The 113,693-nt window shown below is 67.5% G+C and carries 101 protein-coding genes and 1 tRNA gene (1 of these 102 running past the window's edge); 29 read left to right on the top strand and 73 right to left on the bottom strand.

Features of this window, described 5'->3' with window-relative positions:
- The 3 genes from ACHAA4_RS05510 to ACHAA4_RS05500 all read right to left on the bottom strand — a co-directional run.
- Positions 1–814 carry the 5' portion of a glycerophosphodiester phosphodiesterase gene (locus tag ACHAA4_RS05510; RefSeq protein WP_435773189.1) on the bottom strand. Its footprint begins 218 nt before the window's first position, so the window shows 814 of its 1,032 coding nt (coding positions 1–814); it begins with the start codon at positions 812–814; the stop codon falls past the left edge of the window.
- A gap of 111 nt (positions 815–925) precedes the next feature.
- The gene (locus tag ACHAA4_RS05505; RefSeq protein ID WP_435773188.1) at positions 926–1,882 is read right to left on the bottom strand and encodes a hypothetical protein; all 957 of its coding nucleotides are present in this window, start codon (positions 1,880–1,882) and stop codon (positions 926–928) included.
- A 42-nt stretch (positions 1,883–1,924) separates the two neighbouring features.
- Positions 1,925–3,172, bottom strand: coding sequence for an endonuclease/exonuclease/phosphatase family protein (locus ACHAA4_RS05500; RefSeq protein WP_435773187.1), 1,248 nt, complete (start codon positions 3,170–3,172; stop codon positions 1,925–1,927).
- 444 nt (positions 3,173–3,616) lie between these two features.
- Here ACHAA4_RS05500 and ACHAA4_RS05495 point away from each other — a divergent pair, with 444 nt between their 5' ends.
- Positions 3,617–5,716 carry a BCCT family transporter gene (locus ACHAA4_RS05495; RefSeq protein WP_435773186.1) on the top strand — a complete coding sequence of 700 codons (2,100 nt, stop codon included), beginning with the start codon at positions 3,617–3,619 and terminating at the stop codon, positions 5,714–5,716.
- Between the two features lie 123 nt (positions 5,717–5,839).
- Here ACHAA4_RS05495 and ACHAA4_RS05490 read toward each other — a convergent pair whose 3' ends face one another.
- Positions 5,840–6,670, bottom strand: a complete 831-nt coding sequence (locus ACHAA4_RS05490; protein WP_435773185.1) for an aldo/keto reductase — start codon at positions 6,668–6,670, stop codon at positions 5,840–5,842.
- 234 nt (positions 6,671–6,904) lie between these two features.
- Here ACHAA4_RS05490 and ACHAA4_RS05485 point away from each other — a divergent pair, with 234 nt between their 5' ends.
- Positions 6,905–7,624, top strand: a complete 720-nt coding sequence (locus ACHAA4_RS05485; RefSeq protein ID WP_435773184.1) for a hypothetical protein — start codon at positions 6,905–6,907, stop codon at positions 7,622–7,624.
- Between the two features lie 45 nt (positions 7,625–7,669).
- Here ACHAA4_RS05485 and ACHAA4_RS05480 read toward each other — a convergent pair whose 3' ends face one another.
- From ACHAA4_RS05480 to ACHAA4_RS05460, 5 genes are read right to left on the bottom strand one after another with little or no spacing between them, the layout of a single operon-like run.
- Entirely contained in the window at positions 7,670–8,464 is a 795-nt protein-coding gene (locus ACHAA4_RS05480; protein ID WP_435773183.1) for a LytR/AlgR family response regulator transcription factor, read from the bottom strand.
- A 42-nt stretch (positions 8,465–8,506) separates the two neighbouring features.
- Positions 8,507–9,832, bottom strand: coding sequence for a histidine kinase (locus tag ACHAA4_RS05475; protein WP_435773182.1), 1,326 nt, complete (start codon positions 9,830–9,832; stop codon positions 8,507–8,509).
- Positions 9,822–11,504 carry a sodium/solute symporter gene (locus ACHAA4_RS05470; RefSeq protein ID WP_435773181.1) on the bottom strand — a complete coding sequence of 561 codons (1,683 nt, stop codon included), beginning with the start codon at positions 11,502–11,504 and terminating at the stop codon, positions 9,822–9,824. Before ACHAA4_RS05470 ends, ACHAA4_RS05475 begins: the two co-directional genes overlap by 11 nt.
- Entirely contained in the window at positions 11,501–11,911 is a 411-nt protein-coding gene (locus tag ACHAA4_RS05465; RefSeq protein ID WP_435773180.1) for a hypothetical protein, read from the bottom strand. Before ACHAA4_RS05465 ends, ACHAA4_RS05470 begins: the two co-directional genes overlap by 4 nt.
- An 18-nt stretch (positions 11,912–11,929) precedes the next feature.
- Complete coding sequence (locus ACHAA4_RS05460) at positions 11,930–12,412, bottom strand: hypothetical protein (RefSeq protein ID WP_435773179.1); 483 nt, start codon at positions 12,410–12,412, stop codon at positions 11,930–11,932.
- Positions 12,413–12,689: 277 nt separating this feature from the next.
- Here ACHAA4_RS05460 and ACHAA4_RS05455 point away from each other — a divergent pair, with 277 nt between their 5' ends.
- Both ACHAA4_RS05455 and ACHAA4_RS05450 read left to right on the top strand, forming a co-directional pair.
- Positions 12,690–13,016, top strand: coding sequence for a DUF4212 domain-containing protein (locus tag ACHAA4_RS05455; RefSeq protein WP_435773178.1), 327 nt, complete (start codon positions 12,690–12,692; stop codon positions 13,014–13,016).
- Positions 13,013–14,689: a sodium:solute symporter family protein gene (locus ACHAA4_RS05450; protein ID WP_435773177.1), complete on the top strand. Its 1,677-nt coding sequence runs from the start codon at positions 13,013–13,015 to the stop codon at positions 14,687–14,689. The genes ACHAA4_RS05455 and ACHAA4_RS05450 overlap by 4 nt, the downstream gene beginning before the upstream one ends.
- A gap of 98 nt (positions 14,690–14,787) precedes the next feature.
- On the opposite strand, the gene ACHAA4_RS05445 is transcribed toward ACHAA4_RS05450, so the two are convergent.
- From ACHAA4_RS05445 to ACHAA4_RS05410, 8 genes are all read right to left on the bottom strand, one after another.
- Positions 14,788–15,630: an NAD-dependent epimerase/dehydratase family protein gene (locus ACHAA4_RS05445; protein ID WP_435773176.1), complete on the bottom strand. Its 843-nt coding sequence runs from the start codon at positions 15,628–15,630 to the stop codon at positions 14,788–14,790.
- A gap of 148 nt (positions 15,631–15,778) precedes the next feature.
- The gene (locus ACHAA4_RS05440; RefSeq protein ID WP_435773175.1) at positions 15,779–16,240 is read right to left on the bottom strand and encodes a CBS domain-containing protein; all 462 of its coding nucleotides are present in this window, start codon (positions 16,238–16,240) and stop codon (positions 15,779–15,781) included.
- Positions 16,241–16,338: 98 nt separating this feature from the next.
- A complete protein-coding gene (locus ACHAA4_RS05435; RefSeq protein ID WP_435773174.1) occupies positions 16,339–17,640 on the bottom strand; it encodes an ABC transporter permease in 1,302 nt (433 codons plus the stop codon).
- The gene (locus ACHAA4_RS05430) at positions 17,637–18,998 is read right to left on the bottom strand and encodes an ABC transporter permease (RefSeq protein WP_435773173.1); all 1,362 of its coding nucleotides are present in this window, start codon (positions 18,996–18,998) and stop codon (positions 17,637–17,639) included. The genes ACHAA4_RS05435 and ACHAA4_RS05430 overlap by 4 nt, the downstream gene beginning before the upstream one ends.
- A complete protein-coding gene (locus ACHAA4_RS05425; RefSeq protein WP_435773172.1) occupies positions 18,995–20,584 on the bottom strand; it encodes an ABC transporter ATP-binding protein in 1,590 nt (529 codons plus the stop codon). The genes ACHAA4_RS05430 and ACHAA4_RS05425 overlap by 4 nt, the downstream gene beginning before the upstream one ends.
- Before the next feature lie 33 nt (positions 20,585–20,617).
- Positions 20,618–21,709: a BMP family lipoprotein gene (locus ACHAA4_RS05420; RefSeq protein ID WP_435773171.1), complete on the bottom strand. Its 1,092-nt coding sequence runs from the start codon at positions 21,707–21,709 to the stop codon at positions 20,618–20,620.
- Between the two features lie 145 nt (positions 21,710–21,854).
- Complete coding sequence (locus ACHAA4_RS05415) at positions 21,855–23,261, bottom strand: MFS transporter (RefSeq protein WP_435773170.1); 1,407 nt, start codon at positions 23,259–23,261, stop codon at positions 21,855–21,857.
- 48 nt (positions 23,262–23,309) lie between these two features.
- Positions 23,310–23,939, bottom strand: a complete 630-nt coding sequence (locus tag ACHAA4_RS05410) for a hypothetical protein (protein WP_435773169.1) — start codon at positions 23,937–23,939, stop codon at positions 23,310–23,312.
- A gap of 126 nt (positions 23,940–24,065) precedes the next feature.
- Between ACHAA4_RS05410 and ACHAA4_RS05405 the strand changes: the two genes are divergently transcribed.
- From ACHAA4_RS05405 to ACHAA4_RS05395, 3 genes are all read left to right on the top strand, one after another.
- Positions 24,066–24,141: transfer RNA gene (locus ACHAA4_RS05405), tRNA-Lys, on the top strand.
- 375 nt (positions 24,142–24,516) lie between these two features.
- Complete coding sequence (locus tag ACHAA4_RS05400) at positions 24,517–25,134, top strand: DUF47 domain-containing protein (RefSeq protein ID WP_435773168.1); 618 nt, start codon at positions 24,517–24,519, stop codon at positions 25,132–25,134.
- A gap of 9 nt (positions 25,135–25,143) precedes the next feature.
- Complete coding sequence (locus ACHAA4_RS05395) at positions 25,144–26,160, top strand: inorganic phosphate transporter (RefSeq protein WP_435773167.1); 1,017 nt, start codon at positions 25,144–25,146, stop codon at positions 26,158–26,160.
- A gap of 112 nt (positions 26,161–26,272) precedes the next feature.
- Here ACHAA4_RS05395 and pstB read toward each other — a convergent pair whose 3' ends face one another.
- The 4 genes from pstB to pstS all read right to left on the bottom strand — a co-directional run bounded on the left by pstB (position 26,273) and on the right by pstS (position 30,494).
- A complete protein-coding gene (gene pstB, locus ACHAA4_RS05390) occupies positions 26,273–27,052 on the bottom strand; it encodes a phosphate ABC transporter ATP-binding protein PstB (RefSeq protein ID WP_435773166.1) in 780 nt (259 codons plus the stop codon).
- A gap of 54 nt (positions 27,053–27,106) precedes the next feature.
- The gene (gene pstA, locus ACHAA4_RS05385) at positions 27,107–28,315 is read right to left on the bottom strand and encodes a phosphate ABC transporter permease PstA (protein WP_435773165.1); all 1,209 of its coding nucleotides are present in this window, start codon (positions 28,313–28,315) and stop codon (positions 27,107–27,109) included.
- Entirely contained in the window at positions 28,315–29,250 is a 936-nt protein-coding gene (gene pstC / locus ACHAA4_RS05380; protein ID WP_435773164.1) for a phosphate ABC transporter permease subunit PstC, read from the bottom strand. Before pstC ends, pstA begins: the two co-directional genes overlap by 1 nt.
- A 131-nt stretch (positions 29,251–29,381) precedes the next feature.
- Positions 29,382–30,494 (bottom strand): phosphate ABC transporter substrate-binding protein PstS, encoded by a 1,113-nt coding sequence (pstS, locus tag ACHAA4_RS05375; RefSeq protein ID WP_435773163.1) that lies wholly within the window; start codon positions 30,492–30,494, stop codon positions 29,382–29,384.
- Between the two features lie 278 nt (positions 30,495–30,772).
- Between pstS and ACHAA4_RS05370 the strand changes: the two genes are divergently transcribed.
- Complete coding sequence (locus ACHAA4_RS05370) at positions 30,773–31,918, top strand: FUSC family protein (protein ID WP_435773162.1); 1,146 nt, start codon at positions 30,773–30,775, stop codon at positions 31,916–31,918.
- Between the two features lie 86 nt (positions 31,919–32,004).
- Here ACHAA4_RS05370 and ACHAA4_RS05365 read toward each other — a convergent pair whose 3' ends face one another.
- The 4 genes from ACHAA4_RS05365 to ACHAA4_RS05350 all read right to left on the bottom strand — a co-directional run bounded on the left by ACHAA4_RS05365 (position 32,005) and on the right by ACHAA4_RS05350 (position 34,205).
- Positions 32,005–32,511 (bottom strand): amino-acid N-acetyltransferase, encoded by a 507-nt coding sequence (locus tag ACHAA4_RS05365; RefSeq protein ID WP_435773161.1) that lies wholly within the window; start codon positions 32,509–32,511, stop codon positions 32,005–32,007.
- Positions 32,512–32,578: 67 nt separating this feature from the next.
- Complete coding sequence (locus ACHAA4_RS05360; RefSeq protein WP_435773160.1) at positions 32,579–33,274, bottom strand: hypothetical protein; 696 nt, start codon at positions 33,272–33,274, stop codon at positions 32,579–32,581.
- Positions 33,275–33,309: 35 nt separating this feature from the next.
- A complete protein-coding gene (locus ACHAA4_RS05355) occupies positions 33,310–33,858 on the bottom strand; it encodes an arsenate-mycothiol transferase ArsC (RefSeq protein WP_435773159.1) in 549 nt (182 codons plus the stop codon).
- Positions 33,858–34,205 (bottom strand): ArsR/SmtB family transcription factor, encoded by a 348-nt coding sequence (locus tag ACHAA4_RS05350; protein ID WP_435773158.1) that lies wholly within the window; start codon positions 34,203–34,205, stop codon positions 33,858–33,860. Before ACHAA4_RS05350 ends, ACHAA4_RS05355 begins: the two co-directional genes overlap by 1 nt.
- A gap of 144 nt (positions 34,206–34,349) precedes the next feature.
- Here ACHAA4_RS05350 and arsB point away from each other — a divergent pair, with 144 nt between their 5' ends.
- From arsB to ACHAA4_RS05335, 3 genes are all read left to right on the top strand, one after another.
- Entirely contained in the window at positions 34,350–35,483 is a 1,134-nt protein-coding gene (arsB, locus tag ACHAA4_RS05345) for an ACR3 family arsenite efflux transporter (RefSeq protein WP_435773454.1), read from the top strand.
- Positions 35,484–35,531: 48 nt separating this feature from the next.
- Positions 35,532–35,942 (top strand): arsenate reductase ArsC, encoded by a 411-nt coding sequence (locus tag ACHAA4_RS05340; protein ID WP_435773157.1) that lies wholly within the window; start codon positions 35,532–35,534, stop codon positions 35,940–35,942.
- A gap of 133 nt (positions 35,943–36,075) precedes the next feature.
- Positions 36,076–37,116: an HhH-GPD family protein gene (locus ACHAA4_RS05335; protein WP_435773156.1), complete on the top strand. Its 1,041-nt coding sequence runs from the start codon at positions 36,076–36,078 to the stop codon at positions 37,114–37,116.
- Here the strand turns inward: ACHAA4_RS05335 and radA are convergent.
- Positions 37,108–38,532 carry a DNA repair protein RadA gene (radA, locus tag ACHAA4_RS05330; RefSeq protein WP_435773155.1) on the bottom strand — a complete coding sequence of 475 codons (1,425 nt, stop codon included), beginning with the start codon at positions 38,530–38,532 and terminating at the stop codon, positions 37,108–37,110. The two genes, ACHAA4_RS05335 and radA, sit on opposite strands and share 9 nt — an antisense overlap.
- 104 nt (positions 38,533–38,636) lie before the next feature.
- On the opposite strand from radA, the gene ACHAA4_RS05325 reads away from it, so the two are divergent.
- A complete protein-coding gene (locus ACHAA4_RS05325) occupies positions 38,637–39,095 on the top strand; it encodes a DUF3817 domain-containing protein (RefSeq protein WP_435773154.1) in 459 nt (152 codons plus the stop codon).
- An 86-nt stretch (positions 39,096–39,181) separates the two neighbouring features.
- Here the strand turns inward: ACHAA4_RS05325 and ACHAA4_RS05320 are convergent, their stop codons facing one another.
- The 21 genes from ACHAA4_RS05320 to ACHAA4_RS05220 form a co-directional block, all read right to left on the bottom strand.
- Entirely contained in the window at positions 39,182–41,698 is a 2,517-nt protein-coding gene (locus tag ACHAA4_RS05320; protein WP_435773153.1) for an ATP-dependent Clp protease ATP-binding subunit, read from the bottom strand.
- Between the two features lie 214 nt (positions 41,699–41,912).
- Complete coding sequence (locus tag ACHAA4_RS05315) at positions 41,913–42,215, bottom strand: histone-like nucleoid-structuring protein Lsr2 (protein WP_435773152.1); 303 nt, start codon at positions 42,213–42,215, stop codon at positions 41,913–41,915.
- 251 nt (positions 42,216–42,466) lie between these two features.
- On the bottom strand, positions 42,467–42,655 hold the full coding sequence (locus ACHAA4_RS05310; protein WP_435773151.1) for a hypothetical protein: 189 nt from the start codon (positions 42,653–42,655) through the stop codon (positions 42,467–42,469).
- Positions 42,656–42,734: 79 nt separating this feature from the next.
- Positions 42,735–44,264: a lysine--tRNA ligase gene (lysS, locus tag ACHAA4_RS05305; protein ID WP_435773150.1), complete on the bottom strand. Its 1,530-nt coding sequence runs from the start codon at positions 44,262–44,264 to the stop codon at positions 42,735–42,737.
- A gap of 87 nt (positions 44,265–44,351) precedes the next feature.
- Positions 44,352–46,349, bottom strand: coding sequence for a M13 family metallopeptidase (locus tag ACHAA4_RS05300; RefSeq protein ID WP_435773149.1), 1,998 nt, complete (start codon positions 46,347–46,349; stop codon positions 44,352–44,354).
- Positions 46,350–46,358: 9 nt separating this feature from the next.
- Positions 46,359–47,300 carry a pantoate--beta-alanine ligase gene (gene panC / locus ACHAA4_RS05295; RefSeq protein WP_435773148.1) on the bottom strand — a complete coding sequence of 314 codons (942 nt, stop codon included), beginning with the start codon at positions 47,298–47,300 and terminating at the stop codon, positions 46,359–46,361.
- 52 nt (positions 47,301–47,352) lie between these two features.
- The gene (locus ACHAA4_RS05290; RefSeq protein WP_435773147.1) at positions 47,353–48,288 is read right to left on the bottom strand and encodes a Rossmann-like and DUF2520 domain-containing protein; all 936 of its coding nucleotides are present in this window, start codon (positions 48,286–48,288) and stop codon (positions 47,353–47,355) included.
- Positions 48,278–50,167: a PH domain-containing protein gene (locus ACHAA4_RS05285; RefSeq protein ID WP_435773146.1), complete on the bottom strand. Its 1,890-nt coding sequence runs from the start codon at positions 50,165–50,167 to the stop codon at positions 48,278–48,280. The genes ACHAA4_RS05290 and ACHAA4_RS05285 overlap by 11 nt, the downstream gene beginning before the upstream one ends.
- 8 nt (positions 50,168–50,175) lie before the next feature.
- Entirely contained in the window at positions 50,176–50,688 is a 513-nt protein-coding gene (locus ACHAA4_RS05280; RefSeq protein ID WP_435773145.1) for a PH domain-containing protein, read from the bottom strand.
- Positions 50,669–51,217 carry a DUF3180 domain-containing protein gene (locus ACHAA4_RS05275; RefSeq protein WP_435773144.1) on the bottom strand — a complete coding sequence of 183 codons (549 nt, stop codon included), beginning with the start codon at positions 51,215–51,217 and terminating at the stop codon, positions 50,669–50,671. Before ACHAA4_RS05275 ends, ACHAA4_RS05280 begins: the two co-directional genes overlap by 20 nt.
- Positions 51,214–52,209 (bottom strand): 2-amino-4-hydroxy-6-hydroxymethyldihydropteridine diphosphokinase, encoded by a 996-nt coding sequence (gene folK, locus ACHAA4_RS05270; RefSeq protein ID WP_435773143.1) that lies wholly within the window; start codon positions 52,207–52,209, stop codon positions 51,214–51,216. Before folK ends, ACHAA4_RS05275 begins: the two co-directional genes overlap by 4 nt.
- A 4-nt stretch (positions 52,210–52,213) precedes the next feature.
- Positions 52,214–53,038, bottom strand: a complete 825-nt coding sequence (gene folP / locus ACHAA4_RS05265) for a dihydropteroate synthase (RefSeq protein WP_435773142.1) — start codon at positions 53,036–53,038, stop codon at positions 52,214–52,216.
- Positions 53,039–53,127: 89 nt separating this feature from the next.
- Positions 53,128–53,748 carry a GTP cyclohydrolase I FolE gene (folE, locus tag ACHAA4_RS05260; RefSeq protein WP_435773141.1) on the bottom strand — a complete coding sequence of 207 codons (621 nt, stop codon included), beginning with the start codon at positions 53,746–53,748 and terminating at the stop codon, positions 53,128–53,130.
- Positions 53,741–55,702: an ATP-dependent zinc metalloprotease FtsH gene (ftsH, locus tag ACHAA4_RS05255; RefSeq protein WP_435773140.1), complete on the bottom strand. Its 1,962-nt coding sequence runs from the start codon at positions 55,700–55,702 to the stop codon at positions 53,741–53,743. Before ftsH ends, folE begins: the two co-directional genes overlap by 8 nt.
- 111 nt (positions 55,703–55,813) lie before the next feature.
- A complete protein-coding gene (hpt, locus tag ACHAA4_RS05250; RefSeq protein ID WP_435773139.1) occupies positions 55,814–56,365 on the bottom strand; it encodes a hypoxanthine phosphoribosyltransferase in 552 nt (183 codons plus the stop codon).
- Between the two features lie 39 nt (positions 56,366–56,404).
- Complete coding sequence (gene tilS / locus ACHAA4_RS05245; protein WP_435773138.1) at positions 56,405–57,412, bottom strand: tRNA lysidine(34) synthetase TilS; 1,008 nt, start codon at positions 57,410–57,412, stop codon at positions 56,405–56,407.
- Positions 57,409–58,479, bottom strand: coding sequence for a zinc-dependent metalloprotease (locus tag ACHAA4_RS05240; protein WP_435773137.1), 1,071 nt, complete (start codon positions 58,477–58,479; stop codon positions 57,409–57,411). The genes tilS and ACHAA4_RS05240 overlap by 4 nt, the downstream gene beginning before the upstream one ends.
- A gap of 66 nt (positions 58,480–58,545) precedes the next feature.
- The gene (locus ACHAA4_RS05235) at positions 58,546–59,376 is read right to left on the bottom strand and encodes an oxidoreductase (RefSeq protein WP_435773136.1); all 831 of its coding nucleotides are present in this window, start codon (positions 59,374–59,376) and stop codon (positions 58,546–58,548) included.
- 158 nt (positions 59,377–59,534) lie between these two features.
- Positions 59,535–60,014 (bottom strand): inorganic diphosphatase, encoded by a 480-nt coding sequence (locus ACHAA4_RS05230; protein ID WP_106122356.1) that lies wholly within the window; start codon positions 60,012–60,014, stop codon positions 59,535–59,537.
- A gap of 139 nt (positions 60,015–60,153) precedes the next feature.
- Entirely contained in the window at positions 60,154–61,446 is a 1,293-nt protein-coding gene (locus ACHAA4_RS05225) for a DNA glycosylase AlkZ-like family protein (protein WP_435773135.1), read from the bottom strand.
- The gene (locus ACHAA4_RS05220) at positions 61,439–62,164 is read right to left on the bottom strand and encodes a GNAT family N-acetyltransferase (RefSeq protein ID WP_435773134.1); all 726 of its coding nucleotides are present in this window, start codon (positions 62,162–62,164) and stop codon (positions 61,439–61,441) included. Before ACHAA4_RS05220 ends, ACHAA4_RS05225 begins: the two co-directional genes overlap by 8 nt.
- Positions 62,165–62,300: 136 nt before the next feature.
- On the opposite strand from ACHAA4_RS05220, the gene ACHAA4_RS05215 reads away from it, so the two are divergent.
- Complete coding sequence (locus ACHAA4_RS05215; protein ID WP_435773133.1) at positions 62,301–64,016, top strand: carbon starvation CstA family protein; 1,716 nt, start codon at positions 62,301–62,303, stop codon at positions 64,014–64,016.
- Between the two features lie 184 nt (positions 64,017–64,200).
- On the opposite strand, the gene ACHAA4_RS05210 is transcribed toward ACHAA4_RS05215, so the two are convergent.
- A complete protein-coding gene (locus ACHAA4_RS05210) occupies positions 64,201–64,989 on the bottom strand; it encodes an HAD family hydrolase (RefSeq protein WP_435773453.1) in 789 nt (262 codons plus the stop codon).
- 320 nt (positions 64,990–65,309) lie between these two features.
- Between ACHAA4_RS05210 and ACHAA4_RS05205 the strand changes: the two genes are divergently transcribed.
- On the top strand, positions 65,310–66,629 hold the full coding sequence (locus ACHAA4_RS05205; RefSeq protein ID WP_435773132.1) for an aldose epimerase family protein: 1,320 nt from the start codon (positions 65,310–65,312) through the stop codon (positions 66,627–66,629).
- Positions 66,630–66,734: 105 nt separating this feature from the next.
- Here ACHAA4_RS05205 and ACHAA4_RS05200 read toward each other — a convergent pair whose 3' ends face one another.
- Complete coding sequence (locus ACHAA4_RS05200; RefSeq protein WP_435773131.1) at positions 66,735–68,114, bottom strand: ROK family transcriptional regulator; 1,380 nt, start codon at positions 68,112–68,114, stop codon at positions 66,735–66,737.
- Between the two features lie 107 nt (positions 68,115–68,221).
- Between ACHAA4_RS05200 and xylA the strand changes: the two genes are divergently transcribed.
- The 7 genes from xylA to ACHAA4_RS05165 all read left to right on the top strand — a co-directional run bounded on the left by xylA (position 68,222) and on the right by ACHAA4_RS05165 (position 77,158).
- Positions 68,222–69,403, top strand: coding sequence for a xylose isomerase (gene xylA, locus ACHAA4_RS05195; protein ID WP_435773130.1), 1,182 nt, complete (start codon positions 68,222–68,224; stop codon positions 69,401–69,403).
- 197 nt (positions 69,404–69,600) lie between these two features.
- Positions 69,601–71,046, top strand: coding sequence for a xylulokinase (xylB, locus tag ACHAA4_RS05190; RefSeq protein WP_435773129.1), 1,446 nt, complete (start codon positions 69,601–69,603; stop codon positions 71,044–71,046).
- A 226-nt stretch (positions 71,047–71,272) separates the two neighbouring features.
- Positions 71,273–72,310 (top strand): LacI family DNA-binding transcriptional regulator, encoded by a 1,038-nt coding sequence (locus tag ACHAA4_RS05185; protein WP_435773128.1) that lies wholly within the window; start codon positions 71,273–71,275, stop codon positions 72,308–72,310.
- Positions 72,311–72,645: 335 nt separating this feature from the next.
- Positions 72,646–73,689 carry an ABC transporter permease gene (locus ACHAA4_RS05180; protein ID WP_435773127.1) on the top strand — a complete coding sequence of 348 codons (1,044 nt, stop codon included), beginning with the start codon at positions 72,646–72,648 and terminating at the stop codon, positions 73,687–73,689.
- A gap of 74 nt (positions 73,690–73,763) precedes the next feature.
- The gene (locus ACHAA4_RS05175; protein ID WP_435773452.1) at positions 73,764–74,633 is read left to right on the top strand and encodes a carbohydrate ABC transporter permease; all 870 of its coding nucleotides are present in this window, start codon (positions 73,764–73,766) and stop codon (positions 74,631–74,633) included.
- 92 nt (positions 74,634–74,725) lie between these two features.
- The gene (locus ACHAA4_RS05170) at positions 74,726–76,438 is read left to right on the top strand and encodes an ABC transporter substrate-binding protein (protein WP_435773126.1); all 1,713 of its coding nucleotides are present in this window, start codon (positions 74,726–74,728) and stop codon (positions 76,436–76,438) included.
- Positions 76,439–76,501: 63 nt separating this feature from the next.
- A complete protein-coding gene (locus tag ACHAA4_RS05165; RefSeq protein WP_435773125.1) occupies positions 76,502–77,158 on the top strand; it encodes a hypothetical protein in 657 nt (218 codons plus the stop codon).
- 141 nt (positions 77,159–77,299) lie between these two features.
- On the opposite strand, the gene ACHAA4_RS05160 is transcribed toward ACHAA4_RS05165, so the two are convergent.
- The 10 genes from ACHAA4_RS05160 to ACHAA4_RS05115 all read right to left on the bottom strand — a co-directional run bounded on the left by ACHAA4_RS05160 (position 77,300) and on the right by ACHAA4_RS05115 (position 90,854).
- Positions 77,300–79,666, bottom strand: coding sequence for a glycoside hydrolase family 3 N-terminal domain-containing protein (locus ACHAA4_RS05160; RefSeq protein ID WP_435773124.1), 2,367 nt, complete (start codon positions 79,664–79,666; stop codon positions 77,300–77,302).
- 114 nt (positions 79,667–79,780) lie between these two features.
- Positions 79,781–80,725 carry a carbohydrate ABC transporter permease gene (locus tag ACHAA4_RS05155; protein ID WP_435773123.1) on the bottom strand — a complete coding sequence of 315 codons (945 nt, stop codon included), beginning with the start codon at positions 80,723–80,725 and terminating at the stop codon, positions 79,781–79,783.
- A complete protein-coding gene (locus ACHAA4_RS05150; protein WP_435773122.1) occupies positions 80,725–81,636 on the bottom strand; it encodes a carbohydrate ABC transporter permease in 912 nt (303 codons plus the stop codon). Before ACHAA4_RS05150 ends, ACHAA4_RS05155 begins: the two co-directional genes overlap by 1 nt.
- A gap of 87 nt (positions 81,637–81,723) precedes the next feature.
- Positions 81,724–83,010, bottom strand: coding sequence for an extracellular solute-binding protein (locus tag ACHAA4_RS05145; RefSeq protein WP_435773121.1), 1,287 nt, complete (start codon positions 83,008–83,010; stop codon positions 81,724–81,726).
- A 334-nt stretch (positions 83,011–83,344) separates the two neighbouring features.
- Entirely contained in the window at positions 83,345–84,643 is a 1,299-nt protein-coding gene (locus tag ACHAA4_RS05140) for an extracellular solute-binding protein (RefSeq protein WP_435773120.1), read from the bottom strand.
- 120 nt (positions 84,644–84,763) lie between these two features.
- Positions 84,764–86,167, bottom strand: coding sequence for a GntP family permease (locus ACHAA4_RS05135; RefSeq protein ID WP_435773119.1), 1,404 nt, complete (start codon positions 86,165–86,167; stop codon positions 84,764–84,766).
- A complete protein-coding gene (locus ACHAA4_RS05130) occupies positions 86,164–87,132 on the bottom strand; it encodes a 3-hydroxyacyl-CoA dehydrogenase family protein (protein ID WP_435773118.1) in 969 nt (322 codons plus the stop codon). The genes ACHAA4_RS05135 and ACHAA4_RS05130 overlap by 4 nt, the downstream gene beginning before the upstream one ends.
- A 158-nt stretch (positions 87,133–87,290) precedes the next feature.
- Positions 87,291–88,247, bottom strand: coding sequence for a sugar phosphate isomerase/epimerase family protein (locus tag ACHAA4_RS05125; protein ID WP_435773117.1), 957 nt, complete (start codon positions 88,245–88,247; stop codon positions 87,291–87,293).
- A 109-nt stretch (positions 88,248–88,356) separates the two neighbouring features.
- Entirely contained in the window at positions 88,357–89,127 is a 771-nt protein-coding gene (locus ACHAA4_RS05120) for a triose-phosphate isomerase (RefSeq protein ID WP_435773116.1), read from the bottom strand.
- Positions 89,124–90,854, bottom strand: coding sequence for a dihydroxyacetone kinase family protein (locus tag ACHAA4_RS05115; RefSeq protein WP_435773115.1), 1,731 nt, complete (start codon positions 90,852–90,854; stop codon positions 89,124–89,126). The genes ACHAA4_RS05120 and ACHAA4_RS05115 overlap by 4 nt, the downstream gene beginning before the upstream one ends.
- A 149-nt stretch (positions 90,855–91,003) precedes the next feature.
- Between ACHAA4_RS05115 and ACHAA4_RS05110 the strand changes: the two genes are divergently transcribed.
- The gene (locus ACHAA4_RS05110) at positions 91,004–91,963 is read left to right on the top strand and encodes a sugar-binding transcriptional regulator (protein WP_435773114.1); all 960 of its coding nucleotides are present in this window, start codon (positions 91,004–91,006) and stop codon (positions 91,961–91,963) included.
- Here ACHAA4_RS05110 and ACHAA4_RS05105 read toward each other — a convergent pair whose 3' ends face one another.
- The 3 genes from ACHAA4_RS05105 to serS form a co-directional block, all read right to left on the bottom strand.
- Positions 91,964–92,437: a ribose-5-phosphate isomerase gene (locus ACHAA4_RS05105; RefSeq protein WP_435773113.1), complete on the bottom strand. Its 474-nt coding sequence runs from the start codon at positions 92,435–92,437 to the stop codon at positions 91,964–91,966.
- A 171-nt stretch (positions 92,438–92,608) separates the two neighbouring features.
- The gene (locus ACHAA4_RS05100) at positions 92,609–93,112 is read right to left on the bottom strand and encodes a Dps family protein (protein ID WP_106122205.1); all 504 of its coding nucleotides are present in this window, start codon (positions 93,110–93,112) and stop codon (positions 92,609–92,611) included.
- Positions 93,113–93,227: 115 nt separating this feature from the next.
- Positions 93,228–94,517, bottom strand: coding sequence for a serine--tRNA ligase (gene serS / locus ACHAA4_RS05095; RefSeq protein WP_435773112.1), 1,290 nt, complete (start codon positions 94,515–94,517; stop codon positions 93,228–93,230).
- A 126-nt stretch (positions 94,518–94,643) separates the two neighbouring features.
- Between serS and ACHAA4_RS05090 the strand changes: the two genes are divergently transcribed.
- Positions 94,644–95,849, top strand: a complete 1,206-nt coding sequence (locus ACHAA4_RS05090; protein WP_435773111.1) for a diacylglycerol/lipid kinase family protein — start codon at positions 94,644–94,646, stop codon at positions 95,847–95,849.
- Positions 95,850–95,900: 51 nt separating this feature from the next.
- Here the strand turns inward: ACHAA4_RS05090 and ACHAA4_RS05085 are convergent, their stop codons facing one another.
- The 3 genes from ACHAA4_RS05085 to ACHAA4_RS05075 all read right to left on the bottom strand — a co-directional run bounded on the left by ACHAA4_RS05085 (position 95,901) and on the right by ACHAA4_RS05075 (position 99,037).
- The gene (locus tag ACHAA4_RS05085; RefSeq protein ID WP_435773110.1) at positions 95,901–97,358 is read right to left on the bottom strand and encodes an endo-1,4-beta-xylanase; all 1,458 of its coding nucleotides are present in this window, start codon (positions 97,356–97,358) and stop codon (positions 95,901–95,903) included.
- Positions 97,359–97,748: 390 nt separating this feature from the next.
- Entirely contained in the window at positions 97,749–98,711 is a 963-nt protein-coding gene (gene pheA / locus ACHAA4_RS05080; protein ID WP_435773109.1) for a prephenate dehydratase, read from the bottom strand.
- Positions 98,708–99,037: a rhodanese-like domain-containing protein gene (locus ACHAA4_RS05075; protein WP_435773108.1), complete on the bottom strand. Its 330-nt coding sequence runs from the start codon at positions 99,035–99,037 to the stop codon at positions 98,708–98,710. The genes pheA and ACHAA4_RS05075 overlap by 4 nt, the downstream gene beginning before the upstream one ends.
- Positions 99,038–99,124: 87 nt before the next feature.
- Between ACHAA4_RS05075 and ACHAA4_RS05070 the strand changes: the two genes are divergently transcribed.
- Positions 99,125–100,651: an amidase gene (locus ACHAA4_RS05070; protein WP_435773107.1), complete on the top strand. Its 1,527-nt coding sequence runs from the start codon at positions 99,125–99,127 to the stop codon at positions 100,649–100,651.
- Positions 100,652–100,804: 153 nt separating this feature from the next.
- Here the strand turns inward: ACHAA4_RS05070 and ACHAA4_RS05065 are convergent, their stop codons facing one another.
- Both ACHAA4_RS05065 and ACHAA4_RS05060 read right to left on the bottom strand, forming a co-directional pair.
- The gene (locus ACHAA4_RS05065; protein WP_435773106.1) at positions 100,805–101,005 is read right to left on the bottom strand and encodes a CsbD family protein; all 201 of its coding nucleotides are present in this window, start codon (positions 101,003–101,005) and stop codon (positions 100,805–100,807) included.
- A 118-nt stretch (positions 101,006–101,123) separates the two neighbouring features.
- Positions 101,124–102,518, bottom strand: coding sequence for a uracil-xanthine permease family protein (locus ACHAA4_RS05060; protein WP_435773105.1), 1,395 nt, complete (start codon positions 102,516–102,518; stop codon positions 101,124–101,126).
- A 290-nt stretch (positions 102,519–102,808) separates the two neighbouring features.
- On the opposite strand from ACHAA4_RS05060, the gene ectA reads away from it, so the two are divergent.
- The 5 genes from ectA (at position 102,809) to ACHAA4_RS05035 (ending at position 106,964) form a co-directional block, all read left to right on the top strand.
- Positions 102,809–103,354, top strand: a complete 546-nt coding sequence (gene ectA, locus ACHAA4_RS05055) for a diaminobutyrate acetyltransferase (protein ID WP_435773104.1) — start codon at positions 102,809–102,811, stop codon at positions 103,352–103,354.
- Positions 103,355–103,477: 123 nt separating this feature from the next.
- Complete coding sequence (gene ectB, locus ACHAA4_RS05050) at positions 103,478–104,764, top strand: diaminobutyrate--2-oxoglutarate transaminase (protein WP_435773103.1); 1,287 nt, start codon at positions 103,478–103,480, stop codon at positions 104,762–104,764.
- Between the two features lie 47 nt (positions 104,765–104,811).
- A complete protein-coding gene (locus ACHAA4_RS05045) occupies positions 104,812–105,210 on the top strand; it encodes an ectoine synthase (protein WP_106122196.1) in 399 nt (132 codons plus the stop codon).
- Positions 105,211–105,531: 321 nt separating this feature from the next.
- Positions 105,532–106,680 carry an ABC transporter ATP-binding protein gene (locus ACHAA4_RS05040; protein WP_435773102.1) on the top strand — a complete coding sequence of 383 codons (1,149 nt, stop codon included), beginning with the start codon at positions 105,532–105,534 and terminating at the stop codon, positions 106,678–106,680.
- 107 nt (positions 106,681–106,787) lie between these two features.
- Positions 106,788–106,964, top strand: coding sequence for a hypothetical protein (locus ACHAA4_RS05035; RefSeq protein ID WP_435773101.1), 177 nt, complete (start codon positions 106,788–106,790; stop codon positions 106,962–106,964).
- Positions 106,965–107,198: 234 nt separating this feature from the next.
- On the opposite strand, the gene ACHAA4_RS05030 is transcribed toward ACHAA4_RS05035, so the two are convergent.
- The 6 genes from ACHAA4_RS05030 to ACHAA4_RS05005 form a co-directional block, all read right to left on the bottom strand.
- Positions 107,199–109,853: an FtsX-like permease family protein gene (locus tag ACHAA4_RS05030; RefSeq protein WP_435773100.1), complete on the bottom strand. Its 2,655-nt coding sequence runs from the start codon at positions 109,851–109,853 to the stop codon at positions 107,199–107,201.
- Positions 109,850–110,599, bottom strand: a complete 750-nt coding sequence (locus tag ACHAA4_RS05025) for an ABC transporter ATP-binding protein (protein ID WP_435773099.1) — start codon at positions 110,597–110,599, stop codon at positions 109,850–109,852. Before ACHAA4_RS05025 ends, ACHAA4_RS05030 begins: the two co-directional genes overlap by 4 nt.
- A 141-nt stretch (positions 110,600–110,740) precedes the next feature.
- The gene (locus ACHAA4_RS05020; RefSeq protein WP_435773451.1) at positions 110,741–111,397 is read right to left on the bottom strand and encodes a response regulator; all 657 of its coding nucleotides are present in this window, start codon (positions 111,395–111,397) and stop codon (positions 110,741–110,743) included.
- A 95-nt stretch (positions 111,398–111,492) separates the two neighbouring features.
- Positions 111,493–112,857 (bottom strand): sensor histidine kinase, encoded by a 1,365-nt coding sequence (locus ACHAA4_RS05015; RefSeq protein WP_435773098.1) that lies wholly within the window; start codon positions 112,855–112,857, stop codon positions 111,493–111,495.
- Complete coding sequence (locus ACHAA4_RS05010) at positions 112,805–113,191, bottom strand: PLD nuclease N-terminal domain-containing protein (RefSeq protein WP_435773097.1); 387 nt, start codon at positions 113,189–113,191, stop codon at positions 112,805–112,807. The genes ACHAA4_RS05015 and ACHAA4_RS05010 overlap by 53 nt, the downstream gene beginning before the upstream one ends.
- 95 nt (positions 113,192–113,286) lie before the next feature.
- Positions 113,287–113,652, bottom strand: a complete 366-nt coding sequence (locus ACHAA4_RS05005) for a universal stress protein (protein WP_435773096.1) — start codon at positions 113,650–113,652, stop codon at positions 113,287–113,289.
- Positions 113,653–113,693 lie beyond the last annotated feature (41 nt).

Here is a 113,693-nt window from a genome sequence, read left to right as displayed (position 1 = left end):
GCGCCTCCGAATCCCGAAGCGTTCCGCGCATCACGGCGGCCACCACGGGTCGCACCGCGATCGCCAGCGGCATGCGCTCCAGCCGCTTCTGCACCTGCACCTCGGTGACCGAGCTGACCAGCGCACAGAGCTTGTCCGGGGCGACCATATCGGCCAGGTAGAGCAGCGACCCGGGGTAGAAGCTCATGAAGGACACGGTCACGGCGTGCTGGCCGAATTCACCGGCGGGGATCACCGACGTCTCCGGGTCCCATCCGAAGCGAAGCAACGTCCGCAGCACCTTGGTCTCCAACAGATCCCCGAACGGAGACGGGTGCTTCAACTCGACGGCGAGCTCGAGGTCACGGCCGGCGTCGATCATCAGCTCCAACACGTCAGCGAGCGTCATCAGCTGCGCATTGCCGGCGCCGTAGTCGCCAGGCAGCTTCGGAGTCTTCCAGCTGGTGACATCGAGGGTGCGCATGTGGGCCAGGCTCAGGTCGGCCACCGAGCCGGTGCCGTTGCTGGTGCGGTCCACCGTGGCGTCATGGAAGCAGACCGGCTCGCCGTCGGAGGTCAGATGCAGATCGATCTCGAGTCCGTCTGCGCCTTCCTCGATGGCCCGGCGGTATGCCGCCCGGGTGTGCTCCGGAAACATCCCAGAGGCTCCCCGGTGGGCGAAGATCCTGGCACGTCGACCGCTGCGGGACGCCGTCTCACCGAGGTCCAGCGGGTCTGCCGGCGAGGGGGCGTGCAACGTGGTCATCTCGAGGCTGACCGGTGGGGCCAGGCGGAGCGACCCTGCGGGCTCTCGGTTCTGAGCAAGTTCTGACATCACAGATCCAGGGTGCGCCTAGAGGGACAACAGGGCACGACGGTCGGGGGGCACAATCGGAGAAGCCTTCGTGAACATGGAGTGAATCACCTCGTGCTGGGCGGACGCTGTTCAGCGCCGGGGCGCCTCGGTCGGGCTGTCGGTGGCGTGCAGCGTCTTCGCTGCGGGCTTGTCCTCTGGGCGTTTCTGCGGTCCACGCTGGGCGAGGATCTCGCGTTTGCGTCCACGGCGCTCCTTGCGCTCGGCGCGCAGCCGTTCGCGCTCCAGCGCCCGCTTCATATCCGTCACCAGCGACTCTGGAGTCTGTTCGGGCAGCTTTCCGAAGGTCTTGTGCGCGGACTTCACGATCTGGCTCGCCAGACGGTGGTTCGCGGCCCCACCGACGACCATGCCGATGCCGAAGGGGATGGCGCGAGCAAGCATCGAGGTGCCTGAGCGGATGAAGAATCGGCGCACGAACTGCCGCTTGATCTGGTTGACGACCAGTCCCGAGACCCCCGAGGATCCGGCGGAGGTGTTCATCGGGACCAGGGAGGAGAACGGTCCGGCACCTTTGCCCCCCGCCTGCTGGGAGAGCTCCCCGAGGAGCTGGCGGCCCTGATCCCCGAGCATCACGCCCATCACGAGCAGCTTCGCCCGCTCGGGGTCTGCGGTGCTGATCCCGGAGAGCTCGGCGACGGACTGCGCGTAGAGCGCGCAGGCTTCCAGGAAGCTGCCGGTGGCCGCAGCGGAGAGTCCCAATGAGGTCACGGTTCCGACGGCGGGGACCGCGGCCGTGGCACCGATCAGGGCACCTCCGCCGGTCATCGCGCGGGTGAAGTCTTTGTCCAGCTGTGCCGCGAGCTCGCGATTCGAGAAACTCGGATGGGCCTTGCGCAGCCGACGCAGGTTGGCCAGCACCAACGGTCGCTGGACGGTGACCGCACGGGTCAGCCAGCTCTCGGCCCGCGGGGTCAGCTTGCCGGAGTCGTCGAAGGCGTGGCCTTTGACCATTGACACGGTCTGCTGGGTGAAGAAGCCTGAGGCCGCAGTACGCATGATGTTCCCGTTCGCAGAAGACTTCTTCATGGTCCCAGTCTAGGGCGTGACCCTGAGCAGCAGGTGAGCGATTCAGCTCCCGGCGATGTCCAGCCAGACGAGCCGTCCGGTCGGGGAGGCTGGGTCAGCGGGGTCGACGAGCTTGTAGCCGAACTCGCCCTCGGCGGGCCAGAAGACCCCCGAGCGGTCGATGTCGAGTGCGGCGGCGGGAAGCACATAGGAGGACCGGACGGCGGTGCCGCTGGTCAGACCGCGGGTGGCCTGGGGGTCGGTGCTCACGTCGCGTCGCTGCGGAAGCGGCTCTTCGGTGACCGCCTCCGGGCCTGGATCCTGGATGGTGTCGCCCTCCAACAGCGAGGAGAGCTCGGGAACCTGCTCATCGGGCCAGTTCTGCAGCTCCTGCGCGTCGGCGAGGCTGCCCGCGACCACGAACGAGTCGCGTGATCCGAGGCCGCCATACGCGCCGTCGTCGTCATAGAGGTACCAGGACGTTCCGGAGACGAAGTCCGCAAGCATCCGTCGCTGATCCTCGCTACGGGCGATGTCCGTCTCGGTGGGACCGGGAGGGCTGTTGAGGTCAGTCGCCACGAGGTGGACGTGGTCGGTCTCCCAGGGCACCTCCAGCGGAATGTCCCACAGGCTGGTGCCGGGGAGTCGCAGCACCGATCTCTCGAGATCCGAGAACTCGTCCTCCGGGATGGAATTCTCCGGCATGTCCTGCCAGAGGAACTCCTGGAAGGTGCGCACCTCATCCTCGGCGATGGGGTAGGTGGAGAAGACTGCCATTCCTCGCTCGCCGGGATACCGGCCGTAGCCGAGCGCATCGTCGGGGCCGCCGACACGGCCGTCGCCGTCCAGGTCAGCGCCCGACTCGATCCCGGAGTTCGTCGGCGCAGAATAGACATGGGAGTACTCGATGCCTGTCTGGCCGTTCTGTCCGCGGGCGAGATACTCGTCGTTGACAGTGGCTGCGATCTGCTGCTGCTCGTCGTAGCTGAGTCCGGTCAGCACAAGCACGTCGGGGGCGTTGACCTGCACGGTCTCGGCCAACACGCGTGCCTCCGGGTGCATTCCACCGCCCAGGTCCTCCAGAATCTCCACTGGAGAGTCTCCGCTGATCTCTGCATGCAGAGTGGCCACCCGGATATCGCCTGCGGACTTCTCCACGGTCGTGGTCGATTCCTCAGAATCAGGCGCCACGACGGGTTGTCCCGGGGTCGGATAGAAGGAGAGGCTGCTGGTGGTGGTCGCGGCGTGCGCGCCGGAAGATCCGGCCACCATGAGACCGGCCACGAGGCAGCCTGTGAATCCGCTGCGCATCGATCCTCTGGCCCGCAGCGCAGATCGTTGCTGGCCATTGGGCATGGGTTACACCGTAATGCTGACCCTGGGCCGTGCCAAGCCCAGAACTAGACTCGGGGAAACAGTTACCAAGGCGTAATACTCGGCCTGCCGCGCGGGCCGGTCGTCCTCGGCGCAGTCATCGGGGGTGACAACAGTCTCCCCAGGCCCGCAGCAGTTGCATTATAAGACCATCGGGTGTGTAAATAGTAGACGGACGCCTTGTAATTCGAGAGTGCCACGACACCTCTGACGACGACGCAGAACTCTGCCAACGGTCGCGACAACGCAGGGAATTAGCCCCGCCGCAGCGACCACGGAGCCGGCGTCGTCTTTTTCTGTGTCTGGGATGAATTGATGGCTGCACACTGAACCACCTTGCACATAACTAGAGAACACTCTCACCTGACTGAGGAGGACTTCATGGCTTCGCAACCCGAAGCTCGACTACGGGACTGGTCGCCGGCTGACGCCTGGCGCGGCCTGAACAAGCCCGTATTCATTCCGGCGGTGCTCATCATCGTTACCGGCCTGATCTTCGCCACCATCTGGGGCGCCGAGAACGGTGCCGATGCGTTCGAGACGCTGAACTCCACCATCGTGAACACCATCGGCTGGTGGTACGCACTGATCGCCACCGGCTTCGTGGTCTTCGCCCTCTGGGCGGGAGCCTCCAAAGCCGGCAACATCCGCCTGGGCCGCGACGACGAGAAGCCTGAATTCTCGCTCGGCTCCTGGTTCACCATGCTCTTCGCCGCAGGCATGGGCATCGGACTCGTCTTCTGGGGCGTGGCCGAGCCGCTGTGGCACTTCATCGCACCACCGGAGGTCACCGGTACGGCTGGCGTCGACGCCAGCGGCGAGGCCGTCTCAGCCTCTGAGTCCGCCCTGGCGGGTACCGCCATGGGCCAGTCGGTCTTCCACTGGGGACTCCACGCCTGGGCCATCTACGTCGTCATCGGACTGGGCCTGGCCTACATGACATTCCGACGCGGTCGTCCGCTCTCCATCCGCTGGCTGCTGGAGCCGATCTTCGGTCGCAAGCTCATCGAGTCCTGGGTCGGCCACATCATCGACGTGGTTGCCATTGTGGGCACCGTCTTCGGCATCGTCACCTCACTGGGCATCGGCACGCAGCAGATCGCTGCCGGGCTGGGCTTCATGGGCTGGATCGAGGACCCGGCCAACACCGTGCTGCTGACGGTGATCGTGGTCGTCATCATGGCCATCGCGACCTTCTCGGTGATCAGCGGGGTGAACAAAGGACTCAAGTGGCTGTCGAACTTCAATATGGTCCTCGCCGCGCTGTTGGCGCTGTTCGTGCTGATCGCCGGTCCGACGCTGTTCCTGCTGCAGTCCTTCGTGGGCAACCTCGGGGAATACCTGATGGCCTTCCCACAGCTGATGTTCGAGAGCGGCGCAAGCTACGTCGGCGGCGACGAGGGTGGATGGTCCGCTGACTGGACCATCTACTACTGGGGCTGGTGGATGAGCTGGGCACCCTTCGTGGGCATGTTCATCGCGCGGATCTCCCGCGGACGCACCATCCGTCAGTTCGTCATGGGCGTGCTGCTGGCACCGACCCTGGTCGGCCTGATCTGGTTCACCATCTTCGGCTCCTCCGGCATCTGGTACCAGATGACCGAGGGCGTCATGGTCGGCGAGGACGGCAGCATCGACACCGTCGGCGCCACTTTCACCCTGCTCGAACAGCTTCCGCTGGCCTCGATCACGGCAGTGGTCGCCATCGTCGTGATCGCGATCTTCTTCATCACCTCCGGAGACTCCGGCTCGCTGGTCACCGATGTGCTCGCCTACGGCGGACGCACCGACACCCCTAAGCTGACCCGGGTCTTCTGGACTCTGTTCATCGCTGTCACCGCCGTCGTGCTGCTGGCAGCCGGCGGCGGCGAGGCCGCCGACGCCTCCCTGCGCGTGCTGCAGGTCGCCTCCATCGCGGCGGCGGCTCCGCTGTCGATCGTGATGGTGCTGGCTGTCATCGCACAGGTGCGGATGTTCAACTACGAGACCGCCACGATGCCGCGCTACGTGCGCATCCGACCGACGGCGAGCAAGTCTGCCCTGGTCGACACCGCACGCAGCGCCGCCGGCGGCGGAGACTCGGATCCCGGGGTCCACCGAAATCTGCGGTCGATCCTCACCGGTCAGCGCAGTGCGCTGAAGGGCTTCCTGGGCGGCACCTCCGCCACCCTCGCAGGCCTGGACAAGCCCAGCTCGAAGGAGTCGGCGATCTCCACACCGTTCGACTCCGACGACATGGTGTTCGCGATCCAGGACGTGCCGGCCCACTCCACCATGGTCAACCCTGAGACGGGCACCATCGGCTGGGACGAGGGCGTCGCGTTCAACGATCCGATCGCTGATGAGGTGTTCGAGACTCCCGAGTTCGCGGAGTCCGCCACCGGTCAGCAGTGGGAATCCGAGCAGATCTATGACGAGGCAGTCAGCGCCGAGCACGAGCCGACTCCTCCGACTGCATCGGATGAGCACCCGCAGCGCTGATGCGCCGCGGGATCGGATCTCACCCGATCTGATCCATTGAGACAAGAGCGGGGCCCCAGTCCGTGGACTGGGGCCCCGCTCTTGTCATCTCCTCGACTGTAGATCAGCCGGGGATCGGAAGGATCAGGAGGGGTTGAACTCCCCCGGGTTGGGTCCGGTGCGACCGTCGCGCTCGAGCCCGTCGATGGCTTCGAGCTCGGCTTCGCTGAGCTCGAAGCCGAAGACGTCGAAGTTCGAGGCGATCCGCTCCGGGGTCACCGACTTCGGGAACAGGATGCGTCCGCGCTGCAGGTGCCAGCGGATGACGACCTGCGCCGGGGTCACGCCGTGCGCCTCCGCTGCGGCCACCACGGGCGCGTCCTCGAAGACGGCACCCTGAGCGAGCGGGCTCCAGGCCTGCGTCGCGATGCCGTGCTTCTCGTTGGCCTCCTGGCAGTCGCGCTGCTGCAGCGCCGGGTGGATCTCCACCTGGTTGATCGCAGGAATGACGGTGCCGGCCTCGGCCACGCGCTCAAGATGCTCGGGCAGGAAGTTGGAGACGCCGATGCTGCGGATCAGACCTTCGGCCTGCATCTCCTCCATCTCCTTCCACGCATCGAGGTAGGCCTCGTCGGCCGGTGATGGCCAATGGATCAGGTACAGGTCCACGTAGTCCAGACCCAGCTTCTCCAACGACGTGCGCAGCGCCTGCCTGGTCTTGCCGGCCTTGAAATCGCTGACCCACACCTTGGTGGTGATGAAAAGCTCCTCGCGGGGGATGCCGGACGCGGCGATGGCGCGTCCCACGCCCTCTTCGTTGCCGTAGACGGCGGCATTGTCGATATGCCGGTATCCGACCTTCAGCGCTTCAGCGACGACCGTCTCGGCGTCGTCCGCCGGGACCTGCCAGACCCCGAAGCCGAGCTGGGGGATCGTGGCCCCATCGTTGAGTGTGATTGTGGGAACAGTAGCCATCGGCGACCTCTCTCATCCTGCATACATGTCTGAGGGCAGCCTTGCCCTCTCGTTGTGTGAACCACGCAACAGTCGAGATCATTCCATGGACGGGCACCGGCGTGGGCATACCCAGCCTCCGCGCCGCGCAAGTACGTCCTCACTGGTCAGCCGCACCCGGCAGGCCTAAGCTGGAATCATCAAGGCGTGCCGGCCACGGTGCGCCTCCCCGGCACCGACCACAGAGGACCCATCATGACCGCAGAGGTCACCGCATCACGACGCCGAGCAACTGGGCGCACCCTGCTGATCGTCTCGGCCCTGGGCGCGGCAGGCTTCGCCGGCTGGTCGCTGGCCCAGCTGCAGCTGTCCACCCCCGAGACGTTCCTCTCAGACGCCTGGCACGCCTTCGGACTCATCGTCTTCGCCGGCCTCTTCGCGCTGGTCGCCTGGCGCCCGCGGGCCTACCCCGGGCTGATGGAGCTGACCATCGTGCACAGCATCGGGATGTTCGTGCTGGCCTTCACCAACCAGGACGCCGCCGGCGCAACCGCCACCATGATCCTGCACGGGCTGCTCGCGCTGGCACTGCTCATCGCCTATGTGGTGCTGGGCTGCATCAAGGCCTGGGGACGCCAGCCGGGGACCCAGCCCACCCCCGCTGAGTCCGGGCGACCTCAGTCCAAGCACCCTGAGTCCAAGCGTTCTGAGTCTAAGCGCCCCGGGTCAAAACGCCCCGAGGTGACCCGCGAATCAACTGCTCGGGATACCGCCGCCGCGAAGGACTCCCCGGCTAAGGGCCAGCAGAGCCGACAGCTGGGCGACCCCCCTCGCGGCACCGACCGGACCCCCGAGGCCCCGACGCAGCCCGCCACGCCGCCGCGCTCGACACCCAGCTCCGAGCCTCGTCCGCAGCAAACCCAGCCGACCACACCGATGCCGCAGGAGCTTCCCGAGGATCGCCCACGCAGCTAGAAGCGACTGCGAGCGGCCAGACCCTGACTCGCTGTGCCCCGGCGGCTACACCCCGAGGCGACGGCGGAGCTCAGGGGCATGCCGACGCGAGACCTCCACGCGGCTGCGCTGACGATCATTGAGCACCAGGACCAGAGCGCCCCGGAAATCGGGAACCAGTTCCCGGACGTAGCGCAGATTCACCAGGTACGAGCGGTGCACCCGGAAGAAGTGGCCCTGGAGCCGGCGTTCGAGCTCGTTGAGCGAAAAGGACACCAGCACCCGGTCATCGGTGAGCTTCAGCGAGGCGTAGCCGCGGGCCGCGACCGCGTAGACGATGGCATCGCCGTCCACGAGCACGGTCCTGCCGTCCTTCTGCACCGGTATCCGCACCAGCTGCTGAGCCTCTCGAGCCGCGGGTGTGTTGATGGCAGGCTCTGCGGGAGTCGGGGATGCGGCGGCCGGCGCTGACGCGGCACCTTCGGCTCCGGCGAGCGCCCGCTGGACCGAGCGCTGAAGCCGATCGGCGGAGAACGGCTTCACCAGGTAGTCCGCGGCGGCGAGGTCGAAGGCCTCTACGGCGTGATCTGGATAGGCCGTGGTGAAGATGACCTGGGGGCGGCGCGCACCGTCGGGGCCAGGGGCACTGTGCAGCCGCTGCGCGACCTGAAGCCCGGTGAGCCCGGGCATGCGGATGTCGAGGAAGACGAGGTCATAGGCCAGGGAGTTCAGCAGCAGGAGCGCCTCTTCGCCATTGGTGGCTTCTCCCACCACCTGGACGCCGCCGATCTCCTCGAGCAGGAACCGCAGTTCCTCACGGGCAGGAGCCTCGTCGTCCACGATCAGAGCGCGTGGGTGCATTCACACAGTATAGGGGGAATGTCCAGGTATATGTGATGGTGGTCACCGCAGGGGTATCTGCAGCTCCACCACGGTGCCTCCGGTGCGCGGGGTCGAGATGGAGAGGTCGTAGCGATCTCCGAAGAGCGAGTTCAGTCGTTCGGTGATGTTCTGCAGACCGACCCCGGCATGGTTCGGGTCCTCGGTGAGACTCTCGCCGCTGTCGACGCGGCTGGCCGCGTCGGCCATCTGCGCCAGCATCTCAGGGGCCATCCCCACGCCGTCGTCGCTGACGCGGATGGTCGTGGTGCGCGCCAGCGGGTCCACCCGGGCGCGCAGGTGCACGGTCCCGCCGGCAGGCTTGCCGGCGATGCCGTGCTTGACTGCGTTCTCCACCAGGGGCTGGATCATGAGCACCGGCACCCTGCTGGTGAGCACCTGCGGGTCGATGTCGTAGCGGACCTTGAGCCGATCCCCGAAGCGCGCCTGCTCCAGTGAGACGTAGGTGCGCACGAAGTAGTACTCCTGGGCGAACTCGGCGTAGTGACCCTCCTGGCGCACCGCGTAGCGGAAGAACTCGGAGAGCCGCAGCAGCAGCTCGCGGGCCTCGTCCGGGCGGGTGCGGGCCTTCGACGCGATGGTGTTGAGGATGTTGAACAGGAAGTGCGGGTTGATCTGCGCGCGCAGCGCGTTGAGCCGGGCATCGGTGGCCAGCTGCTTCTCCCGGTCCAGCTCGGCGAGCTCCAGGTGCAGCGAGAGCATCGCCGCCATGTCCTCGACCAGCTGACGCGGCGGGATCTCTGCCTCGGCCTGGTAGACCCCGAGGGTCCCGATCACCCGAGCGCCCACGCGCAGCGGCACGATCACCGCGGAGGTCAATGCGCAGTCGGGCTTGCGGCAGCCCACCCCTGCGCTGTCGCGGACCACCTGGGTCTTGCCCTTGGCGATCGTGCGGGGGGCCGCGGAGGTCTGCATCTGCGCGCCCTCGCGGTGGTGATCCGCGCCGGGGCCCACATAGGCCAGGATCTGCTCGCGGTCGGTGATCGAGACGGCATCCCCAGAGAGCATCGGGCGCAGCAGCTCGCAGGTCCGCCGGGCCGCCTCGGGGGTGAGTCCGGCGCGCAGCGGCATGGAGCGCCCGGCCGCGGCGAGGTTGCGAACTCCCCGGCTGACCTCGACCTCGCGCGGCGTGACCGGGCGCTGGCGCCGCCGACCGGTGGCCCCGCGCAGCGCCGAGGGGTAGCCCAGCACCGCGCCGACGGTGAGCCCGAGTCCGAGCCCGAGCGTGGGCAGCATCGGCAGTGCCGGGTCGGCGAACACCTGGGTGCCGAGATAGACCAGCACCCAGATCAGCGTCACTCCTGCTGCCAGCATCGCGCTACCGCGCATCCACGCCTCCTCGAGTCAGTCGGGCCATGCGTTCGGCCCGACGGTCCGCCGCGGTGCCGTGCATCCGCACCCAGTGCGCCTGCACGCCGTGAGGGGGGCTGGTGCGCAGCGAGATCAGCACCACCACCGCCACGGTGATCGGCGCGACGACCAGAGTGGGGGCGGCGAGCAGCTCGCGCAGCCAGACGGTCTCGATCAGGCCGGCGGTCGTGAACATACCGACCGAGAGGGTCGCCCCGGTGAGCAGACCGGCCAGCGAGGCCGCCGCCGTCGTCCTGTGCCACCAGATCGCGAGCACCAGCACGGGCGTCAGCGCGGACCCGGCGACGGCGAAGGCCCAGGTCACCATGGTGGCGACCAGTGATGGCATGGCCGGGGCGAAGGCTTCGGGGCGCAGCGCGATGGCGAGCCCGGCTGCGAGCGCCGCACCCAGCAGCGTGGTGATCCGACCGGCCCACACGGCCTGACGCTGGGTGGCGCGCGGGTTGATGTGGCGCTCATAGACGTCGTGGCCCCAGGTCGCCGCCGAGGCCAGCAGCAGTCCCGCCACGGTGGACATCGCGGCGATCAGCGCGGCGGCGGCGATCAGGCCCAGCCCGGTCTGCTCGCCGTAGATCCGGCCGAGCACCGGCAGCGCATGCTCCGGGGTGTGCAGCACCCCGTTGACGGTCAGCTCCTGCAGCCAGGGCCTGCCCGCGACGGCGTCGGGGATGATGTCCCGGGCGGCGGTCCCCAGCATGATTGCCATCGCGTAGAACGCGCCGATGAGCACCAGCACCCAGACGGTGGTGGTGCGGGCTGCCTTGCCGGTGGGAGAGGTGAAGTAGCGGTTCATCACATGCGGCAGCCCCGCAGTGCCCAGACCCAGGGTGACCACCAGCGCTACCTGGCCCAGCGGGCCGTAGCGGGCGCCGGGCTCCCCGAAGAGCGCCGGCTCCCCCGGGTGCATATGGTTGGTCTCCTCGGTGAGCGTCCATCCCTGCCCGTCGGCGCCGAGAGCGGGGTTCGCCAGCGGGGCCTCGCTCAGGCTCTGCACGGCCTCTCCGTAGCGGAACCCGTCGGCGGTCACCACCACGGCGAGCCAGACCAGCGCCGCGAAGAGCAGCAGGAACTGCACCGCCTGGTTCCAGGTGGTTCCCCGCATCCCGCCGAAGGCGACGACGACGGCGACCACTGCCGTAGAGAGCAGCACCCCGGTCGCGTAGGGCGAGAGTCCCAGCAGCCCCTGCCCGACCAGCAGCTCCCAGGTGATCCCTCCACCCACCGACTGCGGAACCAGGTAGCAGAGGATGACCAGCTGGACCACACCCACCGAGGCGAGCCGGACCGGGTCCGAATCCATCCGGCGGCCCAGGAAGTCGGCGAGGGAGAATTCCCCGAAGCGGCGCAGCGGAGCGGCGATGAGCAGCAGCACGGGGACGAAGCCGGCGGCGAAGCCCACCGCGTACCAGGCGCCGTCCAGGCCTGAGACGTACACCGCGGCGGCGACCCCCAGGAAGGAGGCGGCCGAGAGGTAATCTCCGCAGATGGCCCAGGAGTTGGTCATCACGCCGACTCGCTGGCCCGCGAGATAGAAGTCCACGGTGGAGGGGCCTCGGGGGCGGCTGATGAAGGAGACTCCGAGCACGATGATCAGCACCGCGGCCAGGGTCACCACCGCGGTCGAGGTCATCGGGGATCCTCCGCGGAGCGTGCGGCGCGAGCGGCGTCGTCGTCGAGCTCCTGCTGACCGCCCAGCATCCGTGACTCGACCGAGGCGCTGAGCCGGGCCGCCGCGATGCCCATGACGGCGAAGGCCAGATAGAGCCCCCCGGCCGCGGCGACGAAGCCGGGGCTGAGCTCTCCGAAGACCCGGGCGCCACTCCACCACGGCAGCGTGATGGTGAGCACCGGAAAGGCTGCCACCAGGACCAGGAACACCAGAAAATAGGCGATCGCGATGCCGCGCTGAGCGCGGAAGGCCGCGTCGACCTCGGAAGGTGTGTCGCGGACCTCGTTGTCCGGGGTGAGGTCAGCGCCCCGGGAGAGGTCGGGGCGGTAGCCGTCCGGCGTGGGAACCGAGGAAGAGCGCTTCGCCACGTTCAGGAACACGTCCCCTCAGGCGGGGAGCCACGTCCGGTACATGGTCCAGGAGGACTTCAGCAGGACCACGGCGCCGCCGCCGGCGAGCACGAGCCCCATGCCCGGGAGCAGTCCGCCCCAGGCTCCGGCGCTGGCCGAGAAGGCCAGGATGTTCCAGGTCTGCAGCAGCACGATGCCGGCCACGAGCAGGCCCGGGATCGCGGCGTGGGCGATCGCCAGCCGGCGGCGCGGCACGAACCCGCCGGCGAAGGCCAGGAAGCCGACGGCGAGGGTGATCACGCCGGGACCGTCGGTGCCGCGCAGCGCGTAGACCTCCCCGGTGACCTGCTCCAAGAACGGCAGGTAGACCCAGGGGAGGAAGGCCGAGACGATCAGCATCAGCCCGCCGAGGATCATCGCCTTGCTGCCGGGGTGAAAGACGCCCCACCCGGTGGCGCTGCCAGCCTTCAGCCGCGCAGTGATGCCGCCGTAGATGCCCTTGTCCGCTGTCGTGGTCATGCCGTCATCCTAGATGTGATCGGCGCCACAGACGAAGCAGGCTCCGGAGAACCTGACGAACGGCACATTTCCGATGCTGGGCGGCGGCTTTCCGCAGATGAGCGGTCATTGCGCAGAGATCAGCCGTTCATCCTGCGTTTCGTGCCGCTGGCAAACACAGATACGCCGCTGGAGGTCCTGGGACTTGTGATCTGGGCCACATTTTGACTGTCTTAGACCAGTCCCTGCGCATCCCGCGTGGGCGAATCACCTCGCACTAGGAAGAAGGGAGCCTCCCATGTCCGATGTGGCACATGAGGGTACCTCCGGCGGACCACCAGAGGCGGAGGACACCAGCTGGCGCAAGCGCTACTGGAAGAAGAACCTCCGGCTGATGATCACCTTGCTGGCCATCTGGTTCACCGTCTCATTCGGCTTCGGCATTCTGCTGATCGAACCGCTCAACAACATCGTGATCCTCGGCTTCCCGCTCGGCCTCTGGTTCGCCCAGCAGGGATCGATCTACGTCTTCGTGATCCTGATCCTGGTCTACGCCCTGTGGATGGACAAGATCGATGATGAGTTCGGCGTGGCCGAGCGCAATGACGAAGGGGGCTACAAGTGACTGAGACCCAGTTCTGGACGTTCTTCTTCATCATCCTGACCTTCGGCATCTACATCGTCATCGCCTGGCGCTCGAGGGTGAAGGAGACCAAGGAGTTCTACGTCGCGTCCCAGGGCGTCCCGACCCTCGCCAACGGTGCGGCCATCGCTGCCGACTGGATGAGTGCGGCCAGCTTCATCGGGATGGCCGGTCTGATCGCCTTCCTGGGCTCCGACGGCTCGGTCTACCTGATGGGCTGGACCGGCGGCTACGTGCTGCTGGCCCTGCTGCTGGCCCCCTACCTGCGCAAATGGGGCAAGTTCACGGTGCCTGAGTTTGTGGGCGAGCGGTACTCGGAGTCGGTCCGCATCGTCGCGGCCATCGCCGCGATCGTGGTCTCGTTCACCTACGTGGTCGGCCAGATGGCCGGCGGCGGCATCGTCTTCAGCCGCTTCCTGGGCCTCACCATCGAGTGGGGCGTGGTGCTGGTCGCCGTCGTCATCTTCTTCTACGCCGTGCTCGGCGGCATGAAGGGCATCACCTACACCCAGGTCGCCCAGTACACCGTGCTGATCATCGCCTACCTGATCCCGGCCTTCGCCGTGGCCTACCAGACCACCGGCATCCCGGTGCCGCAGATCTCCTACGGGCGGATCCTCGCGGAACTGGACTCGCTCAGCGTGGAGTTCGGGCTCACCGAGTTCACCGAGGCGTTCGCGGGCCGCGCCGGCGGACAGATCGACGTCTTCCTGGTGACGCTCTCGCTGATGCTCGGCACCGCAGGACTGCCGCATGTCATCGTCCGCTTCTACACCACCAAGACCGTCCGAGGCGCTCGCTACTCGGGCTTCTGGGCGCTGTTCTTCATCGCCCTGCTCTACCTCACCGCTCCTGCCGTGGGTGCGTTCACCAAGCTGAACCTGCTCCAGGGCGTCCAGGGCCAGAGTCCAGACAACCTGCCGAACTGGATCAACACCTGGGCACCGACGGGTCTGGTGACCGTGAACGAGGACGTCGAGACCATCGGGACGGTCTCGAACATCGCGACCTCCGGGGCGGACCTGATCGTCAACAACGACATCCTGGTGCTGGCCTCACCGGAGATCGGCGGGCTTCCCGCTCCGATCGTCGGGCTGATGGCCGCCGGCGGCATGGCTGCAGCCATGTCCACCGCGGCTGGTCTGCTGCTGGTCATCTCCTCCGCCGCCTCCCATGACCTGTACTTCCGAGTCTTCAAGAAGACCGGGGCATCGGAGAAGGAGCAGATGATGGTCGGACGCATCGCGATGGCTCTTGCGATCCTGTTCGCCATCTGGGCCGGCATCAACCCGCCGGCCTTCGTGGCCCAGGTGGTCGCATTCGCCTTCGGCCTCGCCGCGGCGAGCTTCTTCCCGATCCTGATCCTCGGGATCTTCTGGAAGAAGGCCAATGGTCCGGGGGCCGCTGCAGGCATGCTGACCGGCCTCGCATTCACCGCGACCTACATGATCTACACGCTGGAGGTCTTCGGCACCAGCGCCAATGATCACCTCTTCAACATCTCCCCCGAGGGCATCGGTGCGATCGGCGCCGCGGTCAACGCCACCGTGATGATCGTGGTCTCGAAGCTCACGGCGCCACCGAGCGAACACGTCCAGGAGATGGTCGAAGAGATCCGCTATCCGCAGACCAGAAAGGCGGCTGTGCGTTCCTGATCCGGGCGCCGTCTCGGCAGACCCGACACAGACAGGCGGCCCCCGCTCCGATGATGGAGCGGGGGCCGCCTGTCTGTGCGCTCAGCGTCTGACCCTGCTCAGGAATCACGCCAGGAGTGCTTGGGCTCGTAGCCGAGCTCGCGACGGGCCTTCTCGATGGAGAGCAGGGTGTCGTTGACGCCGAGATCCCCACGCAGCTCGACCTCTGGGAAGATCTCCGCGACGAGCTCGGCGTTCGGACGGGACATCACCGTGTCTGCCGCGGCGATGATGTAGCGCTCGAATCCTGGGCCGGCGACCTCGAGAGCACGCTGGATGGCCTGGGCGCCGTCGCGGGCGTCGATGTAGCCCCAGAGGTTCCACCTGCGCAGTGACGCGTCGGAGTCGAAGTCGGGGAACGCGGCGTAGTCTTCGGGATTCATCACGTTGGAGAAGCGCAGCGCTGTGATGGCGAGCCCCGGGTTCCAACGGACCAGTTCGATGGCCATCTGCTCCTCGAGGTGCTTGACCAGCGAGTAGGTGGATTCAGGCCTGGCCGGGTACTGCTCATCCACCGGGATGTAGGGCGGCGGGGTGTCGAAGGGCAGCCCCAACACGGTTTCGGAGGAGGCATAGACGATCCGGTCGATGCCGAGCCGGGCAGCGGCCCAGAAGACGTTGAAGGTGGCGTTGATGTTGTTGTGGAAGGTGGCCGCGTCGGTCCGGATTCCGGGCGCCGGGACGGCTGCCAGGTGGACGACCGCGTCCACGCCGTCGTGCTGGTCCCCGACTCCGCCGAACGCGTCGATGACCTGGCCGTAGTCGGTGAGGTCCAGCTTCACGAAGCCGGGGCCGCGGGCGCCCTCGACGTCGAGGCCGATGACCTCATGACCTGCGGCGCGCAGCTCCCGCGCTACGACCGTGCCGAGCTTTCCGGTGGATCCGGTGACTGCGATTCTCATGGCGCCTCTTCTTCGTGTGTTCGGGCTGTGTGTGGGGCTGTCCGTCAAAGGTGTGTGCTGGGTCTCAGACGAACCCCTGCCCAGACTAATCCACGGCCATGGTCCTGCGAGGACCCGGCGGGCGCACCGCGGGACTCGGCTGGAACGATCAGCGTGGATCGCACCCCAGGCCCAGCGCATCGAAGACCGGATCTGGGTAGATGATGCCCACAGCCTCATCCTCGTCGAGCACCAGCAGCGGCTGGGCTCCGGATCGTCGGTAGCAGGCCAGCACGTCCTGGATCGGATCCGACGGGCTCAGCGGGCCAGGCGCGGCGCCGATCAGCGCTGCGCAGCGCTTCTTCTCCCACTGCCCTGGATGGCTTCTGGCCACGTCGGTGAGCGCGGCCTCGGTGATCAGTCCCAGCGGCTGGTGGGAGAGTCCGATGACCAGGGCGGCAGCGTCGAGGCGGTGCACCAGTTCGGCGGCGTCGCGCAGCGGCGCCGTGACCGAGACGACCGACTCGATCGCCGACATGAGATCCCCGACGCGGGTGGTGCTGAGACCCCGTGCGGTCAGAGTCGTGTGACCGCCGGAGGGCCGGGCGGTCGAGTGTGAGAAATGCTCCATCAGCAACCCTTGAATAGTGAACCAAGAGCCCGCTGCTTGAGCCGGTGAAAGCCTATCCGGAAGGACGCCCGGGGTAAAGACGCCCTCCCGGATCGGATCTATTTCACGTAGGGAGTGCCGTTCGCCGCCGGAGGCCTGACCCGCCCGACGAATCCGGCCACCGCGAAGATGGTGACCACATAGGGCAGCATCAGCAGCGCCTCGGAGGGAACCGGAGTGCCGATGGCGGAGAGCACGTTGCCCAGCGAGGTGGAGAAGCCGAAGAGCAGCGCCGCGAGCACGGCGCCGATGGGATGCCAGCGGCCCAGGATCATGGCGGCGAGTGCGATGAAGCCTGCTCCGGCGGACATCTCCTTGCCGAAGGCGAGCCCCTGCCCGATGGTGAAGAAGGACCCGCCGAGTCCGGCGATGGCTCCGGCGAGGATCACGTTGTACACGCGCGTCCGGTTGACCTTGATGCCCACTGTGTCGGCCGCCTTGGGGTGTTCACCGACTGCACGGGTGCGCAGTCCCCAGCGGGAGCGGAACAGGAAGACGTTGAGCACCGCGACCAGGACATACATCAGATAGACCAGGATGGTCTGGTCGAAGAGCACCGGGCCGATGACCGGGATCTGGGAGAGCCCCGGGATCGGCAGGTCGGGCAGCCGCTGACGCGCGTTCCAGACCTCGGCGTTCTGGGTCAGGAACGTGGAGAAGAGGAATCCGGTCAGCCCGATGACCAGCACGTTGAGCACCACGCCGACGATGATCTGATTGACCTGGTACTTCACCGAGAAGAACACCAGCACTGCACCCACCAGCGCACCGGCGATGGGCGAGAAGAGCAGGCCCAGATAGGCGCTGGTGAAGAAGGAGGCGGCGACGGCGGCGAGGAACGCTCCGGCCAGGAGCTGAGCCTCGATGGCGATGTTGATGACGCCGGAGCGTTCCCCCACGAGGCCGCACATGGCACCGAAGATCAGCGGCACGGAGAGCGCGAGCGCCCCGGTGAGCATGGTGACCAGCGGGATGACCGCGCCGCGGTCCGCTCCGGCCCAGACCAGGAAGGCCAGCACGAACAGCACGCCGAAGGTCAGCGGCAGCCAGAGTCCGGTGCGCCGGCGCCGGGCGGCCTGGAAGAAGGCCAGTCCCGTCAGCGCGACGAGCACGATCGCGAGCACCCACCCGGCTGGCCTCGAGGGCAGCTCGATCACCGGGATCTGGAAGAAGTCCCCGGCGGAGGCGAGCCGGAAGTGGGTGCGGCCCCCTGCGGGATTGGTCAGCGCGAAGATCAGCCCCAGCACGGTCAGGACCGCGTAAGTGATGGGGTACTTCCAGGAGATCGGCCGGACTCCGGTGGAGGCCCGCTCGGTCGGTTCCGTCTGGACCTCAGGAGTCGTCACAGTCTGCTCACTCATCTGTCCACCTCCTGGGTCGTGGTCCTGGGCCGTTCGGCGCCGCCTGCCGTCTGCTTCTCCGGCGGCCCAGCCGCCCCGTCGTCGGAAGCTGCGTCAGTGCCACGACGGCGCCGCCCGCCGGTGCGCGGGCGTCCGTCGGCGCGGGGCAGGAAGAAGATCGAGCGCACCAGCGGCGGTGCGGCGATCATCAGCACGATCACGGCCTGGAGCACCAGCACGATGTCGATCGGCGTGCCGGTCTGTGCCTGCATCAGGACGCCACCGGCGCGCAGTCCGCCCAGCAGCAGGCCGGCCAGGAAGGTGCCCAGCGGCTTCGAGCGTCCGAGCAGCGCCACGGTGATCGCGTCGAAGCCCAGCGTGCCCGCGATGCCGCCGGCCAGCCGGTACTCCGTGCCCAGCACATGCGCAGCCCCGCCGAGGCCGGCGAGGCCGCCGGCGATCACGAGCACCAGCGCGGTGGCCTTGGTGACGTTGATGCCCGCGGTCCGTGCGGCCTCGGGGTTCTCTCCGATGGCGCGGAACTCGAATCCGAGGGTGGACCGCTCGAGCAGCCACCAGACGAAGATCGTGGCCAGGATCGCGAGGAGGAATCCGGCGTGGATCCGGAAGCCTGGGCCGAGCAGGGAGAAGAGCTGCGCAGACTCATCGACCGAGCTCGAGAGCGGCTGGTTGGAGCCGGTCTGCTTGAACCACTGCTGCTGCAGCAGCCAGGCCAGAAGGTAGATGGCGATGTTGTTGAGCATGATCGTCACGATCACCTCATTGGCTCCGGTGCGTGCCTTGAGCACACCGGCGATCCCACCCCAGATGGCGCCGCCGATGGTGCCTCCGGCGATCGCCAGCAGCACGTGCAGCCCAGCCGGCAGCGCGAGCGCATAGCCGAGGAACCCGGCAGAGGTCGCCCCGAGGATGATCTGACCCTGTCCGCCGATGTTCAGCATGCCGGAGCGGAAGCCGATGGCGATGCCCAGGCCGGCCAGGATCAGCGGCACCGAGTAGACCATGGTCTCGGTCAACGGCCGGACGGCACGCTCGATGGAGGGTGCCTGCCAGTCGAAGACCGCCCCGCGGAAGAGCGAGGAGTAGGCCTCGCGCAGCACTTGGAAGGAGGTCTCCAGGAATGCGGTGGGCTGGGCGAAGAAGTAGCTCAGGCTGGCCTGCACGTCCGGGTGTGCGGCGAGGATCAGCACCGCCCCGACCACCAGTGCGACGACGACGGCGAGCACGGTCACCAGCCAGGAGGTCTGGCCCAGCTCCCGGAGCGCGCGGGAGAGACGGCCTTCTGCCTCTTCCCACGGGCCCTGCTGCTTCGTCCCCTGGGCGGGAGACGTCCCCGGCTGGGGCGCTGAATCGGTCACTTGCTCTCCTCTGCTTCGGCCGACTCATCGGCCTCTCCCAGCACGGTGTGATGGGCGGCGGCCTGCTGCTGAGCTTCTTCGAGAGGGACCCCCGCCATCATCAGTCCCAACACATCACGGCTGGTTCCGGCGGAGACGATGCCCACGATCCGGCCGCGGTACATCACCGCGATCCGGTCGGCCAGGTTCAGCGCCTCGTCGAGCTCGGTGGACACGATCAGACACGGGGTCCCCTTGTCGCGCTCCTCGATGATGGTGCGGTGCACAAACTCGATGGAACCGACGTCGAGCCCGCGGGTGGGCTGGCTGGCGACGAAGAGCCGCAGGTCACGGCTCATCTCACGAGCCAGCACGACCTTCTGCTGGTTGCCGCCGGAGAGCGTGGAGATCGGGTCGTCCACGCCGCCCATGCGCACGTCGAAGCGTTCGGCCTGGGTCTGCGCGGCCTCCCGCATCACCGGGATGCGCAGCGCCACGTTGCCCGGGCCTCCGGCGTAGGGGGGTCGGTCATAGGTGTCCAGCACGTAGTTCTCGGTGATGGTGAACGCACCGATGACCCCGTCGGTGCTGCGGTCTTCGGGCACGAAGCCCAGTCCAGCGGCCAGGCGCTGCTTGACGCTGAGCGGGGCGAGGTCCTTGTCGTCGAGCAGGATACGGCCAGACACCGGCTCTCGGATCCCGAGAATGGTCTGAGCGAGCTCGGTCTGTCCGTTGCCGTCCACTCCGGCGATGACCAGGATCTCTCCGCGCCGCACCTCGAAGTCGACATGGTCGACCACGACCTTGTCCGTGGGGCTGAGCACGGTCAGGTCCTGGACGGAGAAGCTGACCTCTCCAGGGGCGGCGGGCTCCTTGGCCGTGGTGAGGTTGACCTCTCGGCCGACCATCAGCCCGGCGAGCTCGGTCTCCGTGGACTGCGGAGAGGCCTCCCCCACCACCGCACCGCGTCGGATCACGGTGATGCGGTCGGCGACGGCGCGGACCTCGCGCAGCTTGTGGGTGATGAAGACGATGGAGGTCCCGGAGTCGCGCAGCTGACCCATGATGGTGATCAGCTCGTCGGTCTCCTGCGGAGTCAGCACGGCGGTGGGCTCATCGAGGATGAGCACCTTGGCGTCGCGCGAGAGCGCCTTGATGATCTCCACGCGCTGCTGGGCTCCGACCGGCAGCTCCTCGATGCGGGCATCGGGGTCCACGTCGAAGCCGAAGCGGGCGGAGATCTCCAGCACCTTCTCCCGCGCCTGCTTCATGTCCATGATCCCTGCAGCGCGCGTGGGCTCGTAGCCCAGCGCGACCGACTCGGTGACCGTGAACACCGGGATCAGCATGAAGTGCTGGTGCACCATGCCGATCCCGGCGTCCACTGCGTCACCGGGCCCGTTGAAGCTGACCCTCTGATCGTCCAGCAGGATCTCACCCTCTTCGGGCTGGTGCAGCCCGTAGATGGTGTTCATCAGGGTGGACTTGCCGGCTCCGTTCTCGCCGAGCAGGGCATGGATCTCGCCCGGCGCGACGGTGAGGGAGATCCGGTCATTGGCGGTGAAGGAGCCGAACCGCTTCGTGACCCCTCTGAGCTCAAGCTTCATCGCTGCGGTGTCGCCAATCAGTCAATCGATGGGTCAGGACGGGGCGTTCTCGGACTCGATGACGATCTCGCCATCGATGATGTCCTGGCGCAGCTGCTCCACGGCGTCTGCGACCTCGGAGGGCACCTCGTCCTCGAAGTCGTGGAAGGGAGCCAGGCCGACGCCCTCGTTCTCCAGGTTGCCCACGTAGGGCTCGCTGGTGAATCCACCGTCGACGCCCTCTTCGATGGTGGCGTACACCGACTGGCCGATCTCCTTCATCACCGAGGTCAGCACGATGTTGCCGAAGTCCGTGGACTCGTAGCCGTCGGAGTCGACCCAGATCATCTTGGCATCGGCATCTTCCAGCACGGGACCTGCGCCGACCCCTGCGTTGCCGGCCACGGGCATGACGATGTCGGCGCCCTGGCTCAGCAGCTGCTCGGTGACCTCGCCACCGCTGGTCTGGTCGCTGAAGTCTCCGGAGAAGCTGCCGTTCTGCTCTTCCTTGTCCCAGCCGACCAGCTCGACGTCGCCGTCGTTGTCCTCGTTGTACTTCTCCACACCGTCGGCATAGCCATCCATGAACACGGTCACCGAAGGAATCTGGATGCCGCCCCAGGTGCCGACCACGCCGGTCTCGCTCATCGCGGCGGCGACATAGCCTGCCAGGTAGGCGGCTTCACCAGTGTTGAACACCAGTGGCTTGGCGTTGTCCAGCTCCTCGCCCTCTTCGAACTCGAAGTAGGAGTCGATCAGCGCGAAGTTGGTCTCTGGGTTGGCCTCGGCAGCTTCACGCAGGCCCTCTTCCAGCAGGAAGCCGACGCCGAAGACGACGTCGCAGTTCTGCTGGACCATGGTGTCCACGTTGGGGCCGTATTCGGACTCGGCGGTGGACTGCGCGTCGGCAGAATCGACGCCGAGCTCCTCGATGGCCATCTCCAGGCCCTCGTAGGCGGACTGGTTGAAGGAACGGTCGTCCCAGCCCCCCTCATCGGAGACCAGGCAGGACTTGTAATCGACCTCTTCGGAGGCGGTGCCCTCACCCTCGGCCTCCTCCTCCGGAGCCTCTCCGCAGGAGGACAGGAGCAGTGCCGCGGCGGCGGTCGCGGCAAGGGTGCCGCTGGTCTTGAAGGACCTCTTCATGTGGGGTTCTCCTCATGGTGCAAGAACGGCACCCATGCGGGTGCCGAGAAACGAGTGATGCAGGCAATAGTACGACACATTTCAACCTCAAACATTGCCCGGAAGTTTCAGGGATGTTCACCAACGGGATGAACCGAGACTCGGTTCAGTCAAGCTGTTTGGCGGTGGTGTCCGGAGCCAGCTTGAGCATCAGCAGCACCGCGAACACCACACCGACCAGGCAGATCCCGAAGGCTCCCGCGAGGCCGAAGGTCGGCTCCATCCAGGCGATGAAGAGCAGCGGGCCCAGCCCGGCCCCGATGCGCGAGATCGTCGAGGCCCAGCCGAATCCAGATCCGCGCAGTTCAGTGGGGTAGAGCTCGGACACGTAGGTGTAGAGAACCGGGATCGCGATCTGGATCACCATGCCGAAGCCCAGCAGCAGGATCAGCACCGCGGTGGGCAGGTGCATGGTGAACCCGAGCACCACCAGCATCGCGGTGGCCACGGGGGCCGAGATGGCCAGCAGCACCCGGCGTCCGGTGATCTCCACGAGCACCGTGGAGATCACCACGCCGATGAGTCCGACGGCGGCCATTCCTGCGGTGCGGATGAACGCTTGATCTTGTTCGTATCCGGCCTCGATCAGCAGTGTGGGCATCCATTGAATTGCGATGTAGTAGACCGTCATGATCGCCAGGAAGAGCACCCAGGAGACGGTGGTGACCCGCCAGCCGTGTGCCCAGACCAGCCTCAGCTGCTCCCCCACGGCGCGGAAGCTCAGCTTCGCCGGCGCCTGGGTGGTCTCCAGCGTGTAGGCACGGACCGGGGCTCCGGTGCGGGTCACCATGGAGTCGATGACCTTGCGCGCCTCCTCCATCTGCCCCTGGCGCATGAGATACATCGGAGACTCCGGGACGAAGAGCCGCACCGCGAAGACCAGCAGCGCGGGCAGGATCATGGCCAGCAGCGGCAGTCGCCAGTCACCCCAGGTCCCGACCAGCCACGCCGAGACGAAGCCGGCGAGCGCCGCGCCGATGGGCCACCAGCCGTCCATGGCGGTCAGCACCCGGCCGCGCTGCTTCGCCGGGGTGAACTCACCGACCAGGGCGTAGTCCACAGGAATACAGCCGCCGAGCCCGACGCCGGCGAGGAAGCGGAAGAGCACGAACCACTCGAGGCTTCCGGTCATGGCGCCGGCCACGGTGAACAGCGAGAAGATCAGCAGCGTCCAGGCAAAGGCCTTCTTGCGCCCGATCCGGTCGGCGATGGTGCCCCACATGACGGCACCGACCGCCATGCCGATCAGGTTCGCGGTGCCGATCCAGGCCGCATCCGAGGGCGTGAGGTCCCACTCCTCGGAGAGCAGCGGGATCAGGATGCCGTTGAGCGAGACGTCCCATGCGTCGAACATGAATCCCAGTCCACCGATGAGGAAGATCCTGCCCTGGGTGTTCCATCGCCAGGGCAGGCCCTGCAGGACCGATTCACCGGTGGGCAGCGCTGTGGAGGGATTCGCTGTGTTCTGATGCACGAAGCGAGTGTAAGCCCGCGGAAGGGGCGCAGCCCCCACATGACCTTCTCTGACGGTCAGAACCCCAACTACATGAAGCCGCCCTGATCAGTCGAGTGTGCCGGCGCGGCACCCGCGGGCGGCACTCTCAAGCTCCTCTGCGGTGCGCAGCAGCTGATCTGCCCGCTCGGTGAGCCGTCTGGCAGATTCGGGGCTGTGTCGCTCCGAGCCGCCGGCCCAGAGCGCCTGTCCTCGGGCGATGACGCGACAGAAGGCGCCCGCCCGATCGAAGGCCGAATCGATGTCGCCGCGGTACATTCCTGCGAGCACCAGATCCGCGAGGCGGTCCATCTCCTGTGCGGTGGGAGGCTCCGCCACACCAGCGATCGCATGCGGGGCTGAATCGGTCTTGCCCAGCTGGTAGTACTCGCTCATCCGCTGCGGGTCCTTGTTCACCGCGGCGCGTATCGCGTAGATCCGCCAGAGTCCGCCTGCGAGCGAGTGCGCCGGGGAATCGGACCAGAGCTCGGCGATGGCCTCGATGCCTTCGGTCTCCGCCAGTCGGATGAACCGCTCCGTCACCTCGGGGTCTTCTGAATCACGGCCGTGGAAGACCAGCGCATGCGCGGTGTCGTGGGCGGCCTGGGAGATGATGGCCGGGTCCGCGCCGCCCTCTCGCTGATCGAAGGCTGCCGGCTCGGTGTAGCGCGGCCGACGGTGGCGGGGCTGGCTGGTCATCGCGTCCTCCTTGAAGGGATTCGCTTCGGTCTGCGGTCCGCTCAGCTGCCGGCCCACATAGTGTCCGTCATTATGCCGCAGGCCCCGGCGGCGATACCATAGGGGACGTCTTCAGAGGCTTCACAGGGGCCTTTAGCTCAGTTGGTAGAGCATCGGACTTTTAATCCGCTGGTCGCGGGTTCGAGTCCCGCAGGGCCCACCATAGTCCTCCCCTGGAGACTTATATGCCCAGGTCAGCGCTCAGCGTAGACCTGGGCATATCTCATGCAGAGCCTCGTGAGGGCCAGGTCTGCCGCCCAGTTGACCGCACGCCTCGACAGGGAGCACACTGGAGGTGTGCCGGGCTGCGGTAACCCCCGGGCTCCATTATTGAGCCGCTTCGAGCGGCCCCGCGCCGTGAGGCGTTCCCAGCCCGGCACACCTCATCCCCCATGGCGTCTGCGCAGACCGATTCGGCCAGCGCATCACTGCACGCCTTTGTGCGCCACCCCGTCCTCGGCCGTCCGAGATGTTCATGTTTGCGCTATACACTCGTGGCCGACACGTCGACACTCGTTCACCTGGGGAAACGCACCGAATGATCGTACGCAGAGGCCAGCGCAAGCCTGAGGCAACGGACCTGTTGGCCAGCATCGCCCGGGAAGTGCGCGCCGGGGTCCAGCTGATCTCGCAGCTGCTGGGCAGCACCGCGGAAGACCGAACTGCACTGCGCGAGCAGCTGCTCGGTTTCGAGGGCCGAGCAGTCGACCTGCACTTCAACCTGATGACGCATATCCGCAGCGTCTTCGTGACTCCCCTCCCCCGTCAGGACATCTACGCGCTCTCTCAGCAGCTCAACCGCACTATGGAACATGTCGTCGCAGCCGGTGATCTGATCCTTGCTCGTCCGCACCTGGTGCTTCCCACCCAGAGCGCCGACCAGTTGGAGACGCTGAGCCGCCAGCTGGATCTCACCGTGGCTGCGATGTCACGGCTGGAGGATTTCGACCTGCTCGAGGACTACTGGATCCAGATGCAGCGCCTCACCAAGCAGGCCAATCGCACGCACCGGGCATGGCTCACCTCATCTGACAACGCCTTCCAACCGAACATCGCGCTGCAGCAGGCGCAGATCGCCGATGCGCTGCTCGCCGCGGTGCAGGACCAGCGGGCCGTGGCGGTCACCGCAGGTTCGATCATCGTGCGCGAGTCCTGAGGCGCCCTCGTGGAAGCCATCCTGCTGGCCCTGATCTGCCTCACGCTGGTGCCCAATGCCTTCGTGGCCGGGCTCCACGACGTCCCCAACGCCATCGCCATACCGGTGCGCACGCGCGCGCTGACCCCACGAGCCGCCACCCGCCTCGCGGCGGGCTTCAACACACTGGGTGTCCTGCTGGCCCTGCCGCTGGGGATCTACCTCTACATGTGGTTCGATTTTCCACAGATGGAGCCGCGTCTTCTGCTCGCCGTCGTCCTATCGGCCGCGCTGACGCTGCTGGGCTGGAATCTCTTCACCTACCTGCGCGGGATGCCGACGTCGACGACTCACGCCCTGCTGGCCGGGTTTCTCGGCGGCACGCTGGCCGCCGCCGTCGTCGCCGATATCGCCTTCGTCGAGGTCCTAGCCATGCCGTGGGCTGGTGCCGCGCTGACGCTGCTGCTCTCTCCGTTGGTCGCGTTCGGTCTGGCCTACCTGCTGGTCTTCCTCGCGGCGCGTCTGGCCCGCGGCGAGGACCCCGACGCAGTCAACGCGACCTCCCGGATGGCGCAGTCGGTCAGCGTCGGCGTCACCTCACTGGGGACCGGGCTGCAGCAGGGGCAACGCTTCTCCTTCGTGCTGCTCACCGCGCTCGTCGCGGCCGAGGTTCAGGACGCTCAGGCGTGGCTTCCCTACGCCTATATCGGCTTCGCCGTGCTGATCGGGGCGGGATGCCTCACCGGTGGCTGGCGGATCGGACACACGCTGGGTCACCGGCTCGTCGAGATCGATCCGCTGCGCGGAATGGTCGCGACCACCACCACCTCGGCGCTGCTGTTCATCGGTTCACTGGCGTTTGCGCTTCCACTCTCGACCTCTTTGACGGCGGCCTCCAGCGTGATCGGAGCCGGGTCGAACCAGCGTTTCGCCACCGTGCACTGGCGGCAGTTCCGTCGCATCTGCGGCTACTGGGTGCTGACCCCGCTGGCCGCAGGCGCCGTCACGGCGGTCTTCACACTGGCACTGAGCCCGCTGCTGGGCTGAGCGGAGCCACCGCGAAGACACAGATCCCGGCCGACGGCGAACCGTCGACCGGGAGTGACCGTGCGAGCACCAGCTGCCCGAACGCAGGCTTTCGGGGCCGGACCGCCCGAGCTCAGCCGAAGCGGCCGGAGACGTAGTCCTCGGTGGACTTCTCCTGCGGAGTGTTGAAGATCGCAGTGGTGTCGTCGTACTCGATGAGCTTGCCCGGCTTGCCCGTGCCCGCGATGTTGAAGAACGCGGTCTTCTGTGAGACGCGGGCAGCCTGCTGCATGTTGTGGGTCACGATGATCACCGTGTAGTCCTGCTGCAGCTCACCGATCAGGTCCTCGATGGCGAGGGTGGAGATCGGATCCAGCGCCGAGCACGGCTCGTCCATCAGGATGACGTCGGGCTTCACCGCGATGGTCCGCGCGATGCACAGTCGCTGCTGCTGGCCGCCCGAGAGACCTGAGCCCGGACGATCCAGACGCTCCTTGACCTCGTTCCAGAGGTTCGCGCTGCGCAGCGAGGTCTCCACGATCTCCTCGGACTGCGACTTCGAGAGTCGAGCCCCGTTGAGCTTGTACCCGGCCAGCACGTTCTCTCGGATGGTCATGGTGGGGAACGGGTTCGGGCGCTGGAACACCATGCCGACCTGAGTGCGCACGGTCACGGGGTCCACGCCGGATTCGTAGATGTCCTCACCGTCCAGGAGCAGCTGACCCTTCACCCGAGCACCCGGCAGGACCTCATGCATGCGGTTCAGCGAACGCAACAAGGTGGTCTTGCCGCAGCCGGAGGGACCGATGAACGCCGTCACCGCTTGGGCGTCGATGTTCATGTTGACACCCTCGACCGCGAGGAAATCGCCGTAATAGACGTTGAGGTCAACGACATCTACTCGCTTAGACATATCTGATATTCACACTTTCTCTGGGAAGAACGATGGGGACCGCGGAGGCCGCGGTCAGCGTCCGGTCTGCTTGGGCGCGAAGAGCGTAGCGATGAGACGGGCGAAGAGGTTCAATCCCATCACGATCAGGATCAGCACCAGTGCCGCCGCCCACGCCCGCTGCTCGGAGGGGTCCGAGAAGTTCGGCGAGGTCGGGTTCTGGAACTGTCGGAAGATGTACACCGGCAGCGCGGTCATCCAGCCCTGGAACAGGTTCCAGTTGGTGTTGACCACGAAGCCCGCGGTGACCAGGATCGGAGCGGTCTCACCGATGACCCGGGCGATAGCCAGCGTGACACCCGAGGCGATGCCGGAGATGGCCGTCGGGATGACCACCTTCAGGATGGTCCGCCATTTGCGGACACCCAGGGCGTAGGAGGCCTCGCGCAGCTCGTTGGGGACCACCCTAAGCATCTCCTCGGTGGTCCTGACCACGACCGGGACCATCAGCACCGAGAGCGCGATGGCCGCGGTGATGCCCAGGGTGGAGCGCTGGGTGGTGAGAAGTCCGGTCACGCCGCTGAAGACCGAGAGGAACCAGGCCATCGCGGCGCCGGCGAAGAGCCCGGCCACGATGGACGGGATGCCGGTCATCACATCGACGAAGAAGGTGATGGCCCGCGACAGCGGCCCGCCTTTGGCGTACTCGACGAGGTAGATGGAAGTCAGCAGCCCGATCGGCACCGAGATGACGGTGGCGGCCAGAGTGATCAGCAGCGAGCCGATGAGCGCGTGCGCGATTCCACCCAGGACGGGCGCGCCTTCGGTCTGTGACGCCTCATCGACCAGTCCGGTGATCCCCTGCATGTCGGAGCTCATGAAGCCCGGCGCCAGCAGGCCCGGGATCCCGACCGAGGCCACCGACCAGATCACCGAGACCAGCGGCATGAGCGCAATGAGGAAGGCGAGGTAGACCAGGTTGGTCCAGAGCCCGTCAGTGGCGCGCCTGCGGTTCACCCTGGTCCGGGTGACCAGGTAGCTGCTGAGGATGTAGATCACTGCGGCGAAGATGAACCAGCTGGCCAGGTTGAACCCGATCAGCGCCGAGAGCGCAGCTCCCAGGACGATGGAGCCGCCGAGGAGCGCGATCCAGAGCCAGGACGGCAGCGTGTTCTGCGTCAACGAATTGCGCCGCAGCACGCCGTTGCTGCTGCCGTCACCGAGGCTGGGCGGGCCGCCCTGGGCCGAGGTGGGCGTCGGCGTCGGAGTAGGTGTCTGTGTCATCAGTTGGCTCCCGAGAATTCCTTGTGGCGGCTGACGATCCAGCGCGCTGTCATGTTCACCAGCAGGGTGATCAGGAAGAGCACCAGGCCGATGGCGATGAGCTGGGCCTGACGTTCAGACCCGGGCGGCGCCTCGGGGAAGCCGAGGGCGATCTCGGCAGGGATGGTGCTGTTGCCGTTGGAGATCAGCGAGGCGGTGAGCATTCCAGGAGACAGGACCAGGGCCACGGCCATGGTCTCACCCAGCGCCCGGCCGAGGCCGAGCATGATGCCGGAGATGATGCCGGCGCGAGCGAACGGGAAGACCGACATCTTGATCATCTCCCAGCGGGTCGCGCCCAGCGCCAGCGCCGCCTCTTCGTGCAGCTTGGGAGTCTGGATGAAGATCTCCCGGCAGACGGAGGTGATGATCGGCAGGATCATCACGCCCAGCACGACCCCGGCGGTGAAGATGGTGCGCCCGGTCTGCGAGGGGTCCCCGGCGAAGAGCGGGATGAATCCGAGGTTCTCGTGCAGCCAGCCGTATACCGGGATCAGCGCGGGGCCGAGAAAGCTCATGCCCCAGGCGCCATAGACCACCGAGGGGATCGCGGCCAGGAGGTCGATCACATATCCGATGCCTTTGGAGAACTTCGGCGGAGCGTAGTGCGAGATGTAGAGCGCGACGCCCACCGCCACCGGCGCCGCCAGGATCAGCGCGATGAAGGAGGCGATGAGTGTGCCGATGACCAGCGGGTATGCGTAGTCGAGGAAGGCAGTGAGGATCCAGCCTCCCTGGTCCTCCTGGTAGACCGCGTCCCTGGAGTTCACTGTCAGGAACAGTGCCACGAAGGCCAGGGTGAGCAGGATGAGGACGCCGGCGGAGACCGTCAGCGCCGAGAAGACACGGTCTCCTGCGACTCCCCTTTTATCGGACTGAGTCAGTGAGCTGGTCACCTGGTCTGCCTCTCAGATCTGTGTGATTGAAGCGTGATGCAGCAGGTACGGACGCCGGGCGGCCAGGGTCGCAGCTGCGACCCGACCACCCGACGTCCGTGTGCTTCATGCGTTGAAGTGACTGATCAAGCTCACTCGGAGACGGTGATCGCCGATAGGGACTCCATGGCCCCGTCACGCAGATCATCCGAGATCGGAGCATTGCCGGCTGCAGCTTCGGCGGTGGCCTGGCCGTCTTCGGAGATGACGTACTCGCCGAAGGCGAGCGCAAGGTCAGCGGTCTCCTGGTCGGGGTACTCGTTGCAGAAGATGTGGTAGCTCACCAGGACGACCGGGTAGGCGCCTGACTCTTCGGTGCGGCGGTCAAGCTCGTAGGCCATGTTGTTCGACGCCTGGCCCTCGATCGGGCTCGAGGAGGCAACTGCCTGGGAGGCGGCCTCTGGGGAGTACTCGACGTACTCCTCGCCGACCTGCACGGCGACGGTGTTCAGATCGCCGATCTGGGAGGCGTCGGCGTAGGTGATGGCGCCGTCGGTCTCGGAGGTCAGGCCGACCACGCCGGAGGTCTGCTGGGCAGACTCTGCCGCGATCTCGCCGGGCCACTCACCGGAGACCTCGTAGTCCCAGACGTCTGAGGCGGTCGCGAGGTAGTCCACGAAGTTCTCGGTGGTTCCCGAGTCATCTGCGCGGTGCACCACGGAGATCGGGGTGGACGGCAGCTCCATGTCCGGGTTGTGCTCGGCGATGGCCTCGTCGTCCCAGCTGGAGACCTCACCGGCGAAGATCGACGCGATCGTGTCCGCGTCGAGGTTCAGGGTCTCGTCGATGCCTTCGACGTTGAATGCCACGGCCACCGGAGAGATGTAGGAGGGGATGTGGAAGGCGCCTTCGGGGCCGCAGATCTCCTGGGTGGACTCCCACTCCTCATCGCTCATCGCGGCGTCAGAGCCGGCGAAGTCGTACTCGCCGCCGAGGAAGCCGTCGCGTCCGCCGCCGGAGCCGACGGAGGCGTAGTTGACCTGAGCCTCAGGGGCCACCGAGGTGAAGCCGTCGGTCCATGCGGTCATCGCTGCTTCCTGCGAAGATGCGCCACCACCCACCAGGGTGCCCGCGACATCGCTGCTGGCTCCGTTCTCGCCGCTGTCTGTGTCGCCCCCGGCATCGGGGTTGTTGGACTCGCCGCAGCCCACCAGGGCCAGGGTTGATACGGACAGGATGGCCGCTGCGCGACCGAAGCTCTTCATCTTCACGGTATTTAGTGCCTCTCTGAGGTCTCATCAGGCGACAAGGTGCGCCATTTGAAGGAGTCTGTGCGGTCCACCGGGGTGCGTCCTGCGAACCTCGATCCACAGTAGAGAGGACAGGTGACCCTGGACCGCTCTGCAGGTGACCACGGCGCTCACTTAAGATGAACGCTTGGTGAACTGGAATGCCCCTTGGGTGAGTCCTGCGCCACCTCTCTGGTCGGGCTGGTGTGAGGCACCTCGTATCCCCATCACTGGCCGCCGCCTACACTCATGGGGTGACGACCGAGCGCTCAACCCCCCGCCTGCTGACCCGTGCGAGCCGGTTCACCCAGCGTCGGGTCCGGGTCGGTGTCCGCAGGATGCGGCGCTCGGTGATCCCGGCGCTGCAGATGACCCTGGCCGGCGTCGGGGCCTATACCTTCGCGGAGCGGGTCCTGGGCCATGACGACCCGCTCTTCGCCGCCATCGCGGCACTGATCGCGCTGGGGTTCACCAAAGAGCCGCGCATGCGCAAGGTGCTCGAGGTCAGCGTGGGCTGCACCCTCGGCATTCTGATCGGTGATCTGTTGCTGCACCAGCTCGGCTCGAACCTGGGCACCGCCACGCTGGTGCTCTTCCTCTCCATCATGCTGGCTCGGTTCCTGGACTCTGGTCCGGTGCTCGCGATGCAGATGGGGCTGCAGGCGCTGCTGGTGGTCCTGATCCCGCCCCCGGAGGCGGCCGCACTGGGTCCGTTCACGCGCAGCCTCGACGCGATCGTCGGCGGTGCGGTGGCCATGGTGATCACCCTGCTGACCCCGAAGGATCCACGCCGCGAGCCGATCGCGGAGCTCAAAAGCGTGGTCGACTCGATGACCGCCTCGCTGCGCGACGTCGCCGAGGCGGTTCGGAACTCCGATTCCCGCCAGGCCTGGCACTCGCTGATCCGCTGCCGCGGCCTGCAGCCGCAGATCGATGAGCTGCGCAGCGCGGTGAGCTCCGCCAAGGAGCTCACCGCCTTCTCCCCCGCCTACCGCAAGCACCGCCACTACGTGAGGCATATGGCCGAGGTCGCAGACCAGGTGGATCTCTCGGTGCGCAGCATGCGCGTGGTGGCCCGCCGGATCATCAGCACCGTGGACCACGCCACGCTCAGCGACGAGGGGGTGGAGAACCTCGCCGCGGTGCTGGATGAGTTCGCCGAGTGCTCGTTGCTGCTCTCTCAGGCAGTGGCCGAACCAGGTTCGGCCTATACGCGTCGGATGGACACCGCCCGGGATGCCCTCTCTGCGCTGGCGCAGCGGCTGCATCCCAAGTCACTCGGCATCGGGACGCTGGAGGGTGAGACGGTGGTGCTGCTGCTGCGCACGCTGGTGGTGGACCTGCTCCAGGCGGCAGGGGCCACCCACGAGGATGCGCGGGACCAGCTTCCCGAGCTGTGAGCGATCGAGCAACCCAGCAGAGCGCGCGGCAGAGCGCTCACCGGGTCGCTCAGCAGGAGCCGAGCCGAGGTGCCCGGCTCGCGCGTTCAGAGCTGCAGGATCATTCTGGTGTTGCCCAAGGTGTTGGGCTTGACCCTGGCGAGGTCGAGGAACTCCGCGACGCCCTCATCGGGTGAGCGCAGCAGCTCGGCGTAGACCTCGGGATCCACTGCCGCCTGGTCATCCATGACCCCGAAGCCATGCCGGATGAAGAAGTCCACCTCGAAGGTGAGGCAGAAGACCCGGCTGACGCCGAGGGTCTGGGCCCGGGCGGTGAGCTCGGTGAGCAGCCCGGATCCGACGCCCTGCCCGCGCCAGCGGGAATCTGTGGCCAGGGTGCGCACCTCGGCGAGGTCCTTCCACATCACATGCAGGGCGCCGAATCCGATCAGGGTGCCGTCCTCGGTCTCAGCGACCATGAACTCCTGGATCGCCTCGTAGTAGGCGACGGCCTCCTTGGGCACCAGCACCCGCTGATCCACCAGAGGTTCTGCCATGCCCATGATGGCGGCGACATCGGCGGTGCGCGCTGGCCTGATGATGAAGGAGCCCATCGGCACAGTCTATGCGCGGAGGCCGCTCCGGGGCGGCCGCATCACGCAGCGACTGGACCTGGTGGGATCAGCCTGCGTACATGTTGAACTCATGGGGCTCGGAGCGGACGCCGCTGAGGCTCACGGTCAGCTCGTAGTTGCCGGGATCCAGCGATGTGGGCTCTGCGCAGTCTTGCGCAGAGTCTGAGCGGGGCCAGGTGAAGTGCGCCTGCTCGACCTGTCCGGGCTCCAGCTGCACCGGCAGCGATTCCCGGGAGACGGAGCATTCGGCGGTGGAGAAGACGGTGGCTCCGGCACGCTCGACCAGGAACTCCTGCTCGGCCGTGCCAAGGTCAGCCTGGCAGGCGTAGTCGGCGGTGTTCTCGACCTCCATCACCAGCATGGGCGCGAAGCCGGGCCCATACGACTCTGAGCCGGTGGAGGCGCGGACCTCGAGGTCCCCGGTGCGGCAGCTGCCATCCTCGGCCGGTTCAGCCGGGGGCTGCTCCGCCGGGGCGTCCTGCCCGTCGGCGGCGTCCTCGGCGCCGGATCCCTGCTCATCGCTCGGCTCTGGATCTGACCCCGCCGGATCCTCCCCGGCGGCTTCTCCGGCGTCACTCTCGGCGGTCTCCGACGTGTCGGACTCCTCCGCGCCCTGGCCCCAGCCCAGGGCGAGGCTGGTGAGCCATCCGGCAAGAGCCAGCAGCAGCACGGCGAGCACCCCGACGAGGATGCGTCGGCGCCTGTAGACCTCGGCAGACTGCCGCCTTCGCTGGGAACTCATTGTCCCAGGTTAGCGGAGGAGACTGACCCTGATTCTCAGCCGAGCAGTCGTTCCCTGAGCTCGCGCACCCGCAGATGGATGTCGTCACGGACCAGCTCCATGCGCTCTCGTCCTTGGATCCCGCGCTCACTGGGCTCGTCGACCTCCCAGCGTTCGATCTCGACGCCCTCGAGCGGCTCGACCTCGGCCTCTGCGCCGATGATCACGACGTGCCCAGCCTCACGCATCGCCTCAGGGGTGAGCTGGGTGGGAGTCTCGCCGGCGATGTCGGCGCCGACCTCCGCGAGCACCTCCGCCGAGAGCGCATTGACCTTCGAACCGGGCTGGGTGCCCGCCGAGGAGACGACGACGGCGCCCTCCAGCCCTGCCGCCGCCAGATCCTGGCGCATCAGTCCGGCCGCCATCTGAGACTTTCCGCCGTTCTTCACGCAGACGAAGAGCACCGACGGGGCTTCGGTGCGCTCGGTGGAGTCCGCCACCGGGGCGATCTCTTCCTCCGCGCCGCGCACCGGCTGATCCGAGGGTCTGGTGACGGTCCCCGGGGCGGGTTCCGTCGCAGCGGGGTTCGTGGCTGTCTCGCGCATCAGTGTGCGGTCCTTTCGGTCATGGTGGTGAACAGATCCTGCAGGGCCCCGGGCACCACTGAGTAGTAGGACCAGGTGCCGCGCTTCTCACGGTTGAGGAGACCTGCATCGACCAGCACCTTGAGGTGGTGGGACACGGTGGGCTGGCCGAGGCCGAGCGGCTCGGTGAGGTCACAGACGCAGGCCTCGCCGGTCTCTTCCGCGGCAATCAGGGTGAGCAAGGTGATCCGATTGGGGTCTGCGAGCGCCTTGAACCCGACGGCCAGCTCAGCGGCGCCCTCTGGATCCAGCGTGACGGTCTGGGCCAGCGGGGCCGGCGGGACCTTGCAGTCGGTCTGGGTCGTCATCGCTTCTCCTCAAGTCTTTCAGCATCGTCGGGCACGGGCTCCGACACGAGTCTCGGGCCGCTTCCTGCGCACGCGCCATGGATTGACATCCGTCGATGTTTCTGACGATACTCGGGGCATCGAAGTTTGTCGATCTTCCCAGGAGTGTCCGTGACCCAGTCTGCCCCACCCGTCCCCGACACCTCGGCCGTGGTGGCCAAGCTCTCGGTGCTCGACCGCTTCCTTCCCGTCTGGATCATCGCCGCCATGGGGCTGGGACTGGCGCTCGGCGCCGTCGTCCCGCAGGTGGGCCAGGCCATGGAATCCATGGAGGTGGCAGGCGTCTCGCTGCCCATCGCCATCGGGCTGCTGGTCATGATGTATCCGGTGCTGGCGAAGGTCCGCTACAACGAGACCGGCCGGGTGCTTTCAGACAAGAAGCTGGTCGTCACCTCGTTGCTGATCAACTGGATCCTGGCTCCGGCCTTCATGTTCGTCCTGGCCTGGGTCTTCCTCGCCGACCTTCCGGAATACCGCACCGGGCTGATCATCGTGGGCCTGGCCCGCTGCATCGCCATGGTGCTGATCTGGAACGATCTGGCCTGTGGCGACCGTGAGGCGGCCGCCGTGCTCGTGGCGATCAACTCGGTGTTCCAGGTCTTCATGTTCGGCGTGCTGGGCTGGTTCTACCTCCAGGTGCTGCCGAGCTGGCTCGGTCTCGAGACCACCTCCGCAGAGTTCTCAATCGTCGCGATCACGGTCTCGGTGCTGGTCTTCCTGGGCATCCCGCTCCTGGCGGGCTACCTCACCCGGACCTTGGGCGAACGGGCCCGCGGCCGGGAGTGGTACGAGGCCAAGGTCCTGCCGAAGATCGGCCCGTGGGCACTCTACGGCCTGCTCTTCACCATCGTGGTGCTCTTCGCGCTGCAGGGTGAGCAGGTGCTCAGCAGCCCGATGGACGTGGTCAGGGTCGCCGTCCCGCTCCTGGTCTACTTCGTGGTCATCTTCGCGGCCTCCATGGTGATCGGCTGGATGCTGCGGATGGGCTACGAGCGCACCACCACGCTGTCCTTCACCGCGGCCGGGAACAACTTCGAGCTAGCCATCGCCGTGTCGATCGCCACCTTCGGCGCCACCAGCGGTCAGGCCCTGGCAGGAGTGGTCGGTCCGCTGATCGAGGTCCCGGTGCTGGTCGCGCTGGTCTACGTGGCGCTGTGGACCCGACGGTTCTTCACCGGGTCGAACATCCCGGCCAAGCAGGAGAGCCCGATCGCGGCAGCCGCCCCGCACGGCCTCTGACCCGGTCGTTCAGCACATCATCGTTCAGCACATCGTTGGAAGGAAACCATGAGCACCTCCAAGCCCACCGTCCTCTTCGTCTGCGTGCACAACGCTGGACGCTCGCAGATGGCTGCCGGATTCCTGCGCGAGATCGCCGGTGACGCAGTGCAGGTGTTCTCCGGCGGCACGGCACCGAAGAACTCGGTCAATCCGATCGCTGTGGACGCCATGGCGGAGCTCGGAATCGACATCTCCGAGAACATCCCGAAGAAGCTCACCGATGAATCGGTGAAGGAGTCGGACGTGGTCATCACCATGGGCTGCGGCGATGAGTGCCCGTTCTACCCGGGCAAGCGGTACGAGGACTGGAAGCTCGATGACCCGGCTGGTCAGGGCATCGAGACGGTCCGCGTGATCCGTGATGACATCCGCGCCCGTGTGCGCCAGCTGGTCGGCAGCCTGAACGTGAAGGTCTGAGCTGAACGGCACCCCCAGGTCTCTGGTGGGGCACTGGCAGGTCCACAGAGCGCGGCAGCAGCAAGACACGGCAGCGACGGAACACGGCGGTGACAGAACACGGCGGGTGCCGGGATTCTCTAGACTCGTGGCGATGACTCCCGCCAGCACGACTCCCGCCAGCACCCCGGTCGCCGCCGGGGTTTCTGTCCGCCTTGACGTCGGTTTCACACCCGAGCCCACGCTGGTCCATGACCGCGTGATCGAGTGGTTCGAGGACAGCGCGAGGCCGCTGCCCTGGCGCGATCCCGACTGCACGCCCTGGGGCGTGATGGTCAGCGAGATCATGCTGCAGCAGACACCTGTGGGGCGGGTGCTTCCCCGCTGGGAGCTCTGGATGCAACGCTGGCCCCGGCCGGTGGACCTCGCGCAGGCGCCCACTGCGGAGGTCCTCACCGCCTGGGACCGACTGGGCTATCCTCGCCGCGCGCTGCGTCTGCAGGCCGCGGCCCAGGCCATGGTGGAGCATCATCACGGAGAGGTGCCCAGCACCGCGGCGGAGCTGCGCGCGCTGCCGGGTGTCGGTGAGTACACCGCGGCCGCCGTGGCCTGCTTCGCGTTCCAGAAGCCCGAGGTGGTGGTGGACACCAATATCCGGCGGGTCCACGCGCGAGCCTTCACCGGGGATGCGCTGCCGGGCAAGACCTACACCTCCACGCAGCGTCGTCTCGCCCACGAGCTGATGCCCGCCACTGAGGCCGACGACGGCGCCACCGCCTGCGCCTGGAACGCCTCGGCGATGGAGCTGGGCGCGCTGATCTGTACCGCCCGCTCTCCGCAGTGTCAGGTATGCCCGGTGGCGGACCTCTGCGCCTGGCGCGCCGCAGGATACCCGCCGCCCACCGAGGAGCAGCAGACCCGAGGACAACCCTGGGCGGGCACCGATCGTCAGGTGCGCGGGGCGATCATGGCGGCGCTGCGCACCGGAGCGACCATGGCTCGTCAGGAGCTTCTGCAGGGACTGCCGCTTCCGGAGGCCTCACAGGAGCAGCGGAGCCGCTGCCTGGACTCGCTCCTGCGCGACGGCCTGGCCGCGGAGGACCGCGGGCAGATCAGCCTGCCCGGAGTGCTGGCACCGACTGCAGGCACCCCTGCCCCAGCGTCTTCCTCCGGAGGGCCTGCGGGCTCAGCCTGACTGGCCGCCGTCGAGCACCAGGTTCAGCGCCTCGGCCAGCGATCCGACCTCCCGGACACGCATCCCCTCCGGGGTGGCCTCCTTCTCGGTGCCGGTGGACTTCCGAGGCACGATCGCGTGGGTGAAGCCCAGCCGCTGGGCCTCCTCCAGCCGCTGACGCAGGCCTGGGACCGGGCGGACCTCCCCGGCCAGACCGACCTCGCCGAAGGCCACGAACCGGTTCGGCAGCGGCTTCTCCAGCGCGGCGGAGGCCACCGCCAGGGCGATGGAGAGATCAGCCGCGGGTTCGGTGATCTTGACCCCGCCCACCGTCGCCACGTACGCCTCGGACTTCATCAGGGCGGTGAGCTTGGCGCGGCGCTGCAGCACCGCGAGCAGCATCGAGACCCGCGGCGAATCAAGGCCGGACACGGCCCGCCGAGGCTGGGCCGCCTGGGACTCCGCCACCAGCGCCTGGACTTCCGCGGTGAGCGGCCGGCGCCCCTCCAGCGTGATCGTGATGCAGGTGCCGGGGACCCGTTCGGTCATCGCCGAGACGAAGAGCCCGCTGGGATCCGCCAGCGAGGTCAGGCCGTCCTCGTTGAGGTCGAAGCAGCCGACGTCATCGGTGGGGCCATATCGGTTCTTGACCGCGCGCAGCAGCCGCAGCCGGGAGTGCCGATCTCCTTCGAACTGGCACACCACGTCCACCAGGTGCTCGAGCATCCGCGGCCCGGCGATGCTGCCGTCTTTGGTCACGTGCCCGACCAGGATCATGGTCATGTTCTTGCGCTTGGCCGACTCGATCATCGAAGCGGTGACCTCACGGATCTGGGTGACCCCGCCGGGGGCACCGTCGACCTCGGCCGAGGAGAAGGTCTGCACCGAGTCCATGATGGTCAGCTGCGGGGAGAGCTTCTCCACCTGGCCCAGAGCCTGGCCCAGATCCGATTCCGCGGCGAGATAGAGGCCGTCGGAGATCGCGTCGATACGTTCGGCGCGCTTCTTCACCTGGGCGGCAGATTCCTCACCGGTCAGGTAGAGCACCGGGGAGTCGGGGTGGGCGCGGGCCACTGCGGAGGCGACCTGCAGCAGCAGCGTGGACTTGCCGACGCCGGGCTCACCGGCCATCAGTATCACCGCTCCCGGGACGAGGCCTCCGCCGAGGACCCGGTCCAGCTCCCCGATGGAGGTGGGGCGGAACTCGGCCTCGGAGGCATCCACCTCGTGGATCACCCGGGCCGGCTGGGCGAGCTGGCTGGCCGCCGTCGTCCTGGCTGTGACCTGGCCCTTCTCCTCCACGGAGCCCCAGGCCTGGCACTCCGGGCAGCGCCCGACCCACTTGACGGTCTGCCAGCCGCATTCGGTGCATTCGAAGGAGGGCGAGCCCTTGGAGCGGGACTTCCCGGTGCTCCGGGACGCGGTGCGAGTTGCCATGGTCCCTACGTTACCGCCGGGCACTGACATATTCCGGCGCACCTCAGACGGAAGCCGTACGATGCTCGAAGCCCACCATCCCCCGCTTCAATCCCAGGAGTTCCGTGTTCCGCTCCCCCAAGATCTTCTTCCGCGTGCTGGCCTTCGCCGAGGCGGTGTCCTGGACCCTGCTGATCGGCGGGATGATCCTGCGCGCGACCAACGACCTGGACATCGCGGTGAGCATCGGCGGCGGCATCCACGGCTTCGTCTTCCTCGCCTATGCCGCCACCGCGGTGATCGTGGCGAAGAACCAGCGCTGGAGCGCAGGACCCGCCTCGATCGCCGTGATCAGCGCGGTGATCCCCTATGCGACCATCCCGGTGGATCTCTGGCTCAAGCGCAGCGGCCGGCTCGACGGGCCCTGGCGCACGGACGTCACCGAGGATCCACGGGACCGAACCTGGCACGACCGCGCCCTGCGGGTGCTGCTGAACCGGCCCGCGCTGGTCGGCGGAGTGCTGGCGGCCGGCGTCGTCGTGGTGTTTGTGGTGCTGCTGATCATCGGCCCGCCGGGAGGCTGAGAGTCTGCAGACATGAGTGAAGCGCCGCCGGAGGAATCCGACGGCGCTTCACTCGTATCTGGGCCGGTGATCACCGACCCGATGGATCAGCTCTCGATGGCTGCGGGTTCCTCCGCCGCCTCGATCTGGTCCTGCGGGTCGTGCCACTCGAAGGTGAGCTTGCGCTGCTTGCCTTCGCCCTCGACGCCGATCTCGATGCCGGCACCGTGGGGGATCTCGCCGTAGAGGATCCGCTCGGAGAGCTCGTCCTCGATCAGGGTCTGGATGGTGCGGCGCAGCGGCCGGGCACCCATCGCCGGATCGTAGCCGGTCTCCGCGAGGAACACGCGAGCGGGCTGGGTGACCTCGAGGGTCATCGCCTGCTCGGCGAGCCGCTTGCGCAGCCGGTCCACAAAGAGATCCACGATCTGGACGATCTCTTCCTGCTTGAGCTGCGGGAAGACGATCGTGTCGTCGACGCGGTTGAGGAACTCGGGCCGGAAGTGCTGACGCAGCTCCTGGCTGACCGTGGCCTTCATCCGCTCGTAGTTGGTCGTGGTGTCCTCACTGGAGGTGAAGCCGGTCATCACGCCCTTGGAGATGTCCCGGGTGCCGAGGTTGGTGGTCATGATGATCACCGTGTTCTTGAAGTCCACGACGCGACCCTGGGAGTCGGTGAGTCGACCGTCCTCCAGGATCTGCAGCAACGAGTTGAACAGGTCCGCGTGGGCCTTCTCCACCTCGTCGAAGAGGACCACGGAGAACGGACGACGGCGCACCTTCTCGGTGAGCTGACCGCCCTCCTCGTAGCCGACGTAGCCCGGAGGGGCGCCGAAGAGCCGGGAGACGGTGTGCTTCTCGGAGAACTCGGACATGTCCAAGGTGATGAGCGCCTCTTCGTCGCCGAAGAGGAACTCGGCCAGGGACTTGGCCAGCTCGGTCTTGCCGACGCCGGTGGGCCCGGCGAAGATGAACGAGCCCGAGGGACGGTTGGGGTCCTTCAGCCCGGCGCGGGTGCGGCGGATCGCCCGGGAGAGCGACTTGACCGCCTCGTCCTGGCCGATGACCCGCTTGTGCAGCTCCTCCTCCATGCGGCGGAGGCGATCGGACTCCTGCTCGGTGAGCTTGAAGACCGGGATGCCGGTGGAGAACGCGAGGACCTCGGCGATCAGATCCGCGTCGACCTCGGCGATCTCATCGATCTGGCCGGACTTCCAGGCGTCTTCCTTGGCCTGGCGCTCTTCGACAAGCTTCTGCTCCTTGTCACGCAGGCTGGCAGCACCCTCGAAGTCCTGGGCGTCGATGGCGGATTCCTTCTCCCGCCGGACGTCCTCGATCTTGCCGTCGAACTCCTTGAGCTCCGGCGGCGCGGTCATCTTCTGGATCCGCAGCCGGGCGCCGGCCTCATCGATCAGGTCGATGGCCTTGTCCGGGAGGAAGCGGTCGTTGATGTACCGGTTCGCCAGCGAGGCGGCCGCTTCAAGGGCCTCCTCGGTGATGGAGACCTTGTGGTGGGCCTCGTAGCGGTCGCGCAGTCCACGCAGGATCTGCACGGTGACCTCTACGGAGGGCTCCTCGACCTGGATCGGCTGGAAGCGGCGCTCCAGCGCGGCGTCCTTCTCGATGTGCTTGCGGTACTCATCGAGCGTGGTCGCGCCGATGGTCTGCAGCTCACCTCGGGCCAGCAGCGGCTTCAGGATGTTCGCGGCGTCGATCGCTCCCTCGGCGGCACCTGCACCGACCAGGGTGTGGATCTCGTCGATGAACAGGATGATGTCGCCACGGGTGCGGATCTCCTTGAGCACCTTCTTCAGGCGCTCCTCGAAGTCACCGCGGTAGCGGGAGCCGGCCACGAGGGACCCGAGGTCCAGCGTGTAGAGCTGCTTGTCCTTCAGCAGCTCCGGCACATCGCCGTTGACGATGGCCTGAGCCAGGCCCTCCACGACGGCGGTCTTGCCGACGCCGGGCTCACCGATCAGGACCGGGTTGTTCTTGGTACGGCGGGAGAGCACCTGCATCACGCGCTCACGCTCGTAGTCACGGCCGACCACCGGGTCCAGCTGCGCCTCGCGAGCGGCAGCGGTGAGGTTGCGACCGAACTGGTCAAGCACCACGGATCCGGCAGGGGTGCCCTCATTGGAGCTTCCCTGGCCGACTCCGGCGCCGGCCTTCTCCTGGTTGCCGCCGGAATAGCCCGAGAGCAGCTGGATGACCTGCTGGCGGACCTTGTTCAGGTCAGCGTTGAGCTCCACCAGGACCTGGGCTGCGACACCCTCGCCCTCGCGGATCAGACCCAGCAGGATGTGCTCGGTGCCGATGTAGTTGTGGCCCAGCTGGAGCGCCTCGCGCAGCGAGAGCTCCAGGACCTTCTTGGCGCGCGGGGTGAAGGGGATGTGACCGCTCGGCGCATTCTGGCCGGGTCCGATCTTCTCCTGCACCTTTTCGCGCACGCCGGTGAGGGAGATGTCCAGCGACTCAAGGGCCTTGGCCGCGACACCCTCACCTTCATGGATCAGGCCGAGCAGAATGTGCTCGGTGCCGATGTAGTTGTGGTTCAGCATGCGTGCCTCTTCTTGGGCAAGCACAACCACGCGCCTGGCGCGATCAGTAAATCTCTCGAACATAGCCACAGACACTCCTAGCGTTGGTGCTCTGCCTCAAGGCTACGGGCATCGAGCGGTCTCGTCGCCGCTGTTCGCCGTAGGGAAAAGTTCTCCCCGATGCCGGTGCGGCGCCGGAGACGGATGGAGCCCGGCCGCAGCTCCATGCTGCGTCCGGGCTCCACTTCTCGCGTGCGGCCGGTCTTGCCGAAGAGGACCGTCTGGCGACGCGGGCAGATCAGCGCTTCTTGGCGTTCCGATAGGCCTCCACGATGTCGCGGTGCAAGCGACCTCGGCTGGAGACCTGATATCCGTTCTTCACGGCCCAGTCACGAATCTGGCGGGCCTCATTCTGCGGCGAAGGCGGGGCAATGGCCCGGCCCTTGCGGATGTACTTCTTCAGCGTCTCACGCAGCTCTTTCGCGTGCTCTTCGCTGACGTCAATCTCATAAAAGCGGGAGTCCAGTCCGAATGTGACCGTCTCCTTTGCTTCGCTGCCGTCAAGATCATCGACGAGAACTACTTCTACCTTCTGGGCCATCTCATACCTCACTGCTCACTCACACGTCGGACCTCAATGGATTGCATCTTTTCCGACGCTTTACTCACTGCGATAGATCAAGAACGATCTAAGTGAACGTAAGTATTTCAAGAAACTTTATAGCCGGTCAAGCCGGGGAGATTCAGGGTTTTCCCAGAAAGGAAGAGGATTCCATGGGCGCCGGGCTTATCGGATCGATTCAAGCCCGACCGGAGATCCTGAAGAACTGACGCGACGACGTGATCGGGAAGTCAGCCGCGTGGCCCTGGAGACGGTCGATCGCGCTGAATCCCCTTATGAGCGGCCTCTTCACGAACCTCATTCTCGGCCGCACGCTCATTGCGATCCGCTCGGAAGATCGCACGGATGGCCAGCCAGAAGACCAGCCCGACGCCGATGGAGGGAGCGAGAACTTCGAAGTACGTCCAGAAGTTTTCCATTAAATTCCTTGCTTGCATTCAGGTTTAAAAAGTGTCGATGACGTCGATTTACATGTTACGTCTTGCAGCCCCAAAACGTTCACGCCTGAGCCTCAGGTTTTAGCAGCGGGAAGAGAATCGTCTCGCGAATACCGGCGCCTGTGAAAAGCATCACCAGTCGATCGATACCGAGGCCGATGCCGCCCATCGGGGGCGCGCCGTACTCCAGGGCGCGCAGGAAGTCCTCGTCATGCTGCATCGCCTCGTCATCGCCGGCCGCGGCCATCCGGGACTGCTCGACCAGGCGCTCGCGCTGCAGGACCGGATCGACCAGCTCGGAGAAGGCGGTGCCGCGCTCCATGCCCCCGATGATCAGGTCCCATGCCTCGATGACGCCGGGCTTGTCCCGGTGGGCGCGGGCCAGCGGCTGGGCCGCGGGCGGGTAGTCACAGACGAAGGTGGGCTGGATCAGCGTGGGCTCGACGATCTCACCGAAGAGCTCGATGACCAGCTTCTGCGCGTCCCAGGCCGGGTCCACCGAGATCTCGTGCTTGGCAGCGATGACGCGCAGCGACTCGGCGGGAGTCTCAGGCGTGACCTCCTCCCCCACAGCCTCGGAGAGGCCGGGGTAGACCGAGACCCAGGCCCAGTCGCCGTCCAGATCGATGATGCCCTGATCTGTCTCGATCTGGCGGCTGGTCCCGGCGGCGTCTGCGGCGTGGAGGATCATCTCGCGCATCCGCTCGGCCATGACATACATGTCGGCCCAGGCCTCGTAGGACTCCAGCGTGGTGAACTCGGGCGAATGCGTGGAGTCCACGCCTTCATTGCGGAAGACCCGCCCGATCTCGAAGACCCGATCAATGCCGCCGACCACGGCGCGCTTGAGGTAGAGCTCGGTCGCGATGCGCAGCGTCATGTCCTGATCAAAGGCATTGAGATGCGTCTGGAACGGTCGTGCCTGGGCACCGCCGTGGATGAGCTGCAGCATGGGGGTCTCGACCTCCACATAGCCGCGATCATGCAGCGTCTCACGGATGGAGCGGGTGATCGCGGCCCGGCGGAACACCATCTGGCGGGCCTCGTCACGCACGATGAGGTCCGCGTAGCGCTGGCGCACCCGGGTCTCCTCACTGAGCTCTGCGTGCAGCACCGGCAGCGGCCGCACGGCCTTGGAGGCGATCTCGAAGGAGCTCGCCATGATGGAGAGCTCCCCGCGGCGCGAAGCGATGACCTCGCCGCTGACCCGGACGTGGTCACCCAGGTCCACCAGCGCCTTCCAGTCCGCGAGTGCGGCCTCCCCCACCTCGGCCAGCGAGATCATCGCCTGGAGCCGGACGCCGGCTCCATCGGGGCCGCCCTCCTGGAGCGTGGCGAAGCAGAGCTTGCCGGTGTTGCGCACGAACATCACGCGCCCGGTCACCGCCACGGTCTCGCCGGTGGAGGCGCCGGGCTCCAGGTCGGGGAAGCGCTCACGGACCTCGGCCAACGAGGCCGAACGCTCCACGGTCACCGGATAGGGCTGAACCCCGGCGGCGAGCAGTCGCTCACGCTTGTCCAGGCGGACCGCGCGCTGGTCGTTGGTGTCAAGGTCATGGGCGCCGGAGGCGGCGGGATTCTGGGCAGTCACAGTCGGCCATTCTACGTGCCGCGCGACCTGCCTGGATTGCGGATGCTCGCAGAAGTCGCCGCGCGGTCCGCCCCCGGACGCGGACGGTCACCAGATGGTGACGCGCTCCTGTGGGGGAAGGTACATCCCGTCCCCGGGCTGGGTCTCGAATGCGGAGTGGAAGGCGTCCAGGTTCTTCACCACCTGGGTGGCGCGGAACTCTGCCGGGGAGTGCGGGTCGATGCTGATCAGTGTGACCGCACGCTCGGGCCGGGTGAGGTTCCGCCAGGCCTGCGCCCAGGCGAAGAAGAACCGCTGGTCGGCGCTGTAGCCCTCGACGTCGCCGGCTTCAGCGCCCTGAGTCTGCAGCCAGACCCGGTAGGCCTGGTGGGCGATGCCCAGTCCGCCGAGGTCCCCGATGTTCTCGCCGAGGGTCAGCTCGCCGTTGACCGTGTGCTCCGGCGCCTGAGAGGGGCGCAGCGCGCTGTACTGCTCCACGAGCTTCGCGGTGCGCTCCTCGAAGGCGCTGCGGTCCGTCTCGGTCCACCAGTTGCTCAGCGAGCCGTCGGCACCGTAGCGGGATCCCTGGTCATCGAATCCGTGGCCGAGCTCGTGGCCGATGACGGCGCCGATGGCTCCGAAGTTCTGCGCCATGTCCCGCTCGGCGGAGAAGAACGGGGGCTGCAGGATCGCGGCCGGGAAGCAGATCACGTTCTCCAGCGGCGAGTAGTAGGCGTTGACCGTCTGCGGATTCATGTGCCATTCGTCGGGATCCGGGCCCTCGTCGAGCTTGGCGATGTCGCGCTCCCATTCGAACGCGGCGGCGCGCCGGACGTTGGCGACCGCATCCTCGGGGTCCACCTCGACGCTGGAATAGTCGATCCAGCGGTCGGGGAAGCCGACCATCGGCTTGAAGGCGTCCAGCTTCTCCAGCGCACGGGCCTTGGTCTCCTCGCCCATCCAGCTCAGCGTGCTGATGGACTGCCGGTACGCCTCGATGAGCGCATTGATCAGCTCATCCATCGCCGCGCGGGCCTGGAGCGGGTAGTGCCGGGCCACGTAGATCTGCGCCACGTCCTCGCCCAGGTGGGCGTTGGTCAGCGCGACCCCGCGCTTCCAGCGCTCTTTGAGCTGCTGAGCTCCGGAGAGCCGCTTGGCGTAGAAGTCGAAGTTCTCGTTGACCAGCTCTTCGTGGAGCAGCGGAGCGGCCCAGCGCAGCAGCTGCACCCGCAGCCAGAGCTTCCAGGTCTGCAGCGGCTGCTCGCTGAGCGCCGTCTGCATCCCGGGGAGCACGTCGGGCTGGGCCAGCACCAGCTGCTCGGTGTGCCGCGGCTGCAGCCCCCATCCCGCGAACGCCTCGCGCAGCAGCGGCATCAGGGCCTCGGCCTCGGTGTCGGTCACCAGGTTGTAGCGCTTCTGCGCATCGCGCAGGGTGACCTTGTCCCAGTGCTCCCCGGCGATGACGCGCTCGAGTTCGACGACGGCGGCGGCCGCGTCTGCGGCGTCGTCGACTCCGCTGAGCCGGAGCACCCGGACCAGGTGGTCCTGGTACGCGGTGAGGATCTCGGCGAGCTTCTGCTCGCGGTAGTAGGACTCATCGGGCAGGCCGAGGCCGGACTGCATGACGTGCCAGAGCATTCGGGTGGGATCCCCGGCGTCGCGCATCGAGCCGGCGGCCAGGATGCCGCCCACGCCCTGGCGCTGCCAGGATGCGGAGAGCCGGACGAGGTCCTCTATGGTGCTGACCGCGTCCAGCTTCTCCAGCATCGGCTCGATCGGGGTCAGTCCCCGACGCTGAGCGGCCTCGGCGTCCATGAAGGAGGTGTAGAAGGCGCCGATGCGGGCCGGGATGGATCCGTCCCCGCCGCTCTCGGCGGCGTCGACCTCGCCGGCGGCGGCCTGTTCCAGGATCTCCCGGACATCGGCTTCGGCCTTGTCGCGCAGCTCATGGAAGGACCCGTAGGCGTCCATGTCAGCGGGAATCTCGGCGGTCTTGAGCCACTCCCCGTTGACGTGCCGCTGCAGGTCGTCCTGCGGGCGCACGTCGTGATCGATGTACGGGAAGGAGACGGGTGCGGACGGGCTGCTGCTTGCGGTGTCGGTCATGGACCAAGCCTACTCCCGGGGCTGTGACCTGCTTGGATTCAGGGTCACGTTGTCGATGAGCCGCACCGGACCCACTCGGGCGGCGATGAGCGCCAGGGCGGGTCCGTGCAGGACGCCGTGGTCGTCGAGCAGCCCGTCACCGGGCTGGAGCTCGCGAAGCGAGCCGGGGTCGACGACCACCAGGTAGTCCAGCTCCACGCCATCGGCCGAGCTCAGCTCTGCCACCTGATCAGCGAGTCCCAGCGGCTGCCCAGACTCGGCGTCCTCGCGCAGCGCGAAGAGCGCGGCAGGGATCGCCTGTGCAGCGGCATAGTCGGACTCATCCAGACGCTGGTTCCTGCTGGACCGGGCCAGCCCGTTCTCATCCCGGACGGTCGGCGCGGTGCGCACGGTCACGTCAAGGTTGAGGTCTGCGATCATCCGGGTGATGATCGCCACCTGCTCGGCGTCTTTGGCGCCGAACCAGGCCTCGAACCTCGCCGGTGCCGGAGGGCTGATGATGTTAAAGAGCTTCGTGACCACGGTGACGACCCCGTCGAAGTGTCCGGGGCGCGCACCGCCCTCCCAGTGGGTTCCGAGCTCACCGGCGCTGACCCGGATCAGCGGCGCATCAGGGTATCCGGGGTACATCTCGGCGATCTCCGGGGCGAAGACCAGGTCCGTCCCGTGCACTCCGAGCAGGGCGAGGTCCTGCTGCGGCGTGCGCGGGTAGTGGAGGTAGTCGGCGTCGTCGTCGAACTGGAGCGGGTTCACGAAGATCGAGGCGACCACGATGTCTGAGGCGGCCCGGGCGGCGTCGACCAGGCTGCCGTGGCCGGGGTGGAGGGCGCCCATGGTGGGAACCAGCCCCACGGTGGGGGCGTTGCCGTGGTCGCGGAGGTGCGCGGCGACGGCCTCGGCGAGCGCGGCACGAAAGCTGGGGATGGTGGTGTGGGCCTGCGGTTGAATCACCGGAACAGTCTAGGTCCGCGCCCGGAGGTCGCACGCCTCCGGCCGGCGTGGGTCAGGCGTCGAGGCCGTCGAGCACGTCGAGAAGCTCGGCGGCCTTGACCGAGCTGATCATCCCGCGGTCCAGGGCGCGCTGGGTGGTGGCCCTGGCCATCGCCATGTAGGCCGTGCGGATGTCGGAGGGCAGCTCGGAGCCCGCGAGCAGCTGCACGTGGTGCCGGAGGGTGCCCGCGTCCCCGCGCGCCACCGGCCCGGTCAGCGCGCCCTCGCCGGAGGCCAGTGCGTTGTCCAGCGAGGCCTGCATCAGCGGGCGCAGCACGGTCTCGGCGTGGTCGACTCCGATCCGGTGCAGCATCTCTGCGGACTGTCCGGTGATCGTGTTCAGATGGTTCGCGGCATGCGCGAGCGCCGCGTGGTACGTCAGCCGATCGGCCTCGCGGATGACGACCGGCTCCCCGCCCATCTCGACCACCAGTGCCTGCGCGATCGGCAGCACCGGGGCCGGCGCGGTGACCCCGAAGGCGCAGGTGTGCAGCTTCTGCAGGTCCATGCTCAGCCCGGTGAAGGTCATCGCCGGGTGGATCGCGAGGCCGATGGCCCCGCTGCGCTGCGCGGGGGCGAGCACCTCGGTGCCGTAGCGGCCGGAGGTGTGCACGATCAGCTGTCCGGCCTGGATGTGGCCGGCCTCGGCCAGCCCGGCGATCAGCTCGGAGAGGGCATCATCGGGCACCGCCAGCAGCACCAGCTCGGCGCGGCGCATGATCTCCGGAATCTCCAGGACCGGCACGCCGCCCAGCAGGGACTCCGCTCGGTTGCGCGAGTCCTCGGACACGGCATGGGCGCCGATCACCGAGTGGCCGGCACCGCGCAGCGCGGCACCCAGCACCGAGCCGACCTTGCCGGCGGAGATCACGCCGACGCCGAGGCGCCCTTCCCGCTGCGAAGGCGGGAGCTCCGCGGCATAGGGGTCCACGGGCTGCTCAGCGGTCACGGGGGTCCTGTTCCTGGTGGGTCGGAGGGAGCGCGGGCTCGGGAGGGAGCGTGGGCTCCTGGGAGAGCCCGGGCTCGGAAGGGGAACCCGGCTGCCTCGAGGTGACTGGTTCGTGCTGGAAGAGTTCATGCTGGGAGAGTTCATGCTCCGGCGGCTCCAGACCCTTGGGGGCGGCTATCGCCTCGGCGGCCTTGCGCTCGAACTCCTGGAGCTCCTCGGGGCGCATCCAGTGATTGCGGTCGCTGTAGCGCCGGGCCTGGGCGGCCTGCTCCGATTCGTACTCGAAGAGGTCCTTGACCGCGTCGAGGTCCTGGTTCTTCAGCTTCGCCGCGAACGGTCCGGCCGGTGAGTGGATGAAGATGTCAGCGATCGCCCGGCGGCGCTGCAGCGGCCCCTGGTTCAGGCTCAGCGACTGGATCCGCTCGTGCGGGACCATGGTCAGTCGGCGTGAGGCCCGCCCGTCGCGGAACATCAGCGCGGCGGGGGTGGTGCGGAACCCGCGGCGACGGCGCACGATCGGGTCGAAGAAGCGCGCCCGGTGTGGGACCTCGGTGTAGCCAAGCTCGGTGCCGGTCCCGGTGAGTCCGACGGTGAAGACCTCTTCGGGGTTCTCCACCTGGAGATCGGGGAACATCTCTGCGGCGGTGGCCATGACGTCGTCGAGTCGGCCCACGGGAAGCAGCACCGAACGCTTCTCGCCGATGCCGTACCCGGCGACGGTGACCACGATCCTGAACCACTTGAAGGGGCGCCAGAGCACCGGCTGCTGGATCTGCAGCGCCTGCACCCGACCCGGCGGGATGGTCTGGTTGGTGGTCTCGAGCAGCCCGTAGCGCACGCGCAGCCCGGAACTGGTGGCGGTGGAGGTGAACCCGAAGCCGGAGCTGAACTGCTGGTAGTAGATGGTGACCGCAGCGATGCCCATCGGGATGAACGTCGGGAGCGCAACTCCGGTGAGCACGGCCCAGATCGACACCGAGTCCGCGTCTGAACCGAGGGCGAGACCGATTCCCACCGCGACCACCGCCACGATCAGGATGCCGAGGACGAAGACCGTTCCCCAGCCGCTGAGCACCGAACCGATCAGCCGACCGGTGGGGACCTTGGCGATGAGCCGGTCCGCGGCCATGGCCGGACGCGGAGCCGTCCCGGGGTGAGCGGCGCCGGACGGGTCCTGCGCGGAGTAGGGGTCATAAGGATGGGCAGGGTCTGTATCACCGGGATGCGCAGCGCCGTGCAGGTGCTCGGGAGCCCGATAGCCTGGCGCGGCAGCCGCGCCGTCGGCGGCGACGGGCACCTCGTCCCGGCCTGACGCGCGGTCCATGATCTCGGAGCGCAGCGCCTCGGCCTCGGGCTTCTTCAGGAACGCCAGGGTTGCGGCGGTGCCGTCGCCCTCTGCCACCTCGAACTTCAGCTCGGCCAGGCCGGTGAGTCGAGCGAGCAGCGGCTGGCGCAGGTCCACGGCCTGGACCCGGTCTATCCGGGCCTGGCGGTGCTGGCGCACGAAGATCCCGGACTTCACCATCACGTGCTCGGCGGTGATCTTGTAGCGGGTGAACCACCAGGAGAGCGCGAAGCCGCCGAAGATCAGCGCGATCACCAGCAGCACGCCCCCGGCGCCGAGCAGGAACGGGGTGGGGTTGGACTCCAGGTTGCGTTGGATATCCCCGCTGCGGATCGCCTCCCAGGCAGTCGTCCAGGTCTCCCAGTTGTAGCTGAGCAGGATGCCAGGGATGGCGACGACGGCGAGTCCGCCGCGCACGATCGGGCTCAGCGGGTGGACCTTAGTCCAGGTGGCGTCGAACCAGCGCTCGGCGGCACCGGACTCCGCGGCGGTGTGATGCCCCGTGGTGTGATCTTCGGTGGCCTGGTCGTTCATGCGCCGGCTCACAGACCGGCCAGGCGAGCCTGGCCGCGGACGGAGAGCTCTTCACGCAGTCGGGCGCCCTCCTCGCGGGAGGCGCCGGGGATGACTGCGTCAGTGGCGGCGGCGGCGGTCTTGAGCTGCACGGTGCACAGACCGTAGCGGCGCATCAGTGGACCCGCTTCGATGTCGACGTACTGCAGCCGCCCGTACGGCACGGCGACCACGCGCTGGAAGAGGATGCCGCGGCGGATCAGCAGGTCATCTTCGCGTTCGTGATAGCCGATCGACCGGATCCGTCGGGGGATCAGCCAGAGGTCGACGGCCGCCCAGACCAGCACCACGACGGAGACCACGATCTTGATCCAGAGCGGGATGCCGCTGAAGACGCCGATCGCGTCGAGCACGATCGGGGTCGCGACGATCGCCGCGGTGATCACCCAGCCGAGGATTCCGGTGATGAACTTCACGGTGATGTACCGCTCGTCCACTCGGGTCCAGGTGACACCTGTGGGATCAATGGGTTCCGCGGGCATAGCCCTCCTCCGGTAATGGTCCTGTATGGCGGTCGCGTTCCCTGCGGCGCTGTTCACCCGGAGGATTCTCGTCCGGCGGAATCCTGCAGAGCAGCTCGACCACGAATCCAATGATCACCCAGATCACGCCCCCCGTGATCATCAGTAGGGATGAGTTCACGTTCGGCGCGGTCAGCGCCGCGGCGGGCACCAGGTCACCGAGGATACCCGCATGCCAGCCCGCGATCAGCGCCCCGGCGTACGCCCCCGCCTGCCCGGCGGTGACGACCCGGACGGCGTGGAGCGGGTGCAGGCTGCGCTCGATGCGTCGGCCCTTCGCCGCGGCCGCGGCGATCCGACGCTGGTCGCGCCAGACCAGCAGCCCCAGGGTGAGCACGATCAGCGCGATCCCGAGCAGGGTCACCAGCGAGGTGCGGGGCAGCACCGGGGAGCCCATCCCCTGGCCGGACATGTAGACCGTGGTGAGGAAACCTCCGAGAGCGGCTAGGGCGGAGATGATCAGCAGCCGCAGGGCGGAGAGTCGGTTCATCTGAGGCTCTCCAGCGGTTCCACGGTGCTGGCATCGGCGGCGTGCCGGGTCAGGTCTGCCACGGGGGTTCCGTCCAGCTGCGCCTGCGGGTCCATCCAGGTCCAGGGGACCAGCACGAATCCGCGCGTGCCGGCGCGCGGATGCGGCACCTGCAGCGCCAGCGAGGAGATCCGGTCCCGGCCGTAGGTGATGATGTCGATGTCCAGGGTGCGCGGGCCCCAGCGGACCTCGCCGTTCTCTGTGCCGCGGACCCGGTGGTGGTCCTGCTCGATCTGCTGGGTCCGCGCGAGCAGGGCGTGGGGGCTCAGCGTGGTGGCGATCTCGATGACCTGGTTGTGGAAGTCCGGCTGCTCGGCCGGGCCTCCGACGGGGCGGGTCTTCGCCACCGGGGACTGTCTGAGCACCCGGACCTGCTCGGCCCGGTCGAGTGCGGCGACCGCCGAGGCCAGCGTCACCTCGGATTCGCCGAGGTTCGACCCCAGGGCCAGCACCGAGGTGACCTCGGCGGCGGGGGCCGCATCCGGATCCGCCGCGGGGTGCTGCGCGGGATCTTGCTCCGGATCTTGAGCCGCAGCGATGTCTGTGGGGTCGATGTCTGTGCGGTCGACGTCTGTGCGGTCCCGGCGGGCTGTGACCGAGACGTCTTGGAAGGTCTGGGTGAGCGGGGCCTGCGGCTTGTGCACAGTGACCTCTGCCGCGGCGAGGCGCTCATCGGTGCGCAGGATCTCGCGAGCCAGGTGATCGGCGAGGGCTTCGATCAGGTCGAAGGGCTCCCCGATGATGGCGGCGTGGATCGTCTCGGCGATCTCCACGTAGGAGACGGTGTCGGCCAGGTCATCGCTGCGGCCGGCCGCTGAGAAGTCCAGGGTCAGCGCCGCATCGACCCGGAAGATCTGGCCTTCGCGCTTCTCGAAGTCGAAGACTCCGTGGTGGCCGGTGGCCGTGAGTCCGGTGAGCCGGATGGTGTCACGGGCGCTGCCTCTGCTCGACATTCCTCTAGCTTCTCAGCTTGGAGATCACTTGCACAGCATCGCGGCTTGACTGCACGTCGTGGACGCGGACTCCCCAGACCCCGGCCTGGGCCGCCAGTGCCGAGAGCACCGCGGTGGCGGCGTCCCGTGCGGTCCCTGAGGTGACCGGGGCGAGGAATCCCTTGCGCGAGGCGCCGAAGAGCACTCGGTGTCCGAGCCGGACGAAGCTCTCCAGGCCGCGGACCAGCTCCCAGTTCTGCTCGTGGGTCTTGGAGAACCCGATTCCAGGATCCAGGATGAGCTGGTCGCGGCGGGCGCCGGCGTCGAGGTAGCGGTCTCGGATGGCGAGCAGCTCGGTCGTCACGTCCTCGAGCAGCGAGTCGTAGTCAGTCAGCGATCCCATGGTCTGGGCGTCCCCGCGATTGTGCGTGATCACGATCTGCGCCCCGGACTCGGCGATCAGCTCCGGCATGGACGGGTCGGTGAGCGCCCCGGAGACGTCGTTGATGGTCAGCGTCCGCGGATCGACCCCGGTGCGGTCGGCACACTTGAGCGCCGCCAGGGCGGTCGCCGCACGGCGGGTGTCCACCGAGACGGTGATCCCGCAGCCCAGCAGCTCCTCGAGCACGGGCAGGATCCGTCGCTGCTCCTCGGCCACCGGGGTGGGCTCGGCTCCGGGTCGGGTGGACTCCCCGCCGACGTCGATCAGGTCTGCCCCGGCCTGGGTCATGCGCAGCGCCTCGGTGACCGCGGCTGCCACGTCGGGGGTGCCCGCGCCGTCGTCGAACCGGCCGCCATCGGAGAAGGAGTCCGGGGTGAGGTTCAGAATCCCCATGATGGAAGTGCTCATCTGGCTCTCCGATTCAGTTTGGCTGGCTGGGACGGCGGCTGGGTTCTGGCAGGGGCGGGCGGTCAAGGTGGGCGAGCTGCGGTGTCGGGCTAGTGGGTCCTGCCATGGAGCATCAGGCTCATCGCCTCGGCGCGGGTGGCGGCGTCGCGGAGCTGGCCGCGCACCGCGGAGGTGATGGTCCGCGCGCCGGGTTTGGATACCCCGCGCATGGACATGCATAGGTGCTCCGCCTCAACGACGACCATCGCCCCGCCCGGCGCCAGGTGCTCCACGAGGGCGTCGACCACCTGGGTGGTGAGCTGCTCCTGAACCTGCGGGCGCTTGGCGAAGATGTCCACGAGTCGGGCGAGCTTGCTCAATCCCGTGACCTTGCCCTCCGGGGAGGGGATGTAGCCGATGTGGGCGTGGCCGAAGAAGGGCACCAGGTGGTGCTCGCACATGGAGTAGAAGGGGACGTCGCGGACCAGCACGAGCTCCTCGTGACCGATGTCGAAGGTGGTGGACATCAGCTCAGCCGGGTCCTCGCGCAGACCCTGGAAGGCCTCCTCGTAGGCCCTGGCGACCCGTGCGGGGGTGCCCTTGAGGCCGTCGCGCTCAGGATCCTCGCCGACGGCGAGCAGGATCTCACGCACCGCCGCCTCGATCCGTGGGAGATCCACGGAGCCCTCGAGCGGGGCGGGCGCGTCGAACCCGGCGGGACGCTCAGGCATCGTGGTTCTCGCCGCCGTACTGGTATTCGGGGTCTCGCTCGTCCTCCGGCACGACTTCAGAGGTGATGGTCACCGGACGGCCTGGGGAGGATTCCCAGACCTGGCGCACCGGACGCTTGATCACGTCGTGGAAGATCGCGGCGACCTCTTTGGCGTTGAGCGTCTCCACGCGCAGAAGCTCCTCGGCCAGGCGGTCCAGCACGTGCCGGTTCTCGTGCAGCGCGTGATAGGCCTCGTCGTGGGCTTCGTCGATGATCGCGCGGACCTCGGCGTCGATCACGGCGGCGAGGTCCTCGGAGTACTCCTTGCCCTGGGACATCTCGCGTCCCAGGAAGGGGCTGGTGTCTCCGGAGCCGAGCTTCACGGAGCCGACCCGGGCGCTCATGCCGTATTCGGTGACCATCCGGCGGGCGGTCTCGGTGGCCTTCTGGATGTCGTTCGCGGCACCGGTGGAGGGGTCCTGGAAGACGATCTCCTCGGCCACCCGGCCGCCCATGGCGTAGGCGATGGTGTCCAGCAGCTCGTTGCGGGTGGTGGAGTACTTGTCCTCCTCGGGCACGACCATGGTGTAGCCCAGGGCGCGTCCGCGGGGAAGGATGGTGATCTTGGTGACCGGCGCGGAGTAGTTCAGCGCGGCCGCGACCAGGGCGTGTCCGCCCTCGTGGTAGGCGGTGACGCGACGTTCGTGGTCCTTCATCATCCGGGTCCGCTTCTGCGGTCCGGCCATGACCCGGTCGATGGCCTCGTCGATCGCGCGGTCATCGATCAGGTCGGCGTTGGAGCGCGCGGTGAGCAGTGCCGCCTCGTTGAGCACGTTGGCGAGGTCCGCGCCGGTGTAGCCCGGGGTCTTGCGGGCCACGGCCTTGAGGTCGACGTCGTCGACCATCGGCTTGCCCTTGGCGTGGACCTCGAGGATCGCGCGGCGCCCGGCGAAGTCGGGGGCCTCCACCGGGATCTGGCGGTCGAAGCGTCCGGGGCGCAGCAGCGCCGGATCCAGCACGTCGGGACGGTTGGTCGCGGCGATGACGATGATGTTGGTGTTGGCGTCGAAGCCGTCCATCTCCACCAGGAGCTGATTCAGCGTCTGTTCGCGCTCGTCGTTGCCGCCGCCCACGCCGGCGCCGCGCTGGCGGCCCACGGCGTCGATCTCGTCGACGAAGATGATCGCCGGGGCGTTCTCCTTGGCCTGCTTGAAGAGGTCACGCACGCGCGAGGCGCCGACGCCGACGAACATCTCCACGAAGTCCGAGCCGGAGATCGAGTAGAAGGCTCCCCCGGCCTCACCTGCCACGGCCTTGGCGAGCAGGGTCTTGCCGGTGCCGGGAGCGCCGTAGAGCAGCACACCCTTGGGGATCTTCGCACCGAGGCGCTGGAACTTCTCGGGCTCGGAGAGGAACTCCTTGATCTCGTGGAGCTCCTCCACGGCCTCTTCGGCGCCGGCCACGTCGCCGAAGGCGACCTGGGGCATGTCCTTGTCGAACATCTTGGCCTTGGACTTGCCGAACTGCATCACCCGGGAGTTGCCGCCGGACATGCGGGTCAGCAGCCAGATGAACAGCAGCGCGATGATCAGGAAGGGGATCATGAAGCCGAGCATGGAGAGCAGCCAGTTCGACTGCTCCGGCTCGTCGGTGTAGCCGTCGAGGTCGGCGTCGGCGATCGCCTCGACCACGGTCTCGGCGCGAGCGGTGGAGTAGAAGAAATGGACGACGTCGCCGACTTCCTCTCCGTCCTGCTCATATGGAGAGCTCAGGTTCAGGTCCACGCGCTGGTCGCCGTCCTCCACCGAGGCCTCGACGACCTCGCCGTCGGCGAGGAGCTCCATGCCGACGTTGGTGTCCACCCGCTGGCCGTTGGCCGAGGAGGAGAACATCAGTGGCACGACAAGCAGCAGCAGCACCACTGCCAGAACGATCCAGAACAGTGGTCCGGTGAAGATCTTCTTGAAGTTCATGCAGCTCCGTCAGACGCAGATGTGCCTGGCATTGCTCGACTGCCAGGGCCTCTAAAGGTACTCGGGCTCCACGTCACACGGGTAACCTGTCCGGCGACGTTCGCCGCCAGCTCACTGGTAGACGTGCGGAGCGAGGATCCCGACACAGTCGAGGTTGCGGTACTTCTCGGCGAAGTCCAGGCCGTAGCCGACGACGAACTTGTTCGGGATGTCCATGCCGACGTACTTCACGTCGATGTCGACCTTCACGGCGTCGGGCTTGCGGAAGAGGGTGCAGATCTCCAGCGACGCCGGCCCGCGAGACTCCAGGTTCGTCTTGAGCCAGGAGAGCGTCAGCCCGGAGTCGATGATGTCCTCGACGATGAGCACGTGGCGGTTCATCAGGTCCGCATCGAGGTCCTTGAGGATGCGCACCACCCCGGAGGACTTGGTGCCGGATCCGTAGGAGGACACCGCCATCCAGTCCATCGTCACGTGGGAGCGCAGCGCCCGGGCCAGATCGGCCATGACCATGACCGCGCCCTTGAGGACTCCGACCAGCAGCACGTCCTTGTCTGCATAGTCCCGGTCGATGACCGCAGCCAATTCCTTGATCTTCGCGTCGATCTCTTCCTTGGTGTAGAGCACCTCGGTGAGATCTGCACTGACATCCTGAGCGTCCATGGGTGGTGTCCAGCTCCTTGTAGGTGAGTCTCGCGTTCCTCAGTCCAGCCGTGGAACGATGACAAGTTTCGCATAGTCCGGGCTCCCCCGCGTCCCGCGGTGCGCGAGAACCCCGCCCTCGAGCTCGATCGGGCCCGCCGATCCTGTCTTCGTGAGGAGCTTCTCCACCGCTGTGAGCCGCTCGAAGGAGGGGTTGGACCCTCCGGCGGCGACGACGGCCAGCGCGATCACCCGGCGACGGATCGCCGGCGGCGCCTCGAGCAGCGCCTGCAGCTCCATCCGCAGCTCTCCCTGCGGCCCGGGATCCTCGAGCAGCCGAGCGAACCGGGCCTTCGCCTGCTCCTCCAGATAGGCCGCGTCCTCGGCGGCGATCTGCGCGGTGCGCGCCAGCGACTCCCGGATGGACCCGTTGAGCTGGGCCTCGAGGTAGGGCAGGATCTCGGTGCGGACCCGGGAGCGCAGGAAGCGCGAGTCGGCGTTGGCCGGGTCCTGCCAGGGCTGCAGCTGCGCATGGGCGCAGATCTCTTCGGTGTCTGCCCGAGTGAGGCCGAGCAGCGGTCTCCGGAACGGTCCGCGCACGGCCGGGATGCCTGCCAGGGTGCGGGTGCCGGAGCCGCGGGCCAGGCCGAGCAGGACCTGTTCGGCCTGGTCGTCGCGGGTGTGGGCCAGCAGCATCCGGGTGGCGCCGGTCTGCGCCAGCGCCTGCGCGAAGGCGCGGTAGCGGGCCGTCCGGGCGGCCGCCTCTGGGCCCTCCCCCGAGTCCGGGTCCACGGCTGCCGTCACCGAGATCACCGGAGCCAGTCCCAGCCGCGTGAGCTGGGCCAGCGCGGTCGCGGTGACCTGCTCACTCTCCGGGTGGAGCTGATGGTCGACGACGACGGCGCCCACCTGGGCCGCGTCCTGCGCGCGGTGGAAGGCTGCGGCGGTTGCCAGGGCGAGGGAGTCGGCTCCCCCGGAGCACGCCACCAGGGTCAGGCCCTCGGGGTCCAGTGCGGCTTCCACCGCGCGTCGAGCGCGGTTGACCGAGTCGGGGAAGCGGGGGCTCACGCCAGTCCCATGCGCTCGATCCATTCCTGCGGGTGGTGGAGCTCGTGCTCGGTGGGCAGGTGCTCGGGCGACTCCCAGATGATGTTGAAGGAGTCCATCCCGATGGTGTCCACGATGTGACCGACGAACTTCTGTCCGTCCCGGTACTGGGCGGCCTTCACGTCGAGCTGGAGCAGCTTGCGGATGAACTTCTCCAGCGGGGTGCGGGTCTTTCCGCGGGCCTCGAAGCGCCGCCGGATGGTCTTCACGGAGGGCACGATCGAGGCGTCGACGCTGTCCATGATGACGTTGGCGTGACCCTCGAGGAGGCTCATCACAGCGGTGAGGTGGGACATCGTCTCGCGGTCCTGCGGGGTCTGGATGACCTCGACCAGCCCGCGGCCGGCCCGCATCTGCTCGATCACCTCGCCGAGCCGGTCCCCCAGCCCGGAGGCCATGCCCATGGTGGAGGAGCTCAGTTCGGTGATCTTGGACTTGAGGTGATCCGCGAGCCAGGGAGCGGCGGCGAACTGCACCCGGTGGGTCTGCTCATGCAGGCATACCCAGAGTCGGAAGTCCTCGGGCACCACGTTGAGCTCGGTGGTGATCTCCACGATGTTCGGGGCGACCAGGATCAGCCGGTTCTGGGTGAAGGGGTCGAACTGGCCGAGCACGTTGGCGGAGAGGAACGCCAGCACCGCGCCGAGCTCGGCGCCGGCGAAGGAGGATCCGAAGACCTGCGCGTTGGAGCCCTCCTTCCCGAGTTCGGGCTTCTGCTCCAGGGCGATCTTCAGTGCCGGTCCCAGCAGCTCACGGAAGCTCTCCACATTGGCCTTGGACCAGGTGGCGCGGTCCACGACGAGGGTCTCGGCGGGGTCGGTGCCGAGATTCCGGGCCGCCTCGAGGCCGGTGATGCGGTGCACGTGGTCCACGGCCTCGGCGGCGGCGCCGCGCAGCGCGGCCACCTCGTGGCTGACCTGGGCTGCGCTGAACCGGGGTCCTGCCGGGGCGACTCGTGCCGCCGTCGTGCTGGCGAGCTCCCAGTTGATCATCAGGTCGCTGGCTCGGGCGGTGGAGATGCTGTTCATCGTTCCATCACATCACAACAACCTCGACGTCAGCGCCGTGCCCCGGTCCGGCAGCCGAGCTCAGCCTCAGCCCATCACCCGGCCGGTGATCTGGTCCAGCAGCTTGTCACTGAGCATCCGGCGGCCGAAGAGTCCGGTCCAGGCCAGGTGTCCCAGCGCGTAGCGGGTCCTGGGACGGGGAGAGCCCGCTGCCCGCTCGATCACCCGGGCGATGACCTCAGGTCCGGAGGCGCGGCGCTGCACGCCGTCGGGGTTCAGGATGCCTCGGGCCAGGCGCTCGACGCGGTGGGAGTAGTGTCCATTGCCTGAGGCGGAGCGGGCCGCGAGGAGCGCATTGGCGCCCCATTCCGTCTTGATCGCACCGGGCTGGACCACGACCACGCGGATCCCGAAGGGTGCCACCTCCTGGCGCAGCGAGTCGCTGAAGCCCTCCAGCGCGAACTTCGTCGCGTGATACCAGCCGCCCATGGGTCCGGCCACCCGTCCCGCGACCGAGGAGACGTTGATGATGGTGCCGGTCCCGTGGGAGCGCATCATCGGCAGGCTCAGCTGCACCAGGCGGGCCAGGCCGAAGAGATTGACCTCGAACTGCCGACGCGCCTCCTCCAGCGGGACATCCTCCACCGCTCCGAAGGCGCCGTAGCCGGCGTTGTTGACCAGCACGTCGAGCCGACCGGTGTCTTCGTGGATCTGTTCGACGGCGGCGGTCAGCGAGCCCTCGTCGAGCAGGTCCAGCACCAGCGGGACGACGCCGTCCACGCGCAGCTCCTCGAGGCGTTCAGCACGGCGCGCGGCCCCGTAGACGAGGTATCCGGCGGCGGCGAGCCGGCGGGCCGTCGCGGCACCGATGCCGGAGGAGGCTCCGGTGACCAGCGCGACGGGCTGTGAGGAGGTCATGCAGTGGGCCTTTGCGTGGTCGGGGGCGTGGTCCGCGAGCGCCCTGACGACGCAGAAGACGGCGGGCACACATCGAGTGGGCGTTTTGAGGGGGAATCACCGGCCAGAACGGCCGAATAATCCCTCGAATCGCCCACTCGATGAGAAATCGGGCTGGCTCAGCCCTTGAAGCGCTCGATGGAACGGGTCAGCTCGGCCTCAGCCTCTGCGCGGCCGGCCCAGCCCTCGATCTTGACCCACTTGCCGGGCTCGAGGTCCTTATAACGGGTGAAGAAGTGCTCGATCTCCTGGCGCGTCCACTGATCCACATCTTCGAGCTCCTGGATGTGGTCGAAGCGCTTGTCCTTGGGCACGCAGAGCAGCTTGGCGTCACCGCCGCCGTCGTCGGTCATGTTCAGCACGCCCACCGGGCGGGACTCCACGACGACGCCGGGGACCAGGTCCACGCCTGGGATCCAGACCATCGCGTCGAGCGGATCACCGTCTTCCCCGAGGGTGTCGTCGAAGTACCCGTAGTGGGTGGGGTACTGCATGGGGGTGAAGAGCACGCGGTCGAGACGGAGACGGTGGGTCTCATGGTCGATCTCGTACTTCACGCGGGAGCCTTCTGGGATTTCGACGGTGACGTCGTGAGTCAGGGCCACGGATTCTCCTAGTGTTGAGCGTCAAGAGCACTGCTGTGCGACCGCACGGAACGCCGGTGAAGGCTTCCCGCGCGGCCGCGTCCACGCCCAAGCGTACACATTGCGCCCGGTCAACGGTCTTGGCCGCCCACGGTCACCGGTTCCCGAGACGGCGGGGAAGCTCCACCTCGGTGCCGAGCTGGTCTCCCAGCGTCCTGGCCCCGGCGCGGACGCGGGCGGTGACCGAGCGGGTGCTGTGTCCACGTTCGGGGAAGATCCGGTTGATCTGCAGCACCTCGCCCACGCGTTGGAGATCCACCCGACCCACCATCTCGGTGCCGCAGAGCACGGCCATCACATAGTGGCCGTAGAGCCGCTTCTCCCTGGGAACGTAGGCCTCGAAGGTGTAGTCGAAGTCGTAGATCCGCCGGGCCCGTCCGCGGTCGCGCAGCAACGGGTCGAAGGGGCCGATGAGCCGCGACTGGGCGGCCGGAGCGGTGCCCGGCCCGGGCGGGCCTCCAGCAGCGGCGGCGGTCTCTGCTGAGGAGTCGGCCGCGGTGTCAGCGACGGCGGGCGCCTGATCCAGCAGCTCCGGGTCGCAGTAGGCGAGGTCCTTCCACCCCTGGACCCGCAGCGGGACCAGTCCGGCGAGCTCGATCCCTCTGGCGGCGTCGGGGGTGGAGAGATGGTAGTGGTGGGCGAAGTCGGCCACGGTCATCACCGCGAGGGTGCCGGCGGCGCGGCGCGCGAGGTCGGCGCGCAGCTGGTCCGGCGGGAGGTGAGCCGCTTCCAGGACCGCCGGCGGCAGGGCACGCTCGGGGAGGTCGAAGAGCCGGATGATCCCGTTGCGCGCAGTGATCACCAGCTCCCCGGTACGGACCATCAGCTCCGCGGCATGCTTGATCTCCGACCAGTTCCATCCGGTGGTGCGTGCAGCCCCCATCGCGGCCTCGATGGCACCGATCTGAGCGCCGTTCTCCGCCGCGGCGACCACCTCGCGGATCTGGGCGCGCATCTTGGGATCCAGGCGCAGCGCATAGGTCTCGCGGACCCGTTCGCGGCTCAGCTGCAGCAGCGGCCAGTCCTCGATCGGGAACACGCAGGCCACCTTCGTGAAGGCCTCGAAGGAGACCGGCGCCCCATGCAGCGGGGCCCCCGCGGGCCAGAGCGAGGAGTCGACGTCCTCTGCCCGGGCGCTGCGCGGCAGCCGGGTCAGGGTGGTGAGCCGCTGGGCGGTGGAGACCCTGGTCAGCGGGTCCAGCTGGATCAGCCCGATCCCGCGCAGCACCTCCGCCGCGCTGGCATAGTGTCCGGGGCCGGCCGGAGCAGGGATGTGCTGGGCAGCTGTGACGACGGCGCGGACCCAGTCGGTGCTCACGCACACCGCGGGCGTCAGTGTCCTCGCGGCCGTCGTCTCCGGCGGGGAGCTCGGGACGGGTTCAGTCATGGCCGTAGAAGCTCTTCAGCGCGTCGTTGCCGGTGACCTGGATCTGCCAGCGCGGGCGGAGCAGGTCGTTCTTCGGCAGCCGGAACATGTGCTCCCATTCGGGCTTCTCGCCGTGGGCGTCGGGGACTCGCCGGGTGCCGGAGGTGAAGTACCCCAGGGTCTCGGAGACCCGTCGGGACCGTTCGTTCCAGGTGTAGGCACCGGACTCGGCGTACTCGGCGCCGAAATGGTCGAAGGCCCAGAGCAGCATCGCCGCCCGGGCCTCGGTGCCCACTCCCTCCCCCTGTCGATCCGCACGCAGCCAGCTGCCGGAGCTGATCGTGCGCAGCACCGTCCAGTCCTGGGCATAGCAGTCCTGCATCCCGATCAGCGTGCCGGACTCCTCGGCGGCGCCACCGCGCGCGTCGTCGGCCACCTTGAGGAAGACCCCCAACGCCAGGTGCCAATGATCCGGGCCGATCGCCGAGCGGGTGGACCAGAGGAAGGGCAGGGATCCCTTGACCAGATCCTCCGGCCCCTTCTCATTCCAGGGGTGACGGAACGGGTTCCTGCTGGTGTGTGTGACCCCTGATGCGGCGGCCGCCGCGTAGGCGGGGAAGTCGGCCTCGCGCACCACCCGCATCACAAGTCGGGGGGATTCGATGAACAGCCCGAAGGGCGGCCAGAGCTCCTCCAAGGTCCGTGCGGGGGTCACCGAGTGATCGCTGGGCTGTGGCATCACCCGATCCTAGCTCCGCGGCGCAGCCACGCAGTGTCCCTGCTCACACATAGGCGCGTACTATGTCTGGCATCACATCAATCGCACCGTAACCGGCGCCTGCCCTTTTGCAGGCGCCCCTCAATGAGGAGGACAGATGGACGGGGTCAACTCTCTGGTCATCGCCGTGATCGGCATCGCCATGATGCTCGGCGGCTATTTCCTGTATTCGCGCTTCCTCGCGAAGAAGGTCTACAAGCTCAACGCGGAGTTCAAGACTCCGGCACACCAGTTCAACGACGGCGTGGACTACGTCCCCACCAACCGTTACGTGCTCTGGGGTCACCACTTCACCTCAGTGGCCGGCGCCGCACCCATCGTGGGCCCCGCCGTCGCCGTGATCTGGGGCTGGCTCCCGGCATTCCTCTGGGTCACCATCGGCACCGTGTTCATCGCAGGCATGCACGACCTGGGGGCACTCTGGGCCTCGCAGCGCAACCGGGGGCAGTCCATCGGCACACTCTCGGGCCGCTACATCAGCGCCCGCGGTCGCAACCTGTTCCTGGTCGTGGTCTTCCTGCTGCTGCTCATGGTGGTCGCCGCATTCGCCGTGGTGATCTCGAACCTGCTGGTCGCCCAGCCAGGTGCGGTCATCCCGACCTGGGGCGCCCTGATCGTCGCCCTGGGAGTGGGCCAGGCGATCTACCGGTTCCGCTGGAACCTGCTGGTGGTGACCGCAGTAGGAGTCATCGCACTCTATGGACTGATCATCATCGGCAACTCCTACCCCATCGAGCTGCCGGAGAGCACCTTCGGCCTGGCGCCCAACGGCGTCTGGATCATCGTGCTCTTCCTCTACGCCGGCATCGCCTCGCTGCTGCCGGTGTGGGTGCTGCTGCAGCCGCGTGACTACATCAACGGCGTGCAGCTGTTCATCGGCTTGGGCATCCTCTACGGCGCCACCATGTTCGCCACCCCGACCATCGTGGCTCCGGCGATCAACACGAACCTGCCCGAGGGCACTCCCTCGATGGTTCCGCTGCTCTTCGTCACCATCGCCTGTGGCGCGATCTCCGGCTTCCACGGCACCGTGGCCAGCGGCACCACCTCGAAGCAGCTCGACCGTGAGACCGACGCCCGCTTCGTCGGATACTTCGGCGCCGTCGGTGAGGGACTGTTGGCGCTGGGCGCGATCATCGCGACCACCGCAGGCTTCCAGACGCTGACCCAGTGGGAAGAGGTCTACGCCACCTTCAACGACAACCCGGTCGGGAACTTCGTCGAAGGCGGCGGCGCGATCGTCAACGCCGGCCTCGGCATCCCGGTGGACCTCTCGGCCACCATCCTGGCGACCATGGCGGTGCTCTTCGCCGCGACCACCATGGACACCGGGGTGCGTCTGATGCGCTTCGTGGTCCAGGAGATCGGCGAACTCGCCAAGGTCCGGATCGGCGTCATCGCCGCCACGGTCATCGTGATCCTCGTCGGCGGAGGCCTGACCTTCTCCCAGGGCGCCGACGGCTCCGGCGGCATGCTGATCTGGCCGCTCTTCGGCACGACCAACCAGCTGCTGGCCTCACTCACCATGGGCATCATCGTGGTGATGCTGATGCGCAAGAAGCGCCCGTTCCTGCCGGTGCTGATCCCGATGGCGTTCGTGCTCGTGATGAGCTCCTGGGCCGCAGTGGTCCAGGTCTTCAGCTTCTTCAACGAGGGCGAGTGGCTGCTGTTCTCCATCAACGTCGTCATCATCTTCGCCGCGGTCTGGGTCCTGGCGGAGTGCATCATGTCCATGAAGCGGGCATGGCGCGGAGAGAAGGAGCCTGAGGACGACGTCGCGCTCACCGCAGACGAGAAGCTGCCCCTGCGCTGAGCTGATGTCCTAGAACCCCACCCTCATCGAGTGGGCGATCTGAGTGATTCTCCGGGCCGGAATGCCCGCTGGATTCCCTCAGATCGCCCACTCGATCTGTTGATGGCTCTCAACGTCGCCCGGGGAGCTACTCCAGCGCGATCTTCAACGCGAGCCCGCAGTTCAGCGCTGGAGACCCGAGGCGTCAGTCCTGGGTCAGGAGACTCCGCAGGACCGGGACCAGGCCGTCGTCCTCCACCGGAGCGGTGAGCTCGTCGGCGACGTCGATGACCTCCCGGGGAGCCTGCCCCATGGCCACGCCACGAGCGGCCCAGCCGAGCATCTCGATGTCATTGCGCCCATCGCCGACCGCGACGGTGTCCTCGGCGGGCACCTTCAGCCGTTCACGCAGCGTCTCGAGGGAGGAGCCTTTGGTGACGCCGGCGGCAGCGATGTCCAGCCAGGCCGACCAACCCACCGAGTAGGTCACCCCATGCAGGCCGATGCTCTGCACGGCGATGGCAAACTCCTCGGCCGTGGACTCGGTGGAATTGACGACCAGTCGGACGGCTTCGGCCTCCTTCATCTCCTGGAAGCTCACACCGCGGGCATCGAGGCCGAAGGACATGTCCTCGAAGCGCTCGGTGGAGAGGAAGTCCCCGACCGAGGTCTCGATGGCGTAGCGCGCGTTCGGCAACCGGTCCACCAGCGCCTCCAGCGCGGGGGCCGGATCAAACACCCGCCGATCCAGAACCTCGTATCCCTCTTCCAGGGACACGTCGATGCGCACGGTCACCCCGCCGTTGCTGCACACCGCGTAGCCGTGTTCGATGCCGAAAGTCTCGATCACCGGCAACGTCGCCGGCAACGAACGCCCGGTCGAGACCACGACGGTGTGGCCGTCGGCGACCAGGGCGCGACCGGCCTCCTTCACGGCGTCGGACATCCGGCCGTCGTGGAAGACGATCGTGCCGTCGACGTCAAGGCAGACCATCTTCTTCCCCGGCGTATGGGAGAAGCTGCCACCGGCGCCCGCGGCAGGGATCGAGAATTCTTCAGAAGCTGTCATTGCGGAGATATTCACTGTCATCACACTCGCTTGAAAGGGGTAACCGGCCATTATGCCTTATGAGCCAGTCTTGCACCCTCACCACCGCTGGTTGGGCTCGAATAGGCCGAACTGTCGCGTTTTAGGTACTGTTGCCACACATGTAACTTTGCGTTTCACTGCCCCGACCCACCTGGTCCTCAGCCGGATCGAGGCAGCGGCAGGGAAACGCGGAGCATTGCGACGCTTCGTAGGGGGCACCACTGATGAACGCGACGAACTCGGTCTCCATCACCGGAGGCGGCTACACGGCAGAGGTCAGCCTTCTGGGCGGCCAGCTGCTGACCCTCACGCACCATGAGGACGAGCTCATCGTGCCCGCGGCGAAGACCGAAGGCGCCTTCGCAGGGGCCGTTCTGGCCCCGTGGCCCAACCGGACCCAGGGCGGCAGCTACACCTACGCAGGCACGGAGCACGTGCTCCCGATCAACGAGGAGGGCACTGGTGCAGCGCTGCACGGGCTGCTTACCGACCTGCCGCTGCACGTGGTCTCCGAGAAGGAGTCCGAGGTGCGGCTGGCCGGCTGGATGGAGAGCTCAGAGGGCTACCCCTTCGGCCTCGACATCGCGCTGACCTACCGGGTCTCCGCCGACGTCGGCCTCGCCGCGACCCTGATGGCCCGCTACCGCCCCGAGGAGCTCGAGAAGGACGACGTCCTGGAGACCGGCGCGCCGACGACGGAGCAGGACGACGCCGCCCAGCAGGACCAGGATGACGTCGCGCAGCCCGGCATCGAGGAGACCGAGAGCGGAAGCCCGGCCGACGCCGCTGACAACGACACCACCGAAGACGCAGACACTGCCGAAGACACTGACACTGGCGCTGATGAGACAGCGGATGACGAGACGGCGGGCGAAGACGCCGCCGATGGTGGATCGCTCCACGATGACGCCGCCGGTGAAGCCGCTGACGACGCAGAGCTTGATCTGGCCGTCTCCGCCAGCGAGGACCGGGAGACGGCCTCTGCTGAGTTCACTCTCGCCGACGACGAAGGCCATGACGCAGACGTCGCAGACACCGAGGTCGCGGAAACTGAGGTCGCGGACACTGAGGTGGCACCCGCCTCGGCCCCACAGACCGCGCCGTTCGGCGCCGGCTTCCACCCCTACCTCACCGTGGGTGGGGCGTCGCTGACGGAATGCCGACTGCGGCTTCCTGCACGCACCGTGCTCCACACCGAGGCCGACGGGGCCGTGACCGGCCGCGAGACGGTCTCCCAGGACTTCGATCTCACCAAAGGTCCGCTGCTGGCCGGGCGCAGCTTCGATCACGCGTTCACCGACCTTCCCGAGGAGGGATGGACCGCGGAGCTGATCCACGGCCCTTCCGGGTTCGTGGTGCGCATGATCGCCGACTCCCCCTGGGTCCAGATCTACACCGGTGAGCGGATCGATCGCGCCGGCATCGCCGTGGAACCGATGACCTGCCCGCCCGACGCGCTCAACAGCGGCGAGGACCTGATCCACCTGGTTCCTGGGGCATGGTTCCGCACCGGCTTCAGCATCGAAGCCATCCGGCCGGACTGAGCACCCTCAGCCGCGGCGGCTCACGCGCTGGATCTGCGGCGCGCAGCAGCCAGAGCTGCGGCGCCACTCAGGCGCGCGGAGCCGCGGCGCCGCCCGTGGCCGGGCTCACCCGGGCTGCGGGACCCACTGCAGCGGCGCGTCCACCACGCAGCGCATCGCGCGCAGCGCCCCACCGGTGGCCGCGGGTGCCGCCTGGCTCGAGGCCGTGCGCACCCGGAACGTGCTCCACTGGGCGGAGAGCACCCGGGAGTTGAGCTCCTTCTCGATGCGCGGACGCAGCATGTCCGCGAGCGGGCCGTAGACCCCGCCCAGCACGATGTCATGGACGTCGAGCAGGTTCATCGCACCGGCCAACGCCACGCCCAGCGCCCATCCGGCGCGGTCGATCGCCTCGCAGGCGGTCCGGCCGGCGTCGTCGTCGCGCTGACTGAGCTCCACCAGGTCCTGGGCGGTGGCGCTGCGCTCCATCCCGGCGGCCGCAAGCAGCGACCGCTTTCCGGCGTAGGTCTCCAGGCAGCCCAGTGCCCCGCAGCCGCACTGCGGCCCCTCGGGCTCCACCGAGATGTGACCGATCTCCCCTGCCCAGCCGTGCTGCCCGACATCGACCACTGATTCGATGACCACGGCGGCGCCGATGCCCATCTGCGCGGAGACGTAGAGGAAGGTCTGCTCCTCTTGATCTTTCGCGGCGAGCTCCTGCGCGACCGCGAGCGCGGCCAGCTTGGCCTCGTTCGCGGCATGGATGAATCCACCGAAAGCATCACGGTGCTCCCCGACCAGCAGCGGGACGGCGTCCACGCCGCGCCAGCCGAGGTTCGGCGCGAGCACGAGTGAGTGCTCATCGGCGCCGATCAGGCCCGGCAGCGCCAGGACCGTGCCGACCACGCGCGCGCCACGAGCAGTTGCCTGCTGGGCCACGCGCAGCGCCATCGCGCCGGCCCGGGGCAGCACCTCGGAAGGATCCGAGCCGCGGAAGTCTCCGTCGATGATCTCCTCGGCCAGGGTCTCTCCGGTGAGGTCCAGCGCCCGGGCGGCCATGAAGTCCACGCTGATCTCCACGCCGAGCCCGGCGAGGGTCGCGCGCGCCGGGTGAAGCGGAACCGCGGGCCGACCGCGGGATCCTCCGCCGACGGCTGGAGAGCCCTCTCGGATGATCCCGGCCGCGAGCAGATCATCGACCAGGCGCGAGACCGTGGAGCGGGTCATGCCGGTGCGCATCGCCAGGTCGGCGCGGGAGAGCGGCTCCACGGCGGAGAAGATCTCCTCGGTCAGCAGCAGCAGGTTCGACTCGCGCAGGGTCTCTTGGCGGGCGCCGGGACGGGAGGACTGGTCGCTCACGCCGCCCTCGCCGCGGGGGGAGCGGGAGAAGTCGCCGTGGTCGTCTCCGGAGCTGCGGCCCAGCCGGGCCAACGAGCCGCGAGAGGTCACGCCGAACGCGGTGTTCAGCCTCAGTCCTGCAGTCCTGCGGGTAGTGTCTTGGGTCACGGACTTGATCTTAGCCCCAATACGATTTAGGTTACATCTAGAAACAAAATGAGTGCCGGGTCACAGCCTTCCCGGTGCACCCGGAACAATCCTTGCAGGAGGCCCCCATGGCATCGACGCCAGCATCTGACTACAAGCTCTCCTTCGGTCTGTGGACCGTCGGATGGACCGCGCAGGACCAGTTCGGTTCGGCCTCCCGTCCCGAGTTCGAGCCGTGGGAGTACCTGCCGAAGCTGAAGGAGGCCGGCGCGTCCGGCGTCACCTTCCACGACGACGACGTCGCGCCCTTCGGCACCGACGACGCCGCGCGGGAGAAGTACTTCACCCGCTTCAAGGAGGTCGCGGACGAGGTCGGCCTGAAGGTCGAGATGGTCACCACCAACACCTTCTCCCACCCGGTCTTCAAAGACGGCGGGCTCACCTCCAACGACCGCTCCGTGCGCCGCTTCGGCCTACGGAAGCTGTTGCGCAACGTCGACCGCGCCGCCGAGTTCGGCGCCGAGACCTTCGTGATGTGGGGCGGCCGCGAGGGCGCCGAGTACGACGGCTCCAAGGACCTCTTCGCCGCTCACGAGCGCTATGCCGAGGGCGTCGACACCATCGCCAGCTACATCAAGGACAAGGGCTATGACCTGCGCATCGCGCTGGAGCCCAAGCCCAACGAGCCCCGCGGCGACATCTTCCTGCCGACCATCGGCCACGCGCTGGGCTTCATCGCCAAGCTCGAGCACGGCGACATCGTCGGACTGAACCCGGAGACCGGCCACGAGCAGATGGCTGGGCTGAACTTCACCCACGGCATCGCACAGGCCCTGTGGGCGGGCAAGCTCTTCCACATCGACCTCAACGGTCAGCGCTCGATCAAGTACGACCAGGACCTGGTCTTCGGCCACGGCGAACTGGCCTCGGCCTTCTTCACCATCGACCTGCTGGTCAACGGCTTCCCCGGTGGCGGCCCGAACTATGACGGCTGGATGCACTTCGACTACAAGCCCTCCCGCACCGATTACGTGCAGGGCATCTGGGACTCGGCGAAGGCCAACGTCGAGATGGTCACCATGCTCGCGGACAAGTCCAAGGCCTTCCGCGCCGACCCAGAGGTCCAGGCGGCGCTCAAGGCCTCCGGCGTCTACGAGCTCGGCGAGTCCACCCTGGCCGCAGGCGAGTCGCTCAGCGACTTCCTCGCCGACACCTCCACCTACGAGGACTTCGACGTGGACAAGGCGGCCGAGCGCGAATACGGCTTCGTCAACCTCAACCAGCTGGCCATGAAGCACCTGATCGGCTGACCCTCACGTTCTGCCGAGCCTCGGTCGAACAGCTTCAGCCTCACCATGTGGCCGGTCGCACCAGGAAACTGGGGCGGCCGGCCACCGCTGTGAGACCCTCGCAACACATCCCCGCCATCCCCGCCAGCTCCGCCCGCCGGTTTCCACGGCCGACCCTTCAGGGGCGGCCCAGCCCGGGCGTGACGAAAGGACACTGCATGCCCACTCTGGTCGCAGGAATCGATTCCTCCACACAGTCCTGCAAGGTCGTCATCCGTGACGCGCACACCGGGGAGCTGGTGCGCACCGGCTCCGCGAAGCACCCCGAGGGCACCGAGGTCGCCCCGGCAGCCTGGTGGGACGCCCTCCTGGAGGCCATCACGGCCGCAGGCGGGCTCGACGACGTCTCCGCGGCCTCGATCGGCGGCCAGCAGCACGGGATGGTCGCGCTCGACGCTCAGGGCGAGGTGATCCGTGACGCGCTGCTCTGGAACGACACCCGTTCTGCCGATGCCGCCGCCGCACTAATCGACGAATACGGCGGCGGGGCGGACGGTGCCGCGGCCTGGACCGCGATGACCGGTTCGGTCCCGGTGGCCTCGTTGACCGTGACCAAGCTGCGCTGGCTCGCCGATGCCGAGCCGGAGAACGCCGGCCGCGTGGCGGCCGTCGCACTCCCCCACGACTGGCTGACCTGGAAGCTCTCGGGTTCCACCGAGCTCGACGAGCTGGCCACGGATCGCTCCGACGCCTCAGGCACCGGCTACTTCGACACCGCCGCCGGCACCTACCGCTACGACCTGCTGGCCCGCGCCCTGCGGATCACCGAGGACGCCGCCCGCGGCATCATCCTGCCGCGGGTCTGCGGACCGGCCGAACAGGTGGGCCGCGGGGACGATTCCCGCGGCTGGGGGCATCTGCTGCTGGGACCCGGCGCCGGCGACAACGCCGCTGCCGCGCTGGGCCTGGGGATGAGCACCGGCGACGTCGCGATCTCCATCGGCACCTCCGGCGTGGTCTCTGCGGTCTCGCCCAAGCCGATCCAGGATCCTTCAGGGATGGTCACCGGCTTCGCCGACGCGACCGGCGAGTTCCTGCCGCTGGCAGTGACCCTCAACGGCTCCCGCGTGCTCGACGGCGCCGCGAAGATGCTCGGGGTGGATCACGCCGGCCTGGCTGAGCTCGCCCTGGCGGCGCAGCCCGGCGCCAACGGCCTGACCCTGGTCCCCTACCTCGAGGGCGAGCGCACACCGAACCTGCCCTACGCCACCGGATCCTTCATCGGGCTCACCCTGGCCTCGATGAACCCACAGGACGTGGCCCGCGCGGCCGTGGAGGGGCTGCTCTGCGGCCTGGCCGACGGCCTGGAGGCGATGACCTCCCAGGGAGTGCCGGTGGAGTCGATCACGCTGATCGGCGGCGCCGCCCGCTCCGCCGCCGTCCAGCAGATCGCTCCCGCGATCCTGGGCCGCGAGGTCAGCGTCCCGGCGCCGGGCGAGTATGTGGCCGACGGTGCCGCCCGCCAGGCCGCCTGGGTGCTCTCCGGGGAGGCCGCACCGCCCGCGTGGTCCACGGTGCAGACCCAGACGATCACCGGCGCCCCGACCCCGGAGGTGCGCCAGGCCTATGCCGCCCGCCGGGGACTCATCGCCGAGAAGCACTGATCCTCGGCTGAGCAGGGGCGCTGCGCAGCGCCCCTGCTCAGCCGCTCTGTTCAACAGCGCTGCTCAGCGGTCTGTTCAACTGCTCTGGCCTGGAACCCGGACCCGTGGCACACTGTCTGTGATCCGGCCCGGCCAAGGCCGGCGTCATGCCGGTCATCGCCGCCGCGCACCTTGCCGCGGCATCCACGTCGCCGTGCTGACGGCGCGCTGAGCAGGAAGGACCCGCATGGCAGCCCAGCAGCGCCAGGTGACCCTGACCGAGGTGGCGCGGGCGGCCGGCGTCTCCACCGCGACCGCCTCGCGTGCGATCAACGGCAGCTCACGCCGGGTCAACGAGGACATCGCCGTGCGGGTGAAGCGCATCGCGGAGGAGCTGGGCTACCTGCCGAATCTCTCCGCGCAGACGGTGGCCAAGGGCGCCTCCCCCACTGTGGCCGTGCTGCTCAGTGACATCGCCGATCCCTACTTCAGCGCGATCGCCGCGGGCATCATGTCGGGCGCCAGCGAGGCCGCGCTGATGGTCACGATGGCGGCCTCGGAGCGCAGCCCCGCGCGCGAGCTGCAGATGCTGCGCACCTTCCGCAGCCAGCGACCCCAGGCGATCATCGTCGCGGGCTCGCGGGACGAGGAGAACACCCACGCACAGGAGTTCACCGACCAGCTGCGCACCTACGCCGAGACCGGCGGGCGCGTCGTCGTCATCTCGCAGGGCCCCTCGCCCTTCGACCTGGTGGACATCCAGAACCACGACGGGGCCCGGAAGCTCGCGCACGCGCTGGTCGATCGCGGCGGCCGGCACTTCGGGGTGGTCTCCGGCCGGGTGACCCTGCAGACCAACGCCGATCGGATCAACGGCTTCCGCGCCGGCCTCGCCGAGCGCGGCCTGACCCTGACCGATGACGCGATCGTGGAGACCGAGTTCACCCGCGACGGCGGCTACGTGGGCATGCACGAGCTGCTCGCCCGACACAAGGACCTCGGCGCCCCGCTGGACACGGCCTTCGCCACCTCCGACATGATGGCCTTCGGTGCCGCCACCGCCATCCGGGACCATGGACTCAGCGTCGGCGCGGACATCTCGCTGGCGGGCTTCGACGACGTCGGGCTGACCGAGGATGTGAACCCCGCCATGACCTCGGTGAGGATCCCGCTGCATGAGCTGGGTCGCAGCGCGGTGCGGATGGCGCTGGGGTCCGGCCGCGAGCCGGTGCGCCTGCCGATCCAGACCCAGGTAATCCTGCGCGCAAGCACTCCGCAGCGGTGATCCTGCGGCGCTGATCGTTCGGCAGCTCAGGCCACGGCAGACCCTCGGGCGACGGTGGACGGCCCGCGCGGCCTTGCCTCAAGCGCGCGCACGCCCTCCCCGCGAGCCCTCCTGCGTCCATCTATCCGGCTGGACGCTGCCGCCCCACGGCGCCTCTCATGGCGCCTCCCACGATGCCGCTGGGGACTTTAGTAGCCCGATGTGATCTAAACCACAGAATTCCCTTGACTTAAGGTGTGCGACGCAACTAAGTTCTAGGAAACCGCTTACCTTGTGACCTGGATCACGAACGATCTTCTCGCCGCAGGTAGCTGAATCACTCTGAGGGGAGCTGCATGAGCGCCATCGGTGTCACCGAGGGAAGCAGCCAGCCGGGGCTGCGCGAAGCCGGGGTCGTGCCCGAGTTCAAAGAGCCTGAGACGAAGCCGCAGAAGAAGCGCCGCGCGAACCGCAAGGGCTATGCCGGGACCAACAACACCAACACCTGGAAGCATGCGCTGAAGACGGACTGGCGGCTGTACACGCTGCTGATCCTGCCGGTGCTGTTCCTGCTGATCTTCAGGTACCTGCCCATGGCCGGCAACGTGATCGCGTTCCGCCGGTTCCGTCCCGGATCTTCGATCTTCGGTGACGAGTGGGTCGGGATGCACTACATCGAGATGTTCATCCAGGACCCCACCTTCTGGAGGGTCTTCTGGAACACGATCATCCTCGGAACGCTGACCCTGGCCATCTGCTTCCCGCTGCCGATCGTGCTCGCACTGATGTTCAATGAGCTGCGCAGCAACAAGTTCAAGCGGATCGCCCAGTCCATCTCCTACCTGCCGCACTTCATGTCGATCGTGATCGTCGCCGGCATGGTCCTGCAGCTGACCAGCGTCAACGGAACGATCAACCAGGTCATCAGCTCCTTCGGCGGGGAGACCACGCCGTTCATGCAGATCCCCGACTGGTTCCGCACGGTCTACGTCACCTCCGAGGTCTGGCAGACCGTGGGCTGGGGAACCATCCTCTACCTCGCGGCCCTGACCACCATCGACCCGCAGCTCTACGAAGCGGCCCGGATCGACGGCGCCAACCGGTGGAAGCAGATGTGGCACGTGACCATCCCGGGCATCACCCCGACCATGATCGTGCTGCTGATCCTCAACGTGGGCACCTTCATGGCAGTGGGCTTCGAGAAGGTCCTGCTGCTCTACAACCCGCTGATCTATGAGACAGCCGACATCATCGCGACCTACGTCTACCGCGTCGGCATCACCTCGTCGAACTTCTCCTACGCGGCGGCCATCGGCCTCTTCGAGGCGCTCATCGGCCTGGTCCTGATCCTGTCCGCCAACGGCATCGCCCGCAAGCTCGGAGGTAACTCGCTGTGGTGACCATCCCCGCCGAACCCGGCACCCAGGTCAAGAAGGATCCGCGCCTCGGGTCCCGCCCGACTCAGACCATCAAGATCAAGGACTCGAAGTCCTACTCCGCGTTCCGGGTCTTCAACGGCATCGCGATCGTCGTGATCTGCCTGGTGACGCTGTACCCGTTCATGAACATCATCGCCCAGTCGTTCTCCTCGGAGGGCTACATCAACGCCGGCCAGGTCAACCTGATCCCACGCGGCTTCAACGTCACCACCTTCGAAGTGGTGATGAGCGACTCGATGTTCTGGCGCAACTACGCCAACACCGTGATCTACACCGTGGTGGCCACCGCCATCGCGATGGTGCTGACCACCTGCTTCGCCTATGCGCTGAGCAAGCGGCACCTCAAGGGGCGCAGCTTCTTCATCGGGCTGGCCGTCTTCACGATGTTCTTCAACGGTGGCCTGATCCCGAACTACGTGCTGATCAACGCCATGGGCTTCACCAACACGATCTGGGCGATCGTGCTGCCCAACGCGATCAGCGTGTTCAACCTGCTGGTGATGAAGGCGTTCTTCGAGAACTTCTCCCAGGAGCTGGAGGAGGCCGCCGAGATCGACGGGCTCACCACCTACGGCATCCTGTGGCGGATCGTGATCCCACTCTCGAAGGCCGTCATGGCCACCATGATCCTCTTCTACGCAGTGAGCTTCTGGAACGCCTGGTTCCAAGCCTTTCTCTACCTGGACCGGCGCGAGCTCTACCCCGTGACGGTCTACCTCCGGAACCTGCTCGCCGGGGCGACCGGCACCGAGCAGATGGGCGGTGCTGCGGGTGAGGGCACCCAGATCGCGTCCAACGTGCAGTCGGTGACGATGCTGCTGACCACGCTGCCGATCATCTGCCTCTACCCGTTCCTGCAGAAGTACTTCGTCCGCGGCATCATGCTCGGCTCCGTCAAAGCCTGACCCCTTCCCGAGCCGTCCGGCCCCACCGGCGGCACCAGACCTCGCACCGGATCAATGATCGATCCGGTCAGGCATGAAAGGAACACTCGCACATGAACACTCCAGTCACCCGATCACCACAGGGACGACGTCGACGCATGCGGCACGCCTGGCCGGTCACCTCGGTGCTGGCCGCCTCGGCGCTGCTGCTGGCCTCCTGCGGCGGCGACGCAGAAGGTGAGGGCGATGCCGCCGCCGAGCTCGATATGGAGACCTCCGGAGTCGGAGCCATGGAGGACTTCGCCGCGGGCGACACCTTCGTCGCCACCGAGCCGGTGGAATTCTCGCTGCTCTACCGCGACCACCCTAACTACCCGATCCAGGAGGACTGGGAGTTCCTCAGCAAGTTGGAGGAGCACGGGGTGACCCTGGAGACCAGTAACGCCCCGCTCTCGGACTGGGCGGAGCGTCGCGCACTGGTCATCGGCGCGGGCGATGCTCCGGACTTCATCCCGATCACCTACCCAGGGGACGAGACCCAGTTCATCGCCGGCGGCGCGCTGCTGCCGGTGAGCGACTACCTGGACCTGATGCCGAATCTGACCGAGAAGATCGAGTCTTGGGAGCTGGAGGAGGACTTCGCCTCGCTCTACCAGGAGGATGGCAAGTTCTACGTGCTCCCGGGCCTGCTGGAGGATCCGCAGCACCAGTATTCCTTCGCGGTGCGTGGGGACATCTGGGACGAGTTGGGACTCGAGGATCCGGAGAGCTTCGAGGAGTTCGCCGATCAGCTGCGCCAGGTCAAGGAGGCCTACCCCGACATGGTCCCGTACTCCGACCGCTGGTCGGAGAACGGGCCCATCGAGGCGACGCTGAATGTGGCGGCTCCGAACTTCGGCACCAGCGCCGGATGGGGCTACGGCGACGGCATGCACTATGACGCCGAGGCCGATGAGTTCGTCTACGCCGGAGCGATGGATGAATATCGTGACCTGCTCGCCTACTTCGCCGGACTGGTGGACGAGGGATTGATGGACTCCGAGTCGCTGACCCAGGACGATGACCAGGCGATCCAGAAGTTCGCCTCCGGCGGCTCCGCGGTGATCGGCGCCAACGATCAGGAGCTGCTGACCTACCGGACCTCGATCGAGGAGGTCGGCGACGAGGACATGGAAGTGCGTCTGATCCGGGTGCCTGGTGGCCCCGCCGGCGACATGGTGGACGCCAGCCGGCTCGAGTCAGGCATGGCGCTGTCCTCCGACGTGGCCGAGGAGGAGGACTTCGTCGCGCTGATGCAGTTCCTGGACTGGCTCTACTACTCCGATGAGGGCATGGAGTTCGCGAAGTGGGGTGTGGAGGGCGAGACGTACTCCATGGGCGAGGACGGCACCCGCACGCTTGCGGAGAACATCGACATGAATGGGCTGAACCCTGACGGTGAGGAGCAGCTCAACGTCGACTACGGCTACCACAACGGCGTGTTCATGCTCGCCCACGGCTCGTCCACCGAGCTGGTCCAGTCCATGCTGCGCGACGAGGTCATCGAGTTCCGCGACTCCATGGAGAGCAAAGAACGACTCACCCCGGACCCGGCCCGTCCGCTGGATGAGCTCGAGCGCGAGACCGCGTCGATCAGCCAGACCCAGCTGACCGACCAGGTTCGCACCGCCACCGCCCAGTTCATCCTGGGCCAGCGCGACATCGAGGAATGGGACTCCTTCGTCTCCGAGCTGGAGGCATCCGGCATGGACCAGTTCGTGGACCTGCACAACGAGGCGTATCAGCGAGCCCAGGAGACCCTCGACGGCGAGGTCGTCGAGGACTGAGTCGCAAGACCCACCGCTGCGCCCCGGCCCTTCACGGGCCGGGGCGCACTATCTTGGAGCGATATGGATATTGATCGCAACGGCCCGCTCAGCCGCGTCACGAACTTCGTGTACCGGCTGCTGATCATCGAGTTCGGCTTCGTGCTGGCCACAGCCCCGGCGCTCATCGGCATCTTCCTGCTCGAACCCGACCCGAGCAACATCCCGCTCTACGCCGTCTGCGCGGTGCTCTTCGGTCCCGCCATCACCGCCGGGGTCTACGCCTGGCGCACGGACCATGACGTCGTGCCCTGGCTGCGGTTCTGGAAGGGATGGATCGATGGGGCGGCCCAGTCCCTGATGATCTGGGTCCCTGCGGTTGCGCTGCTGGCACTGGCCGCCTTCAACGCCGCCTACGCCCAGGTCGGCATCGGCTTCATCGTCGCCGGGATCGTGATCGGCGTGGCCGGGGTGATCGCGGCTGTGGCCGCGCTCGTGGTGATCGCGAACTTCTCCTTCCGCAGCCGGGATCTGTTCAAGGTCGCGCTCTACGGGGCCGCCTCGGCGCCGCTCGCCGCACTGGGGATCATCTCCATGATCGTGCTCACCGGAGGGCTGATCGTGGTGGTCTCCGACTGGCTGCCGGTGTTCCTGGCCTCGTTCCTGCTGCTGCTCCTGGCCCGCACGGTGACCCCGATGCTGCAGCAGATCCAGTCGGACCTGGTGGTCCAGCAGAACTGACCCGCTGACCCGTCTGGGCCAACGGACGGCCGGAGCAGGCACGACACAGGGAAGCCCCCGACACGTAAGCGTCGGGGGCTTTTCTGCGTCCGGCCGCGTCCACCCCGCGGGGGCGGGCGCGGCGGGACGGCGCGGTCTGGACTAGCTGACGCGCGCCGGGGTGGTCAGCACGCGCTGGCCGGTGATCTCCCGGACCTCGCCGACCAGGGTCACCTCTGCCTGCAGCGGCAGATCCCCGACGGAGGGGCCGGCGTAGAGGTCGATCGCGCCGGGCTCCACGATCCGGCGGTAGTGGACTCCGGTGAAGGCGAACCGGTCGGCGTGGACCTCGAAGGTGACCGTGCGGCTCTGCCCGGGGGCCAGCTGCACCTTGGAGTAGCCCAGCAGCTGCCGGACCGGACGGGCCACGGAGGCCACGCGATCGCCGAAGTAGAGCTGAGCGACCTCCTCGGTGGGCCGTTCGCCCGTGTTGGTCACCGTGAGCGAGACCTCCACGGCGCCGTCGACCGGGAGCTGCGCCTGCGAGACGGTGAGGTCCGAGTACTCCACGGTGGTGTAGCTCAGGCCGTGGCCGAAGGGATACAGCGGGGTGGGATCGAGGTTGGACACGCCCTGGCTGTTGAGCCCCAGCGGTGCCGCGATGTAGCCGACAGGCTGTCCGCCCGGGTGCACCGGCACCCCGATGGGCAGCCGGCCGGTGGGCTCGATGGCTCCGCTGAGCAGGTCCACGATGGCGGGGCCGCCCTCCTCTCCGGGGAAGAAGCCCTGCACGATCGCCGCGCAGCGCTCCGCCAGGCCGCCCAGTGCGTAGGGGCGTCCGGAGATGACCACGAGCACCACGGGGGTGCCGGTGGCCAGCACCGCTTCGACCAGCTCGTGCTGGGCGCCGGGGAGCTTGAGGTCTGCGACGTCACAGCCCTCCCCGGAGGTGCCGGCGCCGAACATGCCGGCGAGGTCACCGACGGTCACCACTGCCAGATCGGCTGAGGCGGCTGACTCGGCGGCGGCGGCGATCTCGGAGTCGTCGAAGCTCACGATCGGCGAGCCGTAGCTGTAGGTGACCTCCGCCTCGGGGTAGGTCTCGCGCAGGGATTCCAGCACCGAGGGCATCGGCACACCGATCCCCTTGTGCGGGAAGGTTCCGGCGGGGTACTTGGCCAGCACGTGGTTGGGGAAGGAATAGCAGCCCATCATGGTGCGCGGCTCGTCGGCGGAGGGCCCGACGACGGCGATCCGCCTGCCCGCCAGCGATTCCGCGGTGGCCGGCAGGACGCCGTCGTTCTTCAGCAGCACCAGCGACTTCGCGGCCACGGTGCGGGCCAGGGCGCGGTTGCTCTCGGAGTCCAGGTTCACCGACTCGTCGATGCTGGGCTCCCAGTCGGCGTCGCCCTCGCGGCGGTCCAGCAGGCCCAGCTCGGCCTTCTGCCGCAGCACCCGGCGCACCGAGGTGTCCAGCACGGATTCCTCAAGCAGTCCGTCGCGGACCTGCTGGGGCAGCGTGCGGTAGCCGCCGGTGTGCGGCAGCTCCACGTCGAGCCCGGCGGAGACGGCGAGCCGGGCGGCCTCGGCCTGGTCGGCCGCCACGTGGTGCATCTTCTCCAGGAACGCAACCGACCAGTAGTCGGCGACCACTGTGCCCTCGAAGCCCCACTGATCGCGCAGCACCTCGGTGAGCAGCCAGTGCGAGGCGGCCGGGGCCTCGCCGTCGATGTCGGCGTAGGAGTTCATCACCGACCCGACCTTGCCCTCCCGCACGGCGAGCTCGAAGGGGTAGAAGATCATGTCGAGCAGCTCGCGTCGGCCCATGTGCACCGGGGCGTGGTTGCGAGCAGCCCGGGACGCCGCGTAGCCGGCGAAATGCTTGAGCGTGGCGAGGATCCCGCTCGACTGCAGACCCTTGACGTAGGCGGTGGCCAGGGTTCCGATCACATAGGGATCCTCGCCGATGGTCTCCTCCACTCGGCCCCAGCGCGCGTCGCGGACGACGTCGAGCACCGGGGAGAGTCCCTGCTGAACGCCGGTGGCGGCCATGTCGGCCCCGATCGCGGCGGCCATCTCCTCGATGAGCTCAGGGTCGAAGGTGGCGCCCCAGGCGAGTGAGGTCGGGTAGACGGTGGCCTGGTACGCGGTGTAGCCGGTCAGGCACTCCTCATGGGCGATCGCGGGGATGCCGAAGCGGTTGGCTGCGACCACCGCGGCCTGGCGCTGGCGCAGATCCGCGGCGCCCTCGGGCACCGTGAGAGCGACAGTGCCGTAGGTGCGGGTCAGGTGACCCTCGCCGTCTAGGATCTCGGACTCGAAGGGCAGCTTGCCGGCGGACATGGCGTCCTCCATCGGCGCCACCTCACCCTGGGTGTCCGGATCCTCACGCATCTCCCAGTGCGAGCCGAGCTGGGCGACCTTCTCCTCCAGCGTCATCTGCGCCAGCAGCGTTTCGGCACGCTCGGTGGCAGAGAGCGAGGTGTCGTTCCAGGGGCCGGTGATGCGTTCGGGGGTCGGGTTGCTCATCTGTGAACTCCTAGGGTTGCAGCGCAGCTGTCGCGGTCAGTCGAGGAACAGCGAAGCTGCCGGTCGAGGAGGACCGGCAGCTTCACCGAGGGGATCAAGGGGTGGCGTCGAGCCTCACTTGCCGAAGCCTGCAGTCAGCCCGGCCACGATGTGGCGGCGAGCGAAGATGTAGGCGACCAGCAGCGGCAGCGCGGAGAGCACGACGGCGGCGAGCGTGGCCGGAACGTCGATGCCGAACTGGCCGCTGTACTCCCAGAGTGAGAGCGGCAGGACCCGCACGTCGCTGCTCTGCGTGAGCACCAGCGGGAACAGGAAGCTGTTCCAAACCTGCAGCGCCTGGTAGATGCCCACGGTCATCAACGCCGGCTTGGCCATCGGCAGCACCAGCGAGGTGAGGATCCTCCACTCCCCGGCACCGTCGACCTTCATCGACTCGAAGAGCTCTGTGGGGATGTCGCGGACGAAGTTCACGATGATCAGCACGCTCAGCGGGATCGCGAAGGCGATCTGCGGCAGGATCAGCGCCCAGAGGGTGTCATAGATGCCCAGCTGCTGGATCAGGTAGTAGACCGGGATGATCGTGGCCTGCACCGGGATCGCGATGCCCAGCAGGAAGATCTGGAACATCCGCTTGCCGCCCAGCGAGGTGGAGCGGGTGATGTAGTAGGCCGCCATCACCGAGACCGAGAGCACGACGGCGACCGTCGAGAGGGTCACGATCAGCGAGTTGGCGAAGTACTGCAGGAAGTCGTTCTGCAGCACCTTGATGAACGGAGCCAGCGTCGGGTTGGTCGTGGGCAGCAGCTGGTTGGACGAGCGCAGGTCCTCGCTGGTGCGGAACGAGGTGATGAAGATGTAGTAGATCGGCAGGATGATGACGGCCAGCCAGAGCCAGCCACCGATCCCGCCCAGGATGTTCGGCTTCTCCCCCGGGGTACCGGTGCGCCGGACCTTGTTCTGCTTGATATCACCGCGGTCTGCGCCGGGGATCTCTGGACGGATCGCCCGGTCCGCCTTCGCGTCGGGAGTCTTTGGTTCGCTGCTTGTGGTGTGGGTCATCATGCGCCTGCCTTGTCGCTGTCCATCTTGGAGGAGCCCGAAAGGACGTTCAGCAAGAGGGAGAGGGTCAGTCCGATGGCAACGAGGATCACCGCGATGACCGAGGCGTAGCCGAGGTTATATGAGGCGAAACCGGTCACGTACATGTCCAGCGGCAGGATGCGCACCGCATCAGCAGGCTGGCCCCCGGTGAGCACATAGATCAGGTCGAAGTATGTCAGCGAGCCGACCAGCATCAGCGTCGAAGAGGTGATGATGGTGTAGCGCAGCTGCGGCAGGGTGATCGAGAAGAACTTCCGCAGGCGGCCTGCCCCGTCGATGGTGGCGGCCTCATACATCGACTGGGGGATCTGGCGCACGCCGGCCTGGTAGAGCAGGCCGTGGAAGGGCACGAAGCACCAGCCGACCACGAAGATCATCACCCACATGACCAGGTCTGAGTTGGCCAACCAGTCATTGGGCAGCCAGTCGAAGGGCAGCGCGGCGGAGAGGCCGTAGTTCGGTGAGAACAGCGACTGGAAGGTCAGGCCGACGGCGACCGAGGAGAAGAGCAGCGGCAGGAAGTACAGGACCCCGAGCAGGGCGCGATAGCGCTGCTGGCCCGCCATGAAGACGCCCAGCAGCAGCGCCACGGGGGCCTGGAAGAGGTAGGAGCCGACGACGAAGGTGATTGTCAGGCCGAGCGCGGTCCAGGTGAACGGACGATCGAAGAGCACCGCCTGCCAGTTACTCAGGCCTACCCAGGAGGGTGACCCCAGCACGTTCCACTCCATGAAGGAGATGACGACCACTCCGACGAGAGGGATCAGGGCGAATATTCCGAAGAACACGACAGCGGGCAGCGCCATCAGGAACGAGGGTCCCTTATGACCAAGCCCGGTCGTTGTGCTTCGAGAAGCGGTTTCAGTCATGAGCTCGATTCAGATTCATATTGTCGGTGCAAGGCAATCGGTCCGGGGCGGCCGATGAAGGCCGCCCCGAACCGATTGTGGGAGTCGTCAGAGGGAGTTCATCGCCTCGACGAACTGTTCGGGGGTCATCTCCCCGCGAAGGATCTGCGACAGGTTGTCCGTCAGCGGCTGAGCCACCTCGGGGGCGACGGCCTGGTCCCAGGAGAGCTGGAAGTGGTTGGCCCCGCCGACCAGCTCGGAGGAGAACTCGAGGAACTCAGCATCCTCGGTCTCGGCGATCTGGTCTTCGATGTCGTTGAGCGGCGGCAGCGAGCCGGCTTCGAGCATCGTGGTCACGGTCTCCTCGTTGTAGAGGTTCTCGCTGATGTAGTCGGTCGCGATCTGCTGCTCCTCCTCGGAGGCGTCAGCCGAGACTGACCAGAAGTTCGCCGGGTTGCCCACGATGTTCGAGGGATCGCCCTCTCCCTCTTCGAGGGTCGGGAAGGAGGTGAAGCCGAAGTCGCCGGACTCCGCGAACTCCGGGAAGTCCTGGTTGATGGTCGCGTAGACCCAGGAGCCCTGCAACAGCATGGCGGCCTGGCCGTCGGCCAGCAGCTGGGCATCCTCATTCTGATCTGCGGTCACCGAGTTGTAGGTCTCGATGAAGCCGCCGTTCTCACCCAGGTCCTGCATGGTCTCCAGGGCGAAGATGATGGACTCGTTGTCCCATGCGCCCTCTTCACCCTCGACGACGGCCTGGAAGGCCTCTTCCCCGCCGTGACGATCAGTGAGGTACTGCAGCCACATCAGAGCGGGCCAGACGGAACCGCCGGCCAGGGAGAAGGGCGCGACGTCGTTCTCATTGAAGGTCTCGATCGCTGCTTCGACGTCTTCCCAGGTCTCGGGGATCTCGACGCCGGCCTCATCGAAGACCGCCTGGTTGTAGTACATGACCACTGGCTGCACGTCGTTCAGCGGCACCGCGTAGGTGCTGTCGTCGACCTGGCCGTTCTGCCAGACCGAATCGAAGACGCGCTCTTCGAGGTCCCCGGTCTCGCCGGTGAGGTCGACGATGGCGTCCTGCTCGGCATATTCCAGCAGGGCGCCGCCGGTCCAGGACATGATCAGCGTGGGAGCTTCGCCTGAACCCACCGCGGTGCGGATCTGACCCTTATAGGAGTCGTTCTCGATGCCCTCAACATCGATCTGCGCGTCCTCGTTGGCTTCGTTCCAGCTGTTGAAGTCTTCTTCAATTGCGGGCCAGCCACCGCCGGTCAGGATCCATGCGTTGGCCTCCGCGTCTCCGCCGTTGTCGCCGTCGCCGCCGCAGGCCGAGAGGGCCATCAGGGAGGTGATTCCGAGGCCTGCTGCTGCAATTCGAGTTGTTCTACGCATCGTCGCGTCCTTTCTCATCAATGCGAGCCCCAACGCTGGACCGGTACATGGCCAAGGCCTCCCCAGAATCCGGATCGGCCGGATGGGGGGAGGCTCAGCAGTACAGCGCCGAAGTCCGAACCAGATCTTGTCTGGAGCCAGAAGAGAGACCTGGCGCAGACTGTGATCTGTATTTCGTCTTACCGTAAGACTAAATAGCCGCCGGGTGTGTGTCAAGACACAACACATGACCACCGTCACAGTGGCGCAACATGGCGAGACACGACTCAGGGCCCGACCAGGCGCATTGGGAGCGCGCCCGGTCGGGCCCCTGGAGGGTGAATCGATACAGGCCTCAGTCGGTGGGCTGAGTCTCGTTCATGTTCGCCGCGAACTCCTCGGGAGTGATGTCTCCGGTGAAGATCTGGCTCAGGTTCTCCAGGAGCGGACGCTCCTGGCTCGGGTCCACAGCCTGGTCCCAGGAGAGCTGGAAATTCGGCGCCTCCTGGACCATGTCGTAGGCGAAGGTGAGGAACTCGGGATCCTCGGTCTCGGCGATCTTGTCCTCAAGCCCGGTCAGCGGCGGGATATTGCCGGTGGCCAGCATGCCGTCGACGTAGTCGTCGTTGAACAGCCATTCCGAGAGGTAGTCGACGCCTGCCTGCTGCTCCTCCTCGGTGGCATTGGCGGAGACCGACCAGAAGTTCGCCGGGTTGCCGACGATGCTGTTGGGGTCTCCCTCGCCATCGGGGATCGACGGGAACGGTGCCACTCCGAGGTTGCCGGTCTCCATGAAGTCCGGGCTCTCCTCGAGCAGCCGGGAGTAGACCCAGGAGCCCTGGAGCACCATGGCGGAGAGGCCGTCTGCCACCAGGTGTGCGTCCTCGTTGTTGTCTGCCACCACGGAGGCGAAGCCGGGATCGAAGGCGCCGGCCTCGACCAGCTCCTGGCAGCGCTCCATGGCCTCGATGATCGCAGGGTGGGACCAGGCGTCGGGCTCCCCCGCCACCACGGCCTCGAAGGCTTCCGGCCCGCCGATCCGGTCCGTCAGGTACGAGGCCCACATCAGCATCGGCCAGAGCGAGCCGCCCGCGAGCGAGAACGGGTGGACGCCTTGGTCCTGGAAGACCTCCACGGCTTCGAGCAGCTCGTCCCAGTCGGTGGGCACCTCGATGCCCGCCTCGTCGAAGACCGCCTGGTTGTAATACATCATCACCGGCTGCACATTGTTCATCGGCACGGCGTACGTGGCGCCGTCGACCTCGCCGTTGGCGACGACTGAATCGATGAGCCCTTCGCGCAGCTCTTCGGTGGACTCGGTGATGTCGGTGACATAGTCGCCCTCGACGTACTCCAACAGCCCGCCGCCGGTCCAGCCGACGATCAGCGTGGGCGCTTCACCGGAACCGACCGCGGTGCGGATGCGGTCCTTGTAGATGTCATTGGCGAAGCTCTCCACGGTGAAGGACTGTTCAGGGTTCTCCTCGTTCCAGGCCTCGAAGTCCTCTTCCACGACGTTCCAGACGCCGCCGTTGAGCACCCAGGCGTCGGGCTCGGCAGCCTCAGAGCCACCCCCTCCGCCGCAGGCGGAGAGCCCAAAGAGGGATCCCGCCGCCAGGACTGCGGTGCTCAGCTTTCCTTTTCTTCCCCACATAGAAATCGTTTCCCGTCTCATCAAAGTGCGAGTGATCATTTGGTCGAGTGATGCAGCGCGCGTGATTCAGCACGCGCCCTGCGATGCGCGCCTTGGCGGGTCAGCCTCGGCAGCGCTTCCTCAGGCGACGAGGGCGTAGACGCCCCAGCTGAGGAAGAAGGCCATGAATCCGATGGCGGTGGCCATGACGGACCAGGTCTTCAAGGTGGTGATCGTGTCGAAGCCGCAGAAGCGGCCCACCAGCCAGAATCCGGAGTCGTTGAAGTGCGAGAAGGTGATCGATCCCGCCACGATGGCGACCACCAGGGCCGCCAGGGCGAAGCCGTCGAGTCCCAGCTCCATGACCCCGGGGGCCATGATGCCGCCGGCGGTGGTCGCGGCCACAGTGGCTGAGCCCTGCGCGACGCGGATGACCACGGCGACCAGGAAGCCGGCCAGGATGACCGGCAGTCCCATGGCATCCAGGCCCTCGGCGATGGAGCCGCCGATCCCGGTGGCGGTGAGCACCGCGCCGAACGCGCCGCCGGCACCGGTGATCAGGATGATCGAGCAGACCGGGGCGAGCGCGTTGTCGATCAGGTCGGACAGTGCGTCGCCGAGCTTGCCGGTGCCTCTGCGCGGTTTGATGAAGAGCAGGTACATCGCGATCAGGGTGGAGATCAGCAGCGCCACCGGGGTGGGGCCGATCAGCTGTGAAAGCGCATAGCCGAAGCTGTCCTCACTGATCCGCCCATCCGCGGCGAGCGTGTTGGACAGCGCGTTGTAGAAGATCAGTGCCAGCGGCAGCAGTAGCACCAGGATCACGGTGCCGAAGGCCGGGCGTTCGTGCTCCTCGGTGACCCGGGACTCGCCGAAGAGGTTCGGCACCGGGAAGTTCGGGTAGCCCTTGGCCATCACCAGTCCGAGCCGGTAGCCGGCCAGGTACCAGGTGGGAAGCCCGACCATCAGCGCCACGATCAGCACCAGGCCGATGTCCGCACCCATCACGGTGGCGGCCGCCGTCGGTCCCGGGTGCGGCGGGGTCAGCGCGTGCATCATCAGGAAGGCGCCGATGGAGGGCAGCACGTAGAGCATGAAGCTGCCCCCGAGCCGTCGCGCCACGGTGTAGATCACCGGCAGCATCACGATGAAGCCGGCGTCGAGGAAGATCGGGAACGCGTAGAACAGTGAGGCCACGGCCAGCGCAAGCGGGGCCCGCTTCTCCCCGAAGGTCTTGAGCATCTTGTCCGCCAGCACCTGCGCGCCGCCGGAGACTTCCACAAGCCGTCCGAGCACTGCGCCGAAGCCGATGAGCAGCGCCACATTGCCCACCGTGGTGGAGAAGCCTCCGACGACGACGGAGAGTACGTCCCCGACGGCGATTCCGGCAGCCAGGGCCGTGACCAGCGAGACGATGATCAGCGAGAAGAAGGCGTGGAGCTTGACCTTCACGATCAGCACCAGGAGCAGGACGATGGAGCCCAGTGCCAGGAACAGCAGCGCCGCCGTGGGCAGCTCGAAGGCGAGGTTCAGTTCCTCGTTCACTTCTTGCCCTTAGGCGCTGGTCCGAGCTCGCGCACCAGGTCACCCATGCGTGCATAGGCCTTGTTGCGGTAGGCGATGAGTTCGGCCTTGGTCTCCTCGTCGAAGTCCCCGGTCCAGCCCTTGCCGTTCTTCAGGCCGTGCCGTCCGGCGTCGACGTTGTCCTTGAGCAGCTGCGGCGCGGCGAGACGCTCGCCGTAGGCCTCGGCGAGGGTGTTGAAGCCGTTTCCATAGACGTCGAGTCCGGCCTGGTCCGCGATCGCGAAGGGGCCGAAGAAGCCGAGACGGAAGCCGAAGGTCGTGCGCACCACGGTGTCCACGTCTTCGGCGGTCGCGATGCCCTCCTCTACCACGGAGGCGGCCTCCTTGAGCAGCGCGTACTGCAGCCGATTGAGCACCATGCCGGGGGTGTCGGCGACCTCTGCGCCCTCACGGCCGGCGCGGGCCAGCAGATCCTTGACCGCGTCCACGACATCAGGGGTGGTGGCGACGCCGGAGACCAGCTCCACGCCGGGGATGAAGGGGGCAGGGTTGGAGAAGTGCACGGTGAGGAAGCGCTCGGGGTGCTGCACGGCCGAGACGAGCACGTGCACCGGGATGGTGGAGGTGTTGGTGCCGATGATCGCGTCCGGGCGGGCGTGCGCGGAGATCTTTCCCAGCACCTCGCGCTTGACCTCGGGGGATTCGAACACGGCCTCTTCGATGAAGTCTGCCTCCGCGACAGCCTCCTCCAGGGTGCGTCCGGCGGTCAGGTTCGCCTTGATGCGTTCGGTGGAGCCGGCGGCGTAGAGCCCCTGGTCCTCGAATTCCTGGGCCTCGGTCAGGAGCCGGGCGAGGCCTCTGCGGGCAGCGTCGACGTCGACGTCGACGATCTCCACCTGCAGGTCGGCCAGCGCCAGTGACTGGGCGATGCCGCCGCCCATGTAGCCGGCGCCGACGACGGTGACAGTGTTGATGGTTCTAGCCATGGGTCTCAGATCTCTTTCGTGATGGGGAGGTTCAGGGTTCTCACGTGGTGCTGGGGTGGTGCGGGAACACGACGACTCGGGAACCGCTCGGATCCGGCCGCACCTGCCAAGTGGTGCGGTTCAGCACCGCGGTGAGCGGGTCGCTGGGCCCGCAGGGCTCAGCTGCCCTCGGCGGGGGTGGCGCCGAGCAGCGGAGAGTTCTCGGCCGAGGTGAGGATCTGCCGGATGTAGCTGCTGTTCTCGGCGCACACGCCGATGGAGTCGGAGCCGTAGTGCTCGCAGCAGAACGGGCCGCTGTAGCCCAGCTCCAGCGCGCGCCGGATGATCTTGCGGTAGTTGATCACTCCGTACTTCAGCGGCATCGGGTCCGACGAGTAGCTGCCGACCGCCGGATCTTCATCCCGGGTGTAGTTCTTGATGTGCCAGAAGTTCGCGTGCGGCAGGACCTTCTCGAACATCTCTTCGTAGGCCGGCATCGGGCGATGCAGCCGGATGAAGTTGCCCAGATCGGGGTTCAGGCCGACCGCGGGATGGTTCACGTCGGCGTGGAACGCCACCGCGTCGTCCGCCGTGCCGAGGAACGTGTCCTCATACATCTCCAGGCTCAGTTCGATGCCGTTGGCCTGCGCGTGGTCTCCGAGTTCGCGGATGCGCTCCACTGCCAGCGGTCGCAGGGCCGGATCGTCGTGGTGCCCCTCGGCCAGCCAGAACCACAGCGCCTTCTCCTGCGCGGGAGTCAGGGCCTGCATGAAGCCGGTGTTCACGATGGTGGCGCCGAACTCCGGGGCGATGTCGATCAGCCGGTGGGCATCGGCGAGGTTCGCCTCGCCGCGCTCACGGTCGATCACCGAGTTTCGGGTCATCGAGATCGACGAGATCTTGAGACCCTCGTCGGCGAGGACCTTCTTGAACTCCTCCAGGCGCGCTGGAGAGAGCTTCTGCAGGGGCAGCCATGCGTCGGTGGGGTCGATGTGGTCGAACCCGAGTTCGCGCATCTGGCGGAGGCAGTCGGACCAATAGGTCACCGATGCCTGCCAGACCGGAACACCCTCGGAGGTCTTGCCTCCGAAGGCGAGCATGTTGCCGGCGATGGGCCATGAGGCTGCTGTGAACATTTGTTCCCTTCAAACGTGCGTGCGGGTTCATCTTTGGGCAGTTGCGGTGCTGTGTCAAGCGTCACAACTTTGAGTGGGTGTGCTTCTGGGCTCTCGGCGGCCCGCTGACCTAGGGCTTTGGGGCCTGGGCTGCGATCTCGAGGAGATTCAGATAACCCTCCAGAGTCCAGGCGGCGCGGCCGACGAAGAGCCCCTGGACGCCGGGGATCTCGAGCAGCTGCGCGGCGTTGTCGGTGGAGACGGAGCCTCCGTAGAGCAGCGCCTGGACATGTCCGCCGTATTCGCGCGCGAGCACCTCGAAGGGCTCCCGCAGCTCCGTGACGGTGGCCGGACGGCCCTGCGCACCGATGGCCCAGATGGGCTCATAGGCGATGATGACCCGGCTCAGCTGCTCGGTGGAGAGGTCCCGGAGCGCGCCGCGGGCCTGGTCGAGGAGGTAGTCGGCGGTCTCGCCGCGGCTCTGCACCTCGGCGGGCTCGCCGATGCACAGCAGGGGCACCAGCCCGTGCCGAAGCGTGCTCGCCACCTTCAGCCGCGTGGTCTCGATGGTCTCCCCGAAGTGTTCGCGGCGCTCCGAATGCCCGATCTCGACCAGCGACGCACCCGCATCGGCGACCTGCGGCACGGAGATCTCGCCGGTCCAGGCGCCGTCGTCCTCCCAATGGGCGTTCTGTGCACCGAGGCGCACCGTCCGGGCGGGCTCGGGTCCAAGCTCCTCGGCCACGGCCGTGAGTGCGGTGTGCGGCGGAATGATGAACGGCTGGACCCCTTCCAGCAGCGCAGGTCGCTGCTCCAGGGCCGAACGGAGTGCCCGCGCGTAGTCGCGCGCCTGGGCCACCGTCTTGTTCATCTTCCAGCTGGTACCGATCCAGAGGGTCATCGGGTCACCGAGTCCACGCGCTGCGCGAGCGCGGTCATCAGCAGCGCGAAGGAGGTGGCGCCGGGATCCGGGGTGCCCACGGACTTCTCCCCCAACACACGGGAGCGCCCGAGGCGCGCCTTGAGCTGCGCGGTGGACGCCGCGGCATCGGTCGCCACAGCGGCGGCCGCGGTCAGCCCAGCGGCGAGACCGTCTCCGGCCTGGAACTGCTTCTGCAGCTCCTGAGCGAAGGGCCCGGCGGCGTCGACCATGGTCTTATCCCCCGGCTGAGCGCCACCGAGCCGCTGGACCGCCTCCACGGCGTTGAGCAGCGCCTCCACGCCGGCGGCCTCGTCCGGGCTGACGGAATCGGAGAGCGCCCGTCCGGCGGCGGTCAGCGCCGAGCCCCAGAGCGCACCCGAGGTGCCGCCTGCGGCTTCGGCCCAGGCGGTGCCCGCGTGGACCAGCAGCGTGCGCGCTCCGGCACCGCGTGTCAGCGCCGTGCGCCCTGCTTCCACGGCGCCCCGGGTGCCCAGCACCATGCCCTGGCCGTGGTCGCCGTCGCCGGCGACGGCGTCGAGACGGCCCAGCTCGGTCTCGTGGGTGGTGCAGACCTCGGCGAAGAGTTCGAGAATCTCCTGCACGGAGCCGGCGCCAGCCTGGGACTCCACTGAGGCCTCGGGCACCTGCTCCTCGCCGGGGGTGTAGAACTCGGTGCGCGGGGCACGGTCGGCGTGGCCGGGCAGGTCGCGCAGCTCGCCGCGCCGGTAGGCGGGGGTGTCCACGGCGGCGCTCCAGTGCTGCTCGAGCTCCTCGTCGAGGAAGACCAGGGTCAGTGAGAGTCCTGCCATGTCCAGGCTGGTGACGAATTCGCCGACCTCCGGGGCGACGGCGGTCAGTCCGGCCTCGGAGAGACGCTCAGCGATGCGGTGGTAGACGACGAAGAGCTCTTCGTACTTGACCCGGCCGAGACCGTTGAGCAGCACGGCCACTCGACCGGACCGCTCCTGGGGGGCTTCCTCGATGACTCCTTCGAAGAGCAGGTCCGCGACCTCGCTGGCTGTCCCCATCGGGATGTCACGGATGCCGGGCTCGCCGTGGATGCCGAGTCCGACCCCCATGGTGCCTTCGGGCACATGAAACAGCGGCTCGTCGGCGCCGGGCAGGGTGCAGCCATCGAAGGCCACCCCGAAGGAGCGGGTCGCGTCATTGGCCTTCCAGGCGATGCGCTCGGCCTCGTCGAGATCAGCCCCGGCCTCGATGGCGGCCCCGGCGATCTTGAACACCGGCAGATCCCCGGCGATGCCTCGACGGTCGCGGTGGTTCTCTCGAGAGTTCGAGGCGATGTCGTCGCTGACCCGGATGATCCGGACGTCCACGCCCTCGGCGCGCAGCTTCTCGGCCGCGGCGCCGAAGTGCAGGACGTCTCCGGCGTAGTTGCCGAAGCCCATGATGACGCCGCCGCCGTTCTCGGCGTTGCGGGCCACGGAGTAGACCTGGGAGGCCGAGGGTGAGGAGAAGATGTTCCCGCAGGGTGCGCCGTGGCCCATGCCGGGGCCGACCCAGCCGGCGAATGCCGGGTAGTGCCCGGAGCCGCCGCCGATGACGAGTGCCGGCTGACCTTCGGGCGTCTCGGTGGAGCGCACGACGCCGCCGTGCACGGCGGTGACGTACTGGGAGTTGGCTGCGGCGAAGCCGAGCAGCGCCTCGTGGGAAAAATCAGGTGCTGAATTGAGCAGGTAGGTCATGTCTGTCCTCGTGGTCCCGGATCTGCCCTCCGGAGACCGGCGGTACAGATGTTCTCTGACATATGTGCTGAGGCCACACTAGAGCAGATGAAGTGATCGGCACCACTTCTGCGTCAGATCCGGCGGGCCACGCCAGATACGATGTTTCGATGGAGGCAACTGAGGTCATGAAGGAGGCGGCCGCGAGCACGTCCGAGCTCGAACGGCTGTATCGCGCCGCTCAGCTCTACTACGAGCAGGGCGCGACGCAGGCCGAGGTGGCTGAGCAGCTGAAGATCTCCCGCCCCTCGGTCAGCCGGATGCTGGCCGAGGCACGGTCGCAGGGGATCGTGGAGATCCGCGTGCACCGACCTGCCTCGACGGGCATGGATGAGCTCAGTGAGCGGCTCAAGGCCAAGCTGGGCCTGGACGGGGTGCATCTGGCCCCGGGAGATCAGTCCCAGCGGGTCGGGCTCGGCCTGGGGCCGGTGACCCGAGCCGCCCTGGCCGGAGCGAATCTGCGTGCCGGGGACGTGCTGCTGCTGGCCTCGGGTGAGACCACCTACGCCTTGGCCCAGCAGCGGCTCGGGAACTTCTCCGGGGTCGTGGTGGCACCGACGGTGGGCGGGCAGGCTGAACCAGATCCGTGGCACCAGACCAACGAGGTGGTCCGCGCCTTCGCGGCCACCTCAGGCGGCTATCCGCACTACCTCTTCGCTCCCTCGATGCCCTCGGAGGCGCTGCTCTCGGCCTTGCAGGATGACCCTGGGTATCGTCAGGTGGTCGCCGACTGGAACTCGGCGAAGGTGGCACTGGTGGGCATCGGCGCCGCGCCGCTGTCACGAAACTCGATCGCTCAATCGGTGCCGCGGCATCACCCGAATCTGGCGAAGTCGATCGGTGATGTGTGCCTGGCGTTCTACGATCCGCAGGGCAACGAGGTCACCTTCCCGGGCAGTGAGCGCATGGTCCGGGTCCCTGGACCGACGCTGCGCGCGGTCCCGACGCGGATCGCCGCGGCCGTGGGAGCCCACAAGGCGCCGAGCATCGTCGCGGCGGCCAACGCCGGCTGGTTCAACATCTTGGTGACCGACGAGTCCACTGCTCGCGCAGTGGACCGACAGCTCTAGCTAGCAGCTGCCGGTGTCCTCGTAGCGAGTGATCGCGCCGACCTTCTCCGCCGAGGCGCTGGAGGGATCGAACTCGTGCTTGAGCCACTCGTCCACGAGCTTGCGCGCGAGCTCCTTGCCGATCACGCGTTCACCCATGCACAGGACCTGCGCGTTGTTGGAGAGCACTCCACGCTCCACCGAGTAGGCGTCGTGGGCCGTCACGGCACGCACTCCCTTGACCTTGTTCGCGGAGATCGCCACACCCAGTCCGGTGCCGCAGATCAGCAGCGCGCGGTCGGCCCGACCTGCGGCGATATGCTCTGCCGCGGCCACGGCGATGTTGGGATACGCGGTCTTGTCAGAGTCATCGCCGACTCCGACGTCGATCACCTCAGAGACACGCGGGTCCGCTTCCAGATCAGCCTTCAGCGCGCCCTTATAGGAATATCCGGCCTCATCGCTGCCGATGACGATACGAAACTGACTCTTCATGGTGTCTCCTCAAATAGTCTCGGGGGTCTGGCTCCATGCTACGTCCCGACGAACAAACGTCAAAGACATCTGTTCAGCCGGAGGGCGCGCACTTCGACGCAGAAGAGCCCCCCGGCGGCACCGGTGAGGTGCTGACGGGGGGCTCTTCGAGGAAAGACCTGGATCAGTCGATCAGGAGGCGGAGCCTGCCTTGTCCAGGTGTGAGCGGATGAACCACTGGAACAGCTCGAGCTCCTTGACCTGACCGACGAGCAGGTCCTCGGTGATCGGATCCAGCTCGCCGACCTTGTTGAGCACATCGCGGTGATCGCCGATGACTCCGTCGTAGACCTTCTCGAGCTCGGCCAGGTGGGTGGCGCCGTCGGCCTTGAAGAGCGGGTAGTCCTCCCAGTGGCGCTTGGCGACCAGCTCGCCGCTCAGGCCGGAGGGGGATCCGCCCAGGGTGGCGATGCGCTCGGCCACCTCATCGGCGAAGCCGCGGACGACCTCGGTCTGCGGATCGAGCATCTCGTGGATGGCGATGAAGTTGGGGCCCACGACGTTCCAATGCACGTGCTTGAGCGCGAGGTGGAGATCGTTCAGGGCGTAGAGGCGGCTCTGCAGCAGGCCGGCGATCTCGTGGCCGTTCTCCTGCGCGAGACCTGGTGCGGTGTAGTCGGAGTACTTCTGAGTCATGTGACACTCCTTGTGCTGTTGAGGCAATTGGCGCTGTTCGGCGCCGACTCTCTTGATACTAATGATTCAGAAAAGCGCTGGCTAGGCAGATGAGCCTATCCTCAGTTGAGCTTGCTCACGCCACCGGCTCGATGACCTCCAGGCCTCCGAGGTAGGGGCGCAGCGCGGCGGGCACCCGAACCGTGCCGTCGGCCTGCTGATGGTTCTCCAAGATGGCCACCAGCCAGCGCGTGGTCGCCAGCGTTCCGTTCAGCGTGGCCAGCGGCGTGGTCGGGCCCTTCGAGCCGTCCTCCTTGACCGTGCGCTCACGGATGTTGAGCCGGCGCGCCTGGAAGGTTGTGCAGTCAGAGGTCGAGGTCAGCTCGCGGTAGGTCTGCTGCGAGGGAACCCATGCCTCACAGTCGTACTTTCGCGCGGCTGAGAGGCCCAGGTCCCCGGCCGCGATGTCGACGACTCGGTAGGGCAGCTCCATCTTCTGCAGCATCTGCTCCTCCCAGGCCAAGAGCTTGGCATGCTCTGCGGCGGACTCCTCGGCGGTGCAGAAGATGAACATCTCCAGCTTGTTGAACTGGTGCACGCGCAGGATCCCGCGGGTGTCGCGCCCATGGGAGCCGGCTTCGCGGCGGTAGCAGGTGGACCAGCCCGCGATCCGCTCCGGCCCCTTGCCGAGGTCGAGGATCTCATCGGAGTGATACCCGGCGATCGCGACCTCCGAGGTGCCGACCAGGTAGAGGTCGTCACGCTCGAGCCGGTAGATCTCGTCGTCGTGCTCCACGTCAAATCCGGTGCCGGCCATGGTCTCCGGGCGCACCAGGGTGGGGGTGATCATCGGGGTGAAGCCGGCCTCGACCGCCTGGTCCATGCCCATCTGCATCATGGCCAGCTCCAGGCGCGCTCCGATGCCCTTGAGGAAGTAGAACCGTGATCCTGAGACCTTGGCGCCGCGCTCCATGTCGAGGGCGGCGAAGGACTCGGCGAGCTCGAGGTGATCCTTAGGCGTGAAGCCCTCTGCGGCGAAGTCGCGGGCGGCACCCTCTTCGCGCAGCACCACGAAGTCGTCCTCGCCGCCGGCAGGGACGCCCTCGTGGATCAGATTGGGGAAGGCTCCCTGGACTCGGCGCAGCCGCTCCTCGGCCTCCTGGGACTCCGCCTCCGCGGCCTTCACCTGGTTCGAGAGCTCCTTGACCTCGGCGAGGAGCTGCTGCTTCTCCTCCCCGGCGGCCTGCGCGACCTTCTTGCCGAAGGACTTCTGCTCCGCGCGCAGCGTCTCGAAGCGCGTGATGGCGGCGCTGCGCGTCTGCTGCGCGTCGATCAGCGAGTCCACTGCAGACTCGTCTGCCTGACGTGCGCGCTGGCTGGCCCGGTACTTCTCGGGATTCTCGATGAGGTCCTTGATGTCGATCACGTCCCCCAGCCTATCGCCACCTGCGCTGAGCGGGAGCTCGAGGTCCAGGCCGCGCCCGCGCAGGGCACGGAACCTTCCCGCCGGGCACCAGAGGCCCCGGGAACCAGCCACAGTAGACTGCTGATGATGACTACCGAAACGCTCAGCGCCCTCCTCTGGACCGCGCTCGCTCTTGCCGCGATCCTGTTAGTCGCCGTGGTCTGGCTGGGCGTCGCCCACCAGCGGCTGCGCCGCCGCACCGCGGAACTGACCCAGGAGCTAGAAACCAAGCCCGCCGACCGCGCGTCGTCGGCCGAGGCATCGGGCCGCCTGGTGGCCGTGGTCGTGAATCCCACCAAGGACTCCTCGGACGACGTGGTGCGCCAGATCCACTCCGCCTGCTCCCGCGCAGGCATGCCGGCACCGCTGGTGATGGCCTCCAGCGCGGAGGACCCGGGCCACGAGATGACCCGCAGGGCGCTGAAGGCCGGCGCCGCCGTCGTGATCGCCGCAGGTGGTGACGGCACCGTGCGCGCCGTGGCCGCCGAGCTGGCCGGGACCCAGACCGCACTGGGCATCGTGCCGCTGGGCACCGGGAACCTCTTCGCCCGCAACGTCGGACTGCCCTTCCAGGACCTGAGGGCCTGCGTCGATGAGGCGATCCACGGCCGCAGCCACCGCGTGGACACCTTGGATCTGACCCTCGAACGCCCCGACGGAGCCACCGAGGATGAGATCTCCCTGGTCATCGCCGGTGGAGGTCTCGACGCCGAGGTCATGGGCGACACCCGGGATGCCCTGAAACAGCGTGCCGGCTGGCTGGCCTACGGCGAGGCGGGGCTTCGTCACATCATGGGCTCGCGCTCCAGCATCACCATCACGGTCGACGACGGCGAGGCCCAGCCTCACCGGGTGCGCTCGGTCCTGCTGGCCAACTGCGGGTCGCTGCAGGCGGGCATGGTCCTGGTGCCCTCGGCCAAGTTCGACGACGGCCACATGGACGCGGTCCTGTTCAGTCCCCGACACGCATGGGACTGGGCAAGGATCATGGCGAAGACCGTGACCCGCTTCGCCGCAGACATCCCTGTTATGACGGTGCGTCAGGCCAAACGCGCCACCGTCACGATGGATGAGCCGATGCCCTTCCAGATCGACGGCGACGCCGTGGGCGAGGTCATCAGCGTCTCTGCGCGTGTCCGCCCATATGCCCTCGTGGTCAACGGCGTCTCCGTCCGCGGCCTCGAGGATCTTGAGGCCACGGACGAAGACACGGAGTCGGACCAGCAGACGGATCAGGGTAGTGGCCCTCAGTTCACCGAGGGCCGGATCACCAAGGATCCCCAGGAAGCCTGATCGGCTTCCCGGGGCCCCGGTGAGGCGGTCAGTGCCGCTGAACTGGGCGGATCAGAGTCCTGCTGCGTCAAGGATGCCGCGGCACTCCTCGAAGCTGGCGTCATCCTCCCAGGCAGACGCACCCTCACCATGCTCGACCAGCGTGCGCTGGACGATGCAGTAGGTGGGCTTGCGCTCGTAGTCACCCTCGTGCACCGTCGCGTCCCCCTCGCCGGGGAACGTATTGGGCACCCAGCTCTGCGCGTCCAGGGTTCCCCAGATGGTGAATGAGTTGCACAGGCTCACGTCCAGGCAGGCCTGCAACACCGTGGCGTATCGCTCCGCAGCGCCGGCCCGATCCTCAGGAGACATCCGGTCGTTCTCGTCGACGGCGCCGCGCACATCGATCTCGGTCACCGCGGTGTGGATGCCCAGATCGTCGAAGCGCTGCAGGTTCTCCTGGTAGGTGTCGTCGAATCCGTACTGCATGGACAGGTGGGTCTGCGCGCCGAAGCCGTGCACCGGCACCCCGCGCTCGAGCTGATCGCTGATCAGGTCGTAGTAGCGGTCAGCCTTCGCGTTGAGCCCATCGACGTTGTAGTCGTTGTAGAACAGTAGCGCGTCGGGGTCCTCTTCATGCGCCCAGGTGAAGACGTCATCGAGGATCTCCGGGCCGAGCTCGCGGATCCAGATGTTCTCGGTGTCGCGGATGCTCGCGGCCTCGTCGTCCCGGAAGATCTCATTCGCCACGTCCCACTGGTCGATGCACCCGGCGTACCGGGAGACCACCGTGCGGACATGGTCTTCGAGGATCTCGCGCAGCTCAGCCTCCGTGAAGTCACCCTCCTCCAGCCAGTCCGGGTTCTGCGAATGCCAGGAGAGCGCGTGTCCGCGCAGGTCCATACCGTTGGCCTCGGCGAAGGCGACGACGGCGTCGGCCTGCTCGAAGTCGTAGACACCCTGCTCCGGCTGAACGAACTCCCACTTCAGGTAGTTCTCATGAGTCACCGAGGAGTACTCCTGCGCAATATGCTCCCGGTACTCAGGGTCTGAGGGGAACGGGTCTGGGTAGTCGGCGTCGGAGTGGTGTCCGCCGCCCGCGGCGATGTTGCCGATCCGCAGATCATCGGGGGCGACGCCGGCCAAGGTGTCGCGACCCCAGGCGCCCTCGACGGCTCCGCCTTCCGGGGTGAACTGGCACTGCGTCTGCTCGGGTGCCTCCTGCCCCCCGCCGTTGCCATGACCCTTGCCGTTGCCGTTTCCCTTCCCCTTGCCATTGGCATGATCCGGAGGTCCGGGCTGTCCCGCGTGATCGGGCTTGCCGGGCTGCCCCGCATGGTCGGGGCGCCCGTTCGACTTCTGGCCTGCCTGATCGGCGGCCTTGGCGCTGACTCCTGCATCTGCAGACAGAACGCCAGACTGCTGTGCCGGGCCGGGCGTGGCCCCTGCCATGGCGGGCGTGCCGAGCGCCAGGGCGCCCGCGCAGACCACCGCGGCGGTCAATGTTCGTCGGTTCGATCGGGTGAACATGCATACTCCTCGTTGTCTCCATTGACGTGCATGGACGGCGGCATGTGCCGCGATACCAGGGCGCCCCGACCCAGTTCCCGGAACACGCTGACATGGGGTGATAGGACTGCCTGCGTCAAAGATGTGATCTGGGACACCATTTTGTATCACCAAAAGACTAAAAAATGGCCATGGTTGTGTCAAGGCTCACACGGCATTCGGTCAGGAGTGGAGACCTTTTGGCACATGTCTGAAGCGACGCTGATCCCGTTCACCCGGCTCCCATCCCTCGGCTTCGCCGAGGGCGGGGCCCGCGCCGGGCTCTCTTACGCGTGTCTGAAGCGAGCTGATCCCGTTCACCCGGCTCCCATCCCTCGGCTTCGCCGAGGGCGGGGCCCGCGCCGGGCTCTCTTACGCGTGTCTCAGCGAGCTGATCCACGCGGCAGCGGCGGTGAAGGCTTCGTCGGAGACTTCTGCTGTGGGCTGCTGGGGCTTGCGATCCGCGCGGGGGTAGGAGCCGAGGAATCGGATTCCCGGGGCGATCCGATGGATGCCGGCGAGCGCGTCGGACACGCGCGCCTCGTCGATGTGCCCCTCCAGGTCGATGGAGAAGTAGTACTGCCCGAGACCATCGCCGGTGGGTCGAGACTCGATCCGACAGAGGTTCACCCCCCGGGTCGCGAAGTGCTCGAGGAGCTCCATCAGGGCTCCGGCCCGATCCTGCGGCAGCGGGATCATGATCGTCGTCTTGTCTGCCCCGGTCATCGGCGGGATGACTCCGGGCTGGGAGACCAGCACGAACCTGGTCACCGCCCCCGTCACGTCCTCGATGCCCCGCTGGATCACGTGCAGGCCGAGCTGCTCGGCGACGAGGGGCGAACACACGGCCGCGTCGGCCACCGGAGTCTCTTCCAGCAGCCCGCGGGCTGCGGCGGCGGTGGATGAGGCGGGGACGAACTCGGCAGCCGGGATCCCAGACTCGGCCCAGCGGCGCACCTGAGCCCAGCCGTGGGTGTGGGTGGAGACGCTGCGGATCTGCTCCGGCGCCATCGGGGACGCCGCGGCCAGCACGAAACTGATCGGGACCAGCTCCTCGCGCAGAATGTGCAGCTGGTGCGCGACCGAGATGGCATCCAGCGTCGCCGTGACCCCACCCTCCACTGAATTCTCGATCGGGACCATCGCCGCGTCGACCTCACCGGACTCCACCATGTTCAGCGCGGTCAGCACCGACCCGGCCGGAACTCTGGTGGCCTGCTCGGCCCCGGGAACCTGCAGCAGCGCGGCCTCGGTGAAGGTTCCCCCGGGCCCGAGGAAGGAGTAGGTCTGGGCATCGAGGCGAGACTGGGCGGCAGGGTTCACCGGGGTGCTCATCGGACCTGGGGCGCGTCGCCGGTGGAGGACTCCATCGGGCGCCCGGCCTCGAGCCAGCCGCCCATGCCGTCGCCCACGAAGACTGCGGAATAGCCCTGCGAGGTCAGCCAGGCGGTGATCTGCACGGCCCGACCGCCGGTGCGGCAGATGACGTAGTAGTCCTCATCCGGATCCAGCTCGGCCTCGAAACGCGCCGGAATCTGATCGACGGGGATGTGCAGCGCGCCCGGGGCGTGGCCTTCGGCGAACTCGTAGTCCTCCCGCACGTCCAGGAGGGCGCCCTCGGAGGGGACGTCTGCGGCGCGGACGGTCTCGAAATCTGCCATCTGCGGCCTCCTTGAGTGCGGTGGGAACTTCTCCGGTGCACCCTCAAGACTATCGCCTGCCAAGTTCTGTCCGCATAGAGTGAGCTCATGGTGCCACCAGCTGATCCCGCCCCACTCGTCGAAGCACCTCTCCCCGACTCAGCGACTCCGCTGATCGACTTCCGCGCTGCCAGCGCGGTGCAGTGGCGCCGTGACTTCGTCGCCGGGGAGGTCTCCGCGGTGGAGCTGACCACCACAGCGATCACGGCAGCCACATCCCAAGCCGAGCTCGGCGCCTTTCTGCACCTCGACCCCGAATCGGCGCTGCTGCGGGCCGAGGAGATCGACCGGGTGCGACGAGCCGTGCTGGACTCACGCACCGAAGCTTCTCGCAGCGCCGTCATGATGGAGCTCGCGGCCCGCGCCCCCCTGCTAGGACTGCCAACCGCCTTCAAAGACCTGGTCGACGTCGCCGGAATGCCCACCACCCGCGGAACCGCGGCGCTGCCCGCCAGCGCCCCCAGCCACGACGACCCCCTCGTCCGGCGCGTCCACACGGCAGGCATGATCAGCGCCGGCAAGACCCAGGTCCCGGAGTTCGGGCTCCCCTGCTACTCGGAGAACGACCTCGCCCCCGCTGCGCGAAACCCCCTGGCGCCGGCGCGCACCGCCGGCGGATCCACCGGAGGCGGTGCCGCGGCCGTGGCGGCCGGGATGCTGCCGATGGCGCCGGGCAGCGACGGCGGCGGATCCGTCCGCATACCCGCTGCGGCCTGCGGCCTGATCGGGCTCAAGCCGGGCCGCGGACGGCTTCCGGATGACAGCCAGCGCCCAGGTGTGCGCAACCTCGCGGTGTCTGGGCCGATCGCTCACACGGCAGAGGACGCCGCCCTGCTTTTCGATGTGATGGCGGGCCACCGCTTCCGCCCGTCCGCCGCCGCAGACGGCCTCCCCGAGGGCCCTGCCCTGCACCAGGTGCGCGCAGCGCAGCAGCATGGGATTGACCAGCTCACCATCGGCGTGATCACCGAGTCCCCGTTCTCCCCGGAACTGGACATCGTCCTCGCCGAACCAGCCGTCCTCGCGCTGGAGAACGGTCTCGCGCTGCTCGAGCAGCGCGGTCACATCCTGCAGGGAAGCAGCCACTGCACCGGGGCGGAGGCGTTCTGGCCCGCCGACTATCACCGGCACTTCCAGGCGCTGTGGACCACCCCGCTCGGCGAACTGGATCCACCCGCCGACCAACTCGCCGCGATGGCCCCGCTGACCCGGTACTTCATCGAACTGGCCAAGAGCCGACCCGCACAGCAGACACATGAGTCCATCGCCGCCCTCGAGGACTTCGCGGCGGACGCGGACGCCTTCATGGGGCCATGGGACGTTCTGGCGACACCGATGCTCGCCTACGCACCGCCGGAGATCGGATGGTTCGCAAGTCTGGACCCGGAGGAGAACTACCGGGAACAGTGCCGCTTCACCCCCTACAGCTCGGTGGTCAACGTGATGGGTCTGCCGGCGATCAATGTCCCCACCCACACCGACGCCGAGGGTCTGAGCTGGTCGATCCAGCTGATCGGACGCGCAGGCTCGGAGGAACGGCTCCTCGCCCTGGCGGCGACCATGACACAGCGCTGAGCGGCCGGCACCGCCCCGGGGCGCCCAGGGCGTGGGAAGCCGAGGGGGCCTGCGCACCGTTGACCGCACACAACAGCGCCGGGTCCGATGTCTCGAACCCGGCGCCGGGAATCTCTCAACTCAGCTCCGCGATGAGCGGCTCTGAGATCAGATTCAGTTGTTGTTCTTGAGCCCCTGAGCGAAGCCCTTGACGCTGTCCTTCGCGTCCTGGGCAGCGTCTTTGGCCTTCGCCTGGGTCTTCTGGCTGTTGCCTTCAGCCTGGGTCTCCTTATCACCGGTCAGCTTGCCAAAGCCTTCCTTCGCGGAGCCGGTGGCTTCTTCGGTCTTGTTGTTCGTCTTGTCATCGAGTCCCATAGGTGACTCCTTTCGTCGGCGGACAAGTCCCTTGTCACGCTACCGACCGCGATGGGCCCTGTCGCCCCGAATAGGCGTTTTCCAGGGAACTCACAGCGAACTGATGCCGCTCCGCAACCTAGGGTTCGCGACGTTCCGGGATGTCCCGAGGCGGCTCGGCACGGGTCTGCTCGGCCAGGTCCTCGGCGTTGACCGGGGTGGCCAGGGCGTCGTCGTCGTCGGTGACGAAACCGACGTCGGTGCCGCGCCAGCGCGCGATCGCGCTCATCACGTGGTGGATGGCCAGGGCCGCGAAGCTGCCCAGTGCGATGCCCTCGAAGACGATCTCGCCGAAGACCATGGTGAAGTTCGCGATCGCGATGATCAGCGGCACCCCTGCCACGGCAAGGTTGATCGGGTTCGCGAAGTCCACCCGGTTCTGCACCCAGATGCGCACCCCGAGCACGCCGATCATCCCGTAGAGCACGGTGCCGGCGCCGCCGAGCACGCCGACCGGCACCGTCGCGATGAGCGCGCCGAACTTCGGCAGCAGCGCCAGGAGGATCGCGAACAGCCCGGCCACCCAGTACGCGGCGGTGGAGTAGACCCGAGAGGAAGCCATCACGCCGATGTTCTCGGCGTAGGTCGTGGTGCCGGAGCCCCCGCCGGTACCGGCCAGCATGGTGGCCGCGCCGTCGGCCATCAGCGCGCGCCCGGTCACCGGATCCAGGTCCCGCTTGGTCATCAGGGCCACCGACTTCACGTGCCCGACGTTCTCCGCCACGAGCACCAGCACCACCGGGATGAAGAGACCCAGCACGCCGATGTGGAAGGTCGGGGTGGTGAACTCTGGCAGGCCGACCCAGCCGGCGGAGCCGATCCCGGAGAAGTCCACCTCGCCGCGCACCACGGCCACCACATAACCGATGACCACGCCGACCAGGATCGAGAGCCGACCGAGCAGGCCCCGGAAGAGCACGCCTGCCAGCAGCATCGACACGATGGTCACCGTGGCGGTGATCGGGGCCTGATTGACGTTGTTCCAGGCGGCCGGGGCCAGGTTCAGCCCGATCAGGGCGACGATCGCGCCGGTGACCACCGGCGGCATCACGCGCTGGATCCAGTGACTCCCGGCGAAGTGGACGATGACTCCGATCACCACCAGACCGAGTCCGGCCAGGAAGATCCCGCCGAGGGCTCCGGACATGCCGTACTGGGCCGTGGCGGCGCCCACCGGGGCGAGGAAGGCGAAGGAGGAGCCGAGGTAGCTGGGGATGCGCCCTGCCGTGATGATCAGGAAGAGCACGGTGCCGACACCGGAGAAGAACAGCGTGGTCGAGGGCGGGAAGCCGGTGATCAGCGGCACCAGGAAGGTCGCCCCGAACATCGCCACCACATGCTGCATGCCCACCCCGGTGGTCTGCAGCCAGCCCAGCCGCTCGTCGGGGGTCACCACCGCGCCGGGTCGGACCGTCTTGCCGTCACCGTGGAGCGTCCACCCGAAACCAGGGAGGCGGCTCTTCTTCTGCGTCATCATCACAGCCACCTTAGCTCCACCTGAGCATCGTCACAGCGGGCGCTGAGTATGGGACCCATCACCTTCAGATCATTAAGCTATCTTGAAACTAATCACATAATGATTACATTCGGAGTATTCCAACGAGAAGAAGTCATGGATCCGCGCTTGCCCTTGCGATACATGACATGCACCGGCGTGGGTAATTTCTGGACTAAACTTTTTCGGCCCCTTCAACCCCCGATTTCACCGTCCGTTCGCGAAGTTCTCGGTTGAATCTCCATGATGGCTCACTACTGTGGAGTCTGATGGCTGATACCGCAGATACCCCTGCCCAGAACTCTTCCGACGCCTCCACGGGCTCGGAACGAGTTGAGATCCGCACGCCCACCGTGGCCGACGGCACCTCCCTGTGGAGGCTCGCCGCCGGAACCGGCGTCCTGGATGTGAACACCCCCTACGCCTACATACTGTGGGCACGAGACTTCGCCGAGACCTCGGTCATCGCCGAGGTCGACGGGGAGCCCGCGGGATTCATCTCCGGATACCGACGCCCCAGTGACCCCGAGACTCTCTTCATCTGGCAGGTCGCCGTCGACTCCCGCTTCCGCGGCCGCCGGCTGGCCTCCCGCATGCTCACCACCCTGGTGGACTCGGCCGCCCCGCACCGGCTGGAGACGACGATCACCTCCGACAACGCAGCCTCGATCGCGCTGTTCACCGGTCTCGCACGAGACAAGAACGCCGAGATCACCACCACGACGCTGTTCGACGAGGCGATCTTCCCCTCAGCCGATGAGTCCGGTGAGGTCCATGCCGCCGAGGACCTCTACACCGTGGCCCCGCTGAGCTGACCAGCATCCCCGCACACCCCCTGACGGTGCACCCGCCAAGCTGAGAAGCCCCAGGCGGTCACGCCGTCGCTCTGAGTGAATATCCACCCCGACTTCCCCGGAACGTAAGGACAGATGAGCACCATGGCTACAGATATCTTCGACACACGCGAATCCCAGGTCCGCAGCTACTGCATGAACTGGCCCGCCACCTTCGCCAAGGCCTCCGGCCCCTACCAGTGGACCGAGGACGGCACCCGCTACCTGGACTTCTTCTCCGGCGCCGGCGCCCTGAACTACGGACACAACCACCCCGAGCTGCGCGATCTGGTCGTGGACTACGTGGCCAACGACGGCGTCACCCATTCCATGGACATGAAGACCCCCGCCAAGCGGCGCTTCCTGGAGACCTTCGAGCGGGTCATCCTGGAACCGCGCAAGCTGGACTACAAGGTGATGTTCCCCGGCCCGACAGGCACCAACACCGTCGAGGCGGCGCTGAAGCTGGCTCGCAAGGTCACCGGCCGCCAGCACATCCTCTCCTTCACCAATGCGTTCCACGGCATGACCCTGGGCGCCCTGTCCGTCACGGGCAACTCGATGAAGCGCCGTGGCGCCGGCATCCCGCTGACCAACTCCTCGAAGATCCCCTACGACGACTACTTCGACGGCGACATGCCTGACTTCCTGTGGCTGGAGAAGATCCTCGAGGACTCCGGCTCCGGCGTGGACAAGCCTGCCGCGGTGATCGTGGAGACCGTCCAGGGCGAGGGCGGACTCAACGCCGCGCGGATCGATTGGCTCAAGTCGCTGTCCGACCTGCTGCGTCGGCACAAGATCCTGCTGATCGTCGACGATGTCCAGGCCGGCTGCGGCCGCACCGGCAAGTTCTTCTCCTTCGAGGAGGCTGGCCTCTACCCAGACATCGTCTGCGTGTCCAAGTCGATCTCCGGCTACGGACTGGCCATGGCGCTGACCCTCTTCAAGCCGGAGCTCGATGTCTGGGAGGGCGGGGAGCACAACGGCACCTTCCGCGGCAACAACCTCGCCTTCGTCACCGCCGCACGGGCGCTGGAGATCTTCTGGGCCGATGACAGCTTCGAGAAGCAGCTTGCCGAGCGGATCCAGGAGCTCCACGACGGCCTGGTCAAGATCGCCGAGCACGTCCCGGGCTCCTCGCTGCGAGGCCGCGGATTCCTCACCGGCATCCACTTCCCCAACCCCGACACGGCCGGCAAGGTCGCTGCAGAGGCGTATAAGCGTAATCTGCTGGTGGAGACCTCCGGACCCCAGGACGAGGTCGTCAAGCTGATGCCCGCGTTGAACATCGAGTCCGAAGATCTGCAGAAGGGCCTGGCCATCATCGAGGAGTCACTCCTCGCGGCCACGGGCAACCTCGGAGAGCCCTCGCGCCTGCGAGCACCCCGCTGAAAGCCCTTCGCCCCCGCAACCTGAGACGCCACTGATCGGAGATCTGCGTGTACACCCTGAACATCGACGCCCTCAACGGCACCGACCGCGACATCCAGCAGGAGAACTGGCGCTCCCGGCGCATGGTCCTGGCCAAGGAGAAGGTCGGCTTCTCGCTGCACGAGACCACCCTCTACGCCGGCACCACGAACGAGTTCTGGTACGCCAACCACGTGGAAGCCGTCTACTGCGTAGGCGGCAAGGGCACGCTGACCGATCTCGAGACCGGAGAGAAGTACACCATCACCGATGGCTTCCTCTACATGCTCGACGGTCAGGAGAAGCACCGGGTCGAGGTGGAGGAGGAGATCCGCGTGGTCTGCGTCTTCAACCCGCCGGTCACCGGCCGCGAGGTCCACGACGAGAACGGCGTCTACCCGCTGATCCTCGAGGATGACAACGCCTGATCTGGTCAGCGGCTGAGGCTCCCCCAGTTGAGTCCCAGCGCCTGACATCGCAGCGCCCGACGGCGCCTGCCCACCTCCACCACGGAAGACACCGTGGACGAGGCGGACAGGCGCCGTCGTCGTGTCTGGGCCCAGGTCCCGCGGCGAGTCTTCTGCGCCGGGCCCCCTGCGCGGGAGCGTGAGACGGTTTTGGACTTCTGTCGGAAGCTGTGATGTGATGCACAAGACATGTGACCCACCACACGTGAGTCACGCGTCACCACAATCACCTTCACAACGGATCGTCGGGCACGTACCTGCCCGTGAAAGGGACATATCATCATGGCTTCTGTGACTTATGCCTCCGCCAGCCGGATCTACACCCCCGGCGCGCGACCAGCTATCAACCAGCTGCATCTCGAGATCGCCGACGGCGAGTTCCTGGTCCTCGTGGGACCCTCCGGCTGCGGCAAGTCCACCGCACTGCGCATGCTCGCCGGCCTCGAAGAGGTCAACGAGGGAGCCATCATGATCGGCGGCGAGGATGTCTCCCACGTCTCGCCGAAGGACCGCGACATCGCGATGGTCTTCCAGAACTACGCGCTCTACCCGCACATGTCCGTGGCCGAGAACATGGGCTTCGCACTGAAGATCGCCGGCGTCTCCAAGGAGGAGCGGGCCGAGCGGGTGAAGAAGGCCGCTGAGATCCTGGACCTGGTCCCCTACCTCGAGCGCAAGCCGAAGGCCCTCTCGGGTGGTCAGCGTCAGCGTGTGGCCATGGGCCGCGCGATCGTGCGCTCCCCCAAGGTCTTCCTGATGGATGAGCCGCTGTCGAACCTCGACGCCAAGCTGCGTGTGCAGACCCGCACCCAGATCGCCGCGCTGACCCGCGAGCTGCAGACCACCACCGTCTACGTCACCCACGACCAGGTCGAGGCCATGACCATGGGCGACCGTGTCTGCGTGCTCAAGGACGGCGTGCTGCAGCAGGTCGACTCCCCGCGCAACCTCTACGACACACCCGCCAACGTCTTCGTCGCCGGCTTCATCGGCTCACCCGCGATGAACCTCTTCCAGGTCAAGGTCCAGGGTCAGGGCATCGTCGTGGGCCAGGACGTGATCCCGATCCCGGACGGCCACCTGGACAAGGCTCACGGCGACCAGGTCATCCTGGGCGTGCGTCCCGAGGACATGGAGCTCACCAGTGACGGAACCGGCCTGCCGATGACCGTGGACCTGGTCGAGGAGCTCGGCGCCGACGCCTACATCTTCGGCACCCCCGACGGCATCAAGACCTTCCAGCCCTTCATCGTCCGGGTGGACGGACGCCGCCCCCCCATGCGCGGCGAGCGGGTCACGATCAAGCCGAACCCGAACCATGTGCACCTGTTCGACGTCGAGAACGGCCTGCGCCTCAACGGCTACGTCCCGGAGCACACCCCCCATGCCTCGCTCTCCGACGTGGAGGCCCTGGCCGACGCCGAGGACTGACAGGGGCGAACATCGTCCCAGTTCGGAAAGTTTTGAGTCCTTTCAGGACGGGGGCAGGGGCTTCGGCACCCAGCTCGCACCCAGGTAGACACCCGTAAGGTGGAGCCATGGCCAATAGAGCACTGTCTATTGTCATTTCCATTGTGCTGGTGCTGGTGGTCCTCCGGATCGCCCTCTGGCTGTTTGGTGTCGTTCTGAACCTGTTCTTCAACATCGTTCTCGCGATCCTGGTGGTGGTAGGAATCTTCTTCATCATCAGGGCCGTCAGCCGACGTCAGCAATGACCGCTCTCGAATGACCCAGACGCACCATTATCGAAAGGCAAGACATCATGGGACGTATCCTTCCAATCAGCCTCACCGCCATTCTGCTCATCGTGATCATCGTCATCCTGGTGACCTGATCCGCTGAACCTGACAAGACCTGAGAGGGCGGGATCCGAGTATTCGGATCCCGCCCTCTCTATGTGTACTCTCGTTGAGCTGTTCGGCAGCTCAGCGGCCAGGCGGCCGCGAGGCTCAGTCCTCGCTGAGCCCGGCTGCGGGTTCCACCTTGGAGAGCGCCCGGGCCGGAAGCAGCGCCGCGAGCGCGGTGGCCAGCAGCGTGATCCCCCAGAGCATCGCCAGTCGCAGCCAGGGCACATCCACGGTCACGGTCCAGTCCGGCACCGCGACCATCGAAGCCACGCCGGCCCATCCCAGGAACACCGCGAGCCCCGTGCCGATCAACAGCGCCACCCCGGCGAGCAGGATCGCCTCGATGGTGATCATCTGTCCCACCGAGCGGCGGTTCATGCCCACCGCCCGCAGGAGGGCCGCCTCCCGGCGACGCTCGAGCACCGAGAGCGAGAGCGTGTTGCTCACTCCGATCACGGCGACCAGCACTGACGCGCCGAGCAGGACCAGCACGATCAGCAGCACCATGTCGATCGTCTCGCCGTAGCTGGCCCGCATCACGGCCCCGACGTCGTTGTACTCCTCGGTGTGGTCCTGGAAGAGCGTGGCCAGTCCGTAGGACTCGGCCGAGCTGATGCCCTCCGCAGTGCGCACCAGGGTGATGCCGTTCTCCGCCGTGAAGGTCCAGGGGCCCGCACCTTCTGACAGGGGCTGCACCTGAGCCGCCTCCGGCAGCGACGCGGACGAGATCAGCACCATCCCGGCGGGCAGCCAGGACACCGTGGTCGCCTCGACGGTGATGGCCTGCTGCTCGGCTCCGGAGCTTCCCGTGCCATACGGGGTCAGCTCCAGCTCCGGTTCCTCGTCGTCGTAGACCGCTCCCTCGGCGTTCAACAGCGGCGAGGCGATCGCCTGTCCGGGCTCCGGCACCAGACCCTGCGTGCGGGCCACCTCGGCAAAGGTCTGCTCATCGACGAGCACCGCCTGGCTCTCGATGGTTCCGTGGCTGCCGGTGATCGTCACCGGCACGCCGGGTGCGCTGGAATGGGTGCCCACCAGGGAGCTCGCATCGAGATCGGCGTCGAGGTCCTCGTCCATGGCGTTGATCGAGGCCTCCACCGGGTACTGTTCGGCCAGCTCGTCGTAGAGCACCGCCTGCGCCGTGGAGGCGCCCACCATCATGGTGCCCACCAGGGTGACCCCGACCAGCAGGGCCGAGGCGGTCGCCGTCGTACGTCCGGGGACCTGCCGGGCGTTCTGTCCGGCGAGCGGCGCGTTGACCCGCAGCCCGGGCAGGGCTCCCATCAGGCGCCCCCCGTGCGCCGCCAGCGGCGGCACGATCATTCGGGCCAGCAGCAGGACCCCGATGAATCCGATCATGGCACCGGCGACCCCGACCAGCGGCGCTGGCAGCAGAAGCGGGTCGTTCTCCGCGGTCGCCAGCAGCGCGGCGGCGAGCACCGCGGCGAACCCGCCCAGGGTCAGCAGCAGTCCGATCACCAGGCGCGGCTTCGAGAGCCGCGCTGAGGCGGGAGTCAGTCCTGCTGGCCGCAGCGCGGCCATGGGTGAGACGCGTCCAGCTTTGATCGCCGGCACCAGCGCGGAGAGCACCGTGACGACCAGGCCGAGTCCCAGCCCGATCACGGTGGCGAGCAGGGTGGGCGTGGCCAGCGGGAGGTCCGGCGCGAAGGTGGCACGGGCGATGAGCGAGAAGCCCAGTGCCGCGCCGGCGCCCAGCGCGACGCCGGCCGCGCCACCGATCAGACCCAGGAGTGCTCCCTCGAGCAGGGTCGCACGCTTGAGCTGCGTGGAGGTGGCGCCGATGGCGCGCAGCAGCGCCATCGTCCGCTGCCGGGAGGCGACCAGCACCTGGAAGGTGTTGGAGATGACCAGCCCGGAGACGAAGACCGAGATGCTGCCGAAGCCGATGGCGAGGTAGGCCAGCACGTTCGCGCTTCCGGCCTGTTCCGCCATCCGGGCGTCCACGATCTCCTCGGTGGTCTGCGCCTCGAGGCCGGTGAGCTCAGCGGCGCGCTGGGCTTCCAGTCCCTCTGCCTGCTCGGGGATGAGCTCCTGGATCTGGGTCTGCACCTGGCCTGCGTCGATGCCGGAGGCGAGCTGCACCCGGATCTCTGCGGGGCTTGCGCCGGAGGGCATCCGGTCCATCCCCTCGGCGGTGAGGAAGCCGCGCGGAGCACCCTGGGTGTCCACCACGCCCACCACGGTGTAGTCCTCCTCCTCCACGGTGGGCTCGGCGCCCTCCGCGGCGTCGTCCTCGTAGACGAAGTTCTGTGCGGTCAGGGTGTCGCCGAGCTGAAGGCCCCTGCCCTCGACGGCGGCGGAGCTGACCACCACCTCGTCCTCGGCCTGGGCCTCCCTCCCCTGGCTGATCTCCCCGACCCTGGTCTCTGACTGCTCGCCCACTTCGAAGCCGATGGTGGAGCTGCCATCCTCGGACATCTCGCTGAGGTAGCCGGAGCCGATGGCATCGGCGACGGCGACCCCGTCGAGCTCCTCGATGGCTTCCGCCAGCTCGATGTCGTCGCGCAGGTACTCCTCGGTGTCCTCATCCCAGGCGGAAAGCTGCATCGTGTCGATGATCAGGTCGCTTCCGGCGGCTTCGGCCTCGATCTGCTGGGTCAGTCCACGGGTGAAAGAGTCCAGCATCAGCACCCCTGCCACGATGAACGCGACCGAGATCGCGACCGCCGCGCCGGCCGCGAAGAGCTTCTTCCCGGCCGAGCGCAGGTTGACCCGGAGCACCGGGTTGCCGCTCATCGGCCGGCCTCGATCAGGGCGGCGGCGAGCTGCTCGGCGGTGGGCTTCTCCAGTGTGCCGGCGACGCGGCCGTCCGCCAGGAGCACGGTGCGGTCGGCCTGTGCCGCCGCGTTGGCGTCGTGGGTGACCATGATGACGGTCTGGCCGAACTCGTCGACCGCGGTGCGGAGCAGCCCGAGGACCTCGGGGCCGGTGGTCTGGTCCAGGTTGCCGGTGGGCTCGTCGGCGAAGATCACTGCGGGCCTGGCGACCAGGGCCCGGGCGACCGCCACGCGCTGCTGCTGTCCGCCGGAGAGTTCGAAGGGCCGGTGGGTGAGACGGTCGGTGAGTCCGAGCCGCTCGATGACCTGGCGGTAGAACTCCTGGTCCACGGGTGCTCCGCCCAGGTTGGTGGGCAGCAGGATGTTCTCCTCGGCAGTCATCGCCGGGACCAGGTTGTAGGCCTGGAAGATGAAGCCGATGCTCTCGCGCCGGACCCGGGTCAGCTGCTTCTCGCTGAGCCCGGTCAGGGTGGTCTCGCCGCGCGCCGAGGAGAGGATCACCTCGCCGTCGTCGGCGGTGTCCAGTCCGGCGAGGACGTGGAGCAGGGTGGACTTTCCGGAGCCCGAGGGGCCCATCACCGCGGTGAACTTCGCCGCGGGGAACTCGATGGAGAGGTCGCGGAGCGGGTGGACCGCCGCGTCCTCGGAGCCGTAGGTCTTGTTCAGCGCCCTGGCGCGCAGAGCTGGAGTCAGTGTGGTGATCATGGTGTTCACACTACGAACGAGGGGGATGCTCCCACATCGGACCACAGGTCGGTCTGCGCCTCATCCTGCAGGATGAGCTGGGTGCGGCGACCCGAGACCTCGGGTCACTCAGACCCGATCACTCAGACCCGGGCTTCGGGATCAGGCCACCAGACCGGTCTCGTAGGCGTAGACCACGGCTTGGACTCGATCGCGCACTTCCAGCTTGGCGAGCACCTGCCCCACATGGGTCTTCACGGTGGCTTCGGAGACGAAGAGCCGCGCGGCGATCTCGGTGTTCGAGTCCCCGGTGGCGAGCTCCAGCAGGATCTCGCGCTCCCGGTTGGTCAGCCGGTCCAGCCGCTGCTGCTGCTCGGCGTCAGGACTGCGCCGTCGCCCGCCGTCGCGCAGCGTGGAGTCCAGGAGTCGACGGGTGGTGGTCGGGGCGATGACGGCCCCGCCGGTGGTGACCGTCCGGATGGAGTCCAGCAGGGCCTCAGGCTTCACGTCCTTGAGCAGGAAGCCGGAGGCGCCCGCGCGCAGCGCCTCGAGGGCGTATTCGTCGGTGTCAAAGGTGGTCAGCACGATCACCCGGGTCCTCGACAGCGCAGGATCCTCGGTGATCCGCCGGGTGGCCTCGAGCCCGTCCATGATCGGCATCCGGATGTCCATGAGCACCACGTCGGGGTGATGCGCGCAGGCTGCGGCGAGCGCGTCCTGGCCGTTGCCGGCCTGGTCCACCACCTGAAGATCCGGCTGGGAGTCGATCACCATGGCGAAGCCGGCGCGCAGCAGCGCCTGGTCATCGGCGAGCAGGATCCGGATGCGCTCCTGCCCCGCCCCCGGCGCCTGCCCGGCCCCATGTCCAGGCGCGGCATCCGGCCCTGCGGTCGAGGAGGCGTTCTGTGCGGCGGTCATCCGGTCTCCTCGACCTGGTGCGGGGGTGCTGTCTCATCGAGCGAGCCCGCCGCTGGCGCGGCCGACCCGGCCGGTTCGGCACCCAGCGGGAAGCGGGCGAGCACGTCGAAGCCGCCCGAGTGGGCACGGGTGGTCACGGTGCCGCCGTAGAGCCGGGCCCGTTCGGCCATGCCGAGCAGTCCGGAGCCGGCGCCGTCGTCGGGTGCCGCCGAGCCGCGGCCGGAATCGCGGACCTCCAGCATCAGGGCGGGCTGGGACTCTGCCGCCGTGGCGACCCAGACCTCGGCGTGGGCATGCGGGCCGGCGTGCTTGAGCGTGTTGGTCAGAGCCTCCTGGACGATCCGGTAGGCCGCGAGCCCGACTCCCTCGGGGAGCTTCGGGATGGAGTCGCTGAGCATGTGCAGCCGGACCTGGAGGCCCGAGGCGGACACGTCCTCGATGAGCTGGGGCAGGTCCTGGACCCCCGGTGCGGGGCGCTTCTGCAGCGCGCCGTCCTCATCGCGCAGCACCCCGAGCATCCGGCGCATCTCGGTGAGCGCCTCACGACCGGTGTCGCTGATCGTGGCGAACGCTCGTTCGGCGCGTTCCGGGCTCTGCTCGAGGACGTAGCGGCCGCCGTCGGCCTGGGCGATCATGACCGACATCGAATGCGAGATCACATCATGCATCTCCCGGGCGATGCGCATCCGCTCAGCGTCGACTGCCAGCCGCGCCTCCTGGTCCCGCTCGCGGACCAGCAGCTGATTGCGCTCACTGATGGCGCCGAGCTCACGGCGACGACGCCCGGCCAGGTGCCCGGCCAGCCAGGAGGTCAGCGCCACCGCAGCGGCGAAGCCGCCGATGAGCCCCGCGCTGGCAAGTGAGTCCGTCCAATCGTTGTAGTAGTCGTACTGCTGCATGAAGTGCATGTCCAAGTACACGAAGTACGCCGCGAGCGCACCGGCGCCGAGCAGCGCGACGGCCAGGTAGCTCCAGGAGACGCGCGGAGTGCCGTACTTCGCGCAGGCGTAGAGCGCCAGCGGCACGGCCAGCACCGAGACTCCCGGTGCCGCGCCGATCACCAGCTGCGCGACGCAGAAGACCGCGATCACGCCGGCGGCTGCGCCAGGGTTCGTGCGGGAGAAGGCCAGCGGCGCGATAGCGAACACCTCGACGAGGATCACCACATACCAGGGCACCTCGATCCCGATCTCCCCGAAGGCACGCATGCCGCCGGAATGGGAGACCAGCATCAGGACCATCAGCGGGAGGACCTTGATCAGGGCATCGATCAGCCGCCGCCGGGTCCGTGTCTTGGCCTCCTGGGTGTCAGTCAGCAGCGGCATCGCGGTCTTCACCCCGTTTCCGTGCTGTCTGAGCATCCTCACGGCATGCCTCCTCACGGCGCGCTTCCTCACGGCGCTGGGCCACCTCTTCTGGGGCGTACTTCTCGACCATGCCCTTCTCGGGACGGCCATGCTCGCGGTGGTAGCGGACGGTCTCCCAGATCAGGTAGGCCGCGGGGCCGATGATCGGCAGCACGAAGATCACCCCGCCCCAGATCGCGGCGCGCCTGCCGGCCTTGCCCGAGTCCTGGACCAGCACCATCAGCGCCGCCACCAGCAGCCCGATCGCCGTGACCGCGATGGCCCACGCCCAGACAGGGTTGCTCTCGGTGAGCAGGCGGGCCGCGGGGGCGACGGTGGGAGGATTCACCTCCCCAGTCTAGAAGCCGCACCTGTTCGGGTCCTCATACTGCGGGACCAGATCCGCCCGAACCGGTGCTGAACTTCCGACGCCTCAGGTGAGGCTCAGGCGTCGACCATTCCCGGCTTGACGCACAGCACGGGGGTGTTGGCCTGAAGAATGATCTGCTGCGCCGAGGAGCCCATGATGAACTTGCTCGCCGGGGTGCGCTGACGGATGCCGATCACGATGACCGACGGATCGATGCGCTCCGCGGTGTCCAGCAGATCCCCGACGCCGTCCTTGCCCCGGGCGTCCGGCTCGGCGTAGGTCTCCCGCACGCCGGCCTGCTCAGCGGCACCCGGCTCGGGGCGTTCCCCGCTCAGGCCGAAGTAGAGCAGGTCTTCGCCGCGGCGCACCGCCTCTCGCAGGGCGTAGGCATAGGCGGCCCGCCCCTCGGCGGTATCAGTGCCGGCAACGAGGACGGTCATGGCGGTGCTCCTAGCGTTGAAGTGTGGAGGCGCGGATCCCC

It is taken from the genome of Nesterenkonia maliinae (assembly GCF_051262655.1).
Classification (GTDB): domain Bacteria; phylum Actinomycetota; class Actinomycetes; order Actinomycetales; family Micrococcaceae; genus Nesterenkonia.
Note: the sequence above shows the minus strand (reverse complement) of the source record. Positions and strands in the feature narration are given on the sequence as shown.

What these genes read in the sequence shown, in the direction of transcription:
- ACHAA4_RS05185 (WP_435773128.1), top strand. Translation starts at nt 71,273, where the DNA reads ATGGCAGCCCAGCAGCGCCAGGTGACCCTGACCGAGGTGGCGCGGGCG.
- ACHAA4_RS05350 (WP_435773158.1), bottom strand. Translation starts at nt 34,205, where the DNA reads ATGACGACCCAGACCGACTGCAAGGTCCCGCCGGCCCCGCTGGCCCAG.
- ACHAA4_RS05355 (WP_435773159.1), bottom strand. Translation starts at nt 33,858, where the DNA reads ATGCGCGAGACAGCCACGAACCCCGCTGCGACGGAACCCGCCCCGGGG.
- ACHAA4_RS05445 (WP_435773176.1), bottom strand. Translation starts at nt 15,630, where the DNA reads ATGAGAATCGCAGTCACCGGATCCACCGGAAAGCTCGGCACGGTCGTA.
- ACHAA4_RS05480 (WP_435773183.1), bottom strand. Translation starts at nt 8,464, where the DNA reads ATGCACCCACGCGCTCTGATCGTGGACGACGAGGCTCCTGCCCGTGAG.
- ACHAA4_RS05470 (WP_435773181.1), bottom strand. Translation starts at nt 11,504, where the DNA reads ATGACCTCGACCGCGGTGGTGACCCTGGCCGCGGTGCTGATCATCGTG.
- ACHAA4_RS05160 (WP_435773124.1), bottom strand. Translation starts at nt 79,666, where the DNA reads ATGAGCAACCCGACCCCCGAACGCATCACCGGCCCCTGGAACGACACC.
- pstA (WP_435773165.1), bottom strand. Translation starts at nt 28,315, where the DNA reads ATGACACAGACACCTACTCCGACGCCGACGCCCACCTCGGCCCAGGGC.
- hpt (WP_435773139.1), bottom strand. Translation starts at nt 56,365, where the DNA reads ATGGACGCTCAGGATGTCAGTGCAGATCTCACCGAGGTGCTCTACACC.
- ACHAA4_RS05310 (WP_435773151.1), bottom strand. Translation starts at nt 42,655, where the DNA reads ATGGAAAACTTCTGGACGTACTTCGAAGTTCTCGCTCCCTCCATCGGC.
- ACHAA4_RS05300 (WP_435773149.1), bottom strand. Translation starts at nt 46,349, where the DNA reads ATGACCGACACCGCAAGCAGCAGCCCGTCCGCACCCGTCTCCTTCCCG.
- ACHAA4_RS05460 (WP_435773179.1), bottom strand. Translation starts at nt 12,412, where the DNA reads ATGACCACGACAGCGGACAAGGGCATCTACGGCGGCATCACTGCGCGG.
- ACHAA4_RS05150 (WP_435773122.1), bottom strand. Translation starts at nt 81,636, where the DNA reads ATGACTGAAACCGCTTCTCGAAGCACAACGACCGGGCTTGGTCATAAG.
- ACHAA4_RS05505 (WP_435773188.1), bottom strand. Translation starts at nt 1,882, where the DNA reads ATGAAGAAGTCTTCTGCGAACGGGAACATCATGCGTACTGCGGCCTCA.
- ACHAA4_RS05115 (WP_435773115.1), bottom strand. Translation starts at nt 90,854, where the DNA reads ATGACCTACCTGCTCAATTCAGCACCTGATTTTTCCCACGAGGCGCTG.
- folK (WP_435773143.1), bottom strand. Translation starts at nt 52,209, where the DNA reads ATGTCGAGCAGAGGCAGCGCCCGTGACACCATCCGGCTCACCGGACTC.
- radA (WP_435773155.1), bottom strand. Translation starts at nt 38,532, where the DNA reads ATGGCAACTCGCACCGCGTCCCGGAGCACCGGGAAGTCCCGCTCCAAG.
- pstS (WP_435773163.1), bottom strand. Translation starts at nt 30,494, where the DNA reads ATGAAGAGCTTCGGTCGCGCAGCGGCCATCCTGTCCGTATCAACCCTG.
- ACHAA4_RS05485 (WP_435773184.1), top strand. Translation starts at nt 6,905, where the DNA reads ATGACCGCAGAGGTCACCGCATCACGACGCCGAGCAACTGGGCGCACC.
- ACHAA4_RS05140 (WP_435773120.1), bottom strand. Translation starts at nt 84,643, where the DNA reads ATGTGGGGAAGAAAAGGAAAGCTGAGCACCGCAGTCCTGGCGGCGGGA.
- ACHAA4_RS05490 (WP_435773185.1), bottom strand. Translation starts at nt 6,670, where the DNA reads ATGGCTACTGTTCCCACAATCACACTCAACGATGGGGCCACGATCCCC.
- ACHAA4_RS05025 (WP_435773099.1), bottom strand. Translation starts at nt 110,599, where the DNA reads ATGATCACCACACTGACTCCAGCTCTGCGCGCCAGGGCGCTGAACAAG.
- ACHAA4_RS05285 (WP_435773146.1), bottom strand. Translation starts at nt 50,167, where the DNA reads ATGAACGACCAGGCCACCGAAGATCACACCACGGGGCATCACACCGCC.
- ACHAA4_RS05335 (WP_435773156.1), top strand. Translation starts at nt 36,076, where the DNA reads ATGACTCCCGCCAGCACGACTCCCGCCAGCACCCCGGTCGCCGCCGGG.
- ACHAA4_RS05130 (WP_435773118.1), bottom strand. Translation starts at nt 87,132, where the DNA reads ATGGCTAGAACCATCAACACTGTCACCGTCGTCGGCGCCGGCTACATG.
- ACHAA4_RS05280 (WP_435773145.1), bottom strand. Translation starts at nt 50,688, where the DNA reads ATGCCCGCGGAACCCATTGATCCCACAGGTGTCACCTGGACCCGAGTG.
- ACHAA4_RS05360 (WP_435773160.1), bottom strand. Translation starts at nt 33,274, where the DNA reads ATGAGTTCCCAGCGAAGGCGGCAGTCTGCCGAGGTCTACAGGCGCCGA.
- ACHAA4_RS05060 (WP_435773105.1), bottom strand. Translation starts at nt 102,518, where the DNA reads ATGACGCAGAAGAAGAGCCGCCTCCCTGGTTTCGGGTGGACGCTCCAC.
- ACHAA4_RS05070 (WP_435773107.1), top strand. Translation starts at nt 99,125, where the DNA reads ATGGTGCCACCAGCTGATCCCGCCCCACTCGTCGAAGCACCTCTCCCC.
- ACHAA4_RS05495 (WP_435773186.1), top strand. Translation starts at nt 3,617, where the DNA reads ATGGCTTCGCAACCCGAAGCTCGACTACGGGACTGGTCGCCGGCTGAC.
- ACHAA4_RS05440 (WP_435773175.1), bottom strand. Translation starts at nt 16,240, where the DNA reads ATGGAGCATTTCTCACACTCGACCGCCCGGCCCTCCGGCGGTCACACG.
- ACHAA4_RS05145 (WP_435773121.1), bottom strand. Translation starts at nt 83,010, where the DNA reads ATGCGTAGAACAACTCGAATTGCAGCAGCAGGCCTCGGAATCACCTCC.
- ACHAA4_RS05205 (WP_435773132.1), top strand. Translation starts at nt 65,310, where the DNA reads ATGAACGCGACGAACTCGGTCTCCATCACCGGAGGCGGCTACACGGCA.
- ectB (WP_435773103.1), top strand. Translation starts at nt 103,478, where the DNA reads ATGGCTACAGATATCTTCGACACACGCGAATCCCAGGTCCGCAGCTAC.
- ACHAA4_RS05035 (WP_435773101.1), top strand. Translation starts at nt 106,788, where the DNA reads ATGGCCAATAGAGCACTGTCTATTGTCATTTCCATTGTGCTGGTGCTG.
- ACHAA4_RS05085 (WP_435773110.1), bottom strand. Translation starts at nt 97,358, where the DNA reads ATGTTCACCCGATCGAACCGACGAACATTGACCGCCGCGGTGGTCTGC.
- ACHAA4_RS05105 (WP_435773113.1), bottom strand. Translation starts at nt 92,437, where the DNA reads ATGAAGAGTCAGTTTCGTATCGTCATCGGCAGCGATGAGGCCGGATAT.
- ACHAA4_RS05090 (WP_435773111.1), top strand. Translation starts at nt 94,644, where the DNA reads ATGACTACCGAAACGCTCAGCGCCCTCCTCTGGACCGCGCTCGCTCTT.
- folP (WP_435773142.1), bottom strand. Translation starts at nt 53,038, where the DNA reads ATGAGCACTTCCATCATGGGGATTCTGAACCTCACCCCGGACTCCTTC.
- ACHAA4_RS05005 (WP_435773096.1), bottom strand. Translation starts at nt 113,652, where the DNA reads ATGACCGTCCTCGTTGCCGGCACTGATACCGCCGAGGGGCGGGCCGCC.
- pheA (WP_435773109.1), bottom strand. Translation starts at nt 98,711, where the DNA reads ATGAGCACCCCGGTGAACCCTGCCGCCCAGTCTCGCCTCGATGCCCAG.
- ACHAA4_RS05420 (WP_435773171.1), bottom strand. Translation starts at nt 21,709, where the DNA reads ATGAAGAGGTCCTTCAAGACCAGCGGCACCCTTGCCGCGACCGCCGCC.
- ACHAA4_RS05110 (WP_435773114.1), top strand. Translation starts at nt 91,004, where the DNA reads ATGGAGGCAACTGAGGTCATGAAGGAGGCGGCCGCGAGCACGTCCGAG.
- pstB (WP_435773166.1), bottom strand. Translation starts at nt 27,052, where the DNA reads ATGTCTAAGCGAGTAGATGTCGTTGACCTCAACGTCTATTACGGCGAT.
- ACHAA4_RS05125 (WP_435773117.1), bottom strand. Translation starts at nt 88,247, where the DNA reads ATGTTCACAGCAGCCTCATGGCCCATCGCCGGCAACATGCTCGCCTTC.
- ACHAA4_RS05040 (WP_435773102.1), top strand. Translation starts at nt 105,532, where the DNA reads ATGGCTTCTGTGACTTATGCCTCCGCCAGCCGGATCTACACCCCCGGC.
- ftsH (WP_435773140.1), bottom strand. Translation starts at nt 55,702, where the DNA reads ATGAACTTCAAGAAGATCTTCACCGGACCACTGTTCTGGATCGTTCTG.
- ACHAA4_RS05365 (WP_435773161.1), bottom strand. Translation starts at nt 32,511, where the DNA reads ATGGGCTCCTTCATCATCAGGCCAGCGCGCACCGCCGATGTCGCCGCC.
- ACHAA4_RS05435 (WP_435773174.1), bottom strand. Translation starts at nt 17,640, where the DNA reads ATGAGTGAGCAGACTGTGACGACTCCTGAGGTCCAGACGGAACCGACC.
- ACHAA4_RS05240 (WP_435773137.1), bottom strand. Translation starts at nt 58,479, where the DNA reads ATGAACAGCATCTCCACCGCCCGAGCCAGCGACCTGATGATCAACTGG.
- ACHAA4_RS05100 (WP_106122205.1), bottom strand. Translation starts at nt 93,112, where the DNA reads ATGACTCAGAAGTACTCCGACTACACCGCACCAGGTCTCGCGCAGGAG.
- ACHAA4_RS05065 (WP_435773106.1), bottom strand. Translation starts at nt 101,005, where the DNA reads ATGGGACTCGATGACAAGACGAACAACAAGACCGAAGAAGCCACCGGC.
- ACHAA4_RS05075 (WP_435773108.1), bottom strand. Translation starts at nt 99,037, where the DNA reads ATGGCAGATTTCGAGACCGTCCGCGCCGCAGACGTCCCCTCCGAGGGC.
- ACHAA4_RS05220 (WP_435773134.1), bottom strand. Translation starts at nt 62,164, where the DNA reads ATGCCACAGCCCAGCGATCACTCGGTGACCCCCGCACGGACCTTGGAG.
- ACHAA4_RS05315 (WP_435773152.1), bottom strand. Translation starts at nt 42,215, where the DNA reads ATGGCCCAGAAGGTAGAAGTAGTTCTCGTCGATGATCTTGACGGCAGC.
- ACHAA4_RS05425 (WP_435773172.1), bottom strand. Translation starts at nt 20,584, where the DNA reads ATGAAGCTTGAGCTCAGAGGGGTCACGAAGCGGTTCGGCTCCTTCACC.
- xylA (WP_435773130.1), top strand. Translation starts at nt 68,222, where the DNA reads ATGGCATCGACGCCAGCATCTGACTACAAGCTCTCCTTCGGTCTGTGG.
- ACHAA4_RS05210 (WP_435773453.1), bottom strand. Translation starts at nt 64,989, where the DNA reads ATGGTCTGCCTTGACGTCGACGGCACGATCGTCTTCCACGACGGCCGG.
- ACHAA4_RS05015 (WP_435773098.1), bottom strand. Translation starts at nt 112,857, where the DNA reads ATGCTCAGACAGCACGGAAACGGGGTGAAGACCGCGATGCCGCTGCTG.
- ACHAA4_RS05155 (WP_435773123.1), bottom strand. Translation starts at nt 80,725, where the DNA reads ATGACCCACACCACAAGCAGCGAACCAAAGACTCCCGACGCGAAGGCG.
- ACHAA4_RS05030 (WP_435773100.1), bottom strand. Translation starts at nt 109,853, where the DNA reads ATGAGCGGCAACCCGGTGCTCCGGGTCAACCTGCGCTCGGCCGGGAAG.
- ACHAA4_RS05275 (WP_435773144.1), bottom strand. Translation starts at nt 51,217, where the DNA reads ATGAACCGACTCTCCGCCCTGCGGCTGCTGATCATCTCCGCCCTAGCC.
- ACHAA4_RS05235 (WP_435773136.1), bottom strand. Translation starts at nt 59,376, where the DNA reads ATGACCTCCTCACAGCCCGTCGCGCTGGTCACCGGAGCCTCCTCCGGC.
- ACHAA4_RS05225 (WP_435773135.1), bottom strand. Translation starts at nt 61,446, where the DNA reads ATGACTGAACCCGTCCCGAGCTCCCCGCCGGAGACGACGGCCGCGAGG.
- ACHAA4_RS05475 (WP_435773182.1), bottom strand. Translation starts at nt 9,832, where the DNA reads ATGCGCGGTAGCGCGATGCTGGCAGCAGGAGTGACGCTGATCTGGGTG.
- ACHAA4_RS05120 (WP_435773116.1), bottom strand. Translation starts at nt 89,127, where the DNA reads ATGACCCTCTGGATCGGTACCAGCTGGAAGATGAACAAGACGGTGGCC.
- ectA (WP_435773104.1), top strand. Translation starts at nt 102,809, where the DNA reads ATGGCTGATACCGCAGATACCCCTGCCCAGAACTCTTCCGACGCCTCC.
- xylB (WP_435773129.1), top strand. Translation starts at nt 69,601, where the DNA reads ATGCCCACTCTGGTCGCAGGAATCGATTCCTCCACACAGTCCTGCAAG.
- ACHAA4_RS05170 (WP_435773126.1), top strand. Translation starts at nt 74,726, where the DNA reads ATGAACACTCCAGTCACCCGATCACCACAGGGACGACGTCGACGCATG.
- ACHAA4_RS05320 (WP_435773153.1), bottom strand. Translation starts at nt 41,698, where the DNA reads ATGTTCGAGAGATTTACTGATCGCGCCAGGCGCGTGGTTGTGCTTGCC.
- ACHAA4_RS05215 (WP_435773133.1), top strand. Translation starts at nt 62,301, where the DNA reads ATGGACGGGGTCAACTCTCTGGTCATCGCCGTGATCGGCATCGCCATG.
- ACHAA4_RS05455 (WP_435773178.1), top strand. Translation starts at nt 12,690, where the DNA reads ATGTCCGATGTGGCACATGAGGGTACCTCCGGCGGACCACCAGAGGCG.
- ACHAA4_RS05500 (WP_435773187.1), bottom strand. Translation starts at nt 3,172, where the DNA reads ATGCGCAGCGGATTCACAGGCTGCCTCGTGGCCGGTCTCATGGTGGCC.
- ACHAA4_RS05180 (WP_435773127.1), top strand. Translation starts at nt 72,646, where the DNA reads ATGAGCGCCATCGGTGTCACCGAGGGAAGCAGCCAGCCGGGGCTGCGC.
- folE (WP_435773141.1), bottom strand. Translation starts at nt 53,748, where the DNA reads ATGCCTGAGCGTCCCGCCGGGTTCGACGCGCCCGCCCCGCTCGAGGGC.
- ACHAA4_RS05410 (WP_435773169.1), bottom strand. Translation starts at nt 23,939, where the DNA reads ATGACCAGCCAGCCCCGCCACCGTCGGCCGCGCTACACCGAGCCGGCA.
- ACHAA4_RS05340 (WP_435773157.1), top strand. Translation starts at nt 35,532, where the DNA reads ATGAGCACCTCCAAGCCCACCGTCCTCTTCGTCTGCGTGCACAACGCT.
- ACHAA4_RS05165 (WP_435773125.1), top strand. Translation starts at nt 76,502, where the DNA reads ATGGATATTGATCGCAACGGCCCGCTCAGCCGCGTCACGAACTTCGTG.
- ACHAA4_RS05400 (WP_435773168.1), top strand. Translation starts at nt 24,517, where the DNA reads ATGATCGTACGCAGAGGCCAGCGCAAGCCTGAGGCAACGGACCTGTTG.